Genomic DNA, 82,277 nt, shown 5'->3' on the forward strand with positions numbered 1-82,277 from the left:
AGGTCATGCGCGCGGCAAGTCTGGCTACCCGCAAATCCGGCTGCCCTTGAAGAATCAGGCGCACCTCGACGCCGCGCCGCGCCGCGTTGCGGATCTCGCGCAGCAGCCGATAGCCTGGAAAGAAATAGGCGTTGGCGATCACCACGCGATGTCGGGCGCCGCGCACTGCCCGCAAATACACCTCTTCGATATCGCCCTGATGTTCGCCATTGTCGCGATACACCAGCCGTACCTGACCATCATGATCGCTGACCGCCAGTTCCGCGCGCCGCTGTCTGCGGCGTTGCCACCAATATTTGGCCCGGGCCGGGCGACCGCTTTGCAGCAAGGCAAAATGATGAATATCGGCCACCGCCGGACCTTGCACTTCAACCGAATAATCCTGTTTGGCCTCCGGGCCGAAGTCGGCCAAATGGTCGGCGGAAAAGTTGATTCCGCCGAGGAACGCAATCGTGCCGTCGACCACCACAATCTTGCGGTGCAGACGGCGGAACCAGTTGGTGCGGATGCCCAGATGACGCGGGGCGGGGTCGAATATCTGCAGGCGCACACCGGCATTGCTCAGGGCGGCGAGGAACTCCGTACTCAGTTCACCACAGCCAAACCCGTCGAGGTTGACGGTGATGCGCACACCGCGTTGAGCCGCTTCAATCAGGATCTGTTGAAGTTCGTTTCCGACCTTGTCCTCGAACACAATGAAGGTCTCCAGCAGGATTTCACTCTGGGCCTGGCGCAGCGCTTCAAACACCCGTGGAAAGTATTCCTCGCCGTTCTCCAGCAATTGGACCCGGTTGTTACCGTGCCAACCGTATACGACGTCAGTCACCGCCGGCTTGCGCACGGGCGGCGGTGCGGAGACCTGTTCGATCGTGGTTTTTTCCATCAATGGGCCGGTCATAGCTCGATCTCCACCGATAGCGGTGCATGGTCGGAAAGGTGTGACCAAGGCCGTGCCGCGAGTACTTGCGGATGGCTGGCCTTAAGGTTGCGCACGTAGATGCGGTCCAGGCGCAACGCTGGCAGACGCGCCGGGAAACTGCGCGCCGGTTTGCCATGCAGCTCGGCGAACACCTCACGCAAACCGCAGGGCTTGAGCAGCGCATCGGCGCGCAGGCGCCAGTCGTTGAAGTCGCCGGCGATCACCACCGGGGCATCCAGCGGCAACTCTTCCATGCGCTGGGTCAGCAGTTTGAGTTGTGCCAACCGGTGACTTTCGAGCAGTCCGAGATGGACGCAAATGGCATGCACCTCCCGGCCATCACCGGGCATGCGCAGCACGCAATGCAGGATTCCACGGTTCTCATGGCCGCTGATGGAAACGTCGAGGTTATCGTGACGAATGATCTGGAATTTCGACAACAGTGCATTGCCGTGATCGCCCGCCGGATAAACCGCGTTGCGCCCGTAGGCAAATTGCGGCCACAGGGTATCGGCCAGAAATTCGTACTGGGGCATCGCTGGCCAATTGTTGTAGCGCCGGGGGTGATGCTCGTGGGTGCCATGGACCTCCTGCAGAAACACCACGTCGGCGGACACCGTGCGCACCGCCTCACGCAACTCGGGCAGGATGAAGCGCCGGTTGAGCGCGGTGAAACCCTTGTGGGTGTTGACCGTCAGCACGGTGAAGCGGCTCACCGAGCTGATAATTGGCTGTTGTTCATCCGTCGTACCGACAGGTTCGGGAATGCTCATGGCAGTACCCCTTCGGCAACCGGCTCGCCGGGAGCGGTGACGAGGTCTTTGTCGAGATGGAAACGCTCAAGCAAGCGGCGGGCATCGAAGGGCGCACGGACTTTGATGTCGTTGTCGAAATAGCAGAATACTTCCCGGGATTTGCGGGTCTTGGGTTTTTGCCGAGGCGCGATCAATTCCGGATCCTTTGGTTGCTGTCCGTGATACCAGGCCTCGATCCGGTCGCCCCAGCGTTTCAGCGCTTGGGGGGTGTAACCGCTGGCGTAGAGTTCTTCGGCGCCGTGCAGGCGCAGGTAGACGAAATCGCTGGTGAGGTCTTCGCGATACGGCCATTTGCCCGCGGTGTCGGCAATGACCAGCGCAGTGTTGTAGCGTTTGAGCAGGCGGACAAAGGCGGGATCGACAAAGCTCTCGTGGCGAATTTCCACGGCATGACGCAGCGGTTTCTTGCCGTAGGCCTTCATGCTGGCGTGACCGTTCAAGCGCGGTTCATGCTGGCGGGCGAGGGCGGCGGCCTGTTCCGTGTCGTGGGGCAATTGTTCGAGAAAACTTTCGAACAACTCCGGGTCGAATTTGAAGTTGGGTGGAAACTGCCAGAGGATCGGGCCGAGTTTCTCCTTGAGTTCCAGCACCCCGGAGGCGAAGAAATTCGCCAAGGGTTTATGGATGTCCCGCAGGCGCTTGATGTGGGTAATAAAACGCGGCGCCTTGACGCTGAACACGAAGCCCGCCGGGGTTTCGGCGTACCACTGGGCGTAACGTTCTGGCCGTTGCAGGGCGTAAAACGATCCATTGATTTCGATGCTGTTTACTGCCCGTGAAGCGAATTGCAATTCGCGCTTCTGGGTCAGCCCTTTCGGGTAGAACTCCCCCCGCCAAGGCGTGTAGCGCCAGCCTGAAATACCGATATGAATCGCCGCCATGTCGCCTCCCGTCTATGTAGCCCTCGGACAGCCTCTGTCTTTTGATGACTGCCGGGTGTGCGAGAAAGTTTCGACGGGGCTACGGATGGTAAAAACAAGAAAATCGCCATAATTCCCTGTAGGAGCGAGGCTTGCCCGCGAAGAACGATGACGCGGTGCTACCGATACACCGCAGCGCTCCCTTCGCGGGCAAGCCTCGCTCCTACAGGGAGCTATGGCGAGTCAGCTTATTGCGTAGTTCGGCACTGGCCTGCTGATCCAGTTCCAGCCAGAACTGCTGCTTGCCGGCAATTTCGGCGGCGGCTGGTAGACCATCGCGATACACCAGTCGATTACTCGCCAGCGCCGGCACTTTCGCGCCCGGCAACAGGGTGCCGGCAAGGTTCAGCGGATCTACCCCGCACACTGCGATCAAACTCCCATCGTGCGGTCGTCGCCTGACTTCGCGCAGCAAGGGGATCGCCTCGGGCAGCGCAAATTGCTCCCCCGCCAGGCCACTGACAAACCGCCCGCCACGAATCTCTCCCCGGGCCTCGAGCCGATGGAACGTGCGCAGCAATTCACGCCAACTCGGCAACCAGTCCGCCTCACGCTCCAGCAAGCGCCAGAACACCACGCCGTAACGGCGCAGCAAGGTCATGGCGATGTGTTCCAGGGTTTCTGTGGGTGTGGGCGCCGAACGTTGCTTATCCACAACCGGCGCGGCCGCACCGCGTCGCAGCAACGCCCAGCGTCCGGCATCGTCCATCCCGCCGACAAACGCCCCGCGCCCGCGACGGCTGCTGCGATTCTGGCGTTTGCTGGTCGGGGTGATCAGCGCGCGCAGGCCGGCGAAGCTGTCGGCGTTTACCAGCCCGGCACCGACCAGTTCCTGCAAGGCGATTTCCAGTTCCGAGCGCAGCAGATGAGCTTCATGAATCAGCTCATCGAAAAACAGTGCGCCGTGCTGACTGAGCGCTTCATGGACTTTTTGTGTTTTGGGTGACAGTTCGCTGACCGGTGTCTGCTCGGTCAAGCCACTCCACAATCCGACCTGACTGCGCGGCAGGAGCAGAATCGGCGTGCTGCGTAATGCGGTGCTGGCGCTCTTGTTGCGCGTTGTCAGGCGGGTCCAGACCAGTTTGCCGCTGCGGCACAAATCATCCAGCCAACTCGCGGAATAGTCTTTGAGCCGCGCCGGCAAAATGTCGCTGTCCCACGCCGAAGCGGCGGCGGGGTAGCCTTCGAACTGGCTGATGATCGCCGGCAACACCGCGCTGCCCTGGCCTTGGCTCGCGGCGGACAAGTGTTGCCAGTCAAACAGAAAACGCATGAAATCCTGCAACGCCACTGGTTCGATTTCCCGTCGCAGCCGTTTGACCGTGTAGCGATGAATCCGCGCCAGCAGATGCCGTTCACACCATTCTTCTTCACCGGCGCCCGGGGTGAATTGCCCGCGCAGTACATAGCCTTCGCGCTCCAGTTGCGCCAAAGCCTGAGTGACTTGAATCGCCGGTAATCCAAGCGGTCCGGCAATCGTCTTCAGCGGCAACGGACCAAACGCGCTGAGCCGCGCGCGAATCACTTCCAGCACCGCTTCGTCCGGCTCCCAGGTTTCATCGAAACCGGGCAATGCCTCCAGCGGTGGAACCAATGTGGCTTGTGGATAAATCGCCCACAGACAGCTCAGTCGTTCCAGCGCCAACCATAACGATTGCTCGGCGTTGATCTGCAAACGGCTGGCGCGACCACTGTCGGCCAAGGTGTTCAGCCAATCGAGCCAATTCGGGTTGGCCAGAGCCTCGGCGTCGGCGATGCACGCCAGGCTCATCAAGGCTTCATGCATTTCATCGATGCCGGTGGGCGTTGGCCAGGCTTCATCACGCACCGCGGTAATCGCCTCGGCGTCCAGCGCACCGAGGTCGTCGGTGGATTGCGGATCACTCCAGCGGCGGTTGAGCACGGCCTGAGTGCGGCGCTCTTCCAGCGGCGCGTCGTCGAGAAAGGTGTAGGGGCGGGCGCTGAGAATCTCCGCCGCCAGCGGCGAGGGCGCTGGCAAGTCGCGGCTGATCAGGCGGATGTCGCCCTGTTCCATGCGCCGCAACAATGCCAGCCAGCCTTCGCAGTCCATGGCCTCATGCAGGCAATCGTCGAGGGTTTGTTCTACCAAGGGATGGTCGGGAATTTCGCGTTCGCCGGCGAGGTTTTCCACGCAGGCGATCTGATCGGGAAACACGCTGGCGATCAGGTCTTCACTTTTCATCCGCTGGATCTGCGGCGGTACTTTGCGCCCACCGCTGTAGCGCGGCAGCGCCAAAGCGACCCCGGCGTTCCAGCGCCAGCGCACGCCGAACAATGGGGCTTCGAGCACTGCTTGAATCAGGATATGTTCGGCGCTGTTGCTGTGCAGGTAGCGCCAGACGTCCTCCAGCTCGAAGCTGTGACCGGTGGACAGCGACAGCACGATGGCGTCCTCGCTGGCGGCGGCCTGCAATTCGAAGTTGAAGGTGCGGCAGAAACGCTTGCGCAGGGCCAGGCCCCAGGCGCGGTTGATGCGGCTGCCGAACGGCGAATGAATGATCAGTTGCGTACCGCCGGACTCGTCGAAAAACCGCTCCATCAGCAGCGTATCTTGCGACGGCAAGGCACCGAGGGTCTGCCGTGCCCGGGCCAGGTAATCCACCAGTTGTTCGGCACTGGCGAGGTTCAAGCCGAGTACGTCGGTCAGCCAGTCGACGGCTGGCTGCAAGTTGCCGGGGGTGGCGCCGAGGCGCTCATCGAGTTGCGCTTGCAGGCGGGCCACGGCGAACGACAGTTCATCGCTGCGACCCGGTGCTTCACCGAGCCAGAATGGAATGGTCGGCGGTTGGCCCTGAGCGTCTTCGACCCGGACTTTGCCGGTTTCAACCCGCAGGATTCGATACGACGTATTGCCCAGCTGAAAGATATCCCCGGCGATGCTTTCCACCGCGAAGTCTTCGTTGACGCTGCCGATGTTCAGCCCTTGAGGCTCCAGCAAAACGCTGTAGTCGGCGTTGTCCGGAATCGTCCCGCCGCTGGTCACGGCGGTCAGCTTGGCGCCGCGACGGCCGCGCAGGGTGCGGCTTACGGCGTCCCGATGCAGGTAAGCGCTACGAATACCCAGGCGACCGCTGTAACCCTCGGCGAGCATTTGCAGCAGTGCCTGATAGTGCTTTTCGTCGAGTGTGGTGTAAGGCGAGGCGTTGCGCAGCATCTCCAGCAACGCCTGCTCTTGCCATTCCTGGCAGCTGACCTCGGCGACGATCTGCTGGGCCAGCACGTCCAGCGGCGCTTCCGGGATCTGCAACGTGTCGAGCTCACCACGGCGGACGCAATCGAGCAGGGCGGCACATTCGATCAGGTCGTCGCGGGTAGTGGCGAATAACCGGCCCTTGGGTGTACCGCCGACCTGATGTCCGGAGCGGCCAACCCGTTGCAGAAACCCGGCAATTGAACGCGGCGAAGCGATCTGGCACACCAGGTCGACGTCGCCGATATCGATGCCCAATTCCAGCGAAGCAGTGGCGATCAGCACTTGCAACTCGCCGCGCTTGAGCCGTTGCTCGGCATCCAGGCGAAACTCTTTGGCGAGGCTGCCATGGTGGGCCGCCACCGCGTCCTTGCCGAGGCGTTCGCTCAAGTGTCGGCTCAGGCGTTCGGCCAGGCGCCGGGTGTTGACGAAAATCAGCGTGGTCCGGTGTTCACGGGCGAGGACGGCGAGGCGGTCATAGACCAGTTCCCAGACGTCGTTGGCCATTACCGCCGACAACGGCACGGGTGGCACCTCGATATCGAGATCCCGTGGGCGGGCGTGGCCGATGTCGATGATGTCGCAGTCGCGATCACGGCCGACCAAAAAGCGCGACACCGTTTCGATGGGTTTTTGCGTGGCGGACAGGCCGATACGCACCAGCGGTTGCGAGCAAAGCGATTGCAGGCGCTCCAGGCTCAGGGCCAGATGACTGCCGCGTTTGCTGGCGGCAATGGCGTGGATTTCGTCGACGATCACCGTTTGCGTGGTGCCGAGCATTTGCCGGCCGGAGTCGGAGCCGAGCAGCACGTAAAGGGATTCCGGGGTGGTCACCAGAATGTGCGGCGCGGTTTTGCGCATGGCCGAGCGGTCTTTTTGCGGCGTATCGCCGGTGCGCACGGCGGTGCTGATCGGCACGTCGGGCAGGCCCATCACCCGCAATTGTTCGGTGATGCCGGCCAGTGGGTTTTGCAGGTTGATCCGGATGTCGTTGGACAACGCCTTGAGCGGCGAAACGTAGACCACCAGGGTTTCATCCGGCAGGCCGTCCGGGCTTTCCAGGCCACGATGGACCAGATCGTCGAGCACCGCCAGAAATGCGGTGAGGGTCTTGCCGGAGCCGGTGGGCGCGGCGATCAGGGTCGAACGGCGCTGGCGGATCAATGGCCACGCCCGGGCCTGGGCGGCGGTGGCCGCTGGGAAGGTATTGCTGAACCAGGCGCTGACGGCGGGGTGAAAGCCTGCCAGGGCAGCATCCGTGGGGATAGGCAGATTCATGGAGTCATTTATGCGGGTGGGGGCGGGAAGTTGCAAGTACCGCTCAGGACCTGTGTCGGTGCTGAGGGCCTCTTCGCGGGCAAGCCTCGCTCCTACAGGTTTTATCGCGATCACACATATTCCGTGTAGGAGCGAGGCTTGCCCGCGAAGGGGCCAGTAGCAGCACCACAAATCCCCGGGATCTACACTTTACGGATGACGGTTGCGCACTAAACCCGCAAAATGCAACGATTCCGGCAATTATTGAAGACATCGCCTGCGGGTGCTGTCGATAAAGCCATCGTTCCAATCAGACTGGGCCTGCTGACTCTATGCGAATGCGCCTTATGTTACTGGGCGGCGGAAATGCCCTTGGGCAGGCGCTGATTCGCCTCGGTGCGGAGGAAGACATCGGTTTCCTCGCCCCCCGCCCCCCGCAAGACGGCTGGGACGCCGCGAGCCTGACGCAACTGCTCGACGATACCCGTCCGGATGCGTTGATCAATCTCGCCTATTACTTCGACTGGTTCCAGGCGGAGACCGTCAGCGAACAGCGTCTGGCCGGGCAGGAACGCGCCATCGAGCGGCTGGCCGAGTTGTGCCAGCATCACAATATCGTGCTGCTGCAACCGTCGAGTTATCGCGTGTTTGATGGCTCCCGGGCGACCGCCTACAGCGAAAAAGACGAACCGGTACCGCTGGGCTTGCGCGGTCAGGCCTTGTGGCGAATCGAGCAAAGCGTACGCGCCACCTGCCCGCAGCACGTGTTGCTGCGTTTCGGCTGGCTGCTCGATGACAGCCCCGACGGCACCCTCGGGCGATTCCTGGCCCGGGCCGAGAAAGCTGAAGAACTGCTGATGGCCGATGATCGTCGCGGTAATCCGACGCCGGTGGACGATGCCGCCCGGGTGATCATTTCGGTGCTCAAGCAACTCGATTGTGCGGCCCCGCTGTGGGGCACTTACCACTACGCCGGGCATGAGGCGACCACGCCGCTGGCACTGGGGCAGGCTATTCTTACCGAAGCACGCGCTCTGCATCCGCTGGCCATTGAAACGCCGACCGCCCAGGCTCACGCCGCGCGGCCCGACGCCGCCGAAGAGCCGCAACACGCGGTGCTGGCCTGCAAGAAAATTCTGCACACTTTCGGGATCAAGCCTCGCGCCTGGCGCGCGGCACTCCCGGGCTTACTGGATAGGTTTTATCGCCATGGCTAACGGCCCTGTTTTAATCACCGGCGGCGCCGGTTTCATCGGTTCGCACCTGACCGACGCCTTGCTTGCCAAAGGGCATTCGGTGCGCATTCTCGATGACCTCTCTACCGGCAAACGCAGCAACCTGCCGCTGGACAACCCCCTTGTCGAACTGATCGTGGGCGACGTTGCCGATGCGGCGCTGGTGGCGCAGGCAATGGTCGGTTGCAGCGCGGTGGCGCACCTGGCCGCTGTGGCCTCGGTGCAGGCTTCGGTGGATGATCCGGTAAAAACCCATCAGAGCAATTTCATCGGCTCGCTGAATGTCTGCGAAGCCATGCGTCAGACCGGCGTCAAGCGGGTGTTGTACGCGTCCAGCGCAGCGGTCTATGGCAACAACGGAGAAGGCGAATCGATCGACGAAGACACGCCCAAGGCACCGTTGACGCCGTATGCAGCGGACAAGTTGGCGAGCGAGCATTACTTCGATTTCTATCGTCGCCAGCATGATCTGGAACCGGTGATTTTCCGCTTCTTCAACATCTTCGGCCCGCGCCAGGATCCGTCCTCGCCCTACTCCGGGGTGATCAGCATTTTCAGCGAACGCGCGCAAAAAGGCTTGCCGATCACCGTGTTCGGCGATGGCGAGCAGACTCGCGATTTTGTCTATGTCGAGGACCTGGTCGACGTGCTGGTGCAAGCCATCGAGAAACCGCAGGTCGAGGTCGGCCCGGTGAATGTCGGCTGGAATCAGGCTACGAGCCTCAAGCAAATGCTTGAAGCCCTTGAAGCAGTGGTGAGCAAGCTACCGCCGGTGAGTTATGGCCCGGCGCGTTCCGGTGACATCCGTCATTCACGCGCGAACAACCGACGTTTGCTGGAACGGTTTACCTGCCCGCAGCAGACACCGATGAGTGTCGGCCTGGCGCGGTTGTTGGGACGATAGATCGTTCCCATGCTCCGCGTGGGAATGCAGCCAGGGACGCTCCGCGTCCCAAGAGCGGACGCGGAACGTCCGGTGAGGCATTCCTTTGCTGCGCGTGGGAACGATCAATGAAAAAGGCGCCTGTCGAGGCGCCTTTTTTTGCAACGGGTTTAGAACTTGTAACCCAGACCAACCATGTAAATGAACGGGTCCACATCAACGTCGACCTTGGCACGGGTGCCCGGCGCGACGGCATTGTTTTCCACGGTCGCGGTGGTGTCGATGTCGATGTAACGCACTTGGGCGTTGATCATCACATTGTCGGTCAGCATGTAATCGGCGCCGACCTGCCAAGCCAGGCCCCAGGAGTTTTCTGTCTTGAAGTTGCTGAAGCCGTTGGCGCTGGCTTCGCTGCTGACGTGCTCGTCGTAGATCCAGGTGTAGTTGATACCGCCACCAATATACGGTTGGAACGCGGATTTGGCGTCCAGCGGGTAGTAGACCAGGCTCAGGGTTGGCGGCAGGTGTTTGAGGGTGCCGAGTTTGCCGTTGGCGGCGCCGAGGGCGGTGCCTTTGAGTTTCACGTCATGCTCGAACGGCGAGGCTGCGAGCAGTTCGATCCCCAGATGGTTGGTGATCATGTAAGCGAAGTTCAGGCCCAATTGCGTGTCGCTGCTCATGGTGGCCTTGCCACCCAGATCGGCGCCCTTCAGCGGACCTTGATCGACCTTGACGCTGGAGCTGTCGGCTTCCGGGTTGACGGTGATCGCACCGGCCCGAACGATGATGTCACCGGCGGTGTGAGCATGGACGAGCGGGGCTGCGAGCGCGAGGGCGAACAGCGAAGCGCAGAGCTTGGACTTGTGCATGGGGGCTCCAAAGGACGTTAAAAATGTTCGATGTCCAATGGTAGGGATCCAACTGATACGGTCTTTTGATTCAGCTCAATGAAACAGTGATGGCCCCGATTTTTGCGGAACTTTTGATGGCCTCATCGCGGGCAAGCCTCGCTCCTACGGGATTGGTGGTCTCCTTGTAGGAGCGAGGCTTGCCCGCGAAGGCGTCCTCACGATCAACACAAAACCACCGGATTCACTCCGGCAATTCATACACATAAATCTTGTCCGCCTCCATCTGATACCCGGCATCCGCCAACTCGCTGGTGGACGCTTTGACCTGCAACGCACCTTCGATCCAGTACGGTTGATACAGCTCATCAAGCTTCACGCCGACTTCGCTTTTGACATGAACGATCTGGTTCGACGGAGGAGGTGGTACGTGGATGCAGGCGCCGAAATACGGCACCAGCAGAAACTCCGTGGTGCGGCCTTCTTCACTGACTTCCAGCGGCACGATGTACCCCGGCAAACGAATATTCTTGCCGTCGAGGCTCTTCACCACCGGGGCGTTGGGCATGTCCTGCTTGGCCGCTGGAGCCGATTCTGCAGACAACGCGTCGCTCATCTTCGACAGGTCATGCAGCGGCGTCATGTTCGGCACTTCTGGCGCCGCATGCGGCGGGATCATTTCCGACCAGGTCAGGTCTTTCGGCTCGGCCGCCCACAGCGGAAGGGCAACCAGCATCAACAGCGCAAGCAGAGCGCGGGGCATCATTAATGTCCTCATAGTCGGATCGACAGGCCATCGGCCAAGGATTGGCGATATGCGCGCCAGGCCGGCACGCTGCCCATCAGCAGCGCGGCGATCAGGATGCCACCGAGCAGCGTCCATTCATATTCGCTCGGCCAGGCCAGCGGCAGGTACAAGCCGTAATTCGACTGCACATAACCCTGCGCCACGGCGATGCCCACATACAGCAGCGCCATACCGGCAATCACTCCGGACAACGCCAGGGCGAATGCTTCCAGTACCAGTAATGTCGCGATGTGCCACGGCCGAGCACCGACCGAGCGCAGGATCGCCATCTCGCGGCGTCGCTCATTGAGGCTGGTGAGAATCGCCGTGAGCATGCCGATCAACCCGGTCAGCACCACGAACAGCGAGACGACGAACAAGGCTTTTTCCGCCGTGCTCATCAAACTCCACAACTCTTGCAATGCCACACCCGGCAGGATCGCCAGCATCGGTTCGCCACGGAATTCATTGATCTCCCGTTGCAGCGCAAACGTCGAAATCTTGCTGTTGAGACCGAGCATGAACGCAGTGATCGCTTGCGGCGTCAGGTCCATGTTGCGTGCCTGGTCGGCACTGATCCGGCCTTTGCCCTGGGCCGGCACGCCGTTGTGCCAGTCGACGTGGATGGCTTCCATGCCGCCGAGGCTGATGTGCAGCGTGCGGTCCACCGGGGTGCCGGTGCGTTTGAGAATGCCGATCACGGTGAACGGTTTATCGTCGTGCTTGACCAGGCTGATCACCGCCACGCCATGGGCCAGCACCAGTTTATCGCCGAGTTTGTAGTGCAGTGCATCGGCCACTTCGGCGCCGAGCACCACTTCGAATGGATCGCTGGCGAAGGCGCGGCCATCGGCCAGTTCGAGGTGTTGTTGATGGCCGTACTGGTAATGCTCGAAGTACGCCTCGGTGGTGCCCATCACCCGATAACCGCGATGGGAATCGCCGAGGGACATCGGGATCGCCCACTTCACTTTCGGGTTGTTGGCGAAATGTTCAAAGCTGTCCCAGCGGATGTTGTTGGTGGCGTTGCCGATACGGAACACCGAATACAACAGCAGGTTCACCGAGCCGGAGCGCGCGCCGACGATCAGGTCGGTGCCGCTGATGGTGCTGGCGAAACTGGCCTTGGCCTCGGTGCGCACCCGCTCCACCGCCAGCAGCAGGCAGACCGACAAGGCGATGGCGAACGCGGTGAGGATCGCGGTGAAGCGACGGTTAGCCAGGCTGGCCATGGCTAGACGAAACAAATACATCTCAGACCTCGGACGGGGTGGCGGCGCGATTGAGATCGGCCAGCGACAGGTGGCGATCGAACAGCGGCGCAAGGCTCTGGTCATGGCTGACGAACAACAGGCTCGACCCGGCTTCGCGGCATTCGGCGAACAGCAGGCGAATGAAGTTTTCGCGGGCGTCGTAATCCAGCGCCGAGGTCGGTTCGTCGGCGATTACCAGTTCTGGCTGACCAATCAACGCGCGCGCGGCGGCGACGCGTTGCTGCTGGCCGATGGACAGCGAATCGGCGCGGCGACCGAGCAGGTTTTGATCGGTCAAACCCAGGTGGGCAAGCAGGGTGGCTGCCGCCTGATCGACGCTGCCGTGGCGCTGTTTCGCCCGTTCTGCGCGCAGTCTGGAGAAGTGGCAGGGCAACTCGACGTTCTCGCGCACCGAGAGGAACGGCAGCAAGTTGAACTGCTGGAAGATGTAGCCGGTGTGATCGACACGGAAGTGGTCGCGAGCACCGGCGGAGAGTTCGGTCAGCTCCTGGCCGAGCAATCGAATACTGCCGCGATCAGGCTTTTGCACGCCACCGAGCAGGCCGAGCAGAGTGGTCTTGCCGCTGCCGCTGGGGCCTTTGAGGAACAGGGTTTCACCCGGCATAAGGCGAAACGCCGGGATGTCCAGCAGCGGCGGATGACCGGGCCAGCTGAAGCCCAGGTCGGACAGTTCGATGAGTGCTTGGTTCATAGCGCCGATTTCATGGGTTTTGGGTACTTGTCTCAACTTCACATTCAACCCCAAGCCCTGTAGGAGCGAGGCTTGCCCGCGAAAGCGTTCTGACAGCCGACATCTCAGTTGAATGTGACGGCCTCTTCGCGGGCAAGCCTCGCTCCTACAGGGTTTGCGGTGGATCAGTACTTGAGTGCGGCAGCCTTGGCCGTCACTTCAACCCCTTGCTGTCCACCCGGGCTGATCAGTTGTACCTGAATCTTCTGGGTGGCCGGGAATGTGTTGAAGACAGTCGCCAGGTCCAGGGTCTTCAGCGCGCCCGGGGCCGAGCAGCTGAATTGGTAATGGGCGTGGATTTCGCTGTGGTCAAGTTCATGCTTATGACCGTCCTTGGCGTCTTCTTCGTCATGATCGTCGGCATCCGGCTTGTCTCCGAACAGCGGGCTTTCCAGTTCCTGAGTCGCGATCACGCAACCGGCGGCTTTCGGAAGATTGAACAGCCCCAGCGGTTTTTCCAATTGCGCACGGACGGCAGCGACCTTGGCCTTGTCGGCGGCGGTGGTGGCGGCGTGTTCGAAACCCACCAGGTTCATCGCCGGGCTTTCCAGCTCCAGCTCCAGCGTCTGGCCATCCAGCGCCGCGTTCAGGCGACTGACACCATGTTCGTGAGCGCTGAGGCTGCCATGCTCATCATGATCGTGATCATGTTCGACAGCCGCATGGGCGACAGCCAGCGGCAACAAGGCAAACGGCAAAGCGAGCAGCAGACGGCGCATGGCGGGTCTCCGAGGTAAAGTGAAGAGTTTGTTATGTAATCTTATAACGAAAGCGCCGAGAGTTTGACCGTCTGCTTGGCGTTACGCAAGGCCCATGGGAGCATGCGAGTCAGGTATGTGCAGGAGCAGACTTATGTTGCGAATACGCGGAAGCATTGGCGACTGGCCAGTGGATTTGACCCTGGAGCTGGATGAGGGTGACTGGGCACAGCTCGGTGCGCAGTTGCAGGCAGCAAAACCCGAGGCGAGTGTTGCGCCGGCCAAACCGGTGAATCAGGACGATGCGCTGTGGCAGATCGCCCAAGAGTTGCTGCGCAAGGCCGGGCAATTGAGCGGGCCGGATCTGCTGGAGCAGCTGGAAGGGCTGACCGGCAGCGCAGCGGCGGGCAAGCGCTTGTTGGTGCGCTTGCGTCACTGCGCAGATGTCAAAGTCGTGAGCGGCGGGGATACGCCGCTGTACAGCTGGCGCAAGGCGTAAATAGTGTCTTGAACCGCAAGTAGGAGCTGGCTTGCCAGCGAAGGCAGCCTCACGTCATGCAGCGCCGATGAAAACGCCTTCGCCGGCAAGCCGGGCTCCTACGGGGTTCGCGTCGTTCACGGCATCTGTAGGAGCTGGCTTGCCAGCGAAGGCGGCCTCACGTCATGCAGCGCCGATGAAAACGCCTTCGCCGGCAAGCCGGGTTCCTACGGGATCGGGTTCACATGACCCGATCCACTTAATACAGCGCAGCGAACAACTTACGACGGTACGTGGTCACCAGCGGGTGATCGTTGCCCAGCAGTTCGAACACTTGCAGCAAGGTCTTGTGCGGCAAGCCTTCGCTGTAGCTGCGATTGCGGATGAACAGTTTCAGCAAGGCATCCAGTGCCGCGTCGTATTGCTGACGAGCCAGTTGCTGGATCGCCAGTTGATAGACCGCTTCATCGTCCTGCGGATTTTTCGCCAGACGTGCTTTCAGGTCTGCCGCATCCGGCAAATCCCTGGCCTGACCGAGGAACTGGATCTGCGCCTTGGCGCCGGCCAACGCAGCTTTGTGCTCATCGGTCTTGACCGCGTCGAGCACAATTTGCGCTTCACCCAACTCGCCGCGCTCGGTGAGGCAGCGGGCGTAGAGAATCAGTGCCTTGGCGTTGGTATTGTCTTCAGCCAGCAGCACTTTGAGCGTGGCTTCGGCATCGGCGAAACGGCCGTCATCGAACAGCGCCTGAGCCTGTTCGAACGGGTCGGCCGCAGCGGGCGGCGGCATTTGCACGTGGGGTTCGAGCATCGTGCGCACAGCCGATTCCGGTTGCGCACCGGCAAAACCGTCCACCGGCTGACCGTCCTTGAACAGCACCACCGTCGGCAGGCTGCGAATGCCGAAACGCGCGACGATGTCCTGCTCGATGTCGCAATTGACCTTGGCCAGCAGCAACTCGCCCTGATAGCTCTCGGCAATGGTTTGCAGCATTGGCATCAAGGCCTTGCACGGCGCACACCACTCGGCCCAGAAATCCACCAGTACCGGTTTGTGAAAAGAGTTCTCGATCACCGACTGGTCGAAATCGGCAGTCGTGGCGTCGAAAATGTACGGCGTTTCCTGACTCATGGGGGATCTCGTAAAAGCGTGAATGTGGTCACTATAAGGCTTGGTGGGGGTGGCTGAAAGTCGTAACGCCGATCGTTCCCACGCTCTGCGTGGGAATGCCTCAATGGACGCTCTGCGTCCGCTTTGGGACGCGGAGCGTCCCGGGCTGCATTCCCACGCAGAGCGTGGGAACGATCAAGCTCGGGTGGCGTGGTAAAGACTCACATGCCGAAACTCTTCAGGTTCGGCCAGGTCTGGCAAGGTCATCGCTTCAAGCATTTCGATGCGCCGATACATCGGATGGCGAAAATCCCTCACGCGAGAATCCGCCACCAACGCTTCCCGGCCACGGCTGAGAAACTCGTCGAGCAACGGCAGATTCGCCCGGTCGTACAACACATCGGCCACCAGAATCAGATCAAACCGATCGTCTTCGGCGAAAAAGTCCGTCGAGTAGCTGAGTTGCACGCCATTGAGTTCGGCATTCGCCCGACACGCGGCAATCGCCAGCGGGTCCAGGTCACAGGCCACCACTTCCAGCGCCCCGGCTTTCACCGCCGCAATCCCCGCCACCCCGGAACCGGCGCCGAAATCCAGCACCCGTTTACCTTCGACCCATTGCGGGTACTCGGCGAGATAACGCGCCACGGCCAGCCCACTGGCCCAGCAGAAACTCCAGTACGGCGGCTCATGGAGAATCCGTCGGGTTTCTTCCGGGCTGAAGGCGCGGTCCATGTTATCGCCGTCGATCAGCCAGAGTTTCAGCTCGGTGCCCGGTAACTCACAGGCTACAAGCTGTGCATCGCCGAGCAGTTCACCTAACGCCTGTTGCAGGTCGAGCGGTGCAATCATGGTGCTTTGACGAATTGCAGCTGACCCAATGCCTGGGTGGTTGGCTGTGTGATCATTTGCGCCGGCAGATGCAGAATCAACTGCCCGGACTGGCTGGCGCGGCCGCGAAGTTCAACGCGGGCACCGGTCGGAAAGGATTCGGGACTGAAGCGCAGACGAAACGGCAACAGCTGATTGGTGCCGATCAGGTTGGCACTGGCCAGCAATTGTTGTGGGCGATCCTTGTCGTCGATCACCAGCAGCGCCAATTCCACCTCGGCGCCAGCCGGCACGCCTTGGAGGGTGCCGCTCAATTCACGCTGATAAGCCGGCAGCGGACCGAGCTCGGCCGACGCCTTGGCTTTCTTCTGCGCCTGTTGCGGTGCAGGGCCGGGCGTTGGCGGCTGAGGCTTGGGCGCATCGCTGCTGCAGGCCACTAGCAGGCTGAAAAGACTGAGCAAAACGAGCGGTCGTAACGGCATTGGTGGCTCCAGCAAATGAGATCCATATACAGCCAGTCTGTATACCGCAAACCCTATGGCTTGTCTTGCCACGGGGATGCGCTACCATGGCCCTCCCATTTTTTGTTGCCTGCCACCATGCACTGTCCCTTCTGCGGTGCCAACGACACCAAGGTCATCGACTCGCGTCTGGTCGCCGAGGGCGAACAGGTGCGCCGCCGGCGTGAATGCCTGGCCTGCGGCGAACGTTTCACGACGTTCGAAACCGCTGAACTGGTGTTGCCGCGCCTGATCAAAACCGACGGTAGTCGCCAGCCGTTCGACGAAGAAAAACTCCGTGCCGGCATGCAGCGGGCACTGGAGAAGCGCCCGGTGAGTGTCGAGCGCCTCGAATCGTCGCTGGTGCACATCAAACACAAACTGCGCGCCACCGGCGAACGCGAGGTCAAATCCCTCGTGGTCGGCGAACTGGTGATGGCCGAGCTGAAGAAGCTTGATGAAGTCGCCTATATCCGCTTCGCTTCGGTGTATCGACGCTTCCAGGACCTCAACGAGTTCCGCGAAGAGATCGATCGCCTCGCCCGTGAGCCGGTGAAAGAATGACCAACTCCCCGGAACAAGCCATCCTCGACGCGCATTACATGGCCCGAGCCCTGGAACTGGCACGCAAAGGTCATTACACGACGCATCCCAACCCTCGTGTTGGCTGCGTGGTGGTGCGTGACGGGCAGATTGTCGGCGAAGGCTGGCATGTGCGCACCGGCGAGCCCCATGCCGAAGTCCACGCCCTGCGCGCCGCAGGCGACAAGGCGCGGGGCGCCACGGCTTACGTGACGCTTGAGCCTTGCAGCCATCATGGCCGTACGCCGCCCTGCGCCGATGCGCTGGTGAATGCCGGTGTGGCGCGCGTCGTTGCGGCAATGCAGGACCCGAACCCGGAAGTCGCGGGTCGTGGTCTGCAGCGCCTGGCCCAGGCCGGTATCGCCACTGAAAGCGGCGTGCTGGAAGGCGAGGCGCGCAAGCTCAATCAAGGCTTCCTCAAACGCATGGAACACGGCTTGCCGTTCGTGCGGGTCAAGTTGGCGATGAGCCTCGACGGTCGCACGGCGATGGAAAGCGGCGAGAGCCAGTGGATCACAGGTACAGCGGCGCGTTCGGCGGTACAGCGTTTGCGCGCCGAGGCCAGCGTGGTGCTGACCGGCGCCGACACCGTACTGGCGGACAATGCGCGCTTGACCGTACGTGCCGACGAGTTGGGTCTGGACGCCGAGCAGACCGCGTTGGCCATGAGCCGTCCGCCGCTTCGCGTGCTGATCGACGGGCGCTTGCGGGTGCCGCTGGATGCACCGTTCTTCAAGGCCGGCCCGGCACTGGTCGCCACGTGTGTCGCGGTGGAAGAACAGTACGCCAACGGCCCGGAATGCTTGATCGTGCCGGGCTACGATGGTCAGGTCGATTTGCGCCAACTGCTGGTCGAACTCGCCAACCGAGGGGTCAACGAAGTGTTGGTCGAGGCCGGTCCACGGCTGGCGGGTGCTTTCGCTCAACTCGGGTTGGTAGACGAATTCCAGATTTTCATCGCCGGCAAGTTTCTCGGCTCATCGGCCCGACCACTACTGGACTGGCCACTGGCGCTGATGAAAGACGCGCCCGAGCTCAAAATCATCGATATTCGTGCGGTTGGCGATGACTGGCGAGTCACTGCCATTCCTGTGCCATCGGCGAGCGTATAATTCCCGGCCATTGCTCTAGCGCTGGCCTTGTTCTCGAGGAGGACTCCATGTTTACCGGCATCATCGAATCCATCGGCAGTATTCGCGCATTGACCCCAAAAGGTGGAGATGTGCGGGTTTACGTAGAAACCGGCAAGCTCGACCTGAGCGACGTCAAACTGGGCGACAGCATTGCCGTCAATGGCGTGTGCCTGACGGCGGTTGAATTGCCGGGCAATGGCTTTGCGGCGGACGTCAGTCGCGAAACCCTCGACTGCACCGCCATGAATGACCTCAAAAGCGGCAGCCCGGTCAATCTGGAAAAAGCCCTGACTCCGACCACCCGTCTCGGCGGGCACTTGGTCAGTGGTCACGTCGATGGTGTGGGCGAAGTGGTTGCCCGCACCGAAAATGCCCGCGCCGTGGAATTTCGCATCCGTGCCCCGAAAGACCTGGCCAAGTACATCGCCCATAAAGGCTCGATCACCGTCGACGGTACCAGCCTGACGGTGAACGCGGTCGATGGCGCCGAGTTCTTGCTGACGATCATTCCGCACACCCTGAGCGAAACCATCATGGCGTCGTACCAGCCAGGTCGCCGGGTGAATCTGGAAGTCGACTTGCTGGCCCGTTATCTGGAGCGCTTGTTGTTGGGCGATAAGGCTGCAGAGCCGACCTCCGGCAGCACCATTACTGAAAGCTTTCTGGCCGCCAACGGCTACCTCAAATCCTGACTCAAGGGGGTGCCTTGTGGCGCTCAATAGCATCGAAGAACTGGTTGAAGACATCCGCCAAGGCAAGATGGTCATCCTCATGGATGACGAAGACCGCGAGAACGAAGGCGACCTGATCATGGCCGCCGAGTGCTGCCAGCCTGAGCACATCAACTTCATGGCCAAACACGCCCGTGGCCTGATCTGCATGCCGATGAGCCGCGAGCGCTGCGAATTGCTCAAGCTGCCGTTGATGGCGCCACGCAACGGTTCCGGTTTCGGCACCAAGTTCACCGTGTCCATCGAAGCCGCCGAAGGCGTTACCACCGGTATCTCCGCAGCCGACCGTGCGCGCACCGTGCAGGCTGCAGCTGCGAAAGACGCCAAGGCTGAAGACATTGTCAGCCCCGGTCATATCTTCCCGCTGATGGCCCAGGCCGGCGGTACATTGGCCCGCGCCGGTCACACCGAAGCGGCCTGCGACCTGGCGCGCATGGCCGGTTTCGAGCCGAGCGGTGTGATCTGCGAAGTGATGAACGACGACGGCACCATGTCCCGTCGCGCCGAACTCGAAGCATTTGCCGCCGAACACAACATCAAGATCGGCACCATCGCCGACCTGATTCACTACCGGATGATCCACGAACGTACCGTTCAGCGGATTGCCGAGCAGCCACTGGACAGCGAATTGGGCCAGTTCAACCTGGTGACCTATCGTGATTCGGTAGAAGGCGACGTGCACATGGCCCTGACCCTGGGCACCGTGTGCGCCGAAGAGCCGACGCTGGTTCGGGTGCACAACATGGACCCGTTGCGTGACCTGTTGATGGTCAAGCAACCGGGCCGCTGGAGCCTGCGCGCCGCCATGGCTGCGGTTGCCGAGGCTGGCAGCGGCGTGGTGCTGTTGCTTGGTCACCCGCTCGATGGCGACGTGTTGCTGGCGCATATTCGCGAAACCGCGGATCACAGCGCAGTGAAAAAACCGACCACCTACAGCATCGTCGGTGCCGGTTCGCAGATCCTTCGAGACCTGGGCGTGCGCAAAATGCGCCTGATGAGTGCGCCGATGAAATTTAATGCGATATCCGGTTTCGATCTGGAAGTTGTAGAATACGTGCCCTCCGAATAATGACCGGCAGTTTGCGGGCCTGTATTCGCGGTTAACACATCACTGAGGGACGCGTAGAAAACGCGTCCCGGCTCTTTAAGAGATCTAACGAATGACCCTGAAGACCATCGAAGGTACCTTCATCGCCCCTAAAGGCCGCTACGCTTTAGTAGTGGGCCGTTTCAACAGTTTCGTCGTTGAAAGCCTGGTCAGCGGTGCAGTTGATGCCCTGGTTCGCCATGGCGTGAGCGAAAGCGACATCACCATCATCCGTGCGCCTGGCGCCTTCGAAATCCCGCTGGTTGCGCAGAAAGTCGCTCAGAAGGGCGAGTTCGCGGCAATCATCGCCCTGGGCGCAGTCATTCGTGGCGGTACTCCGCACTTCGAATACGTGGCGGGCGAATGCACCAAGGGCCTGGCCCAGGTGTCCATGGAGTTTGGCGTACCGGTCGCTTTCGGCGTACTGACCGTTGATTCCATCGAACAAGCCATCGAACGTTCCGGCACCAAGGCCGGTAACAAAGGTGCCGAAGCTGCCCTGTCCGCTCTGGAAATGGTCAGCCTGCTGGCACAGTTGGAGGCCAAGTGATTAGCGACGATAGCGATCGTTTCAACCCGCGCGATCCAAAGCCTGCGGATGCCGGCAAGCCATCGAAAAGCGTCAAGCGTCGCGAAGCCCGTCAGCTCGCGACTCAGGCGCTGTACCAATGGCACATGGCCAAGCAGTCGCTGAACGAAATCGAGGCGCAGTTCCGGGTCGATAACGATTTCAGTGATGTTGATGGCGCCTACTTCCGTGAAATCCTGCACGGTGTTCCTGCGCAGAAGGACAAGATCGACGCCGCGCTCAAGCCTTGCCTGGACCTGACCATCGAAGAGCTGGACCCGGTTGAACTGGCGGTTCTGCGCCTGTCCACCTGGGAGCTGCTCGAGCGCGCTGATGTGCCGTACCGCGTTGTGATCAACGAAGGTATCGAACTGGCCAAGGTCTTCGGTTCCACCGACGGCCACAAGTTCGTCAACGGTGTGCTCGACAAGCTGGCCCCGCGTCTGCGTGAAGCTGAAGTGAAGGCGTTCAAGCGCTGATTGGCGCTTGAACACCAAGTCTGCGCCATGGGCGAGTTTGAGCTGATCCGCAATTTCTTCGCCGCCGCGCCTTGTGCGCAGGGCGGCGAAGGCGTTGCTCTGGGGATCGGCGACGACTGCGCCTTGCTGGCTGTTCCCCCCGGGGAGCAGTTGGCGATTTCCACCGACACCCTCGTGGCCGGTGTGCATTTCGCAGACCCCTGCGACCCGTTTCTGCTCGGTCAGCGCTCGTTGGCCGTGGCTGTCAGTGATCTGGCCGCCATGGGCGCCACCCCCATTGCCTTTACTCTTGCCCTGACTTTGCCGACGGTGACCACCGATTGGCTGGAAGCCTTCGCCCGTGGTTTGAACCTCATGGCGCAACATTGCGCTGTGGCGTTGGTGGGTGGCGATACCACCCGCGGACCGTTGAGTTTGACCATGACCGTGTTCGGTCGGGTGCCGGCTGGTCTGGCATTGACCCGCAGCGGCGCACAGCCGGGCGATTTGCTTTGCGTGGGCGGTGAGCTGGGTAACGGTGCGGGGGCGTTGCCGCTGGTGCTCGGCCAGCGAATGGCTGACGCGGCCATCGCCGATCCGTTGCGGGCTCATTACTGGTCGCCGCAGCCGCAGCTGGGTCTGGGCCTGGCATTGCGCGGCAAAGCCACGGCGGCGCTGGACATCTCCGACGGCCTGCTCGCTGACTGCGGGCACATTGCCCTGGCGTCGCAAGTCGGGATTCAGGTCGAGCGCAACAAGCTGCCGTTGTCGAAGGCGCTGCTGGCCTTTCTCGGTCAGTCCGGCGCTGAGCAAGCCGCGCTGAGCGGCGGTGACGATTACGTGCTGGCCTTCACCTTACCGCCCGCCGAATTGCCCTCATTGCTGGCGGACGGCTGGCCGATCCATGTGCTCGGGCAGGTGGTTGCAGGGCAGGGCGTGACACTGCTGGATGCCGACGGACACGACATCACCCCGCCAATCCGGGGTTATCAACATTTTCGGGAGTCACCGTGACAGATCATCCCAAACAGGTTCCGGCGGAGTTCGTACCGCCGTCGGTCTGGCGCAATCCGTGGCATTTCCTGGCGTTCGGCTTCGGCTCGGGCACCCTGCCAAAAGCGCCGGGCACCTGGGGTTCGTTAGTGGCGTTACCCTTCATTCCGTTATGGCAGATGCTGCCCGATTGGGGCTACTGGCTGATGCTCGGCATCACCATGCTGTTCGGCTTCTGGCTGTGCGGAAAGGTCGCCGATGATTTGCGCGTGCACGACCATGAAGGCATCGTCTGGGATGAAATGGTCGGGATGTGGATCACCCTGTGGCTGGTGCCGGAAGGCTGGTATTGGTTGCTGGCGGGGTTCCTGATGTTCCGCTTCTTCGACATCCTCAAGCCCTGGCCGATTCACTGGATCGACCGGCATGTGCACGGTGGTGTCGGGATCATGCTCGACGATGTGCTGGCGGGCGTATTTGCGTGGTTGGCGATGCAAGGGCTGGTGTGGCTTTTCGTCTGATGCGTCAAATGAGAGAAACGGGGATGGCGCAACGCAGGTTGCTGCTGATGGTTTTCGCGCTATTTTGCTCGTTCGCCCAAGCGGGGGATGCATCGACGACGCCGTCCGTAATTCGCCTGGCCAGCGAAGCCTGGAAAGACTTTACCGCCGCCGATGGCCATGGTTTGGGTTGGGACGTGTTGCGCGAAGTATTCGAGCCGGCGGGCGTCAAGCTGGACATTCGAATCGAACCGTATACACGCGCCACGGGCCTTGCACAGCGTGGCGAAGTGGACGCTTGTGTCGGTGCCTATCGGGATGAAGTCAGCGACGTGCTTTATCCGCGCTGGAGTTTCGATACCGATCCGATCTATGCGCTGGGTCTGGCCAGCAATCCGGCGCCGACCCTGCAAACCCTGGGCAATTATCGATTGGCTTGGGTTCGCGGCTACAAATTCCAGGCTTATCTGCCCAATGTGCAGCGCTACAACGAAGTCGCGCGACGGACCGGGATCCTGTCGATGTTGATGCATAATCGCGTCGACTATTACATCGACGCGCTGGATGAGGTCGACTCCATCGTCAGTCAAGCCAAGGCCTCGCCGCAGTTTCGTCGCACGCACATCGTGGATTTGCCACTGTATCTGTGTTTTGCCGATACACCTCGGGCTCGTCAACTGATGGCGCTGTTCGATCAGCGCATGGACGTGCTGGTAAAAAGCGGCCAGCTGAAACCGATTTTCGCAAAGTGGAAACAGCCGTACCCATTTCGCACAGACTGAACATAGTCAATGTGGGAGCGGGCTTGCTCGCGAAAGCGGTATATCAGGCTACTCATATGTTGAATGTGAGTCCGCTTTCGCGAGCAAGCCCGCTCCCACAGGGTCGTTGGCTTGGCCTCTTGATCAAACATTTTGATCGTTATGCCCCATAATTCAGCCTGAGCGTCTGCAGGAACGTGCTGTTACAATGCCGCCTCTGCGAATCTTCAGTACTTATAGATCAGGAGCACACCGGTGCCTGTCGTTTTTGTCGCCGCTTCCAAGCTGCCAACGCCTTTTGCGCAATTCACCATGCATGGCTTTCTCGATGAGGAAAGCGGCCGCGAGCACGTGGTGCTGAGCCTGGGTGAGTTCGCCGACGGTGCTCCGGTACTCGGCCGGTTGCACTCTGAATGCCTGACTGGGGATGCATTGTTCAGCCAGCGTTGCGACTGCGGTTCGCAACTCGAGGCAGCCTTGCAGGCGATCGCCCGTGAAGGCCGTGGCGTGTTGCTCTACTTGCGTCAGGAAGGTCGTGGCATTGGCCTGTTGAACAAGATCCGCGCCTATGAACTACAGGACGGCGGTGCCGATACCGTTGAAGCCAACGAACGTCTGGGTTTCGCCGCCGATCAGCGCGACTACGCCATGTGCCTGCCGATGCTGGAGCACTTGGGCGTGAAGTCCCTGCGCCTGATGACCAACAACCCACGCAAGGTCAAAGCCTTGACCGACATGGGCATCGTGGTTGCCGAGCGCGTGCCGCTGCACACCGGGCATAACCCGCACAACAAACTCTATCTGGCGACCAAGGCCAGCAAGCTCGACCACATGATGGGCAACGAGCATCAGGGCGAGGTTGACCGGGCGTGACCCGCGGTCAGGTACGGCGGCGACTCTCCGTTAACTGGTGGCAATACCTGGCGCTGGCCTTGGTGCCGCTGTTCGTGATCAACGGTGTATTCGGTGAGAGCGAAGCGATTCTGCCGGTGCTGGCCATGCCATTGTTCATCGCCGGTGTGGCCTCGATGTTTGTCAGTCTGAAGTTCTTTGGCGGCTACAAGCACGCACTGATCGCCACCCAGAAAGCCCTCGACACCCCTGAAGAACCCGACGCCTGGATCGCCCTGGCCGCGAAACGTCGCACCGCGTTTCTGGCTGCCGGCTTGCCCGCCTGGATTGGTGCATTGGCGGTATTCGTTGGCCTTGAAGCTGTGCCGCTGGTGCTGCTGGCGCTGTCGACCACGGTGCTGTTCTACCTCTACCGTATCCCGCGTCAACTCGGCTGATGCGCAGCGTCTGGCTGGCGGTGTTGCTGCTGGCCGTCAGCGGCTCGGTGGCTGCGGTTGAACGGGTCGTCAGTCTGGCGCCGTCGCTTTCTGAAATCGTCGTTGAACTGAACTCGGCTGATCTGCTGGTCGGTGTGCTGGATGCCGGTGAACGTCCCGCTGAACTCAAAGACATTCCTTCCGTGGGCAGCTACGGCCAGTTGGACATGGAACGACTGCTCAGTCTCAAACCCGATCTGTTGCTGCTTTGGCCGGGCAGTGTGGGGCCGGCTCAGCGTGAACAGCTCAAACGGCTGAACATTCCTACCTATGTCGCCGAACCTCACAACCTCGAACAACTTACCGCCCAGATTGAAGTGATCGCTACACAGCTGGGCAGAGCGGAGCGTGGCGTTTCATTGGCTGAAAATCTGCGTCAACGACTCGATTCCCTGCGCCAGCGCTATCGAAGAGATGAACCGTTACGGGTGTTTTATCAAGTCTGGGATCGGCCGCTGTACACCGTGGGCGGTGGGCAGATCATCAGCGATGCGCTGGAGGTCTGCGGAGCGCGCAATGTGTTTGCCGATCTGACGCAGCCGGCTCCGCAGATTAGTGTGGAGGCGGTGTTGCAGCGTAACCCCGAGGTGATTCTGGCCAGTGATCAGGCGCAGCTTGATGCGTGGAAGGCCTGGCCGCAGGTGGCGGCGGTGGTGCAGGGACAATTGCTGTTAGTGATGGATAAAGGCCTGGAGCGGCCGAGTGGGCAGATGATCGAAGCGACTGCCAAGTTGTGCCGAGTGATCGCGCCAGACCGCTGAGACCGAGGTGTCTGCTTCGCGAGCAAGCCCGCTCCCACATTGATCTGTGTCATGCACAAAATGTATGTCTGCACGCGATTAACTGTGGGAGCGGGCTTGCTCGCGAAGAGGCCAGATCAAACACCGCAAGTTTCAGCTTAGAGCTCTGGCGTCCAGGTCACCCCGAACATCCACGCCCGGCCTTCCTCGCGATACCCATACTGACTGCTGTCATGGCTGTACAACGCCCGGCTGTAATCCTTGTCCAGCAAATTATCGACCTTCAATTCCAGCTTGATCTCGCGATTCACCGCCCAACTGCTGCGCAACCCCAGCAAGGCATACCCGCCCAACGGCTGCTGGTTGTTCTCGTCGTCATAACTGCTGCTCACCGCTTGCCAACTGGCGCCGAAGCCGAGCCGATCAAACTGCCGATCGAGGTCCAGGCTCAAAGTCCGCCGTGCACGACGGGCGAGGGTGTGGCCGCTGTCGCGATCGCGTGGGTCGATGATCGCTACGCCGAGGTTGCTCTGCCAGCCGAACAGCTCTTGTTTCAAGGCCGCTTCAAAACCATTGATCCGCGCCGAAGCGACATTCGCCGGTCGGTTGTTGCTGCCGAAAATAATCGCGTCTTCCAGATCGGTGCGGTACAGCGAAGCTTCCAGGCGACTGTTTTGCGTCAGCTGACTGCGCCATTGCAACTCATAACTTTTCGAGGTCTCGGGTTTCAAGTCCGGGTTGCTGAAATCCGGGTAGTACAGGTCGTTGAAAGTCGGCGCGCGGAAGCCTTCGCTGTAGGTCAACAGCACATCGTTGTCCGGGTTCAGCGGCAGGGTGAACGTGCCGCTCCAGCTGTTCTGGCTGCCGAACTGCTGGTTCTGGTCGCGACGCAGGCCCAGTTCGGTAGAGAAACTGTCGGCTTGATAGCGATGCTGGATAAACGCTGCACGGTTCCAGCGGCTGTCTTCGTCGAACGCTGTGCTGCTGTTGATTCGGTCTTCGTACCAGTCGCCGCCGAGGATCAGGCTGTTGCGCTCATCCAGGGTCAGGTCGTTCTGCCAATTTACCGAATCGCGGTAGGTATTGAACACGCTGCGCTCGTCGCTGAGCTTATCGAGCGTCTTCTCACGGTTTTCGCTGTGGCCCAACTCGATGCGGGTTTTCCACCGGTCATTGATCCGCGCGTCGACGTAACTGCTGACGCTGCTCACAGAGAACTCGCTATAGGGCTGCTGCTGGACTGATTTGGAGGTGGCCATGTCGAAGCGGCCGAAGGGGTTGTCGAATGCGCTTTTGCCCTGGTTATCCAGCAGATTGGCGCCGACTTCGATGTCGTCGGTGAGGGCGTGACTCAGGCTTAGGCTGACCGATTTATTGCGATATTCATCGTGATCGCCATCACTGGAATAAGACTTGTGGGTGCGATTGATGCCTGCCGTTTCATCAAGGCTGGCACCAAGATTGAAGCGGGTCTGCGCGTCGCCGCCGGACAATCCGAGGCTACGCTCCCAGGTCTGGTTGCTGCCGACTCCAACGTGCATGCGAGGTTGCAGACCCTGTTCGTCGCCACGGCGAGTGAAGATCTGGATCACCCCGCCAATCGCATCGCTGCCGTAAATCACTGAGCGCGAACCACGCAGCACTTCTACGCGCTCGACCTGTTCGATATTGATGTGTTGCAGGTTGCTGTCGCCAGACGTCGAGTTGCCGATGCGCTGGCCGTCGACCAGCACCAGACTTTGCGCCGACTTGGTGCCACGAATGTAGACCCCCGGCAGACTGCCACGCCCACCGGTTTGCCCGACCTGTACGCCCGGTACGCGGCGCAGCAGGTCAGTGACGCTGCTCGGTTGTAGACGGTCGATGTCTTCGCGGGTGAACACCGTGTTGGCGGCGCTGCTGTCGTTGCGCGCTTCGACCTGGCGATTGGCACTGATCAGCACGTCCGGCAGTTTCAGGGCCTGGTCGCGTTCGAAGGTATCGGCCAAGAGTTGGCCGGCCGGCAGGAGGGTCAGCGCCAGGGCAAAAGGGGAGAGTTTCATGAACAGTCCGTCGGCACTTTAAAGCGAATACATTTTTGAGGTTGCACAAACCCCCTGTGGGAGCGGGCTTGCTCGCGAATGCGGTGTGTCAGTCAACATTGATGCCGACTGATGCACCGCATTCGCGAGCAAGCCCGCTCCCACAGGGGGTTTGCATGTAGCCAGAGGATTAGATATTCAGCAGTTGCAAGCGCTGGCGCACCGCTTCTTCGATCCCTGCTTCATCCAGCCCGCATTCGGCCAGCATCTGCGCAGGCTTGGCGTGCTCGACATAAACGTCCGGCAAGCCCAGGTGCAGCACCGACTTGAGGATGTTTTCGCGGGCGAGAAACTCGCTGACGGCGCCACCGGCACCGCCCATGATTGCGTTCTCTTCGACAGTCACCAGCAGTTCGTGGCTGCCAGCAATTTCACGAACCAGTGCTTCGTCGAGCGGTTTGACGAAACGCATGTCGACCACGGTCGCATCCAGCCTCTCGGCGACTTTCAGTGCCTCGGCCAGTTGCACGCCGAACACCAGCAGGGCGACTTTGCCGCCCTGACGGCGGACCACGCCCTTGCCGATTTCAATCGGTTCGAGGTCTTTCGCGATTGGCGCATTCGGGCCGGTGCCACGTGGGTAACGCACCGCTGCCGGGCCGTTGTACAGATGGCCGGTGCTGAGCATTTTGCGCAGTTCGTTTTCGTCGCTCGGGGTCATCACCAGCATGCCGGGGATGCAACGCAGGAACGACAGGTCGAAGCTGCCCGCGTGTGTCGGGCCGTCTTCGCCCACCAGACCGGCGCGGTCGATGGCGAACAGCACATCGAGGTTTTGCACCGCCACATCATGCACAAGCTGATCGTAAGCGCGCTGCAAGAAGGTCGAATAGATCGCCACCACCGGTTTTGCGCCTTCGCAGGCCATGCCGGCGGCGAAGGTCACGGCGTGTTGCTCGGCAATCGCTACGTCGAAATAACGTTGCGGAAAGCGCTCGCTGAAGGCCACCAGGTCGGAGCCTTCTTTCATTGCCGGGGTGATCCCCACCAGGCGCGGATCGGCTGCGGCCATGTCGCACAGCCATTCACCGAACACACCGGAATACTTCGGCCCGCCGGCTTTCTTCGGCGCGGCGGCCGGAGCGTCCAGCGGTTCGAGTTTGGTGATGGCGTGGTAACCGATCGGGTCGACTTCCGCCGGAGCGAAGCCTTTGCCTTTCTTGGTGACCACGTGCAGGAATTGCGGGCCTTTCAGATCGCGCATGTTGCGCAGCGTGGCGATCAAGGTTGGCAAGTCGTGGCCATCGATCGGACCGATGTAGTTCCAGCCCAGTTCTTCGAACAGCGTGCCGGGGACCAGCATGCCTTTGGCGTATTCTTCGGTGCGACGGGCGATTTCCCAGGCGCCGGGCAGGCGCGACAGGACCTTTTTGCTGCCTTCGCGCATGCTTGCGTAAGTGCGGCTGGAAAGGATTTTCGCCAGATAGTTCGACAGCCCGCCGACGTTGCGCGAGATCGACATGTCGTTGTCATTGAGGATCACCAGCATGTTGGCGTCCACTTCCGGCGCGTGGTTCAGCGCCTCGAAGGCCATGCCGGCGGTCAATGCGCCGTCGCCGATCACCGCGATCGCCTTGCGATCACTGTGTTGCAGGCGGGCGGCAATCGCCATGCCCAGCGCTGCGCTGATCGACGTGCTGGAGTGACCAACGCCAAAGGTGTCGTACTCGCTCTCGGAACGACGCGGGAAGGCGGCAACGCCGTCCTTCTGGCGCAAGGTGTTCATGCGTTCGCGACGACCCGTGAGGATTTTGTGCGGGTAGGCCTGATGACCCACGTCCCACACTAGACGATCGTCCGGGGTGTCGAAGACGTAATGCAGCGCGATGGTCAGCTCGATGACGCCCAGGCCGGCACCGAAATGCCCACCGGTCTGACCGACCGTGTAGAGCAATTCCAGGCGCAACTCATCAGCCAGGGTTTCCAGCTCGGCTTCGCCTAACCGGCGCAGGCCGTCCGGCGTGTTGGCACGGTCGAGCAGGGGCGTGGTCGGGCGCTTACGGGGAATCTCATGAAACGTCGTGGGCATCAGGCGAATCGTTATAGGTATAAAAGATGCGGCAGTTTACCTGATGCTTCGTCCCCTGCCCACGCGTTGGTTTTTTTTGGCGGATACGCCTTCAGCTGCGCCGATCGACGATGTACCGGGCCAGATCGCGCAATGGCTCGGCCGCCGCGTCAAACGGTCGCAGCGCCTGCAGGGCCTGGTCCCGCAGTTCCAGGGCATAAGCCTTGGCCGCGTCGAGACCGAGCAGGGACGGGTAGGTCGGCTTGTCCCGAGCAATGTCGGCGCCTTGGCGTTTACCGAGGGTTTCGGTGTCACTTTCGACGTCAAGAATGTCGTCCTGGACCTGAAATGCCAGGCCAATGGCCTGTGCATAACTCTGCAGGGACTTCAATTCGTCCTTCGCGGCATGACCACTGGCCAGGGCGCCGAGCTTGACGCTGACTTCGATCAGCGCACCGGTTTTGTGCCGGTGCATGTATTCAAGGGCTTTTTGATCGAGCTTCAGCCCCACCGATCCGAGATCGATGGCTTGCCCGCCGACCATGCCCGCCGGGCCCGCCGCCAACGCCAGGGCGCTGACCATCTGCAGACGGGTTTCGGTGTCGCAACTGCTCAGGCGCGGGTCGAGCAGGGCGCTAAAGGCCAGACTCTGCAAACCGTCACCGGCGAGGATAGCGCAGGCTTCATCGAATTTTTTATGGGTAGTCGGCTGGCCGCGACGCAGATCGTCGTCGTCCATGGCCGGCAAATCGTCGTGCACCAGCGAATAAGCGTGGATCAGCTCCACCGCACAAGCCGCGCCGTTGGCCTGCTCAGCCTTGCCGCCCAGCGCTTCGCATGCGGCGTAGGCCAGCAATGGGCGCACGCGTTTGCCACCGTTCATCACGCTGTAGCGCATGGCTTCATAGAGACGGGCGAGTTCAGGACTCGGCGGGCTGAACAGGGTTTCCAGTGCCGCATTGACGCGGCCCTGACTGGTCGCTGAATACGCCGCAATCATTCTGGCTGATCCGCGTCGAAGGGTTCCTCGGCCAGCTCACCATCACGCTCGAGCAGCACTTGAACCTTCTGCTCGGCCTGAGCCAGCGCTGCCTGGCAATCGCGGGTCAGACCAATGCCCTGCTCGAAAGCAGTCAGCGAGTCTTCCAGCGACAATTCGCCGTTCTCCAGACGCTCCACCAGCGTTTGCAAGTCAGCGAGAGATTGTTCGAAATCCAGTGCAGCTTTTTTGCGGGCCATGGCGGCTATTTCCGGTTGACGTTAAACCGGCGCGACACTAGCAGATAGGGGGGGTATGGGCAAATGAGGGGGCGTTCGGCCAACGACTCGATCATGATTAATGTGCTGAGTCATCGGGATAGTTGAACTGGGATGAGCCGATTAAAAATGCTATTCGGCTCATATAGTGAGCCGAATATGACGTCTATTCGGCTCCCCGGCCAGCCATCGACAGGTGTCGTCCACGTCCGGCTGCGACCGAATCGCGCAACATCGCGGTCTGGATTCGACCCCATTTTGCAATGGGCCGCAGGTCAATTGTTGTACAGGATTTATTTTTAGACATTAAAAAGCCGGCTTGTGGTTAGCTTTTTTTTGATCTATTTTTTTGAAAAACAAAGAATTATATTTTTTTACAAACGCTCTGAACCCCCATTTGTTCCCCCATTTTTTGCGCTTCTTATCTGATTTTTTTCCGGTAAAAGACCGGCTTTTTTGGAGGTTTTTGTTCTTTGTCTTCCCTTCATTTTTGTATTGAGCGGCCGGCGGAAAAACTTTCGAGGGAGGCCTTACCCTTTGAAAGTATGTCGTATGTTCTCTCATGCTAATAGGGAAGGTCAGATCCTAGGCAGGGACTAGGTACATTAATTCTGTCATTAGCCAATGCTATGTCAGCTTGGCTGATTCAGCGATGAGGTGAGGCAGTACATGGATCAGATGTAGCTGAGGGCTGTGCTAATCGTTAGCACTACTTGTTCAAGGGAGAGGCAATCGCAAGGGTTACTTTATCCCCCAGGAGTATGATTATCGAGTGTCATAATGACATCATTAGGTTCAGTGCACATTGACCCATCTAGCAAGGAGAGCTCGACCCATGGCTGTTGATTTAAAAGACGACGACCAACTTAAGACCGCCTGCGAAAACGTACTGCAGCAGTACCGCCTTCGCCCCGGCCATGATGCATGGGTCAAAAAGCTTTCCGCTTTCCTTCTCAAGGTTCGCAACGCCGGCCATCAGGAATTCGTCAGTGAGGCTTTCCAGAAAGAGCTGTGGGACAGCGAAGCGGTATCGGCAACCGGCATGGGCCGCATCGATATCTCCGCCGTGGCCAAGGAATCCCAGATTGCCGAATGTCTTTGGAGGTTGAAGTCGCAGTACCCCGACCTCGATCCTGCCCAACAGGAGCTGTTGATCAACGAAGCCTGGGCCCAGGTGGCTGAACTGGTAGAGCCTCTGGTCAAACGCAATCCTCGGTTGAAGCGCTACCGTTTGTTCGCTGCTCTGTGCCCTGAAGACTTCACGACCATTACACATCACCGCAAGCTGCGCGAACTGGCGGCTGCAATGGGCGTCAGTCGAGGGGCCGAACATCGGCTGGCTCTGCATCGACTTGTCAAAGAGCGCCTAGAAGCGGTGCTGGGCAACCCGGGTCCAGCTTTCTCGCAAGGCTGGGTAGAACGCATGACGCTCTCATGGCTGCTTTACGTGATACATGTGCAGAATCAGGAACTGGAAGCCACCGAGACCGCAGACCCGGCTACTGGCGAGGAAAGGCTTAATCCTCTGCCTGCAGATCGCCGACGCCGCGGTATGCTCGCGATAGGCGGTTATGTTTCAACCATTCGGGCGATGATCGAGTTTGCGAGGGAGGGCTGTAAGCGAGAGGATTTTCGTGAGCATATGCGCTCGCTGAATCCCGCATTGGCGCCTGCCACCATTTCTACTCAGATGAATGCTCTGATCGCCGAATGGGGGGTCTTACGAGCAGACGGCGACAACCTTGTGTTGACCTCTAGGGGGGATGGTTTTCTGGAGTCCGGCGACCCTGATGAAGTGGCCGACTGGCTTCTGACCCGGATACTGGGTATCGACAACCTCCTGTATGCCCTGACAAAGGCACCTTTGTCCGCTAAGGCGGCCGTCGCCGAGTTGCAAAAGGTCAACGCAAACTGGACAAGTACCTTTGTGCCCAACAGCTTGATTAACTGGACCCGGGCATTGCAACTGGTCGAGTTATCGTCCGATAAAATGCTTCGTCTGTCCGACCGAGGAGAAAGTTGGGCGGCGCGCATTCACTGGGTCCCTGATGTGCTTCTGGTAGCGGCCCCATTGTCGACGGTTGCTGATGTTGCTTCAGGTAATCTGGTTTTCGGCGGTTCGCTAGAGCGTCTTCCACTCAAGCGCATCATCGCCAGCTTTGACGAAAGCATCCGCTTCAAGGACGAGCTTATCGGCCAACTCGACGCTGGTTTATGGAGTCATCCTCGTCGGCATTTTGCGGTGCTGACCGGGCTGAGCGGAGCGGGCAAGACGCTGTTGGCACGTGGTTATGCCCTTGGTATGAGGAGCAACGAGGCCAACCCAAAAAGTGGTTTACTCATTGTTCCGGTGCAACCAGGTTGGCATGACCCTTCTTGTCTTCTGGGTTACGTTAATCCACTAGACAGCGACACCTATGTGCGCACTGGCTTCCTTGATTTTCTACTTCAGGCTAGCGCCGATCCCGATCGTCCCTACACTGTGGTGCTGGACGAAATGAACTTGTCCCATCCCGAGCAATACTTCGCGCCACTGCTCTCGGCCATGGAAACCGGCGACAACATCGAGCTGCACGCCCAGGACGGTGAGGTAAACGGAGTGCCACCTGCCATCTTGTATCCCAACAACCTCGTTATCATTGGCACTGTCAATATGGACGAAACGACCCATGGCCTGAGCGATAAGGTGCTTGATCGCGCTGCCGTCATCGAGTTCTGGGACATTGATGTTGAATCTTTTCCTGGTTGGAAAAACTGCAAACTATCTGAGCAGAAAATCACCGTCGTACGGCAAGCGCTCAAGGATCTTGTACAGGCCCTGCGGCCTGTGCGTCTGCACTTTGGCTGGCGCACCATCCATGATGTGATTGGTTACATTCAGGAGGCCGAGCGGGGTGGCGTGATCGATTTTAATAGCGCACTGGATCAAGCGATTTACGCGAAAGTGCTGCCCAAGCTTCGAGGAGAGGACAGCCCACGCATTAAGAACGCCTTCGGTCTGGTGAAAACCATATTGGAAAATACCGACCTGAATGCATCCGCTCAAAAGGTACGTGAGCTGCTTGACGACCTGCAATACCTCGGATCCGCCCGGTTCTGGCGCTGAACATGGCGACTATCCATTGTATCGACAAGGACGGTAACCGTTCCGAAGTGACGCCCGGCGATCTGTCGCCGGGCTTTAGCGAACTAGGTGATTACTATTTCGTAGCGATACCCGAGCACCGGCTTTATATCGACGATGTGGCGCTCGAAGAGGAGATTCACCACGGCGCAGCTGTCTGGGTATGGACTCCCGGATTTTACGCGGGCGAGGTTGTGGCCGAGTTGATGAATCTGCAGGATAAATTGATCGCCAGTTATCGCCTGGATGTCTCACCTCAGACCAATAAGTTGGGGCATGAGTCGTTTTCTCGGATGATCGGCGAGATCCTCGCGTTCGATCCCAATCTGTTGTTTGGAACGGAACACGCTCAAACGCAAATCGGTATCGACGGCAGTCTTAGCAACCTGCATCTTCAATACTCCAGACTGCGGCGCTATGGGGCGCAACTCATCTCCGCCCTCAGTCGCGTGACCGAAAAGCCATTGACCTGCTTACGTCGTGAAAGAACTCAGGCCAATGCCAACCAGGTCAAGCGGCTCGACCAGCGGACGATCCGTAAGGCATTGAGGGATCCGGCTGCTCTATCTCTTCTTCATTCAAACGCCGCGCCATCCCGCGCGCCTGGCGAGGTCCAATTCGACATCTCGACCGTTTTCAATGACCTCGATAATCCAGCTAATCAGGCCTTGGCCTGCGCCCTGATCGAAGTCATTCGTCGCAGCCGTCAAGTCAGTCTCGCTTTTCAAGTGGAGATGAGTAAAAAGGAGCGCGAATCGAACACCCGATCCGCGTTGGCACCTCGGCTGGGTCGCCGGATCGAGTATCTAGAATCGTTGCATGGGGCACTTCGCCGTATCCAGCGGATGGAACCGTTCCGTAGCCTTAAAAGTTGCAGGCTGTCCGCAGCGGGGCTGAATGCTGTTTCAGCCCATCCGGTATATGCAAGAGCTTACCGATTTGCCTGGTACATACTGCGCTCAGGATTGATAGGTAACGACAACGGCGAGAGTTTATGGATAAGTCCAACGTGGGAAATCTATGAGCGCTGGTGCTACGTGAAAATTGTGGAACTGATGCGACAGCGGTATCCGTGGTTGGAGTGGAAGGGGACATATCCTACACAACGCAACGATTGCATTCGGTGGACAGGGAGTGGTCCTGGCTTTGAAGTAAACGTGTGGTTGCAAGTGCAATGCTCCGCTTTCGGCGAAACTCCCCATGAAGGTTTTACGAGCATTTCGGGACAAAGATTTCCCGACATTGCCATTACGCTGAAGTCTCCTGAGACGAGCCGATTTTTTATAGCTGATGCGAAGTATCGGGTCAGCCGACAAGGGGTACTAGAAGGGATGGAGTCCGCGCATTTGTATCGAGACAGCCTACGATGGAAAGGGCGTCGACCAGACTGCGTGGTTCTGCTGGTGCCAAAGGGGGGCGGCGTTCCAGGATTGGAGTCCGATGGCTATCGGTGTGCGAATGGGGTAGGGGTAGTAGTGATGGGCTGCGGTGACGACGCCGTCACTGTGACCGATATTTGGGAAGACCTAGGCAGCCAGTCTGAGCTCGGGATCATGGGATGAGTTTTCCACAAGATTACCTAGAGGCAACGTGAAATCCGTAGCCCGCATCTGTGATGTAAGCCTTGATTTAATCAGGATTGCTCCACGGCTAAGGCCATAGTGCTCCCCCTTTTTGCGTTTCCCTTTAGGGCTCCCGGAGTTAAAGTGCGCGTTGATCTCGGAGCTCTGGCAAAATCGCCCTCCTGAATTTTTTTGCCCAAGGCAGCGTCTTGTCAGTCGCTGTTGTTATGCATACAAGGTATGAATGGAATGACCAGCAACGAAGAACAGCAATTTCTCAACGGGCTGGAGAAAAAGCTCTGGAATGCGGCCGATAAATTACGCTCCAGCCTTGATGCCGCCGTCTACAAACACGCGGTGCTTGGCCTGATTTTCCTCAAGTACGTCAGCGATACCTTTGCCGAGCGACGCGTTGAGCTGGAAACTCAATTCCGTGATCCCGAGCATGACTACTATCTGGGGGGCGACGAAGAGCTGATCAAGGAAGAACTGGAAATACGCGATTTCTACACCGAGAAGAACGTGTTCTGGGTGCCGGAAATCGCCCGATGGGACACTCTGCAAAACAACGCCAAGCTACCCATCGGTACACACTTTATGCTCAGAACCGCCCAGGGCGACCAGGCGATGGAGATGCGCACTATTGGCTGGCTAATCGATACCGCCTTGGACCATGTGGAAAAGGAAAACCACAAGCTCAAGGGCGTGCTCAACAAGACCTACACCCAATTGAGCATCGAACCGGATAAGTTGACAGGCTTGATCGACCTGATTGGGAGCATCCCCTTCCAGCACGCCAGCCTGCACGCCAAGGATATTCTCGGCCACGTCTATGAGTACTTTCTTGGCCAGTTCGCCTTAGCCGAAGGTAAGAAGGGCGGCCAGTACTACACACCCAAGGCCATCGTCACTCTGATCGTGGAAATGCTCCAGCCGTTCAAGGGGCGGGTATATGACCCCGCCATGGGCTCTGGTGGCTTCTTCGTGCAGAGCGAGCGTTTTATCGAAGAGCACAAGGGCAAGCTGGGTAATATCTCGGTCTACGGCCAGGAGTCCAACCCCACCACCTGGCGCCTGGCGGCGATGAATATGGCCATTCGTGGCATCGACTTCAACTTCGGTGGTCGGTGGGCCAGCACATATAGCGAAGACCTGCATCCGGACCTGCGCGCCGACTTCGTGATGGCCAACCCTCCTTTTAATATGAAGGAATGGAAAAGTGGGGTTAAGGACGACGACCCGCGCTGGGTCTATGGCACCCCGCCGGATGGCAACGCCAACTTTGCCTGGCTGCAGCATATGCTCTACCACCTGGCCCCCAACGGTAGCTTGGGTCTGCTGTTGGCCAACGGCTCGATGAGCTCCAATACCAATAATGAAGGTGAAATCCGTAAGAATCTGCTGCAGGGTGACCGGGTGGAGTGCATGGTCGCCCTGCCGGGTCAATTGTTTACCAATACACAGATACCCGCTTGCATATGGTTTTTGACCAAAAATAAGCACGCCCGTGAAAGTGCCAGCGGACGCACGCTGCGTGAGCGCAGTAGAGAGGTACTGTTTATCGACGCCCGCGACCTCGGTTTTATGAAAGACCGCGTGCTGCGCGACTTTACCCGCGAGGATATCCACAAGGTGGTCAGCACCTACCATGCCTGGCAGTCCGGCACGTGTTACGAGGATGTGCTGGGTTTCTGTAAGGCTGCTACCCTGGACGAGATCTCCCTGAATGACTTTGTGCTGACCCCCGGCCGTTATGTCGGAGCGGTCAAAGTCGAAGAGGACGGCGAGCCCTTTGCCGGAAAGATGCAGCGGCTTAGCGCGCAACTTAAAAGCCAGTTCAATGAAAGTGCCAGGCTGGAAGAGCAGATCAGGAAGAACTTGGCGGGGTTGGGTTATGAGTGTTGAGTGGTATAGAAAGACTCTCGGTGATGTGTGTCTGAAAATTACAGATGGAGCTCACGCCAGTCCTAAGTCTGTGATGAAGGGAAAACCGATGGCCTCCGTAAAGGATTTGACACGGTTTGGTGTTGATCTTTCAGAAGCTAGGCATATATCTGTCGAGGATTTCGAGCAGTTAGTTAGGCAAGGTTGTAAACCAGCAGTTGGCGATGTCTTAATCGCTAAAGATGGAAATACTGCTCTTGATACGGTCTGTAGTGTGAAAGAACCTCTTGATGCTGTTCTTTTGTCGTCCGTAGCTATTCTTCGGCCAAATCCAATAGAGGTTGATTCGGATTATCTAAAGTTCTATTTGTCGTCAAGAGAAACTGTTGCGTATTTGAAAAGTAATTTTATATCTGGTGCGGCAATTCCTCGGGTGGTGTTAAAGGATTTTCGAAAGGCGGAAATATTACTTCCTTCGCTGAAAGTTCAGCGAGATATTGCATCTGTTCTAAACTCTATCGATATGAAAGTTGAGCTTTGCCAAAGCACAAATAGGACCTTTCAGGACATGGCTCAGGCCATCTTCAAATTCTGGTTTGTCGATTTCGGCCCTGTTCGCGCCAAAATGGCCGGCCAACAGCCGGAAGGTATGGATGCTGCCACGGCGGCTCTTTTTCCAAATGAGTTGGTGGACTCGGAAGTGGGACTGATCCCGAAAGGTTGGGACGTGACAACCTTGAAACAACTCACCAGTAAGGTTGGTAGCGGGGCGACCCCAAAAGGTGGGCGTGAGGTCTATCTCGATGAAGGTGTTGCCCTAATACGTAGCCAGAATGTGTATGACTCGGAGTTTGTTTGGGGCGGGTTGGCTCGTATTTCCGACGATGCCGCGGCCCAGCTAAAAGGCGTTGAGGTTTTTCCTGAGGATGTTTTACTGAACATCACTGGAGCCTCGATTTTGCGAACTTGTGTTGTTCCGCAGGAAGTATTGCCTGCGCGGGTCAATCAGCATGTTGCAATTATTCGTGCTAAGGGTGAAATCTCACCTCGTTATCTGCATCTGCATCTATTGCAGCGACAAGTGAAAGATTATTTGCTCGGCCTGAATACAGGCGGTTCTAGAGAGGCGGTAACGAAAAGTCATATTGAGTCCGTTCAGATATTGAACCCGGGGCGAGATGTGCTGCTGAAGTTTCAGCAATTGGTTGAGCCGTTGTTTTCTGATATCGAGAATTTGGCTAGCCAAGCAAGAGTATTGTCGAATCTTCGCGATACCCTTTTACCAAAACTGTTGTCGGGTGAGCTAAAGGTTGAGGAGGCCTGATATGTCCATTGACAGGGTTAAGGAAAATCAGGCTGTCATCGAACGTATTGAGTCATTTCTTACCACAGGGTATGAGTCAAATCCGGAGTTTAACGCTGTTCTAAATGGCGATGCTCCGATTAGTATTAAAAGCTTGAAAGATCAGAAGGCTAGTTACAGTTATGAAGTTGGCGAGATTCTCTATTGGGTGGATCGCGCTAGTTATTTGGATGAGCTGGAAAGCTGGAATGGTGAACAAATAAGATCTAACCATTCATTGGCAATAGCGTTTTTGGAGGAGAGTCACCAAGAGGCTGTATTGAGAGATTTAGTTGATGCTATTCGTAAGCGTCGAGTTGCTCCGTTTATTGGGGCGGGTGTTTCGAGTGCAGCGGGTTACCCTTTGTGGGGTAGTGCGCTTAAGATGTTAATTGCTAAGCACAGATTGGCAGGGCTTGAAGTAGCTGCGATTGAGGCCGCAATAGACCGTTTTGACTTTCTTGAGGCGGCGCAGCAGTTATATGAGCAATTGCCGAAGGGTGTTGATAATTTTATACATACAGAGTTTCGTCTGAAAAATGATGACGAGCCTGAAATTAAAAAAGGCTACCCTTATTTAATTGAGCTGTTGCCAAGGCTTTCTAGTGGCTGCGTAGTAACCACAAATTTCGACAAGCTTATCGAGACGTTCTTGCGCGAGGGCGATCGCTCTCTGGTGGATGGCTGCATGCTGGGGGATAAACAGGGTATAGAGTTTGTTCATCGACTTCTTAACGGAGATCGGTGCATTCTCAAACTTCATGGGGAACACTCCCGCCCGGATACACATGTTTTTACCCGCGAGCAATACGAGCGGGCGTATGGAGCAGCTTTTGATTTTAGTAAGGAATTGCCAAAAGCTTTAAGGCAGATTTATATCAGTAACTCTCTGCTTTTTGTTGGTTGTTCTTTGGAGCAAGATCGTACGCTTGATTTGTTTGCGCATGTGATAGCTTCAAAACAGTTCGAGATTCCCAAGCACTTTGCATTCTTGCCTGATCCTCAAAATGGCCCGCTAAAGCAGGCAAAAGAAAATCGTCTGTTGGAGCTAAACATCCAGCCCATTTGGTACCGGGTCGAAGAGCACGACCATTCGATGTTGACGCTACTGGTCGATCTGGCTGTGGATATGGCGGAGCGTAAGGTGAGCTTGAAGTGATGGTACGTCCTTATTTTGTCCGCGTGGGGCATTTAGTTGATGTCTAGTTATCAACCGACCTGCCAACTTACCCAAAGCATTCTCCAACTGGGAGCCTCTATTTGTGAGCAGCTCAGGCGTTGGTCGGTGATGGACTCAGCTTTGCTCTCATCCCATTCACGCTGCGATAACCGTATCGGCGCCTTCCATGTGTCAATGGCCATTGAGCACCCTCCCATATCACTGCAGCAGATGACCGCCGTGCTTGACGGAGAGCGCGTGTTTGGTCAGTTGGAGGAGCGTTCGGAGAAGATTCTTGCGCTGTTGCGCAGCGAGCCACGCCTGCTGGTCAGAATGCTGGCCGAGCGTTTGGGCATCAGCCCGAGGGCGGTGGGAAAACAGATTGCCAAGCTGCGCCAGCAAGGGCACTTGCGACGCATCGGCCCGGCCAAGGGTGGCCATTGGGAGGTTATGCAGTGAAGCTTATTACCGAAGATTTGCTGGAACAGCTGTGCCTAGAGTGGTTCCGTGAGGGCGGCTATGAGATCGCCTACGGGCCGGATTTGTCTCCTGATGGCGAGGCCTCCGAGCGCTTGGATTACCGCCAAGTGATTCTTAGCGGTCGCCTGTTTGCCGCGTTGGTGCGTATTAACCCGCATATTCCTCCGGTAGTGTTGCAAGAGCAGGTAGTGGAGATGCTCGGCAAGCCGCAAAGCCCAGTGCTGATTCACAACAATCAGCAGTTCCAGCGCTGGCTGTTGGAGGGAGTGCCGGTGCAGTACCGCGATTCAGACGTGATGCGGCACGAACATGTTCAGCTAGTGGACTTCCAGGCAGTGCATAACAACCAGTTCCTGGTAGTCAACCAGTTTACCCTGCAAGGCAGCCAGGTTAACCGCCGCCCTGATCTATTGGTGTTTATCAACGGCCTGCCGATGGCGGTAGTTGAGCTGAAGAACCCCGGCGACGAAAACGCTGATATCTGGGATGCCTGCAACCAGTTGCAGACTTACAAGGAGGAGCTTCCAGAGCTGTTCCTCTTCAACCAGGCCCTGGTGATTTCCGATGGCGTCACCGCGCGAGTCGGTTCGCTGACCGCCAACAAGGAACGCTTTCTGCCTTGGCGCACCATTCATAACGAGAACGACAAGCCGCTGCTATCTTATGAGTTGGAGGCCGTGGTGCGCGGTTTCTTCCAGCGCGAGTTGTTTCTCGACTACATCCGTCATTTCGTCCTGTTCGAGCGGGATGGTGATCGTCTGATCAAGAAGATTGCCGGCTACCACCAGTTTCATGCCGTGCGCGAGGCAGTGCGCGTCACGCTGATAGCGGCTGCTAACGAGAGCGAGCTGCGAGAGGAGCGTGCCAGTTACGGTAAGCGGGTGGAGCCACGCAAAGCTGGAGTGGTTTGGCATACTCAGGGTTCGGGCAAGAGCATCTCCATGGTCTGCTATGCCGGCAAGCTGCTGCAGCAACCACAGATGAAAAATCCGACGCTGGTGGTGGTGACCGACCGTAACGAGCTGGATGGTCAGCTGTTTGACAATTTCAAGAGCGCCAAGATGCTACTCAAGCAGGAGCCGGAGCAGGCCAACAGCCGCGAGGAGTTGCGTGAGAGGTTGGCGTCGCGGCAGTCCGGCGGCATTATTTTTACCACCGTGCAGAAGTTCTCGCTGTTGGAAGGCGAAGAAACGCATCCTGCCCTGATCCAGCGCAGCAACGTGGTGGTGATTTCTGACGAGGCACACCGTAGCCAGTACGGTCTAAAAACTCGCTTGGTAGAAGTGAAAGATAAGGCCAGCGGTGAAGTTACTGGACACAAGTATGTGAGTGGCTACGCCAAGCACCTGCACGATGCCATCCCTAATGGTACCTTTATCGGTTTTACTGGCACGCCGATTGCCAATGAAGATAAGGACACCCGCGCGGTATTTGGCGGCTACATCAGCATCTACGATATCCAGGATGCTGTGGATGATGGTGCTACCGTACCCATCTATTACGAAAGTCGGTTAGCTAAGCTGGACATCAACCAGGCCGAGATCGAGCAGCTCAATGACGACGTTGAGGAGGTCATCGAGGACGAAGAGGATATTTCCTTCCGAGAAAAAACTAAGAGCCAGTGGGCTACCCTGGAGAAGTTGGTAGGGGCAGAGCCACGCATCCGGCAGGTGGCCACCGATCTGGTGCAGCACTTCGACACACGCACCGCGACCCTAGATGGCAAGGGTATGATCGTTGGCATGAGCCGAGAAATCTGCGTTCATCTGTACAACGCCATAGTCGCACTGCGTCCTGAGTGGCACAGTGCGGACCTCCACCGTGGCGCAATCAAGGTAGTGATGACTGGCTCAGCGACCGACCGCGAGCTGCTGCAACCTCACATCTATAACAAGCTGCAGAAGAAGATCCTGGAGAAACGCTTTAAGGACGCCAGCGACCCGCTCAGGCTGGTGATCGTCCGTGACATGTGGCTGACTGGGTTCGACGCGCCCTGCGTGCATACTATGTATGTGGACAAGCCGATGAAGGGCCACAATCTGATGCAGGCCATTGCCCGGGTCAATCGGGTGTTCAAAGACAAGCCAGGCGGGCTGGTAGTGGATTACATCGGTATCGCCAACGAGCTGAAAAGTGCGCTAAAAACTTACACAGACTCCAACGGCAAGGGGCAACCGGCCAACCTGGTGCAGGAAGCATTCGCCCTGCTGGTGGAAAAAGTTGATGTGCTGCGTGGCATGTTCGCTACCGAGATGAATGGTGAGAAGCTCGATATCAGTGCTTACGCGACCAAGGCCACCTTTCTGCTGATTCCGGCTTCTAACCATGTGCTGGGGCTGGACGATGGCAAGAAGCGCTTTCTCGACTTGGTATTAGCTATCAGCAAGGCCTTCGCCCTGTGCGGCACCCTAGACGAAGCGGACGAGTATAGGAAGGAAATCGCTTTTTATTCGGCGGTGAAGGCTGTGATCACTAAGTACACGACAGTCGATAAGAAACTCACCGAGGAAGAAAAAAACTCCGCGCTCAAACAAATCCTCGATAACGCGGTGATGGCTGAGGGCGTGGCGGATATCTTCGAGCTGGCTGGGTTGGATAAACCCAATATCGGCTTGCTAGACGACGCATTTATGGCCGATGTCCGCGCTATGAAAAGCAAGAACTTAGCCGTGGAGCTACTGGAGAAATTGCTGCGCGACGAGATCCGCGCCAATACCCGCAGCAACGTGGTACAGGAGAAAAAATACAGCGATCGGCTGTTGGAAACCCTGCGCAAGTACCGAAATCGTGCAATCGAAACTGCACAGGTAATCGAAGAACTTATCGCCATGGCCAAAGAGTTCCAAGAGGCGCTCAAACGCCACGAAGCGCTTGGCCTAAACGAAGACGAGTTGGCGTTCTATGATGCCTTGGCCAATAATGAGAGCGCTGTACGTGAGTTGGGTGACGAAATACTGAAGAAGATTGCACACGAACTCACCGGAAAACTTCGCAGTAGTACCACAGTGGATTGGCAGGTGCGCGACAGCGTGCGGGCCAAGTTGCGCAATTTGGTGCGTATCACTTTGCGCCGCTACAAATACCCGCCGGATAAAGCAGATGAGGCAATCGAACTGGTGCTCAAACAGGCCGAGGTATTGAGTGGGAAGTGGTCAAAATAATTACCGCTCACCAAAATAGGTGGGACATCCAGCAATTGGTGTCCCCCGTTTATGGTGTGATTTTGTCAAAGGTGCGGTCGCCAGATTATAGTTTTACCCAATCTTAGGCAGATCAATCTGACCGTCAGCCCGTAGTAATACAGGCTGTGCTTGGAGTGGTCTTCCAGGTGCTGAGTGAGAAACCAGCGCACATGCTTGAGCTGCCAGGTCCAGGGATTATCTCGTTCCCATCGCTGTTGAATGGCCGCTTGCATGATTTGGGCTTGCCGTAGGTGTCGTTGCTGGGTGGCCTTCGAACCAGTCAGTACGCCACTCAGGAACAGTGTCATATCGAAGGGTTTGGTCACGCTCTACCTCCAACATAGGCCGAAACCACATCGATCCGGTTATGTCCGAGCTCTTGGCTAATCTGTTGGCGGGCCTGTTGATGAAGGTCGCACTCAATGCGATAGCAGTGGGCACCATTGATCGGTGCTGCGTGGCCCGTGAGCTGCTCGTAACGCTCGCAGGCGTAGGCCGCTCGCAGTTCATGAAAACCCTTCAGTTCTTGTTCATGTAACGTTTCTCGGGCGGGGCGTACGGTCTGTTGCAGGAACGCAGCGTAGCTTTCGTCTCGGGCCAGCAAGTTGCGGCTGCGGGGCGGCGACGCATGACGAGCCAATTGCAGCGCCGCCTTCACCTCTTCATTGGCATCGATCCATCGCGGCGCTGAAGCCCCTGAGCGGCCGCCTTTGGTGCCATCCTGGATGTTGATGCGGCCTAATTGTTCGGCTTCGCGTAGCAATCGTGGCAGGTCGGCCAGGATCGCCTCACGCAGGCGCATACCGGTTGTTCGAGCCAAACGGACAATCGCCACCACCCGCTCGTGTTGCCGTTCGCCAAGCATCGCAAGCACTCGCCGTACCTGTTGGCGGTCTTGGCCATCCGGCGCGCGGGTGCGTACGGTCGAGCGCTGCAATCCTAACGCTTGGCTCGGACTGGCGATTCTGACGTCCTGATCACCGCGGAGCGCCGCCAAGGTGCGGTTTACGCTGCTCAGGCGGTTCTGCGCGGTAGCGATGCAGAGTTTGTCTTGCTGGATCTGCTGGCGCAGGTAAGCGGCGTAGTCTTGCAGTGTCCGTCGATCAATCTGGCGCGCATCGTTAAACCCTGGTCCATCCACTGAGCGACACCAGCGGACAAACGCCTGCCAGCGATCACTATGCGCCTTGACCGTGCCGTAGTGCCCACCGCCAAACAGATCTTTCAATGCCTGTGGTCCGGCAAAGCTCAGTTGCCGACCATAGCCAAAATTACGCCCGTCCCGTCTACCGACCAATCCCATGACCAAACTCCTCTCGAAGCCACACTTGTAAAACCTTCCCCACGTCATCCCGCCACGAATGTTGAGTGTTATCAGGGATCAAGGCCCCTGCGACCTGTGAGGGTTGTCCACTAACGCGGGACTGGCGGCTCTTTACGACCGGGAGCGTGGGTATCTCATGATCTGCCTCCTGATCACCGATACCGGTGGGCGGGTGGAGGCTGCATTGGCTGACGGGGCCAATGCCGCGAGATCCTGAGTCAGGTGAAGGCAGTGAGGCGATGACCGGGGCATGCCTGACTGTCAGTCAGGTGCAGTCCATTCCGTGGGCTGCGGCACCATCATCTGCATCGCTGTTGCTGGTGACTTCGGTATTTGTCACGCCGATTGTCGCGAGGGGGAATGCCGCAAAGCCTTGTACGAGTTGGGCTGCAGCAGCGGTTGGAGCGCCCGTCTCTTTCCGGAAGAAAGAGACGGGCGCAGGTTGGCGCAAGGAAATGGCCAAGCGGATAGGTTGCTGCAGGGCAGCTATGAAAGGGGATGAGTTGCCGCAGTGGGCACACAGGTAAAAGTGGGCATCCATCACATCGCTGTGACCGTGCGAGCCGCCGGACGCTAATCGCACTTTGGGAGAACCACCACGGTGTGGCGTAGCCTTAAAGGTTCTGGCTACCTGGGTTGCTGTCAACGACAGCGCTTTGCCAGATCTTTTCTACGCCTGTGGATAATTCGGGTCAAGGCTTGAATTTTCGGGAATTCTGCGGCTGTGGATGAAATTATCCACCGGTGGAAATCAGTGGTTTTCCACAGACAGTTGCGCGGGCTTTAGATTTTTTAGTGAGGTCCATCCAAGCAGGGCGGCTTTGCAGCCCTGCTTGGATGGACCCGGCTTGAAAGTCGGTAACCGGAGACCTTGTGGCCTTACACCGATGTTGGTTACGCCGAGGTTGCGGGATTGTGGCCTTGATACGTGGACCTCAAGGTCCCGTCGCCTCATCATTCTTCCGAGGTTTCGCGTTGAGCCTTATCCGCGTGTTCAAGTGTTGATGTAGCGTAAATCGCCCATGCGTTCATAAGCTCCCGTCGCTTATCAAAAAAATCTGATCGAGAGTACGCGCTTTCCGTTTCCCCGCGCTCGTCATGGGCCAGCGCGAGCTCGCAGATATCTCTCGGAAAAGGCGTCTTTTCACCTGCCCAGTCCCGGAAGGTTGAGCGGAAGCCGTGACGAGTGATGTGCTCATAACCCAGTGCATGTAGCAGATTGCGAATGCCATTAGCGTGCATCACGCCGCTTCGGCCATGGCCGGGGAAAACGTAAGGGCTCTTGGCGTCGATTTTCGGAAGGCCTTTCAAAAGTGAGACCACTTCCGGCGCTAGCGGGATCGCGAAGGCTTGTCGCGTCTTCATGCGTTCGTCCGGTAAGGACCAGCGACCGGAGTCCAGATCAAACTCATCCCACCGGGCAAATCGCACCATATGGGTTCTCGCACCGGTCAAAATCAGAAGCTGAGCCGCCACCGAGACGTGACTTGGATCCTTGCTCAAGACCTGCATCAGTTTGGGAAGATCCTGCCACTGTAGTGCCGGATGGTGAACGCGTTTTCGTGCTTTCTTCTTCTCCTGCCGGCTGAGCAGGTTTTCCAGATGACCGCGCCATCGAGCCGGATTCTCTCCAGTTCTGAGGCCTCGGGCTCTGGCAGCATCCAGGATCTGTTCGATTTGCCCACGTACTTCGTCAGCCGTCCGCGTTTTGCTTGACCATAGTGGCTGAAGTACTTTGATCAGATGCTTGGTCTCGACCTGGTCAGCTGACAGCCTCCCTATAGTAGGAAAAGCATAGAGCTCGAGTTTCCTCAGCCAGCCCTTGCGCCATTTCTCCGACCAGCTTGATCCATGGGCGTCTCGGTAGTCAGCGGCCAGCTTCTCGAAGGTAATCAGCTGCGCCAGTTCCCGGCGTGCGGCTTCCCGCTGAGCGGCTTGTTCAGCCTGTCGTTTCGCGAGTGGGTCAGTGCCATTGAGAATCTGGACTTTATTTTCATAGGCGGCTGCGCGCGCTTTTTTCAGGTCGAGCTGAGGGTAGCTCCCCAGACCCATTTCCCTGCGTTTGCCGTTCAATTGAAAGCGGAGTACCCAGGTTTTTCGTCCTGAGGGTTTCACCAAAAGACGAAGCCCTCCACCGTCTTCGTACGTCCCAGCCTCAACCAAATTTTTGATTTGATTGGCGGTCAGTTTGCCCATTTTTTCGCCCTCTGTTCCCCCACTTGTTCCCCCACTTACGCGTGGAACGCCTCGGATCAAAACGGAAGTCACAGGAACAAAAGTAGGCTGAAACCCTTGATCTAGCAAGGCTAACGCGATTTTTAGTAGATGAGGGTGGCTTTCAAAAAGACATTAAAAAGCCGGCTTGTGGCCGGCTTCTCGGGGACTGGCTTGATTTATTTTTGGTAAACCGCGCCAGCCTTCAAAACGTACACCCGGATCTTGCGTCCGGCTGTGGGACTTGGCGAGAAAGTCATCTGCCTTGTCGGTGCGATCTGAGCCTGAAGAAGGGTCGATGCGCAAATGTGGGGCGCAGCATACTGATTTTTTTGAAAAATTCCCAGCTTGGCATGCGGGGTAGAGCGATTGTGGCTGAGGTGTAGCAGGTGCCGAAGGTTGTGTGTTCGACAGCTGCGCAGTCGAACGAGGCAAGCCCTTGTAGGAGCGAGGCTTGCCCGCGAAGAACGATGACGCGGTCTGCCTGGCGGACTGCGGCGCTCCCTTCGCGGGCAAGCCTCGCTCCTACAGGGGTTTGCCCCCTCGCCATGGTTGTTTACAGGAAGGGCACGGACGGCCTGCGTTTATTGAGCGTCGACCACCAGAATACCCATCCCAATACCCTTATGTTCTGCTTGTCGATCTGCTCGGCATTGAAGATCTCATCTGGATATTCGGCTTTGTTATAGCTGCGCAACCGCAGCGCATTCCCCGGCATTCGATGCAGGTATTTGATCCGCAACATCCCGTCGTGCTCGATCGCATAAATCTCCCCATCAATTATCTGAGTAAGCCCGCGGTCGATCGCAAGTGTCGAACCGTCTTCAATCTTTTCGGCCATGCTGTTGCCGATCATGTGGGTACAAATAGCGTCGGTGTGATTGATTTCCAGGGAGTCGAGGTGGCTGCGGGGCAGGCGGATGGCTTGGGTGGGGTCTTTGACGACGTGAGTTTTGTTGGAACCCGGGGCGGTGGCTGTTTCTTTATAGAAGGGCAGCTCGACGTCGATGGGCTCGATCACCGTGTAGATGCCGCGAATGGCCTGGGCGTCGAAGGTGTTGCCGGACTCGTCGAGCACGCGCAGGCGCGAAGACTCTTTCGGGCCTTCGCCGGTTTTCAGCCAATCGCTATTTACAGACAGAAGTCTGGCGACCTCTTCCATGCGGTAGGCGGGCACACCGCGGGTGTACCAGTTATGGATGTTTTGCGCTTCCGTATCGAAGAAAGCGGCAAATCCTGTGGTTGTGATTTTCGCTGCTTCGAGGAGTGCTCTGAACCGTGGGCCGCTAGTGTTCTTTTTCATAAACGCGAGTTTACGGGCGCAGGATGGGGGTTTGAATAAACGACCCGTTCAAATTTCGAGGGAAATTTAAGACCGGATGTAAGACTCCTTTTGTAAAAATTAAACAAACAAAAACCCAAGCCAGGAAGCTGCAAACGCATTGTTAAAGGCGTATTTCCATGCGCCCACAAAAAACCCCGGATCAACCGGGGTTCTTCTTCAAGCGTCGGAGCTAGAAGCTTGCAGCTCAGCCTTTATAGGCAGCAACCGACTTGGTGATCGCGTCGCGGGCGGCATCTGCGCCGGCCCAGCCTTCGATCTTCACCCATTTGCCTTTTTCGAGATCTTTGTAGTTCGCGAAAAAGTGCTCGATCTGCTGAATCAGCAGCGCAGGCAGATCGGTGTATTCCTTCACGTCGACGTACAGCTGGGACAGCTTGTCGTGTGGAACCGCGATCACTTTGGCATCGCCGCCGCCATCGTCGGTCATGTTCAGGATGCCGACTGGACGCGCGCGGATGACCGAACCTGGCGCAACCGGGTAAGGGGTCACGACCAGCACGTCGAGGGGATCACCGTCGTCGGCCAGGGTGTTCGGGATGTAACCGTAGTTGGCCGGGTAGAACATCGGGGTGGCCATGAAACGGTCAACGAACAGGCAGTCGCTGTCTTTGTCGATTTCGTATTTGATCGGCGCGTGGTTGGCCGGGATCTCGATCGCGACGTAGATGTCGTTCGGCAGGTCTTTGCCAGCCGGAATCTTGCTGTAGCTCATTGGGCGGTGCCCCCGTAGTTGACCAAAAACACTTGGCCGGATTGACCAAAAAGTGGCGGCGATTATAGGCATATTCTGCCGTCGTTGCCATGCGCCAGAGGTCGTAGAGACCCAGGTGCCCGCTAGTCGTGTGCCTGATAGACCGGGTTCTCGGCCAGAAGTTGCTTCAGCCTCGCCAGCGGATCTTGCCGGTAGAACAGCTTCAGCTGCTCATAAACCTGTGGATAAGCCTCGTGCAGCAAATCCGGGGCGCTGAAGAAGTATTCGCTGGTGACCGCGAAGAACTCGGCGGGGTTTTCCGCTGCGTATGGGTCGATGGCGGTTTGCGCATCAGGGTTGCGATCCAGTTGCCGATCGAGGTCGTCATAGGCCTCTTGCATGACCTTGGCCCAGTCGCTGACGCGCATATCCGGATGCAGCGGCGGCAGCCCGTTGGCGTCGCCGTTGAGCATGTCGAGTTTGTGCGCGAGTTCGTGGATGACCAGGTTGTAGCCTTCCCAGCCACCACTGGCCATCACGCCGGGCCAGGCGAGAATGATTGGGCCTTGCTGCCAGGCTTCGCCGCTGTGTTCGCCGTCCCATTCGTGTTCGACGCCGCTGGCATCGCGATGGCGCTGGGGGCTGAGGAAATCGTCGGGGTAGAGGATGATTTCGTGAAAGCCCTGATACCAGTTCAGATCGCCCAGATGCAGCAGCGGTAATTGGGCCTGGGCGGCGAGCAGCAGGCGTTGCTCCTGGTGGAGTTCGACGCCGGGCAGGGCGGTCAGGTGTTTGTCTTGCAGGAACAGCACGCAGGCTTCGCGCAGCCACTGGTCTTCGGCTGCGCTGAGACCATCGAGAAAACTCAAGTGATGGCGCACCCGTTGCCACGTGTCGTCGGCAATCGGATGTCTGGCCAGGGTGCGTTGGCGTCGCCAGGCGCTAAGGGACCACATCGTGAGTCAGCGGGGTTCGGCTTTGGACGCAGCATGACCGAGGCGGCTGCGGATCACGCTGATGATCATCGGCAGCAGCGACAGCAGGATGATGCCCACCACCAGCAGCGACAGGTTTTTCTTGATGAACGGTACATTGCCGAAGAAGTAACCGAGAGTGACCAAGCCACCCACCCAAAGGATGGTGCCGAGGACGCTGAAGGCAAAGAACCGTGGGTAAGGCATTTTGCCAATGCCCGCGACGAACGGGGCAAACGTACGGATGATTGGCATGAAGCGCGCCAGGGTCACGGTCTTGCCGCCGTGCTTGTCGTAGAAGTCGTGAGTTTGTTGCAGGTAGTCGCGGCGGAAAATTTTAGAATTCGGGTTGCGGAACAACCGTTCGCCAACGGTGCGGCCAATCACGTAGTTGGTGCTGTCACCGAGAATCGCCGCCAGCATCAGCAGGCCGCCCAGCAGCACCGGGTCCATGCCGCCACCGGCCGCCACGGCGCCCGCGATGAACAGCAGGGAATCACCCGGCAGGAACGGCATCACCACCAGACCGGTTTCGCAGAAGATCACCAGAAACAGAATGGCGTAAATCCATGCCCCGTAGTTGGTCACCAGCAGGTCGAGATAAACATCGAGATGCAAGATAAGGTCGATTGGGTTGAAATCCATGGAAAGCACCTGTGGTGATGGCCCGACTCTGCAGGCCTGTGCGGATGGCTTCGCGTAAGACTACAGCTAAGTGTGATTTTTCTTACGAGCCGGAAGAATGGGCATTATACGGGGGGAGAGGTGAAAAACGCGTCGAGTTTGTAGCTGGGAATGTCGATGTGTTGCGGAGTGTGTGGGAAAAGATCGCAGCCTTCGGCAGCTCAGGGTCGAGGTCGCCCCGTTCAGGAGCTGTCGAAGGCTGCGATTTTTTGGGGGCCTTACAGCTCTTCACTGATCGGCAACACATAGTTCTTGAATTCGGTGTCTTCCTTGAACCCGATGGATTCGTAGGTTTTCTGCGCGACTTCGTTATTGCTGCTGGTGGAAACGCGCATGCGCACGGCGTTGGTTTCCTTGGCCATTTTTTTCGCGGTGCGGATCAGGTTGTCGGCCACCAATTGGCGGCGGGCGTCTTCGGCGACGTAGATGTCGTTGAGGATCCACACGCGTTTAAGCGAAAGAGACGAAAAGCTCGGGTACAACTGACAGAAACCCATCAGTTTGTTGTTGTCATCATCGGCCAGGGCCAGGTAAATCACTGATTCCTTGCGCCGCAGGCGTTTCTCGAGGAATGCCCGGGACGAGTCCGGATACGGCAGGGAGCCGTAAAACTCACGATATTTGACGAACAACGGGGTCAGCAGGTCGAGATGTTCGAGGGTCGCTTGAATAATCCGCATGGTAGGTCTCGTCTTCAAGTGGCTGTCTTACGTGGTGACGGCGATGGGAAACCCTGGCGGCCGTGCATCGATCCTGCCTGAAACCTGAATAGAAACGCAATGCGGAAACGGTTCAGGCATCCGACGGGCTCAGTAGGAAATTACCTTTCATGTCCGCATCAATGTCCGACTCAAGCGTCTGAACCTGGGCTTCGTCCTTCAGACTGACCCCCGATAACTGCCGCCGACAGGCTTCGCGCATCAAATACAGCAAACGGTGGGCCGCCATGCCATAACTCAAGCCTTCGAGCCGGACATTCGAGATGCAGTTGCGATAGGCGTCTGTCAGTCCGACTTTTGGATTATAGGTGAAATACAACCCAAGGCTGTCTGGCGAGCTCAAGCCGGGGCGTTCGCCGATCAATATGACCACCATCTTCGCGCCCAGCAGCTCGCCAATTTCGTCGGCCACCGCGACTCTGCCCTGTTCCACCAGAATCACCGGCGACAGGGACCAGCCCTCAGAGGCTGTCTGTTCTTCCATGCGCGCCAGAAACGGTAAGGTGTGCCGATGAACGGCCAGTGCTGAGAGGCCATCGGCCACCACAACGGCCAGATCCACCCCGCCAGGATGGGTCAGCGCGTAATCGCGCAGGGTCTGCGCCGACACATCACTCAACTTGCGCCCCAAATCAGGGCGCTGCAGATAGCTGTTCCGGTCCGTGGCGGCGCTGTGCAGCAGCAGACTTTCACGTCCACGCTCGGCCAGTTGCGAACGGAGTTCGATGTGATCGAACGGCAGGTGCACCGCATCCCGGGCCTGGGCATGAGCGTATTGAAAATCCAGCTGCGCGCTGGTCGGCATACTGGTGCCTGTACGACCGAGGGCAATACGTGCCGGGGTCAGGCGACGCAGTTCCAGCAATGGGTTTTGCGGATCGACAGGTGGTTTATCCATCTCAATACTCATCCCAGTTGCGCCATGGCTTGACGGAAGGCTGGCGGCAGGTTGTCGCCGAAGTGAATGTTGCCGTCTGCCTGGGTAAATATGCCCATGTTCGCCAGCCACTGTTCAAATTCCGGTGCCGGTCTCAGGCCCAAGGTTTTCCGGGCGTAGAGGGCGTCGTGGAACGACGTTGTCTGGTAATTGAGCATGATGTCGTCGGAGCCGGGAATGCCCATGATGAAGTTGATTCCAGCCACGCCCAGTAGGGTCAGCAGGGTGTCCATGTCATCCTGGTCGGCCTCGGCATGGTTGGTGTAACAGATGTCGCAACCCATGGGCACGCCCAGCAGCTTGCCGCAGAAGTGGTCTTCGAGGCCGGCGCGGATGATTTGTTTGCCGTTGTAGAGGTATTCCGGGCCGATGAAGCCTACAACGGTGTTTACCAGAAATGGTTTGAAATGGCGCGCCACGGCGTAGGCGCGGGTTTCGCAGGTCTGTTGATCGATACCGTGGTGAGCGTTGGCCGACAAGGCGCTGCCCTGGCCTGTCTCGAAATACATCAGATTCTGGCCCAACGTGCCGCGATTCAGGCTCAAACCTGCGTCATAACCTTCCTGCAAAACATTGAGGTTGATACCGAAACTGGCGTTGGCGGCTTCAGTGCCGGCGATCGACTGGAACACCAGGTCCAGCGGAACGCCGCGATTCACCGCCTCGATGGAGGTGGTGACGTGGGTCAGCACGCAGGCCTGTGTCGGAATTTCGTAGCGCTGGATGATTGCATCGAGCATTTCCAGCATGGCGCAGATCGACGCGATGCTGTCGGTGGCCGGGTTGATGCCGATCATCGCATCGCCGTTGCCGTACAGCAGGCCGTCGAGAATGCTCGCTGCGATACCGGCCGGTTCGTCGGTGGGGTGATTGGGTTGCAGGCGTGTGGAGAGCCGGCCGCGCAGGCCCAGAGTGCCGCGGAATTTGGTGACCACGCGGATTTTCTGCGCCACCAGCACCAGGTCCTGCACGCGCATGATTTTCGACACGGCGGCGGCCATTTCCGGGGTCAGGCCCGGAGCGAGGGCGCGCAGGCTCTGTTCGTCGGCGGCGTCGCTGAGCAGCCAGTCGCGAAAGCCGCCGACGGTAAGGTGGCTGACCGTTTTGAAAGCCTGTTTATCGTGAGTGTCGATGATCAGCCGGGTGACTTCATCGGCCTCGTAAGGAATCAGGACTTCCTGCAGGAAGTGAGTCAGCGGGATATCAGCCAAGGCCATCTGCGCGGCCACCCGCTCGCCGTCGTTGAGGGCGGCAACGCCGGCCAGAAAGTCCCCGGAGCGCGCCGGGCTGGCTTTGGCCATGACGTCCTTGAGACTGTCGAAGCGGTAGGTCTGGGCGCCGATGGTATGGGCAAATACAGCCATGGGACGGTGTCCTCCTGATTCAATAAATAACCCGAATGCACCGTCGAACCCATGTGGGAGCGGGCTTGCTCGCGAAGGCGGAGTGTCATTCACCACACATGCTGGATGTCAGACCGCCTTCGCGAGCAAGCCCGCTCCCACATGGGGAACTGCGTGCACTTCAATATGGCAGGCGCCGGGAAATCAGCCCGGCGCCGGTGCAACTCAGATGCCTTCGAGCATCGCATCCGCCGGCGCATCGGCGCGCTGCTTGGCGGTCAGTTGGAAATACAGGTAACCGGCCACCATAAAACCGAGGAACACGCAGCCGATCAGCGGGTTGAACCAGGCCATCGCCACCAGGCACACCACGGCCAGAAACAACGCGATCCCCGGTACGATCGGGTAGCCCGGAGCGCGGAAGGTGCGTTCCAGATTCGGCTCGGTTTTACGCAATTTGAACAGGCTCAGCATACTGATGATGTACATCACGATGGCACCGAATACCGACATGGTGATCATCGCAGCCGTCAGCGTCATGCCTTGCAGATTGACCAGGCCGTCGCTGTAGATCGCCGCGATGCCGATCACGCCGCCGGCCAGAATCGCCCGGTGCGGCGTCTGGAAGCGCGACAGTTTGGCCAGCCCTTTGGGCAGGTAACCGGCGCGAGCCAGGGCGAAGAACTGTCGCGAATAGCCCAGAATGATCCCGTGGAAACTCGCCACCAGGCCAAACAGGCCAATCCACACCAGCATGTGCATCCAGGTCGAATCATTGCCGACCACGGCTTTCATCGCCTGAGGCAGCGGATCGTTAATGTTCGACAGTTGGCGCCAGTCGCCGACACCGCCAGCCATCACCATGACGCCGATGGCCAGGAACACCAGGGTCAGAATGCCACTGACGTAAGCCCTGGGAATCGTGCGTTTCGGGTCCTTGGCTTCTTCGGCGGCCATGGCTGCGCCTTCAATGGCGAGGAAGAACCAGATCGCGAAAGGGATTGCCGCAAAGATGCCGGGAATCGAGGCTATGGTGAATTCGTTGGAACCCGACCAACCATTGAGCACGAAATTACTGAAGCTGAAGCCCGGTGCGACCACGCCCATGAACACCAACAACTCGGCGACTGCCAGCACAGTGACCACCAACTCGAAGGTGGCTGCGATGCTCACGCCGAGGATATTCAGGCCCATGAACACGAAATAGGCGCCAACAGCGGCGATCTTCGGATCAAGCTCCGGGTATTGCACGTTGAGGTAGGCGCCGATGGCCATGGCAATTGCCGGTGGTGCAAAGACGAATTCGATCAGGGTGGCGATGCCGGCGATCAGTCCGCCTCTTTCACCAAACGCCCGACGACTGTAGGCAAACGGCCCGCCAGCGTGGGGAATCGCGGTGGTCAATTCGGTGAAACTGAAGATGAAGCAGGTGTACATCGTCGCCACCATCAGTGCGGTGACGAGAAATCCCAGGGTGCCTGCAGTGCCCCAGCCGTAACTCCAGCCGAAATACTCGCCGGAAATCACTAGACCGACGGCAATGCCCCATAGATGCAGAGTGCCGAGTGTGGGTTTGAGCTGTGTAGTAGAAGTCATAAGTCCTCTCTGTCTTTTTTATTGTTTGATCTGTTGGACTTTCGGGTATGGCGTTTAGGTGTGGAACGGGCACGCAAAGCCCATGCCAGACAAGCAGGGCGAGGTAGGTGGTGTCAGTGGAGGCGCCTTCGCGGGCAAGCCTCGCTCCTACAGGTATCACTGATCTGTAGGCGCATGGCTTGCCAGCGAAAGCCGTTACGCGCTATCGCGCCGAGTTAGAAGAAGCCCAACGGATTGATGTCGTAGCTCACCAGCAGGTTTTTGGTCTGCTGATAGTGATCGAGCATCATTTTGTGGGTTTCACGGCCGACACCGGACTTTTTGTAACCACCGAACGCGGCGTGCGCCGGGTACAGGTGATAGCAGTTGGTCCAGACGCGACCGGCCTTGATGGCGCGGCCCATGCGGTAGGCGCGATTGATGTCGCGGGTCCAGAGGCCGGCACCCAGGCCGAACTCGGTGTCGTTGGCGATGGCCAGGGCTTCGGCTTCATCCTTGAAGGTGGTGATGCTCACCACCGGGCCGAAGATTTCTTCCTGGAACACGCGCATTTTGTTGGTGCCCTTGAGCAGGGTCGGCTGGATGTAATACCCGGTCGCCAGGCTGCCCTCGAGTTTTTCCACCTTGCCACCGGTCAGCAGCTCGGCGCCTTCGCCCTTGGCGATGTCCAGGTACGAAAGGATTTTGTCGAATTGCTGCTCGGACGCCTGGGCGCCAACCATGGTGTCGGTGTCCAGCGGGTCGCCACGTTTGATTTGCAGGACCTTCTTCATCACCACTTGCATGAATTCGTCGTAGATCGACTCTTGCACCAAGGCGCGGGACGGGCAGGTGCAGACTTCGCCCTGGTTGAAGAATGCCAGCACCAGGCCTTCGGCGGCTTTTTCGATGAAGGTCGGTTCGGCTTGCATGATGTCTTCGAAGAAGATGTTCGGCGACTTGCCACCCAGCTCCACGGTGGACGGAATGATGTTTTCGGCGGCGCATTTCATGATGTGCGCGCCGACCGGGGTCGAGCCGGTGAAGGCGATCTTGGCGATGCGCTTGCTGGTGGCCAGGGCTTCCCCGGCTTCTTTGCCGAAGCCTTGCACCACGTTGAGTACGCCGGGCGGCAGCAGGTCGCCGATCAACTCCATCAGCACGGTGATGCCCAGTGGCGTTTGCTCGGCCGGTTTAAGGACCACGCAGTTACCGGCGGCCAGGGCCGGGGCGAGTTTCCAGGCGGCCATCAGAATGGGGAAGTTCCACGGAATGATCTGCCCGACCACGCCCAGCGGTTCATGGATGTGATAGGCCACGGTGTTGCCGTCGATCTCGGCGGCGCTGCCTTCCTGGGCGCGGATGCAACCGGCGAAATAGCGGAAGTGGTCGGCGGCCAGCGGGATGTCGGCGTTGAGGGTTTCGCGAACGGCCTTGCCGTTGTCCCAGGATTCGGTGATCGCCAGCACTTCCAGGTTCTGTTCGATGCGATCGGCGATTTTCAGCAGCACCAGCGAGCGAGCCTGGGCGGACGTGGCGCCCCAGGCATCGGCGGCGGCATGGGCAGCGTCCAGGGCCTTTTCGATGTCTTCGGCGGTGGAACGCGGGAATTCGGCAATCGGTTGGCCGTTGACCGGCGAGGTATTGGTGAAGTACTGACCTTTGACAGGCGCGACGAACTCGCCGCCGATGTAGTTACCGTATTTGCTCTTGAACGAAACGATAGCGCCTTCTTGACCTGGGTGAGCGTAACGCATGATGGGTTTCTCCTTGGCTTTTGTGCTTATAAGGGAGGACGCGCTAAAGCGCTGCATTAAGCGTAGAGCAAAGGTCGGGCCAGCGCCTTGCAGGTCAGGTAAATCAAGGCCTTGCGTGTTTTTTGTCGGACGGATGGGCGGTGTTTGTGACACTTGCGGTACAGCTCGTGTGACAGTTTGTACCGTTTGTGGCACGGGCTGTGACTGGCGGGTCTTGTCGGCATTGCAATGCAGGCCAGGCTGGAGGATGCTCGAACCTCCCTCCCCTGTAGGAGCGAGGCTTGCCCGCGAAGGCCATGACGCGGTTTGCCTGATGCACCGCGTTATCGTTCTTCGCGGGCAAGCCTCGCTCCTACAGGGTCGGCATAAACCTCTCGGGGAGAATAATAAGAAATGCACGACAATCATTTGAGTCGCCATGCCCAGCAAGTGCTGACCGTGACCCAAGGTAAATCGCACCTGCACGGTCCCGGTAGCGATCCGTCCATTGCCCGTTCCTGGCTGCGTTGTCTTGAGGATTATCACCTCGACCCGGCCCTGACCATCGCGCCGACGGTGCTGGAACATGGTCGTGTGCTGGAAAGCCGCGAACGCTTGCAGCAAGTGCTGCAGATCGCCGGCAACGAAATGACCAGCCTCCATCAGCAACTTTCCGGCGCCGGTCATGCGGTGCTGCTGACCGACGCCCGCGGGGTGATCCTCAACTGCGTCACCGCGCCCGCCGAACGGAAGATTTTCGAGCGCGCCGGCCTTTGGCTCGGCGCCGACTGGAGCGAAGCCTGCGAAGGCACCAATGGCATCGGCACCTGCCTGGTGGAGCGTCAGTCCCTGACTATCCATCAGGACGAACATTTTCGTGGCCGTCACACCGGCCTGACCTGCTCGGCGAGCCCGGTGTTCGATCCTCATGGCGAGCTGCTGGCGGTGCTCGACGTGTCTTCGGCGCGTCACGAGGTTTCGCGGCAGAGCCAGTTCCACACGATGGCCCTGGTCAATCTATCGGCGAAGATGATCGAGAGCTGTTATTTCCTGCGTTACTTCGACAATCAATGGTTGCTGCGTTTTCACTTGCAGGCTGAATCCGTCGGGCTGTTCAGCGAAGGATTACTGGCGTTCGATGGGGAAGGGCGGATCAGTGCGGTGAACCAGAGTGCGCTGAATTTGCTGGGGCATATTCGTGGCGGGCTGTTGGGCCAACCGGTGGAGGCGTTTTTCGACTGCTCGCTGGATGAATTGCTCGGCCGCGCGAGCGTCAATGCCAGCGCCAGTTGGCCATTGCGCACCCGTGACGGGCGACAGTTATTTGCCGTATTGCGTGGGCAGCCTCGCAGTATTCCGGTGCCGGTGGTGCAAAGTCCGATAATTGCCGAGCGCCCGCGCTTGTCGGGCATTTGCCTGGGCGACGTCGCGTTGCAGGAGGATTTCCGCAAGGCCTTGCGCGTGTTTGAGCGGGACGTACCATTGCTGATCAATGGCGAAACCGGCTCAGGCAAGGAGGCCTTCGCCAAAGCCGTGCATCAGGCCAGTCAACGGGCGGCAAAATCGTTCGTCGCCCTCAATTGCGCGGCGATCCCCGAAAGCTTGATCGAGAGCGAACTGTTCGGCTATCGCGGTGGCAGCTTCACCGGCGCGCGCAAGGAAGGCATGCGCGGCAAGTTGCAGCAGGCCGATGGCGGGACTTTGTTCCTCGATGAAATCGGTGACATGCCGCTGAGCATGCAGACCCGTCTGTTAAGGGTGCTGGAAGACCGTCAGGTGGTGCCGATTGGCGGTGAGCCGGAATCGGTCAATGTGCGGATCATCAGCGCCACTCACCGCAACCTGCTTGAACGGGTGCAGGACGGCAGTTTCCGTGAGGATTTGTATTACCGGCTCAATGGGCTGGAGGTCGCATTGCCGGCGCTGCGTGAGCGCGCTGACAAATCGCAGTTGCTCGACTTTTTGCTGGCCGAAGAGGCGGGTGGGGAAACGGTATTGATCGACGGGCCGGCGCGGCAAGCCTTGCTGGATTTTGCCTGGCCGGGGAATGTGCGGCAGTTGCGCAATGTGCTGCGGACCCTGGCGGCGTTGTGTGATGGTGGGCGGATCGGGCTGGAGGATTTGCCGGCGATGATTCGCCAGGCTCGGCCGGTGACGGCGTCGGCGGTTGAAGAGCCGTCCGAGTATCCGCTGGACGATGCCGAACGGCTGGCGTTGCTGACTGTGCTGGAGCAGCAACGCTGGCAAATGACGCACACGGCTGAACAGCTGGGCGTCAGCCGCAACACCCTCTACAGAAAGCTGCGTAAACACGGTATCGCCCGCTAGGTTATGACTGATCGTTCCCACGCTCTGCGTGGGAATGCCTCCCCGGACGCTCTGCGTCCGCTTTTGGGACGCAGAGCGTCCCTTGCTGCATTCCCACGCAGAGCGTGGGAACGAGCGTGGTTACAGCTAAAGAGTGCGATTTTCCCCTCCCTACGCTAACCTGCGGCCATGTTTTACGAGGTCGACTATGCACATTCATATTCTTGGTATTTGCGGCACTTTCATGGGTTCGATGGCGGTTCTGGCCAAAGAGCTGGGCCATCATGTGACGGGCTCCGATGCCAACGTCTATCCGCCGATGAGCACTCAGCTGCAAGCCCAGGGCATTGAGTTGACTCAAGGTTACGACCCGGCGCAGCTCGATCCAGCCCCGGATCTGGTGGTGATCGGCAATGCCATGTCCCGCGGCAACCCGGCCGTCGAATACGTGCTGAACAAAGGCCTGCCGTACGTCTCCGGCCCGCAATGGCTGGCAGATCACGTATTGCAAGGCCGCTGGGTATTGGCGGTTGCCGGCACTCACGGCAAAACCACCACCAGCAGCATGCTCGCCTGGGTCCTGGAGCACGCCGGCATGAGCCCGGGTTTCCTGATTGGCGGCGTGCCGCAAAATTTCTCGGTGTCAGCGCGTCTGGGCGGCACTCCGTTCTTCGTGATCGAAGCCGACGAATACGACAGTGCATTCTTCGACAAGCGCTCGAAATTCGTTCACTACCGTCCGCGCACGGCGATCCTGAACAATCTGGAGTTCGATCACGCCGACATCTTCCCTGATCTGCCGGCCATCGAGCGGCAGTTCCATCATTTGGTGCGGACCATCCCGAGCGAAGGCCTGGTGATCCATCCGACCACCGAACCGGCCTTGCAGCGTGTGATCGAAATGGGCTGCTGGACTCCGGTGCAAACCACCGGTGCCGGCGGTCAGTGGCAGGTCAAACTGCTCAGCGAAGACGGCTCGAAGTTCGAAGTGATGTTTGAAGGCGTCGCTCAAGGCGTGGTCGAGTGGGACATGACCGGTCAACATAACGTCGCCAACGCCTTGGCCACCTTGGCCGCCGCGCGTCACGTCGGCGTAGTACCGTCGATGGGCATCGCTGCACTGAGTGCGTTCAAAAGCGTGAAGCGGCGGATGGAAAAAGTCGCTGAAGTCCGCGGTATCACCATCTACGACGATTTCGCGCATCACCCGACCGCCATTGCCACCACCCTCGACGGTTTGCGCAAGCGCATTGGCGACGCGCCACTGATCGCGATCATCGAGCCGCGCTCCAATTCCATGAAGCTCGGCGCTCATCGCGATGGCTTGCCGGAAAGTGTGGTCGATGCCGATCAGGTGATCTGGTATTCGCCGGCCAACCTCGGTTGGGATTTGGGTGCCACTGCAGCGTTGTGCACCGTGCCATCGATCGTCAGCGATTCGCTGGAAGGCATCATCGAGCGCGTGAAGAGCCAGGCCCAGCCCGGTACGCACGTGGTGATCATGAGCAACGGCGGCTTCGGCGGCCTGCACGGCAAACTGGCTGAGGCGCTGCAATGAACAACGGCCCGGAACGCATCACGCTGGCGATGACCGGCGCTTCGGGCGCTCAGTACGGCTTGCGCCTGCTCGACTGCCTGGTGCGTGAAGACCGCGAGGTGCACTTCCTGATCTCCAAGGCCGCGCAACTGGTGATGGCCACCGAGACCGATGTCTCGCTGCCGTCGAAACCGCAGATGATGCAAGCCTTCCTCACTGAATACACCGGCGCCGCTGCCGGGCAGATTCGGGTGTATGGCAAGGAAGACTGGATGTCGCCGGTGGCTTCGGGCTCTGGCTCGCCAGCGGCGATGGTGGTGGTGCCATGCTCCACCGGGACCTTGTCGGCTATCGCGACCGGGTCCTGCAACAACTTGATCGAGCGGGCTGCGGATGTGACCTTGAAGGAGCGCCGCCAGCTGATTCTGGTGCCGCGCGAGGCGCCGTATTCGAGCATTCATCTGGAGAACATGCTCAAGCTGTCGAACATGGGCGTGACGATTTTGCCGGCATCGCCGGGCTTCTATCACCAGCCGCAGACCATCGATGACTTGATCGACTTCGTCGTGGCGCGAATTCTCAACTGTTTGAACATCCCGCAAGACATGCTGCCGCGTTGGGGCGAACACCATTTGAGCAGCGATGAATAAACTGCTGATCATCCTGTTGGCTGTGCAACTGGCGGGTTGCGCCACGGCGCGCACCCTCGATGCCGCCAAGCCTGGAGCGCCGGTGGTGTATTCGGGGACGCGTCTGGATTGGTATGCGATGAACGGCGGTTGCTGCGCCATGGACCGATTCGGTGCAGAAGCGCCGAGTTATCCGGGTGTTGACCTGCCGGCCAGCGTCTTGCTCGACACGCTGCTGTTGCCGCTGTCGTTGTTGACGGTGATTGGCGTTAGTTTTCAAGCGACCGGTGGGTTGTAGCGTTCGGCTGTGAATCGGTGTTGCGCCCTTCGCGAGCAAGCCCGCTCCCACATTTGATCTGTGTCGTTCACAAATCCAATGTGGGAGCGGGCTTGCTCGCGAAGGCGTCCGTTTGGGCGCCGCAGAATCATTTGCCTAACTTGCGCAACTCATCCGATTCGACAATCCGCACGCCATCCTGCTCTTCCAGCGCCAGGCGCCACATCGCTCGGGCCAGTTGGCAGGCTTCGATGCCGTGGTATTTGCCCGGAATCAATCGCGACAACGGACCGGCGACTTTCTCGCCCAGTCGTGGCTCGACACGATCGCCCAATAACAGAGAAGGCCGGCAAATGGTCAGCTGCGGCCAATTCTGCGCGCGCAATGCGTGTTCCATCTCGCCTTTGACCCGATTGTAGAAAATCGAGGATCTGCGATCGGCGCCCAGGGCGCTGATCACGATCAAGTGTCGTGCGCCCATTTCACGCGCACGCTTGGCGAAGGCCACCACCATGTCCAGGTCCACCGCGCGAAACGCTTGCTCGGAGCCGGCTTGTTTGATTGTGGTACCGAGGCAGCAGTAGGCAATGTCGACGCGACCGTTCAATTGCGGCAAAAACTCTGCCGGGTCGCCGACCGGGTTTTCCAGATGAGGATGCTCGGCCAGCGGCCGGCGTGAGGGGGCTAATACCCGTGTAATCGTTGGCTCGTTGAGTAGACGGTCAAGCAAATGTTCACCGGTCAACCCGGTAGCTCCGGCAAGCAATACATGCTGAGGCGTCAAGTACATAGTCATTCCCCCTTGATACTATTCAGCTTAGTTGCTCTTTTCATCCTTGCTGATAGAGACACTTTGCAGGGCCTTTCGTGCCTGCTGTTTGCGTAACGATTGCCAGTGGGCGAGAACGGTTTTCGGAGCCCAGATTTGCGGCTCGGAGGCTTCGAAGTTGTCGGCCAGTTCACGTTCGGCCACGGTGGCCCTGGCCAGTTTGAAGGCTTGCTCCAGATCATCGGTCTGGTTCAGTGCCTGGGCGAACAGCGCGTCGCCGAAATAAGTGAAGTTGGCTTCCTCCGAACACCCAAAGGACACTCGGTCGGCGCGCGAGGCAGTCATGATCAGGGTGCGTTCGTCCTTGAGGGCCGGGATGAAACCGCCGGAATAGCAAGACGAAATCACAATGATCTTGTCACGTTTCTTCAGGGGTGCGAGGACGGCGGCGAGTTCGTCGGCCGGCAGGTCGGCCAGTTCCATGCGTGGCTGGTCGAGTACCAATTCGTGTTCGCTGGTGCCATGGCTGGTCAGGTAGATGAACAGCAAGTCTTCCGGGCCGCTGCGATCGGCCAGGGTCTGGGCGGCGCGGCGCAGGTTCTCCCGGGTGGCCATCGGCCGGTCGCCGAGGTGATCGCGATGGTTGACCAGGCGGATCTGGCCGAAGGCGCCGAAACGGCTGGCGAGCATGTTGGCGACGTAATCGGACTCGCGCAGGAACACGCTCTGCTTGCCGTCACCGCCGACGGTCATGGTGTACAGCTCGACCGCGGGGGTCGAGGCGGGCACGTTGGCCAGTGCATCGTCGAGCAAACGACCCTGGGCCAGCAAGCCGAGTTCAAGGGGATCGGGCAACAACTTGCCGTCGGCATCGCGCACGCGCTGACTATTGACCCAGGTGCCGCTTTGCACCGTGCCATCGGTCAGCACCAAAGTACCCTGGCCCTGATAGTTGTCGCCGTCGAACTGGCCGGTATAGAAACTGCCATCGGCCAGGTTCAAGCGGCCCTGACCGGTGAAGCGCCAGTCGCTGAACTGACCGATGTAGTGACTGCCGTCGGCGCCGATCAACTCGCCCTTGCCGCTGAGCACGCCTTCCTTGAACTGACCGAGCCAGACATCGCCATCGGCGTTCTCGTAGCGGCCCTTGCCGTGCAGTTGATTGTTCTTGAAACCGCCGACATAGATATCGCCATCGGCACTGTTGAAGGTGCCGTTGCCCTCCAACTGACCGTCAACGAAATGCCCGGTGAACTGATTGCCGCTGGCATCGCTGCGCTGGCCTTCGCCGTTGGGTTTGCCGTGGGCGAATTGCCCCTGGTACTGGCTGCCGTCTGCGAGTTCCAGACGACCGAGCCCTGAATATTGATCGGCTTTGAATTCGCCGCGGTAGGTCATGGCGTTTTCTTTGAGGGTGCCTTCACCGTCCCGTCGACCCGCCTTGAAACCGCCGGTATAGCTGCTGCCCGTAGTGGTCAGCGTGCCCTGGCCGTCGAAAAGCCCTTGCTGGAATTGTCCGCGATAGACTTCGCCGTTGCTGCCATGCCATTCGCCCTGGCCATGCCATTGGCCTTTGTCGAACTGGCCGGCGTACCAGCTGCCGTTCGGGTAATCGATGCGGCCCTCGCCTTGCAGCAAGCCGTTGACCAGATCACCGCGATAGCGTCCGCCGTCCGGCAGGCGGGCGTCGGGAGGCAACAGCGATTCGCCATCGCCGCAAGCGGTGAGCAACAGGGTCAGAGCAAGGAGTGCAAGTGGGCGCATAGCGGGATCCGGGCAATTAGGCGACCGAGTATGCCGCAGCTATGTGTCGCATTTATAGAGACACGGCGCAGACACGGCGCGAAACAGCGTGAGCTGCTTCGCATCCGGGATGCTTTACACGAAGCAGAGGGACAGTGGTTCGGCGATATACGCCGGTTTGTCCGACCCTTCGATTTCAAGCGTGGCGGTGGCCTTGAGCAGCCATTGGCCGGGTTTTTTCTCGATGACTTCGTTCATGTCGACCTTGAGTCGAACCCTGGAATTGACCTTCACAGGCTGGATGAAGCGAACGCTGTCCAGACCGTAGTTGACCACCATCTTCGCGCCTTCGGGCAGGATGAGGATGTCTTCCATCAGTTTGGGGATCAGCGACAACGACAGGAAACCATGGGCGATGGTGCTGCCAAAAGGTGTTTGCGCGGCTTTGACCGGGTCGACATGAATGAACTGATAATCGCCTGTGGCTTCTGCGAACAGGTTGATACGTTCCTGATCGATGGTGAGCCATTCGGAACGTCCGAGTTCCTTGCCGACATAATCTTTGAGCTCTGCAACTGGAACATAGGGCATTGAGACTCTCCTTGGGTCATCGGTTTTATAGTTTTCGAGTGGGGGATCAGACCTCCCTGCGAACCACTTTAGATCAACATGGCAAATGGCTCCGGTCAACTATCCATGCTTTTGGCGAATGCCGATTCATAGTGTTGACGTGCTTATAATGCCTCGCGCCTTTTGCAGGAGATGATGGATGTTGTTACGTGGCCTGACCTGGCTGGTGCTGTTTCAATTGCTCGGCACCGCCCTCAACCATCTGATATTGCCTGTGCTGCCGGGGCCGATCATTGGCCTGCTGCTATTGCTGGGATATCTGATTATTCGCGGCCAAGTCGGCGAGCCGCTGAGCCTCGCGGCCAGCAGTCTGCTGCGTTACCTGCCGTTGCTTTTGGTACCGCCGGCCGTGGGGGTGATGGTGTATGCCGCCGACATTGCCGCGGATTTCTGGGCGATCACCGGTGCGCTGGTGTTGTCGTTGCTGCTGTCGATGGCCTTCGCGGGGGTGCTGATGGAGCGCTTGGTCAAGCGTCATGCCCATTCCGAGGACGACCAATGATGTTCGATTGGCACGGCGCCTGGGTGTCGGTGATTCATCATCCGCTGTTCGGTATTGGCATTACCCTGGGGGCGTATCAGTTGGTACTGGCGGTGTTCGAGAAAACTCGCTGGATTTTTCTGCAACCGGTGCTGGTCTCCATGTTGCTGGTCATCGGTGTACTGGTCGGTTGCGGCCTGAGTTACGCCGAATACCGCAAGAGCACCGAGATCCTCAGTATCTTGCTCGGGCCGGCTACCGTTGCGCTGGCGGTGCCGCTGTACCTCAACCTGCGGCGGATCCGTCAGTTGTTCTGGCCGATATTTACTACGCTGGTGATAGGTGGCGTGGTCGCCACGGGCATGGTGGTGTTGCTGGGCTGGTGGTTCGGTGCCGACCACATGATCCTGATGACCCTGGCACCCAAGTCGGTGACCTCGCCGATTGCCATGTTGGTGGCGCAGCAGATCGGTGGCGTCGCGGCGCTGGCGGCGGTGTTCGTGTTGATTACCGGTGTGATCGGAGCGATCTTCGGGCCGAGTCTTTTGACTCGTCTCGGTGTCCATAGCCCAGAGGCCCGTGGTATGGCTCTGGGCATGACCGCCCATGCGGTCGGCACGGCGGTGGCGATGCAGGAAAATGAAGAGTGCGGCGCCTTCGCGGCGCTGGCGATGAGTCTGATGGGCGTGGCCACGGCGGTGTTCCTGCCGTTGGCGGTGTCGATGGTGGTGTAAGGAAATGTCTATGAGTTTGCCGCTTTTTCCGCTGAACACGGTGCTGTTTCCGGACTGCATCCTCGACTTGCAGATCTTCGAGGCGCGCTACCTGGACATGATCGGTCGCTGCATGAAACAGGGCGGCGGCTTCGGCGTGGTGTGCATCCTCGACGGCAAAGAAGTCGGCATTGCCCCCGAAGGCTACTCACGGGTGGGGTGCGAGGCGCTGATCACCGATTTTCATCAGCAGGACAACGGCCTGCTGGGCATTCGGGTGAAGGGCGGGCGGCGTTTTCACGTGGTGCGCACCGAGGTGCAGCGTGACCAGTTGATCGTCGCCGAAGTCGAGTGGCTCAAAGATGAACCCGAGCAACCGCTACAGGATGAAGACGCCGACCTGGTCGCGCTGCTCAAGGCTTTGGCGGAACACCCGATGGTCGAAGCGCTGAGCATGGGCACCGAAGCGACGGGACAACAGTCGCTGGCCAATCAGTTGGCCTATCTGTTGCCGTTTGCCGAGGTGGACAAGATTGACCTGCTGCAACTTGATGATCCGCAGCAACGGCTGGATGCGATTCAGGCGTTGCTGGATGAATTGCAGGGTGAGTTGTTTGCCTGACGTGCGCTAGAAGGTCGCTGGCAAACCAGCTCCTGCAACGGACATCGTGAAAGACACGCACCCGTAGGAGCCGGCTTGCCGGCGAAGGCGCTTTCATCGGCGTTGCATGACGTGAGGCCGTCTTCGCTGGCAAGCCAGCTCCTACAGATTCGGGCCGGGCCAATCCAGCGCAGGCGCTGTCGCAGGCTGAGATATTGTGGTTTTCAATAGGCGTATCTCAACAGCGTCTGCGGCAAATGCCTCAACACAAAGAAACCGAACAACGCCACCAATGATGGCAACACCAGCCACCAGATTTTTGGCGGCATGGCGTTGAGCGGAGTCTGGCGTTGAGTCAGCCATAGGCTGGCCGCACATACGCATGCCGCCAACATCGCGCCGGCCAGTACATCGGTCGGCCAGTGCGCCCCCAGATACACCCGCGACAAGGCAATCGTCAGTGCCGGCAAGCAGCCTACCAATAACCAGGTCAGGCGCATTCGCGGCGGTTGTCCGCGACCAGCCAGCACCGCGAGCGTCAGGAATAGCGCGAAAGAGCCAGAGGCATGGCCGCTGGGCATGCTGTAGCTGGTCAGTGGATCACTCAGCACTTCCGGGCGCACACGGGCGAAAAAGTGCTTGGTCGCGGTGTTGCCCAGCGCGGTGAACAGCAGGGTGCCGCCGGCGAAGATCGCGTGCCGCCATTGTCGTGTCAGCAACAGCAAGACTGTCAGCAGGGCGCTGAACATAAACATGTTGCGGAACTCACCGATCAGCGTGAACACCACGGCCGCCTCATCGAGCATCGGGCTGCGGTGTTCCTGTATCAGCGCCATCAACCCCTGGTCGAGGGCGGTCAGGTGCGGATAGCCGATAAACAGACCCGCCAAAATCAACAGGCTCATGCTGGTAATGAATATCGTGGCCTTGCGATGTCGGCGAAGGCTGCTGGTTGCACTCAGCCCTACCATCACAGCAATGCTGCCCGCGACGATCCCGGCCTCAGGCCAGAAGCCCTCAGGCAACGGCAAGCGAATCGCCGCGCCCGTGGCCCAGCCAGGCAGCAGATAGGCAACGGTCCAGCCCGCGGCGGCCAACAGGCTGACGACGGCAAAGCGCGGGAACGGCATGTCGAACATTCCGGCGACCATCGGCAGCATCGGTCGCAGCGGGCCGATAAAGCGTCCGACCAACAGGCTGGCAATGCCATAACGCTGGAAATAAGCCTCGGCGCCGGCCATCCATTCCGGATGATGACGCAACCCCGGCAAGCGACGGATGTTCTGATGGAAATGTCGCCCTAAGAAGTACGAAACAATGTCGCCCAGCACACCACCGAGGAAACCCAGCAGCAGCGTTTCACCCAACGACAGCGCGCCACTGCCGGCCAGCACCGCCACGGCAAACAGCAACACTGTGCCGGGCACGATCAGCCCGGCAATCGCCAGGCATTCCACACAAGCCACTATGAACACTGCCGCGGCCAGCCACTGCGGATTGACCGTCAGCCAACCAGTCACGCTATCGAGCCATGGGCCCATAAAAACAACTCCATAGAATATTCACTTGACCCAGAAGGGACGAATCTTCCAAAGGCTAAAAGTCCCTGGTCAGTTAAGACACGGAACCCTGTAGGAGCGAGCTTGCTCGCGAAGGCGGCGGTACAGTCAACATTGATGTCGCCTGATATACCGCTTTCGCGGGCAAGCCCCAATGCCAGTCAGTTAAGCCGCGGAACCCTGTAGGAGCGAGCTTGCTCGCGAAGACGGCGGCACAGCAAACATTGATGTTGCCTGACCCACCGCTTTCGCGAGCAAGCTCGCTCCTACAGGGATTCCCGTTTGTCTGTAGTCCGGGCACGTCTCAAGTCAGCAAAAAATAATCGCGACCTTCGACTTGCCCCCGGCGCAGCGGGTTGCGCGTGCAGTAAAGTGCGTAAGCCGCATCAACAAAACGGTACATCAAATGTTCATCGCGCCCGTGGGGAATGCCCAGGCGTGTGGTCTGGATGATGTGGCCGGGCGCAGGCCCGACATCCTCCACCAACAGGACTTCATGGTCGAAGCGCTTGGCATCCCAGACTGGCACCTTCAGCCCCAGCGCCTTGCAGAGCAGCGTCTGTCCGGCACACAGTTTTTGCGAGGGGCGAGGGCGCCCTTGAGCGTCGGGATTGTTCAATAGCATCTGCGCCAGGCTCGCCGGCCCGCTCAATTCATCGACCCATGGATAAGCGGATTTGATCAGCACTGCATTCCCGGGACCCTGAGCGCTGAAGTTCAGGGAATCGCCGCCGCGGGCGTAATACATATAGATATGGCCGCCATCCAGAAATAAAGCCTTACGCTTTTCCGTGTAGCCAAGGGAAGCATGGCTGCCTTTTTCTTCGCAGTAATAGGCTTCGGTCTCGATGATTCGCGCACTGAGCCACAGGTCGCCGACCCGATGACGGATGATTTTGCCCAGTAAATCCCGGGCCAGCGTTTGGGCATCGCGGTCGAAAAATGCATCCGGCAACCCCTTGGGCTGGCGCGTAGCGGACGCAGAAACAGGCAGGTTGGTCATGATGAACAGCGTTTATCAGGGCTGATTGAGTCGTGATGATAACAATTGCAGCTTAATCACGGCTGAACGACGGCAAATTACGCTCGATTTCGACCATCCGCCCGTCACCGCTGTTAGTCCCGGGACGCGACAGCTATAATCTGCCGCTTTCCTCTTTACCAAGACCACAGCAGACCATGACTGAGTCCGTTCTTGACTACATGACCCGTTTGGGGCGCGCCGCCCGCGAAGCTTCCCGCGTGATCGGCCGTGCCAGCACCGCGCAGAAAAACCGCGCCTTGCAGGCGGCTGCCAATGCGCTGGATGCTGCACGCACCGAGCTGACCGCAGCCAATGAACTGGATTTGGCCGCCGGCCGCGCCAATGGTCTGGAGCCTGCTCTGCTGGAACGTCTGGCGCTGACCCCGGCGCGCATCGACGGCATGATCGTCGGTTTACGCCAGGTCGCGGCATTGCCGGACCCGGTCGGCGCGATTCGCGACATGAGTTATCGCCCGTCGGGCATTCAGGTCGGCAAGATGCGCGTGCCATTGGGCGTGATCGGGATCATCTACGAATCACGGCCGAACGTGACCATCGATGCCGCCAGCCTGTGCCTGAAGTCCGGCAACGCGACCATCCTGCGGGGCGGCTCCGAGGCGATTCATTCCAACCGTGCCATCGCCGCCTGCATCCAGCGCGGTCTGGCCGAAGCCGATTTGCCCGCTGCCGTGGTGCAAGTGGTCGAAACCACTGACCGCGCCGCCGTCGGCGCGCTGATCACCATGCCTGAATATGTCGACGTCATCGTGCCCCGTGGCGGCCGTGGCTTGATCGAGCGCGTCAGCCGTGACGCCCGCGTGCCCGTCATCAAACACCTGGACGGCATCTGTCACGTCTACGTCAGTGCTCACGCCGATTTGCCGAAAGCCCAGCGCATCGCGTTCAACGCCAAGACTTACCGTTACGGTATCTGTGGCGCCATGGAAACCCTGCTGGTCGATCAGGCTGTCGCCAAGGAATTCCTGCCGTCGATGGCTGCCCAGTTCCGCGAGAAAGGCGTCGAACTGCGCGGTTGCGAGCGTACCCGGGCGATCGTCGAGGCCGTTGCGGCCACCATCGAGGACTGGCACACCGAATACCTGGCGCCGATCCTCTCGATCCGCGTGGTCGACGGGCTGGATCAGGCCATCGAGCATATTAATAAGTACGGCTCCCATCACACCGATTCGATTGTCAGCGAAAACCTGGCCGACACCCGGCGTTTCGTGGCTGAAGTCGATTCGTCTTCGGTCATGATCAACACCCCGACGTGCTTCGCCGATGGCTTCGAATACGGATTGGGTGCCGAGATTGGCATTTCTACTGATAAGCTGCACGCCCGCGGTCCGGTGGGCCTCGAAGGTCTGACCTGCGAGAAGTACATCGTGGTCGGTGACGGTCAGTTGCGCGGCCAGGAGTCGGTCTGACTTGGGCGACCTTGACCCGTCAACCCAAGTGACCGCCAGCGAGTCCCAGCCTCGACGCATTGGCGTACTGGGCGGGACCTTCGATCCGGTGCACATCGGCCATTTGCGCGGTGCACTGGAAGTCGCTGAATCGCTGGCGCTCGATGAGTTACGGCTGACACCCAGTGCCAGGCCGCCTCATCGCGGTACGCCGCAGGTGTCGGCGAAGGACCGGCTGGCGATGGTCAAGTGCGCGGTGGCCGGTGTGCCACCGTTGGTGGTGGATGCCCGCGAATTGCAGCGGGACAAACCGTCCTACACCATCGATACCCTGGAGCTGATGCGCGCCGAACTGGCCGCCCCAGACCAGGTTTTTCTACTTTTGGGCTGGGACGCATTTTGCGGCCTGCCCACTTGGCACCGCTGGGAAGAGTTGCTCCAGCATTGCCACATCCTGGTGTTGCAACGCCCGGATGCCGACAGCGAACCGCCGGATGCCTTGCGCAACCTGCTGGCAGCGCGCTCGGTGAACGACCCGCTGGCCCTCAAAGGGCCGAGCGGACAGATTGCATTCGTCTGGCAGACGCCGCTCGCGGTATCCGCCACCCAGATCCGTCAACTGCTGGCCAGCGGTAAGTCGGTACGTTTCCTGGTGCCCGACGCGGTCCTGGCCTACATCGATGCGCACGGACTCTACCGTGCGTCGAACTGAAAAAGGGCGCGCTTCAAGGCACGTGAACGCGTGTATCGAAGCGCCCGAACATACGAGCAAAACGAGTTTTATATGACTGACAAAGACGTAAACAAAGTAAAGCGCAAGGGTACATTCAAGAGCGCTCCGCTGCCGGTAGAGGCTCCAACAGGCGTTGCACTGGCCGGCGAAGAGCTGGTCAAGGTTGCCGTAGCGGCCCTGGAAGACGTCAAGGCCCAGGACATTCAGGTGATCGACGTTCGTGAAAAGCAGAGCATCACTGACTTCATGATCATCGCTACCGGTACGTCCAACCGCCAGATCGGCGCGATGCTGGACAAGGTTCGCGAGGCGGTCAAGGCCAAGGGCGTCAAGCCGTTGGGTGAAGAAGGCAAGGGCGACAGCGACTGGGTGTTGCTGGACATGGACGATGTCATCGTGCACATGATGACTGCCTCGGCGCGCCAGTTCTATGACCTGGAACGCCTGTGGGCCGGTGCCGAGCAGAGCCGTTCGGCCAGCGCCGCGCATCACAGCCCGGAAAACACCCATGAGCATTTCACCAAGCTCAACAAAGACCAGCAATAAGGGAACGCTGTGCGACTGCGACTGATCGCCGTCGGTTCACGCATGCCCAAATGGGTGGAAGAAGGCTGGCATGAATATGCCAAGCGTCTTCCGTCCGAGCTGGCGCTGGAACTGGTGGAAATTCCGCTCAATACCCGCGGCAAGAACGCCGACGTGGCGCGCTTTATCCGTCAGGAAGGCGAAGCCATGCTGGCCAAGGTCGGGCCGAATGAGCGCATTGTCACCCTCGAAGTCCACGGCAAGCCCTGGAGCACCGAGCAACTGGCGGTTGAACTCGATCGCTGGCGGCTGGACTCGCGCACGGTGAATTTCATGGTTGGCGGCCCCGAGGGGCTGGCGCCGGAAGTCTGTGCGCGGGCGGATCAACGCTGGTCGTTGTCGCCGTTGACGTTGCCGCACCCATTGGTGCGGATTCTGATCGGCGAACAGCTGTATCGTGCCTGGACAGTGCTGTCCGGCCACCCTTACCACAAGTAGTTCTACCCTCATGCCCCAGCCGATCCGCATCAAGGACCACGAAAAAGACGCCCGTCTGGTGCGTGGCCGCGTCGTGTTCGGGGCCATTGCAGTTGTAGTGCTGATTGGGGTGCTGATCGCGCGGCTGTATTTCCTTCAGGTGATCCAGTACGAGTACCACTCGACCCTGTCGGAAAACAACCGCGTCCATGTGCAGCCGATTCCACCGACTCGCGGGTTGATCTTCGACCGAAATGGCGTGGTGGTGGCCGACAACCGGCCCAGCTTCAGCCTGAGCATGACCCGCGAACGCTCCGGCAACTGGCAGCAAGTACTCGACGTCATCGTTGAAGTGCTGGGGCTGACGCCCGAAGACCGGGTGATCTTCGAGAAGCGCATGCGTCAGGGGCGCCGACCGTTTGAACCGGTGCCCATCCTGTTCGAGCTGACCGAAGAGCAGATCGCCCGCATCGCGGTAAACCAATTCCGCCTGCCCGGTGTGGAAGTGGTCGCGCAGCTGGTGCGTCATTACCCGCAGGGCGCGCACTTTGCGCACTCGGTGGGTTACATGGGGCGGATCAATGAGAAAGAGCTAAAAACGCTGGATCCGGTGGGTTACAGCGGTACCCATCAAATCGGCAAAACCGGTATCGAGCGCTTCTACGAGCCCGAGTTGCACGGTCAGGTCGGCTACGAAGAAGTCGAGACCAACGCCCGCGGCCGCGTGCTGCGGGTACTCAAACGTACCGAACCGATTTCCGGCAAGGACATCGTCCTGAGCCTGGACATCAAACTCCAGGAAGCTGCCGAGGCCGCACTGGGCGGTCGTCGTGGCGCGGTGGTGGCGCTGGACCCGAAAACCGGCGAAGTGCTGGCGATGGTCAGTCAGCCGAGTTTCGACCCGAACCTGTTCGTCACCGGCATCAGCTTCAAAGCCTACTCCGAGTTGCGCGATTCCATCGACCGGCCACTGTTCAACCGCGTGTTGCGCGGTCTGTACCCGCCGGGCTCGACGATTAAACCGGCGGTGGCAATTGCCGGTCTGGATGCGGGCGTGGTCACCGCATCGACCCGGGTCTACGACCCCGGTTACTACCAATTGCCCAACTACGATCACAAATACCGTAACTGGAACCGTACCGGCGACGGTTACGTGGATCTGGACACGGCGATCATGCGCTCCAACGACACCTACTTCTATGACCTGGCCCACAAGCTGGGGATCGATCGGTTGTCGGCGTACATGAGCAAATTCGGCATTGGCCAGAAGGTCTCCCTGGACATGTTCGAAGAATCACCGGGGTTGATGCCGACCCGGGAATGGAAGCGCGCGACCCGGCGTCAGGCCTGGTATCCGGGCGAAACGCTGATTCTCGGGATCGGTCAGGGCTACATGCAGTCCACTCCGTTGCAGTTGGCCCAGGCCACGGCGCTGGTGGCCAACAAGGGTGTCTGGATTCGTCCGCATTTGGCCAAGACCCTCGAAGGGGCGAAGCCGGTGGACGAAAATCCAATGCCGGACATTATCCTGCGTGACCCGTCGGACTGGACCAAGGTCAACCACGGCATGCAGCAGGTGATGCACGGTGCCCGCGGTACGGCGCGCAAGGCGTCCATCGGTGCTCAATACCGGATTGCCGGCAAGAGTGGTACGGCTCAGGTGGTCGCGATCAAGCAGGGCGAAAAGTACGACCGCTCCAAGGTTCAGGAACGTCACCGCGACCACGCCTTGTTCGTCGGCTTCGCGCCGGCCGACAACCCGCAAATCGTGGTGTCGGTGATGGTCGAGAATGGCGAGTCCGGTTCCGGCGTCGCTGCACCTGTGGTGCGTCAAGTCATGGATGCCTGGCTCCTGGACCAGGATGGCCGACTGAAAGCCGAATACGCCAGCCCTATCAGTGCGGAGGCTACGGCCCGTGAATAGTAATTTCGATCGCATGCTCTCCAGCGAGGATGTGATGCGTCGCCGTGCGACGCTGCTGCAGCGCCTGCACATCGATGGCCCGCTGCTGATTCTGCTGTTGATCCTCGCGGCTGGCAGCCTGTTCGTGCTGTATTCGGCCAGCGGCAAAAGCTGGGATCTGCTGGCCAAGCAAGCCACTTCCTTCGGCATCGGCCTGGTGTCGATGATCGTCATCGCCCAATTCGAGCCGCGCTTTATGGCCCGCTGGGTGCCGGTCGCCTATGTAATCGGCGTGCTGTTGCTGGTGATAGTGGATGTCATGGGCCACAACGCCATGGGAGCCACGCGCTGGATCAACATTCCCGGGGTGATCCGCTTCCAGCCTTCGGAATTCATGAAGATTCTGATGCCGGCGACCATTGCCTGGTATCTGTCCAAGCGCACCTTGCCGCCACAGCTCAAGCATGTGGGCGTCAGTCTGTTTCTGATCGGGTTGCCATTCATCCTGATCGTGCGTCAGCCCGACCTCGGCACTTCGCTGCTGATCCTCGCAGGTGGCGCGTTCGTTCTGTTCATGGGTGGCCTGCGCTGGCGCTGGATTCTCAGCGTGATTGCCGCGGCTGTGCCGGTGGCGGTCGGCATGTGGTATTTCGTCATGCACGACTACCAGAAGCAGCGAATCCTGACCTTCCTCGACCCCGAGAGTGATCCGCTGGGCACGGGCTGGAACATCATTCAGTCGAAAGCGGCCATCGGTTCTGGCGGCGTGTTCGGCAAAGGCTGGTTGCTCGGCACTCAGTCGCACCTGGACTTCCTTCCGGAAAGCCACACCGACTTCATTATTGCGGTGATGGGCGAAGAGTTCGGCCTGGTGGGCATCTGCGCATTGTTGCTGATTTACCTGCTGTTGATCGGTCGCGGGCTGGTGATTACTGCCCAGGCTCAGACATTGTTCGGCAAATTGCTCGCGGGCAGCCTGACCATGACGTTTTTTGTTTACGTTTTCGTCAACATCGGTATGGTCAGTGGCCTGTTGCCGGTTGTGGGGGTGCCGTTGCCATTCATTAGCTACGGAGGAACTTCGCTGGTGACGCTACTGTCAGCGTTTGGGGTTTTGATGTCGATCCATACCCATCGCAAGTGGATCGCACAGGTTTGAATAAGGTGAAGATTTCAATGCAAGCAATGCGTGGCTGGGCGACTCGATACGCACCGTGGATCGGCCTGGTAAGCATCCTTGGGGCTGCGCAGCAAGTGTTGGCCGGCGATTACGAAGGCTCACCGCAGGTGGCCGAGTTCGTCGGTGAAATGACCCGCGACTATGGCTTTGCCGGTGAACAGCTGATGGGCGTGTTCCGCGAAGCCGAACGCAAACAGTCGATTCTGGACGCCATCTCCAAACCTGCCGAGCGGGTTAAACAGTGGAAAGAATATCGCCCGATGTTCATCACCGATGCGCGCATCGCCCGGGGTGTGGACTTCTGGCGTCAGCATGAAGTGATCCTGGCTCGTGCCGAGCAGGAATACGGGGTGCCGGCGCAGGTGATCGTCTCGATCATCGGCGTCGAGACCTTTTTCGGTCGCAATACCGGTAATTTCCGGGTGATCGATGCCTTGTCGACCCTGGGTTTCGACTATCCTCCCCGTGCCGAATTCTTCCGCAAGGAATTGCGTGAATTCCTGCTGCTGGCCCGTGAAGAGCAGGTCGACCCGTTGACCCTCAAAGGCTCTTACGCCGGGGCCATGGGCTTGCCGCAATTCATGCCGAGCAGTTTTCGCGCCTATGCGGTGGATTTCGACGGTGACGGCCACATTAATATCTGGAACAACCCGATTGATGCCATCGGCAGCGTCGCCAGTTATTTCAAGCGTCACGGCTGGGTCGCCGGCGAACCTGTGGTCAGCCGCGCCGATGTGCGTGGCGATCAGATAGACGAAGGTTTGACCGCAGGCATCGAGCCGACGAAAACCGTCGGGGAGTTGCGGGCGCTGGGCTGGTCGAGTCATGATGCGCTGCGCGATGATATGCCGGTCACGGCTTTCCGCCTGGAAGGTGACAATGGCCCCGAATACTGGATGGGCCTGACGAATTTTTACGCAATCACGCGTTATAACCGCAGCGTGATGTACGCCATGGCGGTACATCAACTGTCTGAACAGCTGGTCCAAGCACGGGGCGTCAAGTAATGCGGGCATTGCCTATGAATAAACCCCTGAAGCTCATGGCATTCGCCGCGTTGACGGTCCTGGTCGCCAGTTGTTCGACCAGCCGCGCGCCGGCTCAGAAATCCCCGACCGCCGTTCGTTCGGCACCTGGCCTGGATATCAACCGGGCTCACAAGGATGGCGCACCCTGGTGGGATGTCGACGTATCGCGCATCCCGGATGCCACACCGACCCTGCACAGCGGTCCTTATAAAGCCAATCCTTACACGGTACTGGGCAAGACTTATTTCCCGCAGCAAGAGTCCAAAACCTACGTGGCCTCGGGCACTGCGTCCTGGTACGGCACCAAATTCCATGGTCAGAACACTGCCAACGGCGAGGTGTATGACCTGTATGGCATGAGCGCCGCTCACAAGACCTTGCCACTGCCAAGTTACGTTCGGGTGACTAACCTGGACAATAACAAGACGGTCATCCTGCGGGTCAACGACCGCGGGCCGTTCTACTCGGACCGGATCATCGACTTGTCCTACGCAGCCGCCAAGAAGCTCGGCTACGCTGAAACCGGCACGGCGCGGGTCAAGGTCGAAGGCATCGATCCGCAGCAATGGTGGGCCGCCAAAGGCCGTCCGGCGCCCTTGATGCTTAATGAGCCGAAAGTTGCGCAAAATAGCGCCCCGGTAATTACGGCTTCGGCCGGCGCCGTCGAGCAATGGACGCCACCGCCGCAGCAACACGCCGCGGCCGTAGTACCCGTGCAGATCGATGCAAAAAAAAACGCTTCTGTACCAGCCTCTGGCCAGTATCTGCAGGTGGGCGCGTTCGCCAACCCGGACGCTGCAGAACTCCTGAGATCGAAGCTCAGCGGGATGGTGAGCGCTCCGGTGTTCATCAGTTCGATCGTGCGTAACCAACAGACACTGCATCGGGTGCGCCTGGGGCCGATTGGCTCGCCAGGTGAAATCCAGCAGGTGCAGAACAGCGTGCGGCTGGCCAATCTCGGTTCGCCGAGCCTGGTCAGCGCCGAGTGATACGTAGTACTTGATTGACGGTTCGCTTGCGGTTTTGGGGGGCGAACCGGGTTGTTGGCTCGTTGAAGAACAAAAGCCCGGCAAGGGTTGCAGAGTGAGCAACTGAACACGTGACAGCTTTTTAGAGAGTTGTCTGATTAGTTTTGCCTTTGGGCAGTTTCCATTAGCGATTTCGAGAGACGGATGAACATCACCACCTTTGCCAAACGCCTGTGCCTGCTAGTCCCGCTGCTCCTCTCGCCTGCCGCTTTCGCGGTCGAGATGATGCCGTCGCCACCGCAACTGGCCGCCAAAGCCTACGTACTCATGGATGCCAGCAGCGGCAACGTGCTGGTAGAGAACAACGGTGACCAGCGTCTGCCTCCGGCCAGCCTGACCAAGCTGATGACCGCCTACATCGCGACCCTGGAAATCCGTCGTGGCCAGATCGGCGAAAACGATCCAGTGACCGTCAGCGAGAACGCCTGGCGTACCGGTGGTTCGCGGATGTTCATCAAGGTCGGCACGCAAGTGACGGTCAGCGACCTGCTGCATGGCATCATCATTCAGTCGGGCAACGACGCCAGTGTTGCGCTCGCCGAGCACATCGCCGGCAGCGAAGACGCGTTCGCCGACATGATGAACAAAACCGTGGCCGACCTGGGCATGACCAACAGCCACTTCATGAACCCGACCGGTCTGCCGAACCCGGAGCACTACTCGTCGGCTCACGACATGGCCGTGCTGGCTCGCGCAATCATCCACGAAGACCCGGCTCACTACGCGATCTACTCGCAGAAAGAGTTCTTCTGGAACGGCATCAAACAGCCTAACCGTAACCTGCTGTTGTGGCGCGACAAGACCGTCGATGGTCTGAAAACCGGTCACACCGACGAAGCCGGCTACTGCATGGTGTCTTCGGCTGTACGTGATGGCATGCGCCTGATCGCCGTGGTGTTCGGTACCAACAGCGAAGTGGCCCGTGCCGCTGAAACCCAGAAGCTGCTGACTTACGGTTTCCGTTTCTTCGAAACCCAGACCTTCTATCAGAAAGGCGCCGAGCTGGCTCAGGCACCTGTCTGGAAAGGCACGACCAATCAAGTCAAGGCCGGCCTGGCTCAAGACCTGACCATGACTCTGCCAAAAGGCCAGCTGAAAAAGCTCGCTGCCAGCATGACCATGACCCCGCAACTGGTCGCGCCAATCGCCAAGGGCGATGTGATCGGTAAAGTCGAAGTGAAACTGGACGACAAGGTGGTGCACAGCGCCGACCTGATCGCTCTGGACGCGGTCGACGAGGGTGGTATCTTCCGCCGCATGTGGGATAGCATCCGTCTATTCTTCTACGGCTTGTTCAACTGAATTAGTGTGGACCTGCATGGCCCCGTTCCAATCCGGAGTGGGGCCATGTCCGTTGCCACGGCTTACGAGGCCGTTACGCCATGACCGATACCGAAGTAAAGGCGCCTAAGATCGAATTTCCGAACGACGATTACCCTATTAAGGTGATCGGCGATACCGGTGTGGGCAATAAGGACAGGATTGTCGCGATTGTCGAGAAGCACGCGAAGATCAATCATGCCCTTAATGTTGAGCGCCAGAGCACTAATGGCAAGTACACCACGATCCAGTTGCACATCGTCGCCACTGGTCAGGAACAGCTGTACGAAATCAACAGCGAATTGCGGGCTACCGGCTTCGTAAAAATGGTGTTGTGATGTCTGGCACGCTGGGCTTTCGCGAACTCGGCCAGATGGCTTACGAGCCGGTCTGGCATGCCATGCAGCGCTTCACCAATGAGCGCGGCAGCGATGCCGCCGACGAGATCTGGCTGGTCGAACACCCGCCGGTTTTCACCCAGGGGCAGGCCGGCAAGGCCGAGCATTTGTTGCTGCCGGGTGATATTCCGGTGGTTCAGGTCGATCGTGGTGGTCAGGTGACGTACCACGGTCCCGGACAACTGGTGGCCTATCTGCTGCTGGATGTGCGCAAGCTGGGTTTCGGTGTACGTGACCTGGTCAGTCGCATGGAGCAATGCCTGATCGAGCTGCTGGCCAGCTACGGCGTGACCGCGGTGGCCAAGCCGGATGCACCGGGTGTCTATGTCGAAGGCGCGAAAATCGCTTCTCTGGGTCTGCGGATCCGCCACGGTTGTTCCTTTCATGGCCTGGCCCTGAACGTGGACATGAACCTGGAACCGTTTCGACGGATTAATCCCTGCGGGTACGCCGGGCTGGCGATGACCCAGCTGAGCGATCACGCAGGATCGATTGAATTTGCCGAGGTAAGTGCCCGGCTGCGCGCGCAGCTCGTCAAACACCTCGACTATGCTGAGCAGACGACCCTAACGGGCGGAATCGACTGATATGACTACTGATGCAGTGCAAACCATGATCCCGACGCTCGATGTCACCGAGCGTCCGGCCCCGCGTGCCAAGGTTGAAGCCGGCGTCAAGCTGCGCGGCGCCGAGAAGGTTGCACGCATCCCGGTGAAGATCATCCCGACCACTGAACTGCCGAAGAAACCCGACTGGATTCGCGTGCGCATCCCGGTTTCCCCGGAGGTCGACCGCATCAAGGCCCTGCTGCGTAAACACAAGCTGCACAGCGTGTGCGAAGAAGCGTCCTGCCCGAACCTGGGCGAGTGCTTCTCCGGCGGCACCGCCACCTTCATGATCATGGGTGACATCTGCACCCGTCGCTGCCCGTTCTGCGATGTCGGCCACGGTCGTCCGAAACCACTGGACGTCAATGAGCCGGAAAGCCTGGCCATCGCCATCGCCGACCTGAAACTGAAGTACGTGGTAATCACCTCGGTAGACCGCGACGACCTGCGCGACGGCGGTGCCCAGCACTTTGCAGACTGCATCCGTGAAATCCGCAAGCTGTCGCCGAACGTGCAGCTCGAGACCCTGGTCCCGGACTACCGTGGCCGCATGGACGTCGCGCTGGAAATCACCGCCGCCGAGCCGCCGGATGTGTTCAACCACAACCTGGAAACCGTGCCACGCCTGTACAAGGCTGCGCGTCCGGGTTCGGATTACCAGTGGTCGCTGACCCTGCTGCAACGCTTCAAGCAGATGATGCCGCACATTCCGACCAAGTCCGGTTTGATGCTGGGCCTGGGCGAAACCGACGAAGAAGTTATCGAAGTCATGAAGCGCATGCGCGAACACGACATCGACATGCTGACCCTGGGTCAGTACCTGCAACCGTCCCGCAGCCACTTGCCGGTGCAGCGCTTCGTGCACCCGGACACCTTCGCCTGGTTCGCTGAGGAAGGTTACAAGATGGGCTTCAAAAACGTCGCTTCCGGTCCGTTGGTACGCTCCTCGTACCATGCCGACGAGCAGGCGAAACTGGTCAAGGCCGAGCTGATGTCGTCCTGATCCTGTTTTGAGAAAACGCCCGTAAGGATTTTTAACCTTGCGGGCGTTTTTATTGCCGGTGAGTGAACCGCTTTTCGTAGGAGCCAGGCTTGCCGGCGAAGGCGCTCTCAAGGACGCCTTCGCCGGCAAGCCTGGCTCCTACATGTCCGATCTATCTTTGGCTGACTGGCATTGGTGCGACTGACCCTCTTCTGTTTATTCCCATACCTGACTACTGTGTGCTGAAGCGTTCACACAGGGAGATTCATGGATGACCGCTCGACCGACCCATACCCCTTGTCCTCATGTTCCCGTTCCGGCCTTACCGCCTGCAGGGCTGATCGGCGTGATCGCGCCCGCCGGCCCCGCAGCGCTGGACACCGATAAAGCCATTGCCTGGATGCGCGCTCGTGGCTATGCGCTGCACGTGTTTCCCGGCGTTTATGAGCAAGAAGGTTATCTGGCCGGCAGCGATGAGGTGCGGCTCAATGACTTGCATGGCGCATTCGCCGACAACGAGGTCGATGCCATCATCTGTCTGCGTGGTGGTTACGGTACGCCGCGTTTGCTCGATCGCATCGATTTCGAATTACTGCGCAATAACGCCAAGCCGTTCATCGGCTATAGCGACGTCACTGCACTGCACTTGGCCATCAGTCGTTATGCAGGCTTCGTGACCTTCCATGGCCCGATGCTCAACGCTGACCTGCTGGGTGACAAGCAGCAACCTACTGAGTTTTCGTTTTTCAACATGCTGCGCGGACAGGTAAAGGCGGGCAGTGTGCTTTCTCACCCGGTGGCCTGGCCGTTGACCACAATCGAGCCCGGCATCGCTCACGGACGTTTGCTGGGGGGCAACCTGTCAATGATCGCCGCGACCATGGGCACGCCTTACGAGATCGATGCCGAGGGCGTCATCCTGTTCATCGAGGACATTAACGAGCCGCTGTATCGCATCGACCGGCTGCTGACTCATTTGCGCCTGGCCGGTACGTTACACAAGCTGAGCGGGGTTCTGGTGGGGGATGTGGCGGGGGTGGACGTGATCGCGCTGGAGAGATTGCTCAAGCAGACCTTTGCACCGTTGCGCATACCCGTACTGGCCGGATGGCGTAGCGGGCATTGCGATCCGAATTTGACGCTGCCGATGGGCGCGCTGGTCAGGCTGGATGCGGGGGACAAGACGTTGGTGTTGGAGCAGGATGTGGTGATCAGGCGGTAGTTCGTTAGCGCCTGATAGTCAGTCTTCGCGGGCAAGCCTCGCTCCTACAGAGATTGCGTGATCAACGTCCTTCTGTAGGAGCGAGGCTGTTGTGGCTCAATGTTTTTGGACCATGATGTAGGAGTGTCGATCTAAGGAAGCATCATGGGATATCGGGTTGTTAACGCCGAGGAAAAAGCGGAAGCCATTCGCTTGGTT

75 protein-coding genes (1 of these 75 only partly in view) are annotated in these 82,277 nt (G+C 59.0%); 42 read left to right on the forward strand and 33 right to left on the reverse strand.

The window, feature by feature from the left end; genetic code table 11:
• From clsB to MEB48_RS17975, 4 genes are all read right to left on the reverse strand, one after another.
• A protein-coding gene (gene clsB / locus MEB48_RS17960) for a cardiolipin synthase ClsB (RefSeq protein WP_237885350.1) crosses the window boundary here: on the reverse strand, positions 1-898 show its 5' portion. 389 nt of this gene lie to the left of the window's left edge; the window shows 898 of its 1,287 coding nt (coding positions 1-898); its start codon is at positions 896-898; its stop codon lies off the left edge, out of view.
• Positions 895-1,692, reverse strand: coding sequence for an endonuclease/exonuclease/phosphatase family protein (locus tag MEB48_RS17965; protein ID WP_237885351.1), 798 nt, complete (start codon positions 1,690-1,692; stop codon positions 895-897). Before MEB48_RS17965 ends, clsB begins: the two co-directional genes overlap by 4 nt.
• Positions 1,689-2,615, reverse strand: a complete 927-nt coding sequence (locus tag MEB48_RS17970) for a DUF72 domain-containing protein (RefSeq protein WP_237885352.1) — start codon at positions 2,613-2,615, stop codon at positions 1,689-1,691. Before MEB48_RS17970 ends, MEB48_RS17965 begins: the two co-directional genes overlap by 4 nt.
• Before the next feature lie 202 nt (positions 2,616-2,817).
• On the reverse strand, positions 2,818-7,143 hold the full coding sequence (locus MEB48_RS17975; RefSeq protein WP_237885353.1) for a DEAD/DEAH box helicase: 4,326 nt from the start codon (positions 7,141-7,143) through the stop codon (positions 2,818-2,820).
• Between the two features lie 311 nt (positions 7,144-7,454).
• Here MEB48_RS17975 and MEB48_RS17980 point away from each other — a divergent pair, with 311 nt between their 5' ends.
• Both MEB48_RS17980 and MEB48_RS17985 read left to right on the forward strand, forming a co-directional pair.
• The gene (locus MEB48_RS17980) at positions 7,455-8,339 is read left to right on the forward strand and encodes a sugar nucleotide-binding protein (RefSeq protein ID WP_237885354.1); all 885 of its coding nucleotides are present in this window, start codon (positions 7,455-7,457) and stop codon (positions 8,337-8,339) included.
• Entirely contained in the window at positions 8,332-9,261 is a 930-nt protein-coding gene (locus MEB48_RS17985; protein WP_237885355.1) for an NAD-dependent epimerase/dehydratase family protein, read from the forward strand. Before MEB48_RS17980 ends, MEB48_RS17985 begins: the two co-directional genes overlap by 8 nt.
• Positions 9,262-9,410: 149 nt before the next feature.
• Here the strand turns inward: MEB48_RS17985 and MEB48_RS17990 are convergent, their stop codons facing one another.
• The 5 genes from MEB48_RS17990 to MEB48_RS18010 form a co-directional block, all read right to left on the reverse strand.
• The gene (locus MEB48_RS17990; protein WP_095054577.1) at positions 9,411-10,109 is read right to left on the reverse strand and encodes an OmpW/AlkL family protein; all 699 of its coding nucleotides are present in this window, start codon (positions 10,107-10,109) and stop codon (positions 9,411-9,413) included.
• 223 nt (positions 10,110-10,332) lie between these two features.
• Positions 10,333-10,851, reverse strand: coding sequence for a DUF3299 domain-containing protein (locus tag MEB48_RS17995; RefSeq protein WP_237885356.1), 519 nt, complete (start codon positions 10,849-10,851; stop codon positions 10,333-10,335).
• 11 nt (positions 10,852-10,862) lie between these two features.
• The gene (locus MEB48_RS18000; protein WP_237885357.1) at positions 10,863-12,128 is read right to left on the reverse strand and encodes an ABC transporter permease; all 1,266 of its coding nucleotides are present in this window, start codon (positions 12,126-12,128) and stop codon (positions 10,863-10,865) included.
• A gap of 1 nt (position 12,129) precedes the next feature.
• Complete coding sequence (locus MEB48_RS18005; protein ID WP_237885358.1) at positions 12,130-12,840, reverse strand: ABC transporter ATP-binding protein; 711 nt, start codon at positions 12,838-12,840, stop codon at positions 12,130-12,132.
• 164 nt (positions 12,841-13,004) lie between these two features.
• On the reverse strand, positions 13,005-13,598 hold the full coding sequence (locus MEB48_RS18010) for a DUF2796 domain-containing protein (protein WP_237885359.1): 594 nt from the start codon (positions 13,596-13,598) through the stop codon (positions 13,005-13,007).
• Positions 13,599-13,731: 133 nt separating this feature from the next.
• On the opposite strand from MEB48_RS18010, the gene MEB48_RS18015 reads away from it, so the two are divergent.
• The gene (locus tag MEB48_RS18015; RefSeq protein ID WP_095054582.1) at positions 13,732-14,076 is read left to right on the forward strand and encodes a hypothetical protein; all 345 of its coding nucleotides are present in this window, start codon (positions 13,732-13,734) and stop codon (positions 14,074-14,076) included.
• Positions 14,077-14,314: 238 nt separating this feature from the next.
• Here MEB48_RS18015 and trxA read toward each other — a convergent pair whose 3' ends face one another.
• The 3 genes from trxA to MEB48_RS18030 all read right to left on the reverse strand — a co-directional run bounded on the left by trxA (position 14,315) and on the right by MEB48_RS18030 (position 16,479).
• Complete coding sequence (gene trxA / locus MEB48_RS18020) at positions 14,315-15,187, reverse strand: thioredoxin (RefSeq protein WP_052967072.1); 873 nt, start codon at positions 15,185-15,187, stop codon at positions 14,315-14,317.
• A 174-nt stretch (positions 15,188-15,361) separates the two neighbouring features.
• The gene (locus MEB48_RS18025) at positions 15,362-16,018 is read right to left on the reverse strand and encodes a class I SAM-dependent methyltransferase (RefSeq protein WP_237885360.1); all 657 of its coding nucleotides are present in this window, start codon (positions 16,016-16,018) and stop codon (positions 15,362-15,364) included.
• Entirely contained in the window at positions 16,015-16,479 is a 465-nt protein-coding gene (locus MEB48_RS18030) for a YbaY family lipoprotein (RefSeq protein WP_237885361.1), read from the reverse strand. Before MEB48_RS18030 ends, MEB48_RS18025 begins: the two co-directional genes overlap by 4 nt.
• A 117-nt stretch (positions 16,480-16,596) precedes the next feature.
• Between MEB48_RS18030 and nrdR the strand changes: the two genes are divergently transcribed.
• The 12 genes from nrdR to MEB48_RS18090 all read left to right on the forward strand — a co-directional run bounded on the left by nrdR (position 16,597) and on the right by MEB48_RS18090 (position 25,399).
• Entirely contained in the window at positions 16,597-17,061 is a 465-nt protein-coding gene (gene nrdR, locus MEB48_RS18035; protein ID WP_007906838.1) for a transcriptional regulator NrdR, read from the forward strand.
• Entirely contained in the window at positions 17,058-18,191 is a 1,134-nt protein-coding gene (ribD, locus tag MEB48_RS18040) for a bifunctional diaminohydroxyphosphoribosylaminopyrimidine deaminase/5-amino-6-(5-phosphoribosylamino)uracil reductase RibD (protein WP_237885362.1), read from the forward strand. Before nrdR ends, ribD begins: the two co-directional genes overlap by 4 nt.
• Positions 18,192-18,238: 47 nt before the next feature.
• Positions 18,239-18,904: a riboflavin synthase gene (locus MEB48_RS18045; RefSeq protein ID WP_237885363.1), complete on the forward strand. Its 666-nt coding sequence runs from the start codon at positions 18,239-18,241 to the stop codon at positions 18,902-18,904.
• A 16-nt stretch (positions 18,905-18,920) separates the two neighbouring features.
• Positions 18,921-20,012: a bifunctional 3,4-dihydroxy-2-butanone-4-phosphate synthase/GTP cyclohydrolase II gene (ribBA, locus tag MEB48_RS18050; RefSeq protein WP_007906834.1), complete on the forward strand. Its 1,092-nt coding sequence runs from the start codon at positions 18,921-18,923 to the stop codon at positions 20,010-20,012.
• 91 nt (positions 20,013-20,103) lie between these two features.
• On the forward strand, positions 20,104-20,580 hold the full coding sequence (gene ribH, locus MEB48_RS18055; protein WP_003228649.1) for a 6,7-dimethyl-8-ribityllumazine synthase: 477 nt from the start codon (positions 20,104-20,106) through the stop codon (positions 20,578-20,580).
• The gene (gene nusB, locus MEB48_RS18060; RefSeq protein WP_095054588.1) at positions 20,577-21,077 is read left to right on the forward strand and encodes a transcription antitermination factor NusB; all 501 of its coding nucleotides are present in this window, start codon (positions 20,577-20,579) and stop codon (positions 21,075-21,077) included. The genes ribH and nusB overlap by 4 nt, the downstream gene beginning before the upstream one ends.
• Positions 21,078-21,104: 27 nt before the next feature.
• On the forward strand, positions 21,105-22,070 hold the full coding sequence (thiL, locus tag MEB48_RS18065) for a thiamine-phosphate kinase (RefSeq protein WP_237885364.1): 966 nt from the start codon (positions 21,105-21,107) through the stop codon (positions 22,068-22,070).
• Entirely contained in the window at positions 22,067-22,570 is a 504-nt protein-coding gene (locus MEB48_RS18070) for a phosphatidylglycerophosphatase A family protein (protein ID WP_030131337.1), read from the forward strand. Before thiL ends, MEB48_RS18070 begins: the two co-directional genes overlap by 4 nt.
• 23 nt (positions 22,571-22,593) lie before the next feature.
• A complete protein-coding gene (locus MEB48_RS18075) occupies positions 22,594-23,331 on the forward strand; it encodes a substrate-binding periplasmic protein (protein WP_237885365.1) in 738 nt (245 codons plus the stop codon).
• A gap of 234 nt (positions 23,332-23,565) precedes the next feature.
• Positions 23,566-24,183, forward strand: a complete 618-nt coding sequence (gene ribA / locus MEB48_RS18080; protein ID WP_030131335.1) for a GTP cyclohydrolase II — start codon at positions 23,566-23,568, stop codon at positions 24,181-24,183.
• A complete protein-coding gene (locus MEB48_RS18085; protein WP_237885366.1) occupies positions 24,180-24,599 on the forward strand; it encodes an MFS transporter in 420 nt (139 codons plus the stop codon). The genes ribA and MEB48_RS18085 overlap by 4 nt, the downstream gene beginning before the upstream one ends.
• Complete coding sequence (locus tag MEB48_RS18090) at positions 24,599-25,399, forward strand: cobalamin-binding protein (RefSeq protein ID WP_237885367.1); 801 nt, start codon at positions 24,599-24,601, stop codon at positions 25,397-25,399. The genes MEB48_RS18085 and MEB48_RS18090 overlap by 1 nt, the downstream gene beginning before the upstream one ends.
• A gap of 137 nt (positions 25,400-25,536) precedes the next feature.
• On the opposite strand, the gene MEB48_RS18095 is transcribed toward MEB48_RS18090, so the two are convergent.
• The 4 genes from MEB48_RS18095 to MEB48_RS18115 all read right to left on the reverse strand — a co-directional run bounded on the left by MEB48_RS18095 (position 25,537) and on the right by MEB48_RS18115 (position 30,706).
• Positions 25,537-27,420 carry a TonB-dependent receptor domain-containing protein gene (locus MEB48_RS18095; RefSeq protein ID WP_237885368.1) on the reverse strand — a complete coding sequence of 628 codons (1,884 nt, stop codon included), beginning with the start codon at positions 27,418-27,420 and terminating at the stop codon, positions 25,537-25,539.
• Between the two features lie 169 nt (positions 27,421-27,589).
• A complete protein-coding gene (gene dxs, locus MEB48_RS18105) occupies positions 27,590-29,488 on the reverse strand; it encodes a 1-deoxy-D-xylulose-5-phosphate synthase (protein WP_237885369.1) in 1,899 nt (632 codons plus the stop codon).
• A 91-nt stretch (positions 29,489-29,579) separates the two neighbouring features.
• Positions 29,580-30,467 carry a (2E,6E)-farnesyl diphosphate synthase gene (gene ispA / locus MEB48_RS18110; RefSeq protein WP_237885370.1) on the reverse strand — a complete coding sequence of 296 codons (888 nt, stop codon included), beginning with the start codon at positions 30,465-30,467 and terminating at the stop codon, positions 29,580-29,582.
• Positions 30,464-30,706, reverse strand: coding sequence for an exodeoxyribonuclease VII small subunit (locus MEB48_RS18115; protein ID WP_007894317.1), 243 nt, complete (start codon positions 30,704-30,706; stop codon positions 30,464-30,466). The genes ispA and MEB48_RS18115 overlap by 4 nt, the downstream gene beginning before the upstream one ends.
• Before the next feature lie 853 nt (positions 30,707-31,559).
• On the opposite strand from MEB48_RS18115, the gene MEB48_RS18120 reads away from it, so the two are divergent.
• From MEB48_RS18120 to MEB48_RS18150, 7 genes are all read left to right on the forward strand, one after another.
• Positions 31,560-33,830, forward strand: a complete 2,271-nt coding sequence (locus MEB48_RS18120; RefSeq protein WP_237885371.1) for an McrB family protein — start codon at positions 31,560-31,562, stop codon at positions 33,828-33,830.
• A gap of 2 nt (positions 33,831-33,832) precedes the next feature.
• A complete protein-coding gene (locus MEB48_RS18125; RefSeq protein ID WP_237885372.1) occupies positions 33,833-35,410 on the forward strand; it encodes a DUF2357 domain-containing protein in 1,578 nt (525 codons plus the stop codon).
• Between the two features lie 249 nt (positions 35,411-35,659).
• Positions 35,660-37,315 carry a class I SAM-dependent DNA methyltransferase gene (locus MEB48_RS18130; RefSeq protein ID WP_442969104.1) on the forward strand — a complete coding sequence of 552 codons (1,656 nt, stop codon included), beginning with the start codon at positions 35,660-35,662 and terminating at the stop codon, positions 37,313-37,315.
• Positions 37,305-38,618 carry a restriction endonuclease subunit S gene (locus MEB48_RS18135; protein WP_237885374.1) on the forward strand — a complete coding sequence of 438 codons (1,314 nt, stop codon included), beginning with the start codon at positions 37,305-37,307 and terminating at the stop codon, positions 38,616-38,618. Before MEB48_RS18130 ends, MEB48_RS18135 begins: the two co-directional genes overlap by 11 nt.
• A gap of 1 nt (position 38,619) precedes the next feature.
• Positions 38,620-39,795 (forward strand): SIR2 family protein, encoded by a 1,176-nt coding sequence (locus MEB48_RS18140; protein WP_237885375.1) that lies wholly within the window; start codon positions 38,620-38,622, stop codon positions 39,793-39,795.
• 258 nt (positions 39,796-40,053) lie between these two features.
• On the forward strand, positions 40,054-40,254 hold the full coding sequence (locus tag MEB48_RS18145) for a winged helix-turn-helix transcriptional regulator (protein WP_237885376.1): 201 nt from the start codon (positions 40,054-40,056) through the stop codon (positions 40,252-40,254).
• 5 nt (positions 40,255-40,259) lie between these two features.
• Complete coding sequence (locus MEB48_RS18150; RefSeq protein WP_237885407.1) at positions 40,260-43,436, forward strand: type I restriction endonuclease subunit R; 3,177 nt, start codon at positions 40,260-40,262, stop codon at positions 43,434-43,436.
• A gap of 65 nt (positions 43,437-43,501) precedes the next feature.
• Here the strand turns inward: MEB48_RS18150 and MEB48_RS18155 are convergent, their stop codons facing one another.
• The 12 genes from MEB48_RS18155 to exaC form a co-directional block, all read right to left on the reverse strand.
• Positions 43,502-43,783: a hypothetical protein gene (locus tag MEB48_RS18155; protein WP_237885377.1), complete on the reverse strand. Its 282-nt coding sequence runs from the start codon at positions 43,781-43,783 to the stop codon at positions 43,502-43,504.
• Positions 43,780-44,760, reverse strand: coding sequence for an integrase domain-containing protein (locus MEB48_RS18160; protein ID WP_237885378.1), 981 nt, complete (start codon positions 44,758-44,760; stop codon positions 43,780-43,782). The genes MEB48_RS18155 and MEB48_RS18160 overlap by 4 nt, the downstream gene beginning before the upstream one ends.
• A gap of 975 nt (positions 44,761-45,735) precedes the next feature.
• Positions 45,736-46,977: a tyrosine-type recombinase/integrase gene (locus MEB48_RS18165; protein ID WP_237885379.1), complete on the reverse strand. Its 1,242-nt coding sequence runs from the start codon at positions 46,975-46,977 to the stop codon at positions 45,736-45,738.
• 574 nt (positions 46,978-47,551) lie between these two features.
• Positions 47,552-48,298, reverse strand: coding sequence for a S24 family peptidase (locus MEB48_RS18170; RefSeq protein ID WP_237885380.1), 747 nt, complete (start codon positions 48,296-48,298; stop codon positions 47,552-47,554).
• 226 nt (positions 48,299-48,524) lie between these two features.
• The gene (gene ppa / locus MEB48_RS18175) at positions 48,525-49,052 is read right to left on the reverse strand and encodes an inorganic diphosphatase (RefSeq protein WP_007894323.1); all 528 of its coding nucleotides are present in this window, start codon (positions 49,050-49,052) and stop codon (positions 48,525-48,527) included.
• Positions 49,053-49,174: 122 nt separating this feature from the next.
• A complete protein-coding gene (locus MEB48_RS18180) occupies positions 49,175-49,987 on the reverse strand; it encodes a zinc-dependent peptidase (protein ID WP_237885381.1) in 813 nt (270 codons plus the stop codon).
• Positions 49,988-49,993: 6 nt separating this feature from the next.
• Positions 49,994-50,650, reverse strand: a complete 657-nt coding sequence (locus MEB48_RS18185) for a DedA family protein (protein ID WP_030129562.1) — start codon at positions 50,648-50,650, stop codon at positions 49,994-49,996.
• Between the two features lie 257 nt (positions 50,651-50,907).
• Positions 50,908-51,369, reverse strand: coding sequence for a GNAT family N-acetyltransferase (locus tag MEB48_RS18190; protein WP_237885382.1), 462 nt, complete (start codon positions 51,367-51,369; stop codon positions 50,908-50,910).
• 112 nt (positions 51,370-51,481) lie between these two features.
• On the reverse strand, positions 51,482-52,306 hold the full coding sequence (gene eutC, locus MEB48_RS18195; RefSeq protein ID WP_237885383.1) for an ethanolamine ammonia-lyase subunit EutC: 825 nt from the start codon (positions 52,304-52,306) through the stop codon (positions 51,482-51,484).
• 8 nt (positions 52,307-52,314) lie between these two features.
• On the reverse strand, positions 52,315-53,709 hold the full coding sequence (locus tag MEB48_RS18200) for an ethanolamine ammonia-lyase subunit EutB (RefSeq protein ID WP_237885384.1): 1,395 nt from the start codon (positions 53,707-53,709) through the stop codon (positions 52,315-52,317).
• Positions 53,710-53,913: 204 nt separating this feature from the next.
• Entirely contained in the window at positions 53,914-55,284 is a 1,371-nt protein-coding gene (gene eat / locus MEB48_RS18205; RefSeq protein ID WP_237885385.1) for an ethanolamine permease, read from the reverse strand.
• A gap of 215 nt (positions 55,285-55,499) precedes the next feature.
• Positions 55,500-57,020 carry an acetaldehyde dehydrogenase ExaC gene (gene exaC, locus MEB48_RS18210; RefSeq protein WP_237885386.1) on the reverse strand — a complete coding sequence of 507 codons (1,521 nt, stop codon included), beginning with the start codon at positions 57,018-57,020 and terminating at the stop codon, positions 55,500-55,502.
• A gap of 393 nt (positions 57,021-57,413) precedes the next feature.
• On the opposite strand from exaC, the gene MEB48_RS18215 reads away from it, so the two are divergent.
• From MEB48_RS18215 to MEB48_RS18230, 4 genes are all read left to right on the forward strand, one after another.
• Positions 57,414-59,327 carry a sigma-54-dependent Fis family transcriptional regulator gene (locus tag MEB48_RS18215; protein WP_237885387.1) on the forward strand — a complete coding sequence of 638 codons (1,914 nt, stop codon included), beginning with the start codon at positions 57,414-57,416 and terminating at the stop codon, positions 59,325-59,327.
• 187 nt (positions 59,328-59,514) lie between these two features.
• Positions 59,515-60,864, forward strand: coding sequence for a UDP-N-acetylmuramate:L-alanyl-gamma-D-glutamyl-meso-diaminopimelate ligase (gene mpl, locus MEB48_RS18220; protein ID WP_237885388.1), 1,350 nt, complete (start codon positions 59,515-59,517; stop codon positions 60,862-60,864).
• Positions 60,861-61,493, forward strand: a complete 633-nt coding sequence (gene ubiX, locus MEB48_RS18225) for a flavin prenyltransferase UbiX (protein ID WP_237885389.1) — start codon at positions 60,861-60,863, stop codon at positions 61,491-61,493. Before mpl ends, ubiX begins: the two co-directional genes overlap by 4 nt.
• A complete protein-coding gene (locus MEB48_RS18230) occupies positions 61,486-61,770 on the forward strand; it encodes a YceK/YidQ family lipoprotein (protein ID WP_237885390.1) in 285 nt (94 codons plus the stop codon). Before ubiX ends, MEB48_RS18230 begins: the two co-directional genes overlap by 8 nt.
• Before the next feature lie 127 nt (positions 61,771-61,897).
• On the opposite strand, the gene MEB48_RS18235 is transcribed toward MEB48_RS18230, so the two are convergent.
• The 3 genes from MEB48_RS18235 to MEB48_RS18245 form a co-directional block, all read right to left on the reverse strand.
• Entirely contained in the window at positions 61,898-62,539 is a 642-nt protein-coding gene (locus tag MEB48_RS18235; protein ID WP_237885391.1) for an oxidoreductase, read from the reverse strand.
• 27 nt (positions 62,540-62,566) lie between these two features.
• Positions 62,567-64,282 carry a C13 family peptidase gene (locus tag MEB48_RS18240; protein ID WP_237885392.1) on the reverse strand — a complete coding sequence of 572 codons (1,716 nt, stop codon included), beginning with the start codon at positions 64,280-64,282 and terminating at the stop codon, positions 62,567-62,569.
• Positions 64,283-64,396: 114 nt separating this feature from the next.
• Positions 64,397-64,852 carry a MaoC family dehydratase gene (locus tag MEB48_RS18245; RefSeq protein WP_008009033.1) on the reverse strand — a complete coding sequence of 152 codons (456 nt, stop codon included), beginning with the start codon at positions 64,850-64,852 and terminating at the stop codon, positions 64,397-64,399.
• A 178-nt stretch (positions 64,853-65,030) separates the two neighbouring features.
• On the opposite strand from MEB48_RS18245, the gene MEB48_RS18250 reads away from it, so the two are divergent.
• Genes MEB48_RS18250 through MEB48_RS18260 form a run of 3 tightly spaced genes read left to right on the forward strand, consistent with a single transcriptional unit; the run spans position 65,031 to position 66,707 of the window.
• Positions 65,031-65,393: a CidA/LrgA family protein gene (locus MEB48_RS18250; RefSeq protein WP_095054607.1), complete on the forward strand. Its 363-nt coding sequence runs from the start codon at positions 65,031-65,033 to the stop codon at positions 65,391-65,393.
• Complete coding sequence (locus MEB48_RS18255; RefSeq protein ID WP_237885393.1) at positions 65,390-66,106, forward strand: LrgB family protein; 717 nt, start codon at positions 65,390-65,392, stop codon at positions 66,104-66,106. Before MEB48_RS18250 ends, MEB48_RS18255 begins: the two co-directional genes overlap by 4 nt.
• A gap of 10 nt (positions 66,107-66,116) precedes the next feature.
• On the forward strand, positions 66,117-66,707 hold the full coding sequence (locus MEB48_RS18260) for an LON peptidase substrate-binding domain-containing protein (protein ID WP_237885394.1): 591 nt from the start codon (positions 66,117-66,119) through the stop codon (positions 66,705-66,707).
• Between the two features lie 203 nt (positions 66,708-66,910).
• On the opposite strand, the gene MEB48_RS18265 is transcribed toward MEB48_RS18260, so the two are convergent.
• Together MEB48_RS18265 and MEB48_RS18270 are read right to left on the reverse strand one after the other, a co-directional pair.
• Positions 66,911-68,227 (reverse strand): bifunctional DedA family/phosphatase PAP2 family protein, encoded by a 1,317-nt coding sequence (locus tag MEB48_RS18265; RefSeq protein WP_237885395.1) that lies wholly within the window; start codon positions 68,225-68,227, stop codon positions 66,911-66,913.
• A 322-nt stretch (positions 68,228-68,549) separates the two neighbouring features.
• Positions 68,550-69,248 carry a DNA-3-methyladenine glycosylase gene (locus MEB48_RS18270; RefSeq protein WP_237885396.1) on the reverse strand — a complete coding sequence of 233 codons (699 nt, stop codon included), beginning with the start codon at positions 69,246-69,248 and terminating at the stop codon, positions 68,550-68,552.
• A 176-nt stretch (positions 69,249-69,424) separates the two neighbouring features.
• On the opposite strand from MEB48_RS18270, the gene MEB48_RS18275 reads away from it, so the two are divergent.
• The 13 genes from MEB48_RS18275 (at position 69,425) to MEB48_RS18335 (ending at position 82,079) form a co-directional block, all read left to right on the forward strand.
• Positions 69,425-70,696: a glutamate-5-semialdehyde dehydrogenase gene (locus MEB48_RS18275; protein ID WP_237885397.1), complete on the forward strand. Its 1,272-nt coding sequence runs from the start codon at positions 69,425-69,427 to the stop codon at positions 70,694-70,696.
• Position 70,697: 1 nt separating this feature from the next.
• Complete coding sequence (nadD, locus tag MEB48_RS18280) at positions 70,698-71,387, forward strand: nicotinate-nucleotide adenylyltransferase (RefSeq protein WP_237885398.1); 690 nt, start codon at positions 70,698-70,700, stop codon at positions 71,385-71,387.
• Between the two features lie 72 nt (positions 71,388-71,459).
• On the forward strand, positions 71,460-71,954 hold the full coding sequence (gene rsfS, locus MEB48_RS18285; protein ID WP_237885399.1) for a ribosome silencing factor: 495 nt from the start codon (positions 71,460-71,462) through the stop codon (positions 71,952-71,954).
• 9 nt (positions 71,955-71,963) lie between these two features.
• Positions 71,964-72,431 carry a 23S rRNA (pseudouridine(1915)-N(3))-methyltransferase RlmH gene (gene rlmH, locus MEB48_RS18290; protein WP_003185785.1) on the forward strand — a complete coding sequence of 156 codons (468 nt, stop codon included), beginning with the start codon at positions 71,964-71,966 and terminating at the stop codon, positions 72,429-72,431.
• Between the two features lie 10 nt (positions 72,432-72,441).
• Positions 72,442-74,334, forward strand: coding sequence for a penicillin-binding protein 2 (gene mrdA / locus MEB48_RS18295; protein ID WP_237885400.1), 1,893 nt, complete (start codon positions 72,442-72,444; stop codon positions 74,332-74,334).
• Between the two features lie 34 nt (positions 74,335-74,368).
• On the forward strand, positions 74,369-75,472 hold the full coding sequence (rodA, locus tag MEB48_RS18300) for a rod shape-determining protein RodA (RefSeq protein WP_237885408.1): 1,104 nt from the start codon (positions 74,369-74,371) through the stop codon (positions 75,470-75,472).
• Positions 75,473-75,489: 17 nt separating this feature from the next.
• Positions 75,490-76,500 (forward strand): lytic murein transglycosylase B, encoded by a 1,011-nt coding sequence (mltB, locus tag MEB48_RS18305; protein ID WP_237885401.1) that lies wholly within the window; start codon positions 75,490-75,492, stop codon positions 76,498-76,500.
• Positions 76,500-77,510 (forward strand): septal ring lytic transglycosylase RlpA family protein, encoded by a 1,011-nt coding sequence (locus MEB48_RS18310; RefSeq protein ID WP_237885402.1) that lies wholly within the window; start codon positions 76,500-76,502, stop codon positions 77,508-77,510. The genes mltB and MEB48_RS18310 overlap by 1 nt, the downstream gene beginning before the upstream one ends.
• A 183-nt stretch (positions 77,511-77,693) precedes the next feature.
• Positions 77,694-78,851 (forward strand): D-alanyl-D-alanine carboxypeptidase family protein, encoded by a 1,158-nt coding sequence (locus tag MEB48_RS18315; RefSeq protein WP_237885403.1) that lies wholly within the window; start codon positions 77,694-77,696, stop codon positions 78,849-78,851.
• A gap of 80 nt (positions 78,852-78,931) precedes the next feature.
• On the forward strand, positions 78,932-79,207 hold the full coding sequence (locus tag MEB48_RS18320; RefSeq protein ID WP_237885404.1) for a DUF493 domain-containing protein: 276 nt from the start codon (positions 78,932-78,934) through the stop codon (positions 79,205-79,207).
• On the forward strand, positions 79,207-79,854 hold the full coding sequence (lipB, locus tag MEB48_RS18325; RefSeq protein ID WP_237885405.1) for a lipoyl(octanoyl) transferase LipB: 648 nt from the start codon (positions 79,207-79,209) through the stop codon (positions 79,852-79,854). Before MEB48_RS18320 ends, lipB begins: the two co-directional genes overlap by 1 nt.
• A gap of 1 nt (position 79,855) precedes the next feature.
• The gene (lipA, locus tag MEB48_RS18330; protein ID WP_007946663.1) at positions 79,856-80,878 is read left to right on the forward strand and encodes a lipoyl synthase; all 1,023 of its coding nucleotides are present in this window, start codon (positions 79,856-79,858) and stop codon (positions 80,876-80,878) included.
• A gap of 250 nt (positions 80,879-81,128) precedes the next feature.
• Positions 81,129-82,079, forward strand: coding sequence for a S66 peptidase family protein (locus tag MEB48_RS18335; RefSeq protein WP_237885406.1), 951 nt, complete (start codon positions 81,129-81,131; stop codon positions 82,077-82,079).
• The last annotated feature ends 198 nt before the right edge of the window (positions 82,080-82,277 follow it).

The sequence above is a fragment of the Pseudomonas sp. PGPR40 genome (genome assembly GCF_022014505.1).
GTDB lineage: Bacteria > Pseudomonadota > Gammaproteobacteria > Pseudomonadales > Pseudomonadaceae > Aquipseudomonas.

Excerpts from the sequence above, each read along its gene's own strand:
- MEB48_RS18015 (WP_095054582.1), top strand. The coding sequence starts at position 13,732 with ATGTTGCGAATACGCGGAAGCATTGGCGACTGGCCAGTGGATTTGACC.
- MEB48_RS18235 (WP_237885391.1), bottom strand. The coding sequence starts at position 62,539 with ATGTACTTGACGCCTCAGCATGTATTGCTTGCCGGAGCTACCGGGTTG.
- mrdA (WP_237885400.1), top strand. The coding sequence starts at position 72,442 with ATGCCCCAGCCGATCCGCATCAAGGACCACGAAAAAGACGCCCGTCTG.
- ppa (WP_007894323.1), bottom strand. The coding sequence starts at position 49,052 with ATGAGCTACAGCAAGATTCCGGCTGGCAAAGACCTGCCGAACGACATC.
- MEB48_RS18120 (WP_237885371.1), top strand. The coding sequence starts at position 31,560 with ATGGCTGTTGATTTAAAAGACGACGACCAACTTAAGACCGCCTGCGAA.
- rsfS (WP_237885399.1), top strand. The coding sequence starts at position 71,460 with ATGACTGACAAAGACGTAAACAAAGTAAAGCGCAAGGGTACATTCAAG.
- MEB48_RS18250 (WP_095054607.1), top strand. The coding sequence starts at position 65,031 with ATGTTGTTACGTGGCCTGACCTGGCTGGTGCTGTTTCAATTGCTCGGC.
- MEB48_RS17990 (WP_095054577.1), bottom strand. The coding sequence starts at position 10,109 with ATGCACAAGTCCAAGCTCTGCGCTTCGCTGTTCGCCCTCGCGCTCGCA.
- MEB48_RS18240 (WP_237885392.1), bottom strand. The coding sequence starts at position 64,282 with ATGCGCCCACTTGCACTCCTTGCTCTGACCCTGTTGCTCACCGCTTGC.
- MEB48_RS18140 (WP_237885375.1), top strand. The coding sequence starts at position 38,620 with ATGTCCATTGACAGGGTTAAGGAAAATCAGGCTGTCATCGAACGTATT.
- MEB48_RS18200 (WP_237885384.1), bottom strand. The coding sequence starts at position 53,709 with ATGGCTGTATTTGCCCATACCATCGGCGCCCAGACCTACCGCTTCGAC.
- dxs (WP_237885369.1), bottom strand. The coding sequence starts at position 29,488 with ATGCCCACGACGTTTCATGAGATTCCCCGTAAGCGCCCGACCACGCCC.
- MEB48_RS18000 (WP_237885357.1), bottom strand. The coding sequence starts at position 12,128 with ATGTATTTGTTTCGTCTAGCCATGGCCAGCCTGGCTAACCGTCGCTTC.
- MEB48_RS17995 (WP_237885356.1), bottom strand. The coding sequence starts at position 10,851 with ATGCCCCGCGCTCTGCTTGCGCTGTTGATGCTGGTTGCCCTTCCGCTG.
- MEB48_RS18160 (WP_237885378.1), bottom strand. The coding sequence starts at position 44,760 with ATGGGATTGGTCGGTAGACGGGACGGGCGTAATTTTGGCTATGGTCGG.
- MEB48_RS18320 (WP_237885404.1), top strand. The coding sequence starts at position 78,932 with ATGACCGATACCGAAGTAAAGGCGCCTAAGATCGAATTTCCGAACGAC.
- MEB48_RS18270 (WP_237885396.1), bottom strand. The coding sequence starts at position 69,248 with ATGACCAACCTGCCTGTTTCTGCGTCCGCTACGCGCCAGCCCAAGGGG.
- MEB48_RS18125 (WP_237885372.1), top strand. The coding sequence starts at position 33,833 with ATGGCGACTATCCATTGTATCGACAAGGACGGTAACCGTTCCGAAGTG.
- MEB48_RS18265 (WP_237885395.1), bottom strand. The coding sequence starts at position 68,227 with ATGGGCCCATGGCTCGATAGCGTGACTGGTTGGCTGACGGTCAATCCG.
- mpl (WP_237885388.1), top strand. The coding sequence starts at position 59,515 with ATGCACATTCATATTCTTGGTATTTGCGGCACTTTCATGGGTTCGATG.
- MEB48_RS18335 (WP_237885406.1), top strand. The coding sequence starts at position 81,129 with ATGACCGCTCGACCGACCCATACCCCTTGTCCTCATGTTCCCGTTCCG.
- MEB48_RS17970 (WP_237885352.1), bottom strand. The coding sequence starts at position 2,615 with ATGGCGGCGATTCATATCGGTATTTCAGGCTGGCGCTACACGCCTTGG.
- eat (WP_237885385.1), bottom strand. The coding sequence starts at position 55,284 with ATGACTTCTACTACACAGCTCAAACCCACACTCGGCACTCTGCATCTA.
- ribD (WP_237885362.1), top strand. The coding sequence starts at position 17,058 with ATGACCAACTCCCCGGAACAAGCCATCCTCGACGCGCATTACATGGCC.
- MEB48_RS18030 (WP_237885361.1), bottom strand. The coding sequence starts at position 16,479 with ATGCCGTTACGACCGCTCGTTTTGCTCAGTCTTTTCAGCCTGCTAGTG.
- lipB (WP_237885405.1), top strand. The coding sequence starts at position 79,207 with ATGTCTGGCACGCTGGGCTTTCGCGAACTCGGCCAGATGGCTTACGAG.
- MEB48_RS17965 (WP_237885351.1), bottom strand. The coding sequence starts at position 1,692 with ATGAGCATTCCCGAACCTGTCGGTACGACGGATGAACAACAGCCAATT.
- MEB48_RS18255 (WP_237885393.1), top strand. The coding sequence starts at position 65,390 with ATGATGTTCGATTGGCACGGCGCCTGGGTGTCGGTGATTCATCATCCG.
- MEB48_RS18130 (WP_442969104.1), top strand. The coding sequence starts at position 35,660 with ATGACCAGCAACGAAGAACAGCAATTTCTCAACGGGCTGGAGAAAAAG.
- MEB48_RS18115 (WP_007894317.1), bottom strand. The coding sequence starts at position 30,706 with ATGGCCCGCAAAAAAGCTGCACTGGATTTCGAACAATCTCTCGCTGAC.
- MEB48_RS18170 (WP_237885380.1), bottom strand. The coding sequence starts at position 48,298 with ATGAAAAAGAACACTAGCGGCCCACGGTTCAGAGCACTCCTCGAAGCA.
- MEB48_RS18045 (WP_237885363.1), top strand. The coding sequence starts at position 18,239 with ATGTTTACCGGCATCATCGAATCCATCGGCAGTATTCGCGCATTGACC.
- MEB48_RS18075 (WP_237885365.1), top strand. The coding sequence starts at position 22,594 with ATGGCGCAACGCAGGTTGCTGCTGATGGTTTTCGCGCTATTTTGCTCG.
- MEB48_RS18010 (WP_237885359.1), bottom strand. The coding sequence starts at position 13,598 with ATGCGCCGTCTGCTGCTCGCTTTGCCGTTTGCCTTGTTGCCGCTGGCT.
- MEB48_RS18245 (WP_008009033.1), bottom strand. The coding sequence starts at position 64,852 with ATGCCCTATGTTCCAGTTGCAGAGCTCAAAGATTATGTCGGCAAGGAA.
- mltB (WP_237885401.1), top strand. The coding sequence starts at position 75,490 with ATGCAAGCAATGCGTGGCTGGGCGACTCGATACGCACCGTGGATCGGC.
- trxA (WP_052967072.1), bottom strand. The coding sequence starts at position 15,187 with ATGAGTCAGGAAACGCCGTACATTTTCGACGCCACGACTGCCGATTTC.
- ribH (WP_003228649.1), top strand. The coding sequence starts at position 20,104 with ATGACCCTGAAGACCATCGAAGGTACCTTCATCGCCCCTAAAGGCCGC.
- thiL (WP_237885364.1), top strand. The coding sequence starts at position 21,105 with ATGGGCGAGTTTGAGCTGATCCGCAATTTCTTCGCCGCCGCGCCTTGT.
- MEB48_RS18185 (WP_030129562.1), bottom strand. The coding sequence starts at position 50,650 with ATGGATTTCAACCCAATCGACCTTATCTTGCATCTCGATGTTTATCTC.
- MEB48_RS18095 (WP_237885368.1), bottom strand. The coding sequence starts at position 27,420 with ATGAAACTCTCCCCTTTTGCCCTGGCGCTGACCCTCCTGCCGGCCGGC.
- eutC (WP_237885383.1), bottom strand. The coding sequence starts at position 52,306 with ATGGATAAACCACCTGTCGATCCGCAAAACCCATTGCTGGAACTGCGT.
- MEB48_RS18005 (WP_237885358.1), bottom strand. The coding sequence starts at position 12,840 with ATGAACCAAGCACTCATCGAACTGTCCGACCTGGGCTTCAGCTGGCCC.
- nrdR (WP_007906838.1), top strand. The coding sequence starts at position 16,597 with ATGCACTGTCCCTTCTGCGGTGCCAACGACACCAAGGTCATCGACTCG.
- MEB48_RS18275 (WP_237885397.1), top strand. The coding sequence starts at position 69,425 with ATGACTGAGTCCGTTCTTGACTACATGACCCGTTTGGGGCGCGCCGCC.
- exaC (WP_237885386.1), bottom strand. The coding sequence starts at position 57,020 with ATGCGTTACGCTCACCCAGGTCAAGAAGGCGCTATCGTTTCGTTCAAG.
- MEB48_RS18135 (WP_237885374.1), top strand. The coding sequence starts at position 37,305 with ATGAGTGTTGAGTGGTATAGAAAGACTCTCGGTGATGTGTGTCTGAAA.
- MEB48_RS18090 (WP_237885367.1), top strand. The coding sequence starts at position 24,599 with ATGCGCAGCGTCTGGCTGGCGGTGTTGCTGCTGGCCGTCAGCGGCTCG.
- MEB48_RS18260 (WP_237885394.1), top strand. The coding sequence starts at position 66,117 with ATGAGTTTGCCGCTTTTTCCGCTGAACACGGTGCTGTTTCCGGACTGC.
- MEB48_RS18315 (WP_237885403.1), top strand. The coding sequence starts at position 77,694 with ATGAACATCACCACCTTTGCCAAACGCCTGTGCCTGCTAGTCCCGCTG.
- MEB48_RS18025 (WP_237885360.1), bottom strand. The coding sequence starts at position 16,018 with ATGATTGCACCGCTCGACCTGCAACAGGCGTTAGGTGAACTGCTCGGC.
- rodA (WP_237885408.1), top strand. The coding sequence starts at position 74,369 with ATGCGTCGCCGTGCGACGCTGCTGCAGCGCCTGCACATCGATGGCCCG.
- ubiX (WP_237885389.1), top strand. The coding sequence starts at position 60,861 with ATGAACAACGGCCCGGAACGCATCACGCTGGCGATGACCGGCGCTTCG.
- ispA (WP_237885370.1), bottom strand. The coding sequence starts at position 30,467 with ATGATTGCGGCGTATTCAGCGACCAGTCAGGGCCGCGTCAATGCGGCA.
- MEB48_RS17975 (WP_237885353.1), bottom strand. The coding sequence starts at position 7,143 with ATGAATCTGCCTATCCCCACGGATGCTGCCCTGGCAGGCTTTCACCCC.
- MEB48_RS18310 (WP_237885402.1), top strand. The coding sequence starts at position 76,500 with ATGCGGGCATTGCCTATGAATAAACCCCTGAAGCTCATGGCATTCGCC.
- MEB48_RS17985 (WP_237885355.1), top strand. The coding sequence starts at position 8,332 with ATGGCTAACGGCCCTGTTTTAATCACCGGCGGCGCCGGTTTCATCGGT.
- MEB48_RS18215 (WP_237885387.1), top strand. The coding sequence starts at position 57,414 with ATGCACGACAATCATTTGAGTCGCCATGCCCAGCAAGTGCTGACCGTG.
- MEB48_RS18230 (WP_237885390.1), top strand. The coding sequence starts at position 61,486 with ATGAATAAACTGCTGATCATCCTGTTGGCTGTGCAACTGGCGGGTTGC.
- lipA (WP_007946663.1), top strand. The coding sequence starts at position 79,856 with ATGACTACTGATGCAGTGCAAACCATGATCCCGACGCTCGATGTCACC.
- MEB48_RS18180 (WP_237885381.1), bottom strand. The coding sequence starts at position 49,987 with ATGTGGTCCCTTAGCGCCTGGCGACGCCAACGCACCCTGGCCAGACAT.
- MEB48_RS18165 (WP_237885379.1), bottom strand. The coding sequence starts at position 46,977 with ATGGGCAAACTGACCGCCAATCAAATCAAAAATTTGGTTGAGGCTGGG.
- MEB48_RS18190 (WP_237885382.1), bottom strand. The coding sequence starts at position 51,369 with ATGCGGATTATTCAAGCGACCCTCGAACATCTCGACCTGCTGACCCCG.
- MEB48_RS17980 (WP_237885354.1), top strand. The coding sequence starts at position 7,455 with ATGCGAATGCGCCTTATGTTACTGGGCGGCGGAAATGCCCTTGGGCAG.